This window comes from Bariatricus massiliensis (assembly GCF_900086725.1).
Classification (GTDB): Bacteria; Bacillota; Clostridia; order Lachnospirales; family Lachnospiraceae; genus Allocoprococcus; species Allocoprococcus massiliensis.
The window spans coordinates 288,358-374,816 of the sequence record NZ_LT574838.1; the positions used below are offsets into that span (position 1 = coordinate 288,358).

The following is an 86,459-nucleotide window of genomic DNA, read 5'->3' on the forward strand; positions in this document are numbered from 1 at the left end:
TCGGCATCCTTAGGCAGAACCGGCGCAAACGGAGACATGGAATATCCCCTTACCTGAACCTTGCCGTCTGTTACTGTCAAATTACTGTATACATCAATAGTATCTTTTTCAGCCTTCACATTTTCTACGGTTAAACTGCCTGCTTTCACATAATGTAAAATTGTAATCTGCTTTCCGTTATATTTCTCGTCTACCGGAATCGTAATAGTAAGTGCACCTTTCACTTCCGCGCCTGTCTTACCATCTGCCTTTTTTAGCGTAAGATCAAAAATGGAACCAAGCATCTGGCCGTCTTTCACCATATTCTGGAATGCGTTTTGTACTGACTTATCTGCAACATCCGTAATCAATAGAAGTTCATCACCTGTAAAGTTCCCCGAAACCGCAAAACGTCCTGCAATGGAATCCGGAATACTGGATTCGTTCTTAACCTTGCTCATTACGCGCTCCTTAATCGTCAGTACCCCGTCAAACAAACTCCCGACTGTATAATTCGTATCTGTTACAGAAGCAGACTTCATTTTCAAGGTATACGTACCCGCCAAATTACCGTCCGGTATATTCTGAGCCTCAACATCGACTGTCAAACCGATTGCACTTTGGTCTGTTCCCGGCACAAGATTGGTCACTTTAACCTCATAGATGTCTGGAAGCGCGTCCCCATAGTTTATAGTAACATCCTTTGCCTTAATCCCAATGGCACGCGGTTTAATAAAAAGCGTACCCGATGTCACTGTCACATCATAATTTGCTGCCGCTGAACTTCCGGTAATGGCCACATTGCCTGCTGATGTTGTCTCATCCGCTGCACAGCTGAGCGTTACAACCAAATCTGCCGCTGTGTCATTTCCAACCAGTGTTCCGTCCGGTATGATAAGAGAGAATTCCGGATTGGAATCACCATAAAACTTCTCTGCATCTTTCGCCGCTGCTGTCACCGCTTTTTTGTTGACAGTCAGTATCATTGTACCTGATGCAGGATTATAATTGTCTGTATCATCGGGCACAAACTCAAATTCATACTCTGTTGCACTTCCACATTCCGGATATACATCCGGAGTCGTCCAACTCATAGTCCCGGAAACAGCTTGCCCATTGTCAAGGCCGGCTACGCTTACCTGAAAATCACTTAGCTTCGTTCCATATACCGCCGGGCTGCTGGTGATTCCACTGAGATCCGGTGTCGCTTTCTCCACCTCAAGCGCAATATCTGCATGATATGTACGGTACTGGCTATCGCTGTCCGGCGTAAAGGTAGCCGCATAAGAAGCTGTGTTTACCTGAGGTACCGTTTCTTCATTGTCCCAGCTCCAGCTTCCACCGTCCACAGAGGGAATGGGTACATCTGCAAGTGTCTTACTCTGGCTGTAGGTAATTTTCTCCAGCGTAGGGACCACCGGTACTTCTTTCACACGGGCCACAGCATAATATCCCATCTTCGATACATCCGCCCGGAGAACTCCGGTATTTGAAGACAGATCCGCAACCTCTGTCAGGACCATGCTTCCGGATTCGCTGGCAGCATAGTATAATTTCGTCTTTTCATCATTGTCATATCCGCTTTTTGGCTTAATTTCCAGATTCACGGCCTCTCCGCTCTTCAGAGCCGGAGAGAGCGACAAATTATAAAGATAAAACTGATCCGAAGCGCCGTAAAGCTCCAGTGCAGTCTTCACCGCCTCAAAATCTCCGCCTGCCGTTACATCATCTGCTGTCAGGACAGCATTGGCTGGCAGATAGGCGTTGTCATCTGATATTACCACACGGCCGCTGTCCGCATACAGCACAAGTGAGTCCGGGCTAAAATCAAATCCCCACGCTTTCGTATTCGTTCCCTGAGGAGCAGACTTGGTTGTAAATACAATCGGTGAATCATCCCCCATCATCATAAAATCTGTACGGGCAATCGGCTCTCCCAATGTATATGCCCCGCCCTTGACTGTGATTGCTACCTGCGTGGCAGGGTCTGCACTGTCTGATAGTGTGACCTCTGTAATCTTAATATAAGAAGTTGCCGCGGGAAGCGGGATATTGTTTATGCCGCTGCTCTCTGCCGCAACATTGATGATTTCTGCATTTCCAAGCGCCGTGTCGGTGTTGTCGTATGCCTGATATTTGAAGGCCGATACAGCCGGAGCTTCTGATTCCGGCACCACATCCTTGGTAAAAGCCTTGATCATAGCATTGCCAAAGGACATCCCTGCCTGTTTGACGTCCGCCATATCTGAAGGCACACCGTCCTGAATCATATAACTCTCTCCCGGATTACATACCGCTTTCTGGGAAGCTGAATCCGCGCCGATTTCCACCGGAGTATACCATTTGTTGTCCCCGCCTTTAATCACCTGTACCACTGAGAACTTCTCTCCCGCCGCAACGGCTGCAGGTGTATCCAATTCTATCGTATGATAACCACTGTGTGCAATCGTCTTGGACTGTTCTGCAATCAATTCCGCATTCTCCGGCACCGGCTGTGTTGCTCTGGCCGGAACTTTATAGATTTTTACAGAAACAGTGGAATCTGGCGCCAGTGTGACTGCAGATACTGCCTGAATTTCCTCATTACCCTTGGCAGTGAATACATTAGCCACCCCTGTTTCGCTTTTATTGGGCGTGTACTGCATAGCGCTGGCAAGTCCCAAATAATCATACTGATAGATGTTGTCATAGTTGTCTGTACTTTCTCCCTGAAAGCTGGTTACCTGATCAATGGTTCTGTCATAGTAGGAGAGCCAGAAGTACCCGTCCAGTCCCCATGTGTCACCCCAGCTGTTTTTCACAAGCCATGCGCCGTTTCCTTCCGGCTGTTTTCCTGTCTTGAAATTCGAGCTTGGATAATCATCGTCCCACCCCACAATGCTGACTCCGTGGTTCTGAACGGTAGAAGCATTCAGCACATCTACATACTGGCAATAATTCATGTAATTAAAATAATCGCCGTTCTGTGCACCATCCGGTGTTGACTGGTCTGCAAAATAGGCTATGGCCACTGCTCCGTTTTCCATGATTGCTGCCTTAATGGCGGCTGTGGCATCTCCGTCATAGCTATAAGTAGCATCCGCTGACGGAAGCCCATTACTATCATATTTATCGAAGGTTGCGGGACTTGCCAGAAAATCCGCGTTTTGAAGATGTACGGCAGAAAGATTCCTGTTTGCAGCAGCTACATCCCATATGCCTGCCGTGTCCATAGTTCCCTCTTCATTCCTATATGGTACATCTGCCTCTAAGGCTGCCCCCTGCCAGGTAGACAAAAGAGCTGCTGCCTGAGGCATATTCCCGCCCCTATCCAGACGTCCGGTCCCGGTATATGACGCACCCTCTCCAGCCTGATTAGAATTCGCCGCGCTAATCTTTATACTGTCTTCAGTCTGCGGTTCATAGGCGAACCATGCCAGCTGCCGTTCTGAATAGTCCGGATCTACTTCTTCAGCACTGTTGACATTATCGGTAAGCTGGCTGCTTTCCAGTGAGGATAACGCCCCAAATGCCCAGCAGGATCCCCATGGATTCTGATTCTTTACGGTTGTAGACTTGCCAACTTCGCTTAATATATATTTCGTAGGAAACGCGGCCCTGCTGCGGTACTGTCCCCCCTGAGCGCTTTGGTAAGAATCCTTGAATACTGTAGGGGTAATTCCACCGGAAGCATAACTTTGATCCACCTCTATCAGTTTCGGCATTTCCACCGAATCTTCCTTTCCGGAATTGTCATTTGGCGCTGCCGTAACATTCGAGACCGGCCCGGATGCAATCAGGGCTGCCACCATTCCAAGAACGGCAATACGCTTCATAATCTTTTGCATTTTCATAGCTCTCTCCTTTAATTTTCTTTAATAACTATAGCATCATTGATAATATTGTATCTGTCTTACGCAGATTAGTCAACTGCCCCTTACAGCCCTTTAACAAATACAAATACAAACTTCCGCCACACAGTCAGCCCAGACAAAACAGCCTTTCGGAACTTTTTATACAGGCCATACATCTTCTGCTGTTCCGCCTTCTCCAGCTGTCCTTCGGCGAAAGCTGCCCGCAGGGCGCAGTCGTAGAGCCATTCCCATTCCTCCTCGGTCAATTCTGTGAACCGCTCTTGCAGCCATTGCAATGTTTCCCTGTCATTCAACTCCCTCTCTTTTGGCGCAGCAAACACAGCGATTTTATAAACAGCTCGAAATATATTTTTGATTCCTTGATTCTGTGTCTTTACCCGGAAACCATATCTCTTTTTCTGCATACGGATTTTTTGCTGCACGACACAGAGAAGAAGCACGGAAAATGCAAAGACAAATAGCAGCGCTGCGCCTGCCGCCAGTTTAGGCAGAACCCGTTGTCCTCCGGCCGCTGCCCCATTCTTTTCGTTTCCGTTTTTCCCCTCTGTCGGGACTGGGATATTCTCACCGTTGGTGTCTTCTGCATCCGCAGGCGCCTCCGGAGACTGTCCCTGCTCCGCCTGATTGGCGGGAGTCTCCTGCTCTTCCTGCTGCTGTTCATTCTCATCCGGCGCATCTCCTGCATCATGATTTTCCGGCTCTTCCGTATTGACTTCTGTCGTCCAATCTTCATCTTCTGAAAAGGGAAGTGTATGTTCCTGCACCTTCCAGCCAATACCGGGCTGGAAAGTCTCACACCATGCATGTGCCATCCCGTCTGTTACCTCTGCCTTGTAAGACCCGTCCTCCTGCATTTTAAAAGCTGAGGGCGGTACCGCATAGCCTTCTACATATCGGGACGGATAACCACATTCGCGGTAAATTAACGTGGCAGCCGTAGCGAAATGGACGCAGAACCCCCGGCGGCTCTCCAGCAAAAAGTGCTCGGTAAAGTCTTCATCCGACGGATATCTTCCCGGCTCTCTCGTATACTTTAGGCTGTCGTTGAACTTTTCATCGATAGACATCTTCACTGCATTCAGCGAACGGGTATCCATATCACTGCAATATTTCTCCAGTTTTTCCAGACCCTGTGCCTTCGTGGTATAGGCTTCCTCTACGTATTCCTCATAAGCCTTCCATATCTCTGTTTCCTCCCCCAGCTCTCCCCGATATAATGCCGCCGCCTGAATGCGAGGAAAAAAAGAGTAGACTCTTTCCGTCTTCCCTCTTCCTTGGATATAGGCATCCGCATAGACAGAATCGTTCTCCGTGACATTGACAAAATAAGGAGCGTAGGCAAATTCATCCGAGGCTCCCGTGAGACGCACCTGCATTTGAAGGGGAGTGATGTTGTCCTGACCTTCCTCAAGTCTCTTATACGGTTCCCCGAACAGCTCCCCGCCCTTACCGGCAGCCCCTGCACTTCGAAGCATCCGCTTGAAATCACGCGCGGAAGGCTCTTCCCACTTTTTACCCGTATACTCCGAGCCCACATAAGCTTTCAGATAAAGTCTCTCCGGAGGAGCTTCCTCCATCACAATTTCCATATCCTTGCTTCCCTGCGGCCGATTCTCGGCCAGATTCCGCAAGTCCCCTTTTCCGATTCCCCCAACGGAATAATTGGCACTTCCACGAAATCTTTCTGCCACGGCCTCCCCCAGATCCAGCTGCTGGGCCTCTACCAGCTTATCGTGAATTCTGATGTATTCCTCCTTGTTCCCGTTTCTGGATTCCAAAATCAACGGTTGAATCAAGGAAGCAAAAAGAACTACTGCCGTATAAAGGCATCCGGCTGTCAGAACCTCTCTTTTCAGCATAGTGAGATTCGTCTGGGAATATACAAGAACGTAGAGCAGCCCTGAGCCGATAATCAGCCATCCGCTTGGAGCGGAGGGCATATACCCTACCGTGGCAGCCAAGAGAAACGGCAGGAAAATGAACGCAATCGCTACAAGAATACACCTTCTGGCTCTGAGAACCGCCGCCAATACTGCGGTCAGCATCATTTGTATCATGACTACTGCCAACATACATCCCGCACTGCCCATCTCCGCAAAAAGAGGCTGGCTGGCAGTGTAAAATTCATTGTGCAGTGTAATGTAAACATTTGCGATATGCCTGAAGCCGTCTGCCAAATAACTTTGCATGGAAAACCCTAGCAGCAGGCAGACAAAAACAGTCAGAAGAACCGCCGGCACCCTCCCTTTTCTTTTCCGAAATATAAAACTCCAGATTAAAACAGGAAAAATCAGGCTGATATAGACCACCGCCGGCTCCACATTTATCCGAAACACAGACAAAAATCCGTACCAAAAAGAAACGGCCGCCATATATAATGTCACCATATGTACCGCCATATTAATTGGTTTCTCGGTATGTTCTAACTGCTGCTCTGTCTTGATTTCAAATCCATTCACGCTTCTATTCCCCTTTATACGGTCAAAAACAACTTGTCCCACTCCGGCTCCTTGTCTCCGTCCAGCCTGTGGAGCTGCACCCCATTTACGCTAATTCTTCCTTCCATATCAAATTCCACGGTACTGCTGAAGCTCTCCCCCTTAAACGCTTCCTCTCTCAGGCTTTCGGCTGCTTCTGCCCCCTCATAAGACTCCGTGAACAATAGGCGGTGCATCAGCTCATAGACATGTTCTTCCCTGCTGACTCTTTTTTTTACGATCCGCTGGTTTTCCTTTTCGTACCATGCAGCCATATGGACACACTTCTCTTCCAAAAGAGAGAGAGACAATGAAGCGGCCGCCTCCAGCACATACGCCGGAGTGCGGGCTCTTTTCTGTCTTTGTTTGGGAAGTACCCGTCTATTTTTGAGCCTCTCCCCTTTTTGCTCCAAGTCCAGCCAAATCAAGACTACACACCCCATAGGGCGTCCATGCTCCTTGACCAGCAGTTCTGAAGCCTTGGCAGACAGTTTCCAATGAATATCGTGCACGGAATCCTTCTCCCGGTACTCTCTGATCTGATAGATTTCAGACGGGTCGTCCCCGCTTTCATGATCTGAATACTCCTCCGCGTCCGCAATAAATTCCCTTGTCCGCCTCGTTATCTCCAAGGGAAGAATATGACATTCCGGCAAAATGCCGACCTTCTGTCTCAAGTTTGTCCTTCGCTTTATTTTTAAAATGTGAAATGCATCATAGAGATGCAGCTCCCTAGCCTCCACAATCATATTTCCACAACCTGACGCCCGGAAGGTAAATTGCGTAGTGGTCTGTCCCTTCTTTTCCACACTTCCCCGCAGCACACAGCCTCCGGTCTCCCCGGAAAACTGATTCAATAGCCGTATTTTAATTCGAAAATGTACCCCCGGCATTGTGGATTCATTCTTCACGGTCACATATGCCGTCACTTCCTGATTCTTCTCCGCTATGGGCAATATTCTTCCAAAAGACAGGCTGATTTTTTTCCTCAAAATTAGTAACTCTGCGGAAGAAAAAACAAAATATATGATTTCCGCTGCCAAAAGTCCCGACAAAATCTCATCCTCATACAGGAAGAAGCAGTATAGCGTCAGGCAGAAAACAGCGGCATATATGCAGACTCTTTTCATCATATCCCACCTATTTCTCTCTGACGGCAGGCGCTTTTACTTCCTGCAGTACCTTTGTCAGCACATCCTCCGGCAGCACGTGCCCCACCCGTGCCTTCGTGCTTAGATGAACCCGGTGGGCCGCCGTACATAAAAATACATCCTTCACATCATCCGGCAAGACATAGTTCCTGCCAGAAATCCATGCCTTCGCTCTCGCCATGGCAGACAGCGCCACCGTACCACGGGGACTGAGCCCCGTGTCAAGAAGTTCCTGTTCTCTGGTGGATTTAGCCAGCTCCGCAATATAAGCATATATCAAGTCATGGATATAGATTGACGCCGTCTCCTCCTGCATCTCCAGAATATCCTCCGCCGTCATCACACGCTCCACCTGCACCACCGGACTGCCATATTTTCTACGCTTAAGAATCTCCACTTCCTCCTGAACCGTTGGGTATCCCATACGAAGACATACCATGAAACGGTCAAGCTGGGAATCCGGCAGAAGCTGCGTCCCGGCGGAACCCACTGGATTTTCCGTCGCGATCACGATGAAGGGAGTACCGGTCTTCCTCGTCACGCCGTCCACCGTCACAGTCCCCTCCTCCATGGCTTCCAGCAGGGCCGACTGGGTCTTCGGTGAAGTCCGGTTTATCTCATCCGCCATAAACAGATTGCAGATTAACGCACCCGGCTGGTAGACGAACCGTCCCGTTTCTTTCTGATAGATAGAAAATCCCGTCAAATCCGCCGGCATAACATCCGGTGTGAACTGGACTCTGTGCTCCTTTATCCCCATTGCCTTTGAAAATGCAAGCGCCATGGTCGTCTTGCCCACACCCGGCATATCCTCTATCAAAATGTGGCCCTTGGCCGCAATCGCCATCATAATCTTCTCAATCGCGTCTTCTTTTCCTACCACCGCTTTTTGTACTTCTCTTACCGCGCTCTTAGCCGACTTATACAATCCATCCATAAAATCCCTCCTTACGTCCACTTTTGTATGTGTCCGCTGTTATATCAATCATAACATAGCTTGCCACAATTTCAAAGCAGCTTGGAGAGTTCTCCGCTATAAATCAAGTGCAGTTCATGCAGGGCCCGGGTGATGGCAACGTAAAGCAGCTTGGCGTCGGCAGCAGTTTCTTGATAATTGGAAGCGCTCGGCTCCCAGAGAATGACTGCGTCAAATTCAAGCCCCTTTGTCTGCTCTACAGGGAGCACCATCACTCCCTTTTTAAAGTCTTCCTCCCCGGCTGCCCCCGCCGTAACACCAAGCAGGCCTGCCGCCAGCTCCGCCTGTGCTTCATTTCTGCATATTACCGCAATGGTCTCATATCCGGATTTTTGTATATCCCCGATCAGGGAAAGGGCCTTATCTCCCATCTGCCGGAATGTGTCCCCGCCTCCCTCTGGCAAAACCTCCTGCTTCCAGAGCTGCACCGGCTTCCCGTGGCGGATGACGGGCTCGATTTTATAGTTCCCTGCCGATGCCGCGCTCAGCACCCTTCCCGCATACTGCGAGATTTCAATCGTATTGCGGTAGCTTTTTGCCAGTACATGGAACCTTACCTTGGCCGCCGCAAAAACGCCTTCCGCCAATGTATCCCACTCGTTCATCCCGGTCTCAAAATTAATATTCTGGGACACATCTCCCATGATTGTAAAATAACAGTCCGGCAGCGCCTGCCGCAGTACATAGTAGACTGCCGCCCCGAAATCCTGCGCCTCATCCACGATAATCTGGCGAAAGTCTGTGTTCTTTTCCTTTGCCGACACTCGCACATAGATCAAAGTAAGGGCAGCCATATCGTAAATATCGAACCGTCCCTTCTGGACATGTTCCAGCACAGTTTCAATCCATAGCTCCTCCGGGTTACCGCGCAGATAATCCAGCAGAAATTCGATATAGATATCTGAAAGCTTCCGTCCTTTTTTCCATACAAACCAATTTTTATATTCCTTGATTTTCCGGGCTCTCAGCTCCTTTTGTTCCTCCTCGGCAAGCAGCATTTTGATTCTGCCTCTCAGACGTTCATTCAAGTAGGTAACCAGCGCAGCTATGGACTTCTCCCCGCTTCGTTCTAACGTTTCCCGTATACTCTCGCCGCTCATGAATACTCCGTCCTTATCGTCGCCGATATCTTCCAGCGGGAAAACACTTTCCCGTATTTTCTGCAAGTATTCCTCCAATGCCTTGATAAAGCAAAGTTTACTTTTACCGGATTCTCCGGCTCCCGTCCTGATAAACCGGTAACTTTTCTTCCACTCCTGCTCCAGTATCCGCACAAAAAAGCGCTCCATGCGCAGCTGCTTTACATTGCTCACCTCCAGTTCCGGCAGGCTGGCGGTGATATAGTGCAGAAGCATCTCGCTGCCCGCGATAATGCAGAACTCTTCCGGCGCAAATTTTTCTTTGTAGTTATATAATATATAGGAAATGCGGTGCATCGCGACCGTAGTTTTCCCACTCCCGGCCACTCCCTGCACAATAAGGCTGGCATAAGGTGTCTCACGTATGATTTGATTTTGCTCCTTCTGTATCGTAGAAATAATATCACCCAGAACGGCCTCTTTATTCTGTGACAGATACTTGACTAACAGCACATCATTTGCCGCCACATCGCTGTCATAATATCCAAGGAGCCTGCCGTCCGCGATATCGAAAGTGCGCTTCAGACTCAGCTCAATGGGAATCTCTGACCCGTCCACCGTGCCGTAACTCCCCCGCCCCAGCTCATTCTCATAATAAACGGACGCTACAGGCGCGCGCCAGTCCACCACAAGCATACGGTGTCCCGACAGCATGATCCCGTTTTTCCCGATATAAAGCTGCTCCTTCTTCCCGGTCTCCACCCCTTCATAATCAATCCGTCCAAAATACGGCTTCTCGTAGGCCGTCCGGTTCTTCCGCAGAGAGACCTGACAGCCCTCCTTGATATCCACACTCACCACAAGCTGGCTGTAGAGCTCATTCGCTCCGAGCCGCACCGCCCGGAACAACTCCTCGGACTCCGCCGTCACCTCGGCAAGCTGGGTTTCCAGCCGCTCGATATTCTCTTTTATCTCCTTACGGCAATCTGCCAAATGCTTCTTTTCCCACTCCATGACTTCACTCCTCCTTTCAAAGCATAGTTATCGTAACAAAAAGAAAAATAAAATACTAGACTTTTATTTCGGCTTATGATATCATGGATAATGAAGTGTGAGAAAAATTAGAAAAACGAATCGCTGACCATGTATGAGGTCAGCTTTTTTTATCATTTTATGCGACAAAGGAGAACTACGAAAGATTATGAGTATTTTAAATGTAGAACATTTGACCCACGGCTTCGGTGACCGTGCTATTTTCAATGATGTTTCTTTCCGCCTTTTAAAAGGCGAGCATATTGGACTTGTGGGGGCGAACGGGGAAGGCAAGTCCACGTTCTTCAGCATTGTGACCGGAAAATTCGAGCCGGATGAAGGAAAAATTGAATGGGCCAAAAATGTCCGTGCAGGCTATCTGGACCAGCACACAGTGCTTGATGAAGGAATGACCATCCGGGATGTGCTGAAATCTGCATTTTCCTATTTGTTTGAACTGGAAGAAAAGATGAATCAAATCTGCGATTCCTTGGGGGAGACTGACCCTGCGGACATGGATATGCTGATGGAAGAGCTGGGAACGATTCAAGATACGCTTACGATGCACGATTTTTATATTATCGACTCCAAGGTGGAGGAAGTCGCCAGAGCGCTGGGACTTCTGGAACTTGGGCTCGACCGTGACGTCACAGACTTGAGCGGCGGACAGCGCACGAAAATCCTGCTCGGCAAGCTTCTTTTAGAGAAGCCGGATATCCTCCTTCTGGACGAGCCTACCAACTATCTGGATGAGGAGCACATCACTTGGCTGAAGCGGTATTTGACGGATTATGAAAATGCATTTATCCTGATTTCACATGACATTCCATTCTTGAACGAAGTAGTCAACATCATCTATCACATGGAGAATCAAGAATTGAACCGTTACGTGGGCGATTACGAGCATTTTCAAGAGGTCTATGCGGTGAAAAAGGCGCAGCTCGAGGCCGCTTACAAGCGGCAGCAGCAGGAAATCAGTGAGCTCAAGGACTTTGTTGCCCGTAATAAAGCCAGAGTATCCACACGAAATATGGCCATGTCGAGACAGAAAAAATTGGACAAGATGGATGTGATAGAATTGGCTGCGGAACGTCCGAAGCCGGAATTCCATTTTAAGACCGGGCGCACACCGGGTAAATATATTTTCGAGACCCACGATTTAGTCATCGGATATGACCGGCCCTTAAGCAAGCCTTTGAACCTCTCTATGGAGCGGGGACATAAGATAGCCCTTGTGGGTGCCAACGGAATCGGTAAGACTACGCTTCTCAAAAGTATTCTCGGCCTGATTCCGGCGTTGAAAGGCAGTTGTGAGCTGGGCGAGAATCTGCAGATCGGCTATTTTGAACAGGAAGTGAAGGGCGACAACCGCACCACCTGTATTGAAGAAATCTGGGAGGAATTCCCCTCCTTCACACAGTATGAAGTGCGCTCCGCTCTGGCCAAATGCGGACTGACCACGAAGCATATCGAGAGTCAGGTGCGTGTGTTGAGCGGCGGGGAACAGGCAAAAGTCCGCCTCTGCAAGCTGGTGAACCGGGAGACGAATATCCTGCTTCTGGACGAGCCCACCAATCATCTGGATGCCGACGCAAAAGACGCATTAAAGAAATCACTTCTCGAATATAAGGGAAGCGTCCTCCTTATCTGCCATGAGCCGGAGTTCTACCGCGACGTGGTATCCGAGGTATGGGACTGCACAAAATGGACAACATTAGAGGGAGCTGCCCGTTAGGCGAACACCGATAAGGAACTTTTGTAAACAAGGACACCCTCTGTCGCGTAACATTCCTACCCTAAACGGCGGATTGAAATCAATATTCAACCCGCCGTATGACTTCTATATTTTATTTGGCGCAGGAGCATCCCGCCGCCGAAGCAACGTTTTTTCGTTGGGCAGTGTTACTTTCATTATATGCCTCCATACCCATTTTGGATTTAGACGAAATCAAACGCTTTCTTCCTTCCACTTTAATTACAGTTTCCAATTCCTTTATGGCATCTTTTGCAATCCAAACCTGTGCTTTATTTCCACTTTCTAATAACTCGTGGGCTAATAAAAGTGCTTCTTCATTAAAGTTAAAATCAACTTTCCCTACCTCCCTCAAAGCCCATGAAGCAGCCTTTTTAATATGCTCATGCTCATAGTTTGAATGTTCGTGTATTAACTTCAAATATAAAGTTACTGTGTCCTGCTTTATTCTTTTATCATGTATAGCTGCAGAAGCAATTAGTGTAAATGCCGCTCGCTTTTTGTATATGTGATTCGAAGTAATCCATTCACTTATGTACTCATTGTAATTTGGAAGTTTAATAATCAGGTTTTTGCATAAGTGGTCGCACAAATCCCATGAAATTACATCTTCCATAAGATTATCAATCTCACAAAATTCAAGGCTCTTACGCTCGAATAAAAGTACCGCAAGCAGTCTTGCCTCGTGGTAATTGGTATGCCATAATTCAAAAGCTAATTGGTTTGATTTATCCAGTTGTTTTGCAAGATTCCTTAATGTAGCAGTTGATACGCCTATACAATACCTTTCGGGGATACCCATTTTGACAATATTGGATTTATATTTCTCTGTTGCCTCTTCCCTCAGATATTCAATGATTTCAACGCTATTCATCTGATAATGCCCCTTCATATTTTTAATAAGTTCACTCCTTTTATTGTATTGATAACCAGTATTCATATACTGCGTTATCTGGATTAGCTTGTATATAATGTTCTATATCCGGCGCATTACCATATTTAAAGCCAGAAAACGGGAGCCATTCTGTAATTACACGCCGTTCCAATTCTTGTAAAGATAAATTTGTTCCACTCCCACTAAAAACCGCCCATTTAGAAGCAGGAATGGTGTATTCTTCAAATTCACATTTCACATCCTGCAAAGATGAAACAGCAATATAATATTTCCATTCTTCACGATTTCCACAAACACTTACTCCCAGCAGATTATCAAATTCTACTTTATCCATATTCATAAGTTTAGTTAGAGTTCCGTTTTCAACTGCCTTATTCCAAAACTGTGGAACAGTCAAAAAGTTTTGCTCCATCGACTTTTCCAAAGGCATCGAAATACCTTTAATGTGAATAGGAGCTTTATCCTCAATTCGATAAGTCAATTCTTCTGTTCCTTTGATAGTCAATTTGAAACTTATTGGTGGATAAGTTTTTAATAACACCCCCTTTTTTCTTGCCTCAGAGGGTGCAATCCCATGCAGATTTTGAAATGCCCTGCAAAACGCTGTTGGAGAGGAATACCCATACTTTTGGGCAACATTTAAAATTTTCTCGTTGTTCTGTATATCAGATACCGCCAATGACAATTTCCTCCTGCGAATATACTCAGACAATGGAACATTGTTCATAAAGGAAAACATTCTTTGGAAATGATAAGTCGAGCAACAAAGTAATTTTGCCAGTTCTTCATATTCAATTTCATCTGTCAAATGCTCCTCAATGTATTTTATAGCAGCATTTAATCGCTCTACCCACTCCATGCCGATCTCCTCCTTTAATAGTATCAAGTTTTCACAAAAAAATCCTCTCACTATATGCACAAAAATGATAGGTACCCCAGTTTAAAAATGCCGTGTAAGCGGTCCTTTTCTCAAGGGAAAAACAGAGCGGCATAGCCTTTGACTATGCCGCCCTGCGGTTACTAAATTACTTCCTTAATGGTGTTGCCCGTTAGGGGCTCCCTTTTTTCTCTCCTGCCGGAATTTATTTATGTATAAGCACAGTGTAATGGCCATAATCAAGATGCCCACCCCTATCAAAAGATTGGCCGCTGTAGGCGGAAGCCCTCTGAACAAAATCAGCACAATGAGCATGACAAATAAATATGCGGTACATACCTTCCCGTACAGCTCTGCCCCCTCGATGGGGCGGCCGTTTTTTATATTCGTCAATCCACGGTAGGCCATGAATCCTTCCTTCACCGCCATCAGCGCTATCAAAATCCACATCAGCGGATATCTGACAGCCAGACACACTGCCAGCGCCGCATGTGTCAGCTTGTCCGCCACCGGATCCAGCATCTTTCCCAAATCCGTGACCATATTGAACTTTCTCGCTATCATTCCGTCAAATAAATCTGTCACCGAAGATACGATGATCACAATGATTGCAGGAATGAATCTTCCACTCAAATACAGCCAGCAGAATACCGGTATCATCAAGATCCGAAAATACCCCATCAAATTGGGGATTGTAAAGATTTCCTCTTTTGTATATTTCATCTAAATCACCGTCCCGCCTCCACCGGTATTGACCATAACGCCGATGCGCAAAATATTCCTTACCAAATTCCACATGCCGCCGAGTATCGTATTGTCCAGCATAGCCATCGGGTAGCTCAAAACTCCGAGCCAAAGCAGCCCTGCCAAAATCACAAAACTGTACCTGCGTATTTTGAAATAAAACCGCTCTACGGCCGGAAACAGTTCCGCCAATATGTTAGAACCGTCGAGGGGCGGTACTGGAATCAGGTTGAACACGCCAAGCCCTACATTCAACACAGCGGTATAATAACAAAGCATCTTCAAATAGCCGCTGATCAGTCCTCCATTACCATACTTGTAAAACAGCCCATAAAACAATAGAAACAGAAACGCCAGCAAAAAGTTCATCACCGGCCCTGCTGCCGCCACGAGAATCATATCTCTTCTTTTATTCTTATAGTTCCTTGTATTCACCCGTATCGGCTTCGCCCAGCCCACATGGAAAAAGAGCAGACAGACCGTCCCCCATACATCCAGATGCTTAAAAGGATTCAATGTCAGCCTTCCATCCAGCTTCGGCGTCATATCCCCCAGCCTGTAAGAAACGTACCCATGCGCGAACTCGTGCAGCGAGATAGCTATCAATATGGCCGGCGCCGTATAGACAAGCGTCTGAAAAAACTGATAAAAATAACTGGATAACCCATAACCCCCAGAAGAAATCATAATGTCCACTCCGTTCATTTTTATTTGGCAAGATATCCCTTACCAAGTTATCACACATTATATATGGATATCCCGGCATATTCAATAGATATTTCTTTATAATTTTGTAAAAACTTTATTAAAAGTTTCCTATGTCATAAATAACAGGGTATCCTTGCGGATACCCTGATAATGTACTGCTTCTATTCGTTCTCGAACTCTGTGATTCTTCCTACCTTCGGGGCTGAACGGGAATTCGGGTCATATTTTACGCTTAAATATTCTTTGACCAGACATTTTGCCAGCTCAATTCCAGTAACCTGTGCGCCCATGGTGATAATATTGGCATTGTTGCTGAGCTGTGCTCTCTGTGCCTGATATACATTATTTACAAGTGCCGCATAAGCACCTTTCACTTTGTTCGCCGCAATGCTTACACCAATACCGGTTCCACAGATGAGGATACCTCTCTCACACTCTCCTGCCGCAACGCTTTTCGCAAGATTGATAGCTGTGTTCGCATAAATCGGATCATCACTTCCGAAATCTACACACTCATGTCCAAGCTCTTCGATAAATGGAATTAAGATTGTTTTGTACTCTGTCGCATTTGGGTCGCAACCAATAGCAATTTTCATTTCTTTAGCCCTCCGTTCTAATCACTGTGTTATTAATACCATGTATATTATACATGATACCCTGCAGAAGTTCAATTACGTTTTGTCCCCATTGACATTTTAATCTATTATGTTATAATAAAAACCGTTCTATTTATAACATATTTCCACAAAAAATACATGCAGGAGGTGCACTGTGCTTTATAAATTTATGATATGTTTTGTCGCCGGAATCGGCGCAGGACTGGGAACAGGATTCGCGGGTATGAGCGCGGCGGCGGTCATCAGTCCTATGTTGATTACTTTTCTAGGAATGGAACCTTATATGGCGGTTGGTATCGCGCTGGCCAGCGATGTCCTTGCCAGCGCCATATCTGCCTACACCTATGGGAAAAACAAAAATCTCGATATTCGGAACGGTATCGTGATGATGATTTCCGTCCTTTGTTTTACGCTTGTAGGAAGCTACATATCCAGTTTCGTGCCAAGTACCGCTATGGGCGGGTTCTCAACTTTCATGACACTGCTGCTCGGCATCAAATTTATTGTACGTCCCGTCATGACTACGAAGGCAAAAATGGAAGCCGTTGAGACGAAAAAGCGCGTCATTCAATCCATACTTTGCGGCTCTGTGGTCGGGTTCATCTGTGGTTTTATCGGGGCCGGCGGCGGTATGATGATGCTCCTGCTGCTCACGAGTATCTTAGGATACGAATTAAAGACGGCCGTGGGAACCAGCGTATTCATCATGACCTTTACTGCATTTACCGGGGCCGCCAGCCATTTTGCCATAGGTGGCGCACCTGACTGGACAAGCTTTTTATTCTGCATACTCAGCACACTGCTCTGGGCCAGAATCGCTGCTAAATTTGCCAATAAAGCTTCCGCAAAAGTTCTCAACCGGGCTACCGGCATTGTCCTGACCGTATTGGGCGCGGCCATAATCGCCGTTAATTATCTGCCTTAAAGTCTTTCGTATTCTTCGGCCTGTACTCCGAAAGAAAGAGGCCTGCCATGGTAAGTATTGTCCCAGCCGCTGCCATCGCCGTTATTTTCTCATGCAGAATCAGCGCCGATGTAACGATTGTTATGACCGGCACCAAATAAATGTACACGCTTGTCTTCACCGCCCCCAGCACCTTGACCGCAAAGTTCCATGTCACAAAGCAGAGCGCAGACGCCCCTATACCTAGGAAAATGATATTTCCTGTGTACAGCGGATTTGCAAAGCGTCCTAAGTCAAGGTGAAACTCAAAGAATAGTAAAGCCGGAAGCATAAATAAAATGCCATAGGCAAATGTCCTGCGGGTCGTCTGTATTGTGTGGTATCCATAACTGCTTATTTTTCTTGTAAGTACAGAATAGCATGCCCAGACGAAAGCGGCCACAAGCGCCAAGATATCGCCCAGTGGGTTCAGCTCAAGCCGTGAACCATTGAAGCTGATCAGGCATATGCCAATCATGGCAGCAGCGAAACCGGCAAAAAAATTGGCCTTCAGCTTTTCCTCTTCCTTCATGAATAATCTGGTCAAGATCGCTGTAAAAAAAGGAGCCACCGATATAATGACACCCACATTGGATGCCAGCGTACAAGTCAAGGCTATATTTTCCAGAAGATAATACATACATATCCCACACAGGCCGGCCAGCATAAATATGCCTTCCTGTCTTTTGTCCTTTAACTTAAGCCGATGAGGATATACTAAAATCAACACTACAAATCCCATAATAAATCTGAAAAACAGAATCTCCACCGGCTGAAAAGAAACCAGCAGTACTTTTGTAGATATGAATGTAGTCCCCCACACTAGAATTGTCAGCAAGGCCGCCATATGGCCTTTCATATTATTTTGTCCCATCCGTCTTATCCCTCCTGTCAATACCCTTATCATACTATATTAGAATTTAAAAGGCTTGTAAAATATCGTCTTATCATGGCTCTACTTAAAATAAATGTCCGGACAGCAAAAGAGAGAGAATCCTCAGCAGGATTCCCTCTCTGTCTCGTTTGTCTAATTTATCAGTATGATTACTGAACCATTACATTAACAGCCTGAGGACCACGGTTTCCTTCAGTTGTGTCAAATGTAACTTTCTGTCCATCTTCTAAGCTCTTGTATCCTTCTGCAGCGATTCCTGAAAAATGTACGAATACGTCTTCTCCTGTGCTGTCATCAGTGATAAATCCAAATCCTTTTGTGCTGTTAAACCATTTTACTGTACCTGTCATTGTTGGTACCTCCTAAATATAATATTTTGTATCTTAACTCGAAAAAAAAATCACATATTTTTGTAAGGCATGAAAACTTCGTGACTTACAAAAATATGTGAAATCAAAATCCTACCTAAAATACTTCTTGATTATAGCATGGATTTATATGGTCGTCAAGAGATTTTATTAAAGATTTTGTTGAAAATTTTCAGAATCATTTCTTTATATTATCCTTCTCCCTGCTTCGCCAGTTGCACCATCTTCAAAAAAGCCTCCTCAAACCTCCGATTATCCTCTTCCGTACGTCTTTTCGGTCCTTTTATGTGGTTTTTCGCTGAAGCCCTTCTGGCCGATTTCGCGATATGCCTCTCCATCAGCATCTGTTCTATATTATCATCGGTATACCATTTACCTGACTGGTGGATTGCGTAAGCGCTCTTGCCAAGCGCCATCGCAGCCACACCGTAATCCTGTGTCACGACAATATCCCCAGCCCTGCACAGATTAATCAGCGCAAAATCTACAGCGTCCGCCCCAGCTCCTATCACTTTCACCTCACTGTAGGCCGACGAAAGTACATGATTCGTATCACACAACAGCATTACCGGGACATCCTCCCGCGCGGCAACCTTCTCGACGATCTTGACAACCGGACATGCGTCCGCATCTACATAAATTTTCATAATTTCTTCCCCTAATACTAAGCTATTTTTATACACGACGAAACTCTAAAAATAAGAAAAGCGGAATTTCCTTATTTTTTTCTACCCCGTCATACGATTCCGGCTCTAATAGCTCTGTCAACGCAAATCCACTTTGCAGGGCTGCATTGATATATCTGCTGACAGGTCTATGAAAATGACTGGTGACTCCCCAAAATTCATTATCAAAGCTGTATTCAGATAAATATTTTTGTATGATTTTGGCTTTACAGTAACCCGACTCATCTCTCAGCCAGTCTCCATCATAAAAAGCCGGATGGACAATTGACATATAAAAGATACCATTCGTTTTTATGATTCTAGATATCTCTGTTAAGATTTCCTCGAGTCTCTCGATATCCATCAAAACTTGATTACAGAATACAATATCAAATTGTCCCTCCTTATATGGCAGCGATTTTTCGATATCCACCAATTCAAATTTACAGTGAGGATATTTTTCCTGCGCAATATGGAGCATTTTTGCTGAACCGTCACATCCTATGACATCAGCTCCTTCTTTCCAAAAAAAATCCGTATAATTACCATAGCCGCATCCTAAGTCTAACACTGTTTTCTTACCTATATTTTTAAAACGCTTGAACACTATCTCTTTATTTATCTTTGTTAAACTAGATACTTCCTGTGAATGGGCATAAACTAATGCCGCATCATCCCATTGCCCTATTACAGTATTAGACATAATATTTTCCTCCTCACAATGCCAGCCTTCCTAATTTTTTCCATAATGTTACATTTCAAAATGCTATTATTTTATTATATCATGTATAAGAGCCATTGAACAAGCACTATATATGTGATGGAAAATTATAAAAAAAATACGAACAACCTCGTTTTTGCCATGCTACGACAAATTCCACCTTATCATAGTGAGTACATTGAAAATCTGGGAGGAATAGCTAATGGAAAGAGTCACAAAAGAAATACTTTATGCAGTGGGAATTACGCCTCGTTATAAAGGGCACTGGTATATAGAATATTCGATGCATATTCTTAAACATGATGAAGAACTACTCTATAAAATCGCAGCATCTCTATATTCCAAAGTGGCTGCTCATTACGATGTTTCCATATACAGTGTTGAATATGATATTCGGACAGCTATCATCGTGGCATGGAAAACAAATCGTAATTTACTTGAAGAAATCTGCAAAGTCAAACTTTACAAACCACCTACAAACAAAGAATTTCTAGAAAACTTACTGTCTTATCTAAGAAAGTATATATAATAGCTGAGAGCAGGAGAAGTATGCTCCTGCTCTTTTTCATATCTGTATTTACATTTCTTTGCCCATCTTAGATTTTGAAGATACCAGCCTTCCTTTCCGCGTTCCCGGTCTCCCGGCGAACACGACGCTTCCGCCCTTGTCTCCGCCTTTCGGCCCTAACTCAATGACCCAATCGCAATTTCTTATAATTTGTTGGTTATGCTCTACTACAACCACGGTATTCCCTGCGTCTGTCAGACGATTCAGGAGAATCATAAAATGTTCAATATCCTTGGGATGCAGCCCAATTGTAGGTTCATCCAGAAGATAGAGGTTATGCTTTCCTGCCGCTCTTCCTATCAGTTCCCCGGCGAGCTTGAGGCGCTGCCCCTCTCCCCCGGATAGTGTCGTCACTGACTGTCCAAGTTCCAGATACCCAAGCCCTACATCTTGTAAGAGTTCCAAAATATTTATAATCTTTACATGGCCGTCAAACACCTGCACTGCCTCATCTACAGAAAGCTTCAACACATCCTTAATAGAAAGGCCTTGATATTTGACGGACAGTACTGTATCGTTGAACTGATTGCCTCCACAAACCGGACATACAATTTCCGTATTGGCAAAGAACAGCATATTACTGTCCACATACCCCAATCCTTGACAATGTTCACACCTTCCCCCCTGTGTGTTAAAGGAAAAATGCTTTGCTGACAGCCCTGCCGCTTTTGCCGCTTCCAATCCTGCAAAAAGCGTCCTGATTTCTGAATAGACAGCAGAATATGTCGCCACATTGGAGCGCTTCATTCTCGTGATCGCCGACTGTTCAATCTCTATCACTCCGTCAAATTTGTCAAGTCCGGACACCCGGTTGGAATCCCGTTCACGATTTCCCTTTGCTAGCACCTCGAATACCAGCGTCGATTTGCCGGAACCTGACGGTCCGGTGACCGCCGTCATACATCCGGCCGGTATATCCACCGAAATGTTTTTAAGATTATATTTGTCTGCATTCTCGATATGAAGTGCAATCTTCGACGCATCTCGAAATATCTTTTTCCCCGGATGAGGCATACTTAAATAGTTTCCTGTCACAGATTCTTTCGTACTTTTAATTGTCTCCAGTGTCCCGGCGGCAATTACCTGTCCGCCATATTTCCCGGCTCCCGGCCCGATGTCCACGATATAATCCGCGGCGGCCATAATATCCTCGTCATGTTCAATGACAAGAACTGTATTTCCCTTATCCCTCAAAGTTTTTAATATGCTCACAAGGCCCGCATTATCTTTTGGATGCAGTCCCACCGTAGGTTCGTCCAAAATATAGATGATTCCTGACAAATCTGAATCTAAGACAGCCGCAAGCCGCATGCGCTGCAGTTCCCCGCCCGACAAGGTAATAACCTGCCTGTCCAATGTCAGGTACCCCAGCCCTACATTCAAAAAACGATTCAGCTTCGTGCGTATGTCAAGAAGGTAAGCATTTACAAGCTCCTCATGTTCCCTGCTAAGCGTCCCCTCCAGCTCATCCAGCCATTGGACAAGCTTATCCAGAGAATAAAAGGAAAGCTGAGGCAGGCGTATTCCGTTCACCGTGATCCGTCTGCTCTGTTCGCAGAGCCGCTCTCCCCTGCACTGCGGACACTCCACATTTTCAAAGAATTTATCCAGCTGTATTGTATCACCATTTTTGTCCGCGAACCTCCGCCACAAAATAGGGAATACACCCTCGAACTTTCCTTCCGCTATCGTTCTTGGCGGTTTGCATTCATGAAACTCCCGCCTGAGCTCATCACATAAGACCCCATTGTACAAAACAGCCTTCTGGATATCGCTGAATTCCCTAATGGGGATGTCTGCCGGAACAGGAATTCCATAATAGCGGTAAGCTTTATATAAAATAGAAATCTGATATTCCCCATAGCGCTTTTCCCAGCACCTAATCCCGCCTTCTTCCAGAGACAACGCTTCATTCACTGCCGCATCTCTCTTGATAATATGAATACTGCCCAGACCTTCACACGCCGGACAAGCCCCTTCTTTTGTATTGAAAGAATACTGAGTCCTTGTTATCTTATCCATCCGCTGTCCGCACTTACAGCAATACATATATACATGAAAATCATTCCCTTTTTTCTCTGTCTCTTCCAGACAGTCTGCTGCCGATATCAATTCCCCGCAGCAGGGGCAATTTCTTATCCCCAGCTTCTCATATACCATGCGCAGATCTGTATAGATATCTGTCATCGTACCTACTGTGGAGCGCGGATTTTTATTGTTGTCCGTCTGTGAAATTAAAATAGCCGGTGAAGCTCCTTTTATACGCTCCACCTTTGGCTTGTGAATCCCCTGCATCGACATGGCCTCCAGATACTGCCGCTGGCACTCGTTAAAGAGCACATCCAGCAGAAGCGTAGTTTTCCCTGAACCTGAAAGTCCTGTGAACACAACCAGCTTATTTTTCGGAATCTCCAGCGACACGTCTTTTAAGTTACCTTCGTTAGCCCTGATTATCTCTATGTTAGTCATCCCTGCCCCTGCTCCTATGTTCTCGGCCGATTCATATTCACGAGCTGATTGAATCTAGCCTGCGTAGGAAGTCCCGTAATCTTTTCCTTCGGCGGAAATGTCTTATCAAATTCCTCGGCAGGCCTTTGGTCAATATTGTATATCTCATCCTCGAAAAATCTTCCGCTGCAGCCGTCCAGCGCTCCGGCTTCCAGCTCACATGCAAGAAGCGCGGCGGCATAAGTGTCCCATGACGTCCCTATCGAAAAATTTTCCGCCGGAACAAATCCTGCTCTTTTATAGTACTCAGGGTCTCCCGTAATCAGGATAGCCTTATACCCCAGCTCTTTTGCCTTTGCTTTGGTATATTCTATCAGCTTTCTCCCTACTCCCCTGCCTTGAAATTCCGGAAGTACAGCAAGAGGGCCAAAGCACAGCACTTCTCTCTTAGTTCCGTCATCACCTAAAACAAATGCCTTGGTATACATAATATTACCTACAATCTTGTCATTATGAAGAGCTACGATATCCAGCTCCTTAACAAATGCCTGTGAATCTCTCATAATGTGTACCAAATAATGTTCAAAACATCCGGGACCAAAGTGGTTCCAAAACGCTTCTCTGGTCAGCTCTTCCACGGTCCTATAATCCTCTGTCTTCTCTTGTCTTAATTCTATTTCCATAGACTCCAGCCTCCTCTGCCAAATACTTTTTACTCATTGTATCATACAACTACTTCTTTTCGTCCTTTCGCCTTAAAAATTCAACAAACGCAAAGATAATCGATATGACAGTCAAAACGGACACAATAAGTTCCGCCATATTGTTGGCGTAATCAGCCTGCGCCGGATTGGCAATACCAAGTATAAGAAAATAGACACACCAGACAACCCCCAAAGCAAGCAGTAAAAAAGTAAGGTACTTAAGCACTCCCGCCGCCGCATTTACAAATTTTTTAGTCGCATTGATCCGTGCTTCTGAATATACTTTCCTGCCAAAGATAAGTCTGATTCCTCCCACTATAAAACCCGCAATGACACCAATCGTAAGCCCAATACATATATGATAAAATTCTCTCATCCGTTTACACACCTTTCATTTTGCAATCCACATTGACATGTCTATACATCTTCGCTTGTCTTTTTATATTTCCTTCTGCTTATGAATCAGCTCTATAAAGCGTTCCACCTGAGGAAGCTGCGCTGCGCCCCGCTGACAGAAAATATAGGTATGGCGGATAAACGGTTCTCCGTTTTTAAAAAATAACTGCTTTTTGATTCCATCGAAATCCTCCAATGCGATCTCCGGCAGAATCGCCCAGCCGATTCCCGTCTGCACTAATTCCCGGCAAGTCGTAATATTGTCTACGCATATATTAGAAGAGTGCGTATCCAGATTCGCCTCCCTTAACCACTTCATCATCTGACCGACAAGCAGAGGATCTGTTTTCCTGTTTATGTACATATAGTCAGATAACGGTTTATCTTGATTTTCCCTGCTGCACACGCTGTAGACCTTCTCTTCCGATATCATATATTTTATCCCTTCCCACGGATATTCTCCCCGGATAATCGCAATATCCAAGCTTCCGTCCAGCATTTGCTGGTACAGCTGCCCACTCTGCTCCGAACTGATTTGAAGGTTCACTTTAGGGTAGGCTTTATGATAGTCTGAAATCTCCTTGGCAAGGCGGTAAGTCCCATAACTGATAGAATATCCGGCCTTTAAAGTTCCGCTGATCTCCCCCTCAATCCACTCTAATTTCTGCTTCACTTTATCAAGTTCTAAAATAGAATTTTGACAAAACTCCAAGACCTTTTCTCCGGCAGGCGTAAAAGTCACCCCCTGATAAGAACGAATTAAAAGCTTCTTTCCAAATTCCTGCTCAATCATCTTAATCCTTTTAGAAAGAGCGGACTGCGTCATAAATAGTATCTCTGAAGCATGCGTGATATTTTTAGTCTCCCCCAGCACTTTTAATATCATATAATCTTTCTCATTCACGGTCATCCCTCCCTTAACCTCATTGCCTTTCATGCACGTATACGCAATTATTATACCACAAACGCAGAAAAGGAAGCGGCGCTTTGCGCCATTTACTTTTCAAGTCGTGGCTTGCCGGTATAATAGCCGCTTAAGCGGCAAAAGGCAATGCAATTGCCTTTTATTGCACGTATGTGCAATTATTATACCATACAATCATGACTAATAGGAATGTTTTTATATTCCAAACCTGCATTTCCGTTCATAGCCAATTTGTGGTAAAGTAAAATTAACAAAAGAAATTATTTTTCAAATAAAAGTGAGGCGTTCATTATGAAAAAAAATATAGAAAATGCGACTTGGTTCAGAAAATGGAATACCATATTTTTTACAGTGTTTCTCATTATCTTTCTCATCCCATGCATCCATTTTGAGCTATCCGGAGCAATGACGGGAACAGGCCGGCTTATTCTGGGTGGAATGATTCTTTTACTTATCTTTGGATGGATTCGCTCCATAGTTCTGCTCAAGGCAGTACTCTCTGCGAACCGTTTGGAAAAGGAGACATTATCCAAGGAAGCTTTTGGAAGTACAAATCGTGAGTTATTCTCTAAAGCTTCTTACTTTAGAAATGTAAAACCGACACAAGTTTCCAAAAAGTAAACAAATTCTACATATGAGACCAATGGCGTAAGTAATGTTTCCATCACTTACGCCATTGGTTTTATTTGTTCTTCTTTTTTGTCAAATATCAAAGGTTCAATTTCTGCTATAAAATTCTCCATAACTTTATTATTTTTTCCCGAGCCATCTTTATGCCATTTAAAATGCCAATAATGATTTTGTATAGCCCTCTGCAGTTCCCGTAATGGTTTATATATGGAATTGTAAATATATTTAAACTTCTCTTTTCCGAAATCAAATATTAAATCTATATCTCCAAGACATGAATCCCATTCTATTTTATCATTCTCTACATATTCCAATAAAAAATCAATTTTTTCCTCTAAAGACATGTTTAGTTGATATTGATTTATTTGTTTCAGAATTTTGTTTGTATAATAATAAAATTTTTCAATAGCCCTTTTACATTCTACTCTATATCCAACTATTGAAGATATTAAGGTTAGTAATGAGCTACCGAATATTCCAAGCGCAATATTACACCCAAAATCTGCTTCCTTTGAAACACATAGATAATGCAACGCTAAGCACTCTAAAAATGATACTAAAGTAATTGTGCCAGTTACCTTAATTGTTCTTTTATATATTCCCAGCTTGCACTCCTCACAAAATTCTTTTCCTATTGGCTTAAGCAGTTTTCCGCACACTCTCTAATCAATCATTTATATGATAATATTATACATAACTCCTATTCTACCAATAACTACATACGATATATCGTTTCTCCCCATAAAATTTCTAGTTGGCTATGTATACTATTTATTAGCTTTTATACGTTCTTTAAATAGCTTTTTCATTTCCTGTTTACCTATATCTGTATTCATTTCCGAACTCTTCAATTCCCCCTTATAAATAGCTTCCATCAATAAAATATATGCTTCACCTAACGCTGTAGTTAGCATTCCTGCTGTTGCTCCAGAAATTGAACCCCCTGCAATAGTACCTGCACCCGGAATTAATTTTAACAGATTTGATACTATTGTTTTCCCTGCAATTGTTGCACCTCCTGCTCCCACAGTCGAAGAAACAAAAGATGTTATAAGACTTTTATTAATATCCAATCCGAAAATAGCAGTTATAGAAGCAATCATAGCGACTTGCGTTGGTATTAATAATGCACAATCCGAAAAAGGAATCGGGGAAAATCCCTCACCAAACGCTGCGGCTGTTGCTGTTACTACTGCGGCTTGTGCATATCGCTTTTTTTCTTCTAAAGAAGCCTTTTGAACATTTTGCAAAGTGTCTTGTAACTCATTTGGTAAAACCTCACTCATCACTTTTATTAGTGTATCCAATCCATACGCTTTCGCAATATATTCATCGTCAATATCATAGTCCATAGCTAAGACTGGAACAACTTGGATGACATCTAAATTCTCATTCAATATCATATCTCTCATTTCTTTAGCCTTTTTCTTAGAGAAGGACTGTGTGAGAACAATAATAATTGGAACTTGTGTAACTTGATTTTCTTTTGTAAAATCTTTCAGCCAATCTATTTCTTCCTGCTCTACACGATTTGACGCTGTATTGATACAATACCAAATACAATGGATAGACTCGTTTACATCTTTAGATACAATCCCCTTCTGAATTACTTCAACAACTTCCTTTTTCACTTCTACTTGAGCATCTTTCCCTAATTCAAATCCCCTTGTATCATAAACATTTAAAGGAAAACCCTTTTTACTAATTTTTCTCATATGCATTGTTACAGGCTTCCCCATTCCTGTTTCAACTAAGTTTTCTCTAAACATGCCATTAATTAATGTGCTTTTTCCCACTCCCGTTTTACCTGCCACAATGATATTAAGCGTTTTTAAATTTTTTATCTTTTCATTTATGGCTTTAATACAATCCTCTGCAATTTTATCAGTATTAATTTCCATTTTCTTGCTCCTTAGTATCTTTTTTTACAATTTCCGGTCCAAGATTTTCAAAATTAATTTTTCTATGACCTTTCTTATAAATTTCTCCTGTTAATTTTTTTAAACATCTTGGTACAATGAATATTCCTACCACTAATATTACTGCACCACTCATAATACACCATATCTTCTTTGTGTTCTGCATTTTCTACCTCCCTAGTATTTTCAAAAACACTATTTTCATCCTCTACTGAAACATCTACTGTTCCTTCTCTCGTATTCGTAATTTTAGCACTTTCATTCTGAGGATATTTTATTTTGTCTCATAATCATTTTTATCAAGGTCTTCACAGTGTACCAGTTTATCACAATCTCCTTCTACATTTGATAATGCTAACATAATTTTCTTCGACATAAAATACTCTCTTCTTCATTAGTTAAAACAGATTTCATTTATATAATGTTAGCATATTTTTCCACTACTGTCATGCATATTTCCAATTGTTCATACATATCCTTCTTTAGGGTTCATTAATTACACATATAAGCCATTTCTAAAGCAAAAATGACGAAGATAGTGTTTCCACTACCTACGTCATTTCTCATTTTACCTTGAAATATTTACTCCATTTTCTTTCGCTTTTTACTCCAATATTACTCCATTTTAAAAATCTGTTGCGATATTTTATGATACCTTTTTCTTGAAGAAAAAGATCTGTAAACCTTGATTTTAAGCAAGCATTTCAATATTTCCAAGCACGATATTCACTTATGAGAATTTCTTCTCAATTATTTCTGCACAATATTAATAATCTTCTTCGGTACATAAATTTCTTTCACTATCGTTCCGGTCAGCTTATCCGCTACCGCTTCTTTTCCGGCCGCTATTGCTTCTTCCTTAGAAGACTCTGCCGGAATCGTTACAACAGCTCTTGTCTTTCCGTTAATCTGCACCGGGATTTCAATCTCGTCATCCTTCATAGCCTCAGCGTCATATTTTGGCCATCCTGCATGGAAGACACTGCCTTTGTTTCCAAGCTCTTCCCAGATTTCTTCTGCCATATGAGGGGCGAACGGTGCTATCAGTATTGCAAGGGTATCCAGTGTATCCCTGTCGACTCCGCCTTCTTTTTTAGCGATAGCTACCAAGGTGTTCGTATGCTCCATAAACGCAGAGATTACTGTATTAAGACTGAAATTTTCCAAACGAGTGGTTATGTCGTATGTCAGCTTATGGCGGACTTTCAGCATTTCCTTGGTCGCTTTGATATCCTTGTCCTTGCTGTCCATAAGCAGATTCCAAAGTTTTTTCAGGAAGCGGTAAACTCCGTCGATACCTCTGTCATCCCACTCCGCATCCAATTCCGGCGGGCCTACGAACAATTCATACATTCTCAGCGAATCGCATCCATAATCCCGTACCAAATCGTCCGGTGACACAACGTTTCCTTTGGACTTGCTCATCTTGATTCCGTTCTTTCCGGTAATCATACCCTGATTGAACAACTTCGTAAATGGTTCGTCAAAGTCCACTACTCCAATATCACAGAGGAATTTTGTATAGAATCTGGAGTACAGCAGATGAAGCACCGCATGCTCCACACCACCGATATACATATCTACCGGAAGCATCGCATCCGCTTTTTCTCTGGAAACCAGTTCTTCGTTATTGTGGCTGTCAACGTAGCGCAGGAAGTACCAGGAGGAACCTGCCCACTGTGGCATGGTGTTGGTCTCGCGCTTCGCCGGTTTTCCGCACACCGGGCAAGTTGTGTTGACCCACTCGTCGATACCTGCCAGCGGAGATTCTCCGGTTCCGGTTGGCTCGTAGGATTCTACTTCCGGCAACGTCAGTGGAAGCTGGTCTTCCGGCACCGGAACAGCGCCGCAGTCCGGACAGTGTACAATCGGAATCGGCTCTCCCCAGTATCTCTGGCGGGAGAATACCCAGTCGCGAAGCTTGAAGTTAACAGTTGCCTTACCGATGCCCTGCTTCTCAATAATGTGAGGCGCCTCTTTTTTCAGAACCGCGCTCTCCATTCCATTCCACTCACCGGAGTTAATCATAGTTCCAGCCGCTTCTGTGTATGCTTCTGTCATATTTTCAATCTCTACTCCGTCTTTTGCAATGACCTGCACGATTGGAATATCGAATTTCTTCGCAAATTCAAAGTCTCGGTCGTCATGAGCCGGAACACACATAATAGCGCCGGTTCCATAATCAGCCAAAACATAGTCTGACAGCCAGATAGGTGTCTTTGCGCCGTTTAACGGGTTCACCGCATAAGAGCCGGTAAATACACCTGTTTTTTCCTTGTCCTGAAGACGGTCTACATTTGACTTCATAGATGCATCGTAGATGTACTTCTCCACAGCCTCTTTTGTCTCCGGTGTGGCAAGCTTTGCAGCCAGCTCATGCTCCGGTGCAAGTACCATAAATGTTGCGCCGTACAGCGTGTCCGGTCTGGTCGTGTAGACTGTAATCTTCTCGTCTCTTCCGTCGACAGGGAAATCCACCTCGGCCCCATAAGATTTGCCAATCCAGTCGCTCTGCATCTTTTTGACCTTCTCCGGCCAGTCCAGCTTGTCAAGATCATTCAGAAGACGGTCTGCGTATTTGGTGATTCTCAACATCCATTGACGCAGGTTTTTCTTTGTGACCTCTGTCCCACACCGCTCGCATTTGCCGTTTACGACCTCTTCATTGGCAAGGCCTGTCTTACAGGAAGGGCACCAATTAATCGGGAATTCCTTCTCGTATGCAAGGCCTTCCTTGAACATCTTTACAAATATCCACTGTGTCCATTTGTAGAAGTTCGGATCTGTTGTATTCACTTCCATATCCCAGTCATATAATGCGGATATCTCGTCAATCTGGCGCTTAATATTCGCCACGTTCTCCGCCGTAGACTTCGCCGGGTGAACGCCCATCTTAATCGCATAGTTCTCAGCCGGAAGCCCGAATGCGTCCCAGCCCATCGGATGAACGATATAATATCCCTGAAGCAGTTTATAGCGGCTCCATACGTCAGAGATAACATACCCTCTCCAGTGGCCAACATGAAGTCCGTTGCCTGACGGATACGGGAACATATCCAGACAATAATACTTCTGCTTTGGATTGCCGTTCTCATCCACTTTAGGATTCACCGGATTCTCTGCCCACTTTGCTTTCCATTTTTTCTCGATTGCCTTATGATTATAAGGTGCAGCCATTGTTTTTTCCTCCGTTTTCTTAAACCTATAAAAAGTCCTCCGCCTCTTAAAAGCTAAGAGACGAAAGACTTTGTTCCGTGGTACCACTCTTCTTCACCGCCGTCCTCTTCTGATTCATATGCAGCAGTGCACTCGTGATTCTATAACGGGAATTCCCGCTCCTGCCTAGATGACGGCATAGCTGCCTCCTTCAGCAGAAGAACTCAAAGGCGAGTTCAGAGATTCCGTCTGCTGCCTCTCACCGCCCGGCAGCTCTCTTGAAAACGTACAGCTCCTACTACTCCTTATCAACGTTTTTCCAATATACTATGTTATTATAGGAAGAAAAAATTGTCCCGTCAAGAGGTTCTTGACTTTTTTTATCTAAATTTAAACAGCGGCTACTTTTCCCCTTCCTCCTGAGCAGAAGAAAATTCAAACTTCAAGCTTCCGCCGGGACGGATTATCTTCATGTAATAATATGGTACTTTGTACTGATTAAAACGCAGCTCCTCAATGACAAAAGAAGGCGTGTGCAAATTAACTTTCAGACATTCTGACTCATGGTGATTCGTTCCCGACACACTGAGCCACTCTTTTGTCTGGCACATATAGATTCCTGCCCGCTCGAAAAGTTCATGAAAAAAATGACTCCTTATCTCTGACAAATTGATAACATCTGCTATTTTCTCGGGAATATAAATATATTGAAGTGAGCGCGGCTCTTGTGAAGCCGCAAGAATGCTGGTACGTTCCACATAAATCACTGCGTCATTTATCGGTATGCCCAGCTTTCTGGCAACATCATCCGGCGCCTTTCTTTTTTCACACAATAGTACATTAAGCTTTTCATTGTTTTCCAATCCTGCTTTATGGATTGCCCTCCGCAGTCCTGCAGCAGGAAGGCTGCTGCTTAGCTGCTTGGACAGCACTGCCGTCCCTTTCCCCTGAATGCGGTACAACAGTTTATCCTGCTCCATACTTATCAAGGCCGCGCGAACCGTAGATCTGCTCACGCCAAAACATTTGCTTAACACAGATTCCGATGGAATGAGAGTGTCCGGTTTCCACTTTCCCTCATTTATATAATCACGAAATATATCCTCCAACTGTCTGCTCAAGTTCCTGCTGGAATTCCGGTTAATTAAATTGGAAAAATCCTCTGTCATTTTTTGTACCTTTCTCTTGGTAAAATCTTCCATTTATAATACGATTATATCTATATATATTTTAAATGTCAATTTTAAAACAGCTGTGAGAATCCTCCTGTTTCTCACAGCTGTTTTGAACATTACCTTACTCATTACAAAAGTAATCCTTTTTGCATATCTATCTGCCTCCAGCGGTTTCCTTCCGTCACTGTTCCCATGAATAGTATGACGGCCAAAAAGATAAAGCCAATAGGATGCACTCCCAATAAAATTAACCACCATTTCTCATTATGGTCATGAAGACGGCGTATAATGAGTGCAATCATCGGGAATATCTGCAGTATCAGATAAGCTGTTCCCAGATACGCAAAGGTTCCGCCTATCGTTAATAAGATACCGCCACTTTGGGAATCCAGTGCCGCAAACAGTAATGCTGTTACATTCAGCCACATAAATATTAACAGGTCTGCCGCAACGGTCAAGAGAAAATCTCTTCTGGATATTACACCTTTATAATCAAATGCCCTCTTCCAAAATTGTTTAAGCAAATTCACCGTCTTCCCTCCTTTACTATACCCAGAAGAACATAGCAATGGTAAAGTACACAACACTAACCCCGCAGGCTACTACCGCATACGGCATTACCTTATGATAATCAATTTTGGCCATCCCACATGGAGCTATCCACCAGAATGGAGTCAGCATATTTGTACAATTATCCCCGAATCCATAGGACATTAAAATTGTTTTTATGTCCACGTTCAACTGTTGGGTGATTGGAATTATGTATGGCGCTTCAATGATAAATTTAGAGCCGCCTGACGGCACAAATATATTCAGAAACGCACTGTATACATACGCTATACTTGGCCATGTACGAGTGGAGGCGATAGAAAGGAACGCATTGGAAATAACTGAATCCAGTCCAGTCCCGGTCATAACACCAAAAATCGCCGCGTAGATAGGAAACTGAACAATAAACCCCCATACACTTGTTACGGATTCTTTAAATAATTCACCAAAAATCCTTGGCCTCAAACATAATACTAAGCATAACCCAAACAGAATCATATTGAATTCGTTGATGCCAAACCCTGCAAATCCTTTGGTTATAAGCCCTTTTATTGCATAAACTAGGAAGAGCCCTCCCATTAGCACACCAATTACTGCACTGTTGGACAATCTTTTAGCAAGCGTAGATTTATCAGCAGAGAGATCAGGGGTCGCAGTATAATCAATTAAACGCTCTTTGGTCATGCCATCAAAAAACTTCGCGTCTTCTTTCGGTCTCATCTTGTAAAGAAGGATAAACATTAATGCGGCAGCCAGTAATTCTGTGATAATAGCCTTAGGCTGGCAGGCCACCTCAATAATAGTATAATAGTCCTTCAATCCAGACGCTGTTGACGGATCGACCAGTGACTTCAAATATCCGGGGGTAGCGCCAAAAGCAATCTGGCTGGCAGATGGGCCCTGCCCCATCATAAGACATATAATAAAAGTGGTAGCGACAAAATGGGGAGTATGAATCTTTAATCCTTTATTATGAGCCTGAACCATAATCTGTTTTGCAATTACGATACAGCCAAACCAGCCTACTGCCCAGTGAATCCAAGATAACGCTCCCGATAAAATACAGGAAAAGAGATAGCATGCAAGCACACTGTTCGGCACCGCACAAGCCTTACCTAGTATCTTGCTTGCGGGCGGGGATTTTGCGACAACGGTACCTAAAATTGACGCAAGACACATCTGCATGCTAAAGGCCAGCAGGTTCCAGAAATTCTGACCGATAGAGTCGACAATGCTCAATTGATTCTCAGTTGAAGTGATTAACGGCGCACCTGTTAAGGCAATTGCTAAAATGATGACAATAATCATAAGTATAAAAGCAATTGTTATGGAATCAGGCAGCACTCTCTCAAAGAAATCACTGAGCTTCTCTATCTTACCTTTCTTTTGTTTCTCCATTTCATTACCTCCCTTTCTCACATTTTTAGCTTCAATAGAAGCCATCCTTCAACGTTTCATAAGCGTTTTTCCACTTGTCAAATACTCTCTGATATTCTTCTGCCTTTCCCTCATCCGGATAAAATACCTTACTTACAGTTACCGCCTTTTTCACCGCATCCCTGCAGGACTCATATATCCCCAAGGCGATGCCGGCATACATTGCAGCTCCAAGACACCCCGTTTCTGTAGTATTGACTACTTCAAACGGTACCTGTATGATGTCCGCAAACAGCTGACACCAAAAGTCACTTTTCGCTGCTCCACCGACAATCCGTATACTGGATAAAGGAATTCCCGCTGCCCGCTCTGCATTGACAATGTCAAGCATCTCATAACAAACTCCTTCCAGTACGGCGCGGCTCATATCGTTGTGGTCATTCTTTAATGTCATCCCAAGAAATGTCCCGCGTGCATTATAATCCTGCTTCGCCGATACTCCCTGAAGGTATGGAAGGAAAAAGACGCCATTGGCTCCAATCGGCGATTCTTTCGCCCCCTCTACAATAAGGTCGTAAACATCCTCTCCTAAAGTTTCCGCATGGGCAGCTTCTTTCTGACAGCAAGTATCCCGGTACCATCTGAATGCCGAACCAGCCGCACTTGACATGCCTTCTACCGTATAATTGCCCATGCCGTGATTCTCTTTTACCACCAGCTTCATATTGGGATCATATGCCGGTCGGTCAGATGCAATAAAGCAGCTCCCAAAAGTACCGATTACCATGACTGCGGAACCACTTTCCACCAGCCCGCCGCCAAAGGTACTGCAATTTTGGTCAATAGCGCCCAGACAAATCTTACATCCTACCGGCAGGCCGGTCTTATTTGATATCTCTTTCTTTACTGTCCCAACTATTTTCCCCGGTTCTACAATAATCTCCGGCATCTGAACACCTTCAAGCCCGGCAAGTTTCAGATGTTTCTCCGACCATTGGTGCTTTACAATATCAGTCGCAGCCATCCGGGATGCCGAGGTGTCATCCACATAATAACTGTCCGCTCCGAACTGCTTTAGATAGTAATCCTGAGTGCAGCAGATTCTAGAAACCTTTGACCACATTTCTGGTTCATGATTTTGGAACCATAAGAATTTGGCAATACCGGCATTTCCCGTTGTAATAGGCCTGCCGGCTGTATGATAATGTTCCTCAGGAGAGAAGTTCTCCTTCAACATCTCAATCTCCTGTCCCGTAACACGAATGTCGTTCCATACTACAAAATCATACAGTAAATTTTCATGCTCATCCATAAGACAGAATGTATTTGAAATTGTTGACAACCCCATCGCTGATATGTCATCCGCATCTATTCTGGCGTTTTCAATGGCTTCTTTGCAAGTAGAGAACAGCTTCGACAATACATCCTCCGGTTTTTGCTCTACATAACCCGGTTTTGGGTAAATACACGAATACTCTCTGTAAGACATTCCCATAAGATTGCCATCTAAATCGAATACACATGTTTTACATCCTGTTGTTCCCGCATCAATACCTACTAAATATTTGCCCATAATAAACACCTACCGCTCATCAGGCTGTCCAGAATTAAAAATACCGGCCTCTCTCAGTTCATCAATACCGTCAAGCATTTCAAATGGATTCTGGGAACCAATTCTCCTTGCCCCCGCCAGAAGATATATAAATGCATTCTGTGGTTTTGGACTTTGGACTCCAGATACTTTTAGTAACGTGTCTGTCTCCCTCACCATATCGGCCATCATCTTGATTTGATGGAAGGTCGGGCCTTTTAACTGGCCAGTATTAGATTTAATATAGTTAACCTTATTCTTAATGCCAATCTGTACAACTTTTCCCAGTTCCTCATCGTTCAACTCACAGCATTCGACAATCATCTTTAAAACTGCTTCCGGAACTGCGTGTCTCACTTTCTCTACTTCCTCTTCAATAATATCCCAGTTCCCCTCCTTGGCCGCTCGATAATTGATGACGAAGTCAATATTTGTCACACCAAGCTCCTGAATTTTCTGCGCGTTGTATGCTTTCACATCGGGCAAGTCTATCCCTCTTGGAAACGCGAGGCTCATACCAAGGAATAAGCCCGACCCTTCAATAATCGGTTTTACGATTGGAACTTCGTAAGGATTACAATATACTCCGGCAAGATTATACTCAATAGCTTTGTGACAGTTTTCAATTATCTTCTCTTTGGGATTAAAACTTACGTGGGAACATTCAAAAAATTGTCCCAAATCATGTTTACTCATATTTCTTACATCTACATTCTTCATAGCAAAACCCTCCTGTGCACTGTTAAACTGTTTCCATTGTTCCACTCATGTATATACAAGTTATAATGTGACTATACCACTCTTCTCGCCACCTGTCAATGCATTTTCTAAAAATAAACACCTTTGAAATCCTGCTCTATCCGGGCCGCTATACTATCTGCGTCTAACTCATAGTATGCAAGCACTTCGCTATAAGGGCCAGATATACAATAATCATGCGGAATCGCCAGCTTTATTAATTCAGCCGGACACCCCTCCGTCGCGAGAAGTTCCCCTACTTTATTGCCAAGCCCGCCTTCTGTATAATGCTCTTCCACCGTCACTACAAATCCCGTACGTGCGGCTGATTCCAATATTGCGTCACAATCCAGAGGAATAAGGGTAGAGATTCCCAAATGTTCTACAGAGATATCTCTTTCGTTAAGCTTACGGCATGCCTTTACCGCGTTAGCAGTCATGCTTCCAGCACTTATCAGAGTGACGTCTTCCCCGTGGCAAATATGTCTGGCCTTCCCTATTTCAAAACCGGACTCAAACAAATTTTCTTGTTTTTCATTGCCAATCCGCATGTAGACAGGCCCCTCATACTTCAGCATGGCTCTTACGGCCTCCCGGATCTCATTGGGATCTTGAGGCGCTAACACAACCACTCCCGGAATCATCCCAATAAGGCCAAAATCATCTAGTGAATGATGAGTCGTCCCTAAATCTGAATATGTAATTCCGCCATTCCTGCCTACTATTTTTACATTCTGGCGCATATAGCCTATATCATTGCGGAACATCTCATAATTTCTTGCAGTAATAAATGACGCAATAGCGCAAATTACCGGTATTTTCCCAGTAGAGGCCAGTCCTGACGCTGCCCCGGTCATTGTCTGTTCCATTATGCCAAATTCAAAATACCGCTCCGGGCATTTGTCCATGAATGAACCAAATCCAGAGCTTCTCCCACTATCCGCGGACAAAAGAACAATCTTCCTATTCTCAAGAGCTATCCGGCATACTTCTTCCCCAAATGTTTTGCGGGGATCCTCAAAATTACCAATCATATCCTTTTCCCTCCTGAAGTCCTGCCTTTATCTTTATAGACTTTACAGCCTCATCAAGCTCCCCCTCATTGGGAGACCAGAAATGACTCGCCGCTTTCCCTTCTAAAAATGGTATCCCTTTTCCTTTTATTGTATGTGCCACAATTACCGTCGGCCTGTCCACAGCAACTCTGGCCATTTCCAGAGCTTCGACAATTTGCTTCATATCATGCCCGTCTATGGTAATCACATTCCAGCCAAATGCTTCAAAACGCTCCTTGAACGGAGTAAAATTCATGATATCCTGCACCCTGCCGCTGATCTGCAGCCCGTTAAAATCCACAAATACACATAGATTAGACAGTTTATAATGTGCTGCGGCAGCGATAGCCTCCCAGTTAGAGCCTTCCGCCAATTCGCCGTCCCCCATTATCACATAAACTCTAGAGTCACCCTCATCCAGCCTGATTCCCATTGCCATCCCCACTGCAATCGCGAGTCCATGACCAAGAGCACCTGTATTAGCTTCTATTCCCGGCAGCTTATTCATATCTGGATGACCGGGCAGTATTGTTCCTAAAGAACCATATGTATCCAAGTACGGCTTAGGAAAATATCCCTTCTCCGCAAGCACAGCATACTGCGCCAAGCATTTATGCCCTGCTGACAAGAGAAATCTATCCCGTTCTTTTTTATGTGGAGCGCCTGAATCACATTTCATTTCCTTAAAATATAATACAGTCACGATATCCATACAGGAAAAAGCCCCTCCTATATGGCCATGTCCGGCTGCTTTCACCATGCGGAGCGTGCTGATTCGGCATCTGTCTGCTGTCCGTTCTAACTCACGATAATCCATAACTGTTATTACCCCATCTTTCCAACATTTGAATCATTGTTGACGGCATTCATAAAACGGCGCTGGTAGCTTATCACCTGATTTGTACTTGTAAACCTAGCCAGATACTTCGGCTCCGCCGTAATGACAACCCGCTCTATCACATCTTCATAATCCGGATCGGTCATTAACCTATCAATATCCGGATAATTATAATCCCCTTCCATAGAACAGAGAATGAGACGGGTATCCCTCAGTTTAGTTTGTCTTAGCAGCTTCAGATTATGGCGTACACTGTCCAAACCGTCCGAGCCATCCTTTTCATTAAATTTACGATATTTGATGATATCCTTTGCCTTCTCATAGCACCATTTTAATCCTGTCTCCTCCACAGGCAGATAATCATTTTCTATCATAAAGGCACGAAGTTCTGTCAAATAACGCTCATCGCCAGTTGCGTCAAATTCCTCCGTAAGTTTCTTGAAAATCTCTGACTGCTTCATCCGATGCCGGATAAAACTGTTGATAAAGTATGGCTTCGCCTGTAATGCCAGCGCAGTCTGATAGGGTTCAAACATAAGGGTATAATTCACTCTATAACCATGCTCCCGAAGTTTAAGCGCCAGATTGTGACTCATAAATGCCGCTTCAGTGCTGCATTGGTCATACCTGCCATTAAATCTTTTATTTCCCTGCATCAACTGGCTCACATTGTCTGCGGTGATTGGCCCGGTATGAGGGACTTTGACAACAAGGCGGTACTCACTTACTAACTCTTTGAACCGCTCACATTCATCCAATATTTTTTCAAAATCCCGCTCGAAAGGGTTATTCAGCTCTACAGAAATGTCACAGCCCGGGCCAAGTATACGGCCGATTTCCTTGATAACCTCTTCTCGAGTTTTGAATTTTCTTCCTACATTTGCCGCAGGGTTATTCAAAAACAAATCATATATAATACCCGGATTACATGTCAGGTTTCCAAGAAGAGGAGCAATCGGCTCAATTTCATAGGGGTTAGCCGAATCTGCCGAGAAAACAACTCCTGTAGGACGTTTCATGCCATTCTTATCATAAGAAATATCGCGGATTAAATCTGTATGCAGAGTACCATCCATCAACAATGTTGTCTCCACTCTGAATCCTGCCGGAATTTCTCCCTTCTGAACATTAAAGGTTTTGATTACATCTTTAAATCGTTCCGTGGTCGTTACATATTTTACTTTTCCACTTAAACGTTCAAAATCCTCTGCGTGAATTCGAAGATTTTCTACTCTTTCCACCATGCTTTCTTCTCCTCTGGCCGCTGCCGCACCAAGTGAAGAAAGTGTATAATTCATGTCCAGAGTGCCTTCGCCCTTTCCACTATAATTTACAGTTATCATAGCAATCCTCCTTTTTTCTTCTTGTATATACATGTTTGTAATTAAATCGTACCACTTCCTTTCATCGTTGTCAATACTTATATATACATGTATAGTTTGTTTTTATATACTTATGTAATGCGGTCATGATATTTAATATTGTAAAAAAAAGACAACTAACTTTTCATCGTTAGCTGTCCTTACTTTGAGAACTCTGTTTAATCATACTGTAATTTAATCTTAATCTTATCACCTCTAAAAAGCACCTTTGTATATTCATAAGGCACATTATTGGTATCATATATAATATCTTCTAAAAGCAACAACGGATGGCCCGCCTCTACTTCGAGCAAAGTTCCTTCTTCCTTTGTCGCGACAATAGACTCCAAAGTCTCTGACACCTTTTTTCTGGTCAGACCATATTCTTCATTTAAAATGACACAAAGCTGCTCTCTTTCCAACAGCTCCTCCGAAAGTTTCTCTCTATACTTCTCATTGATGTAGGATACATGAAGGCTGATTGGCCCGTCCTCTATATAACGAATGCGCTTAATCATAAATACGGAATCTCCTGACAAAAGGCCAAGATTTTTGGCAATCTTACCAGTACTTTTCATAGTCTTGCATTCTACGATTCTGGTCTTTACTTCATATCCCATTTGTTCCAACTGTTCCCGTATTCCAATGTAGGATGGACTCAGGGCCAGAATCTTTTCACTGACAAAAGTCCCTTTGCCCTGAACACGGTATAAAAGGCCCTCTTTTACCAAGTCGGACACCACCGCACGCGCGGTCATTCTGCTCAGTCCATATAGTGAACTCAATTCGTTCTCAGAAGGGATTTTTTCATTCGGCTCCCATTTCCCAGCTTCAATTTCATCCATCAGAATATCTTTCAACTGCTGATATAGCGGTTTTGGTGTATTTCTCTCTAACATTATTTACCACCTTTCATACATGTATATTCTATATAACGAAAGTATAGATGTCAATCAAAACTTTTAACTTGTCATAGCTGCAGAACTGCGCGTATGAAATACCACGTTCCCCGATATCTCTGGGATTTTTTATGCCCTTTTTCTTGTCTCCATGATAATCCGAACCGCCTGACATAATCAGATCTCTCCCCTCATATTTTTTAAGAACCTCTTGTTCAATCTCCTCTGGTGTCATTTTACCGTCATAGCTCGTTTTGTCGTAAGAATAGGAAGCCTCAATGCCATCCAGCCCATGTTCTATGAGAACCTCAATGAATTCCTCTCTCGAAATCACATTGCCGCCATATTCTACACTTTCCTTTATCAAGTAAGGATGTGCCAAAATGACAATCCCACCCATTTTATGTATCTGACCTATCACTTCTACAGCCTTGGGTTTCTCTCTCTTTATATGAAGTTTAGGCGAATTTTTAACAAAAAGTTTTGCATCTTTCCAACTTTCCACATATCCCTTTCTGGCCATTAGTTCAAAAATCATTTTCTTTTGAACCTTATCCTCCGGCACGGGATTTGCATTATTGTCCAACACTTCATCCCATGAGACAGCCATACCTAATTCCTGTAAGGCAAGAACCAGTTTTTTATAACTTCCTTTCTTACTCTGAATAGTAAATTCGTCTAGCTCTTTGAAATAATCCAGAGACCAATCACATCCAAAGCAGACCAGATGTACATCATCGATTTTAGTCTCTGTTGAGATTTCTATCCCTTTCATCAGATGAATATTTTTCCTTCTGGCATATTTCAAAATATCTTCACATCCCATTTCCGTCTCAACCTTATCCGGAGGAATCACATCATGATCTGTTATTGCAACAACTTTAAGCCCCCGCGAAGCGGCATGATCTATATATTCTCGGGGCGTATCATTTCCATCGGACCGGTTTGTATGTCCATGCAAATCACATTCATATACCTTTCTCATAGCTTTCTCCTTATTATTAAAAATGATTTTTTATCCCTGAAAATACTTCTAAATGTTTTCTAATTTCTTCTTTTACCGCTATTTTAACCTGCTCATCAAAGGCAATCGGCGAAAATTTTTCTCTGGACATGACTAACTGCGCTGTCTTTTCTAAATAGGTGTTCTTTACGATTGTCGATATATTGATTTTCCTTCCTCCAAGTTTTATAAGGCGGCAAAATGTTTCCGCTGAAAGTCCAGAACCGCCGTGGATTACAATCGGTACATTTTCCTTTCCTAATTGTCCCACTAATTCAAAATTGATATTGGGTGTACCTTTGTATACACCGTGGGCTGTCCCGATGGCGGGCGCAACAGCATCTACTTCAGACTCCTTTATATACTTTATAGTTTCCTCATATCCTGCCCCCACTTCCCTGTCATTCACTATCTCTTCCTCGGTACCCGATATGATTCCTACCTCCCCTTCTATGGCCACGCCCCTAGCATGTGCTATTTCGGCCATCTCTCTGCTGCTGGAAATGTTGCTCTCCAATAATTGCTGTGAGAAATCCATCATTATACTATCCCACCCTGCTTCTGCACACCGCTTTCCAAGCTCCTTATCTCTGCAGTGATCCAAGTGGACAGCCACATTTACTTTTGCATATCTTCGTATAGAATCAATCATAGAAATGAGCGCCTCCGCTCCAAAATATTCGACAGTGCCAACCGATGTCTGTATAATAACGTCCTGGCCTATCTCTTCTGCAGCCTCGATTGCTGCTTTGGCAGTTATATAATTGAATATATTGACTGCACCAACCGCATATTTTCCTTCTTCTGCTTTTTTTAATATATTTACGAATCTATTTTCTTCTTTCATTTTCTTTTCCTCCTTTATGATTAAACTTGTATATACCTGTATATTATAATAATATATTTTATTTGTCAACCCCATTTTCACCATCAATCTCAAATATGGCAAACATTATAATAGGCAGCATATTTGCCTGTTTCCAGACTCATATGCTGCCTATATACTAATCTTTTTTCAGAATAACCGCCCATTTTCTTTCAGCCATTTTCTATATTTTTTATACTCCGGCATATAGTACTCCACCACTGCCCAAAATCTGTCCGAATGGTTCATCTCCCGCCGGTGCGCCAGTTCGTGTACAACTACATAGTCTAACACCCCCGGCGGCATCAGAATAAGCTTCCAGTTAAAATTAAGATTCCCCGGCGCACTACAGCTTCCCCATCTTGTCTTCTGCTCCCGGATGGCAATCCTGCCGTATGTGACGCCCATCGCCTTCGCATAATGCTCTACTCTCTGAGTCAGCACCTCACGGGCTTTTTCCCGGTAAAAGCTTCTCTGCTGGTCAGTCAGCTGTGTCCGGCTTTCTACCTGCTCCGCAATTCTTTTCTGCATGTCCAGCTTCTCTGCAATCCATTCTGCTTTTCTGGCAAGAAACTCCTCAATCTGCTTTTTGCTGCAGTTTCTGGGCGCCCGCACAAGTACCCTCCCATCCCGGCTCACTTCAATGCTCAATGTTCTCCGCGAAGACCGAATCAGCTCATATTCCATAAATTTACTTCCTACTTTCTCACATCTCCGGCAGATACACAGATATCTGCCGGGACTAAATCATCATAAACTTATATCAAGTATAAAGGCCTTCCACACGTACCGTAAGCTTCTCTCAATCGTCCTTCCTATAAATGAGGCAGGTTTGGCAGGCATATCGGGCAGCAATGCTCTGGCTTGCACGGTGGCTTTGGCGGACATGGTGGTTCCGACGGGCACGGACAGCACGGCGGCTCCGGTTTACATGGTGGCTCCGGCGGGCACGGACAGCACGGCGGCTCCGGTTTACATGGCGGTTCCGGCCTGCACGATGGGTAAGGTGGATACGGCGGGTATGGCGGGTACGGTAGTTCCGGTGGATAAGGCGGCCTCACCATTCCCGGCCAATAGGGCCAGCAGATTGGAGCCATAGGAAATGGCATCGGGCAAGAGCACCCTCCCGCTCCACCACTGCTGTTATTATTGTTATTGTTGTTATTATTGTTGTTAATACTTATAGCGGCTTTTCCAGCATTCACGGAAGCATCGCCCTTTACTGACGTCGATACACAGATGCAAAGTTCCGCTGTCAAGGGGACAGGCTGATCCTCAAAGGATGTGCCGATTGGCTGATAATTAAGGACCGTGCTCTGGGCTTCCATCGTGATGACCCTTGTAATATATCCGGTAAAAAAAGCGGTTACTGTGAAGCAAACGCAGTGCCCTGAGGCACGGAGCGCAATATAGAATTCCTGGCCAATAACCGGATTTGCAATGGGATTTCCACAGAAATCCATAAATGTGGCAGAATAATCTTCACCACAATCACAAAATGGCGTGACTGTTATCTCCGGCTGGCCTTCAAAACCAGATTGAAGCCGGAATGGCCCAATTAAAAGTCTGCCGCAGACATCGCGCACTTCATCCGGACACCCTTGAAAAATAAGATAGGGTTCTCCGGCAGCTGTCTGCGGTACACTTTTATTACAACATTTTATCCATGCTCCGGTACCGCACGGGCAGGTACATTTAGCGGGTGCGTTAATCACTGGTGCAGCCTGCCCGTCAATATGCTGCCCCGCAAGGCGCAGAAGCTCCAATACGGTAGTCCTCATTCTGTCAGACTTAGGATGGTCATCCCCGCTGGCACAGTCCAGAAAATATACTTCATCCAGTGAAATTTGTCCTAGCAGTACCCAGAGCGCTACCTGCACAGCCGCGTAGGCATCATTGTTATCCAGAACCGGGCTGGCTGAGGCATCTACCCCTGCAAGCGCAAATGTGTCGGCCGCACTGACCGCTGGATAAGCATTTGCCAAAATCCATCCCAGCATTTCCTTCTGTCTCTCGGTTGCCGATGGAAACAAAGTTTCAAAGGGCCTGCTCTCATAAGACACATCGTTGTAAGGCCCGTCGGCGAATTTATCCAGACAATATACATGCTTGTTTTCGCTGCCAAGTATATTGCCAAAAAACTGAAATATCTGATTGTGATCGTCTCTTTTTAAACGGTATCTGGAAGCAGATGTATAATCCAGTGCACAATAACTCTCAACACTTGGATTCCCACCTGCAGTTCCGCTGACGTCTGTGCCCGGATAAACAATAAACGGTTTCGACCCAGCTGCTTTTTCTATCTTAATCACTGTAATTCCTCCTGATTTCTATTTGATTTGAGAAACACTATACAGTATTAAGATATGCACGTTGACAGGATTTGTCAGATATCGGCAGCAGCAGGCTATCAGATTTGCCTCCCTTTATCCCAGATAGACAACCTCTTCCTCCGGCCGTGCTGCTTTTTCTGTCTTAATTAGATAGAGAACCGGCTGCTTCCGTCCTGTCCCATTCCATTCCTCATACTCGAACCGGACCGTCACTCTTTCCCAGCCCCGCTGTGTCAGGCTCACAGGCTGTTCCACTTTACACGGATATCCATAAAATCGGATGTCCTCCGCACAGCAAGCCATAATCAAGCGCCCCGGAATCACCATATTCGCGGCCATCCCGTTTGGACGGAACGTCTGCGCCAGAAAAGTAAGCTCCTTATGGAGATAATGTTCAGGATGTTCATAGGCGTCCACATACCATACACCAAAATCCATATCCCCAATAGTGATTTTGTCTTCCTTAATGTCAAAGGGAAGGTCCTCTTCGGTCTGAGGGATGATGTTGCCGTCCACATCCTCAAAGATAAGCTGCGCCTGTGGATTCTGAACTTTCAAGGCCCGGCGGAAACCGGAACGGTCTGTCCCCTCCGCGCAGCGGTTGATTACAATCAGCTCAGACTCCGTCAGCTGATTCATGAGAAGATTTCTCATATTCGTGAGATACATATCCAATGTCTGTCCATTAACTGTGGAATAGACGCCCTGAATCTCCCAATTGCCGGGATACTTCTCCTGTATAATCTCCTGCAAATCCCACATTCCGTTGTACTCGATCACCACCTGTGCCGGATGATAGATACGCTCACAGTTTTCAAAAAAAGCTTTGTTCAACTGCTCTCTCTCTTCTATAGGAAATAGAAACATCCCGTTCTCATCCAGATAATTGTCTGAATACATCTCTTCGCCTTCCTCGCAAGTCAGCAGAAGCGTCGGCCCATCCTCAATCCAGTCCTGCTTCATCAATGTATCTTTGACAAACGTAGTTTTTCCGCTGTCCAGAAACCCTGTCAATATATAAACCGGTGTCACAATATTTTCCTCCTGCATCAGATATGGAACAGCTGTTCCAGCTGCTCTTCTTTCAATCCCGTCCCTATCACACAGATACGCCCTGTATAATCGGCTTGGCCTTCTCTCACTTCGTATTCCTCCGGAACCATGTCGAACTGCCTCCAGCTGCCGTCTTCCATGGGCACGATTCCCTTTGCCCGGAGAATGGTTCCATACCCCGTTGTCTCCGACAGCGCCTTCAGGATAAAATCCATCTCCTCCTCTGTGTATTTGTGAGCCGTCTCTCTGCCCCAGCTTGTAAATATTTCATCCGCGTGGTGATGGCGATGCTCATGACACCCGCAGTCCTCTCCATGCTCATGGTGGTGTTCATGGCAGCCGCAGCCTTCTCCATGCTCATGGTGGTGTTCATGGCAGCCGCAATCCTCTCCATGCTCATGTTCCTGATGTGTATGCAGGATTTCTTCAATAGCCCCGCAATGATTCAGTGCGTGAAGTACCGCCTCGCAGGACAGCTCGTCCCACGGAGTTGTGATAATAGCTGCTGTCTCATTTGCTTCCCGCAGCACATGTACACATTCTTCCAGCTTTTCCTCGCTCATCATCTGTGTCCTGCTGATTACGATTGTGGAGGCATGTGCTACTTGATTTTCAAAAAATTCTCCGAAATTTTTCAGATACAGCTTTGCCTTCTTGCCGTCTACAACTGTTATGCTGCCGTCAATCTCAATATCCGCCTCTTCCTTCACTCCCTCAATGGCCTTCGCCACATCCGAGAGCTTTCCTACTCCCGACGGCTCGATAATGACACGGTCAGGCCGGTATTCCTTCAGGACTTTCTGAAGCGCCCTGCTGAAATCCCCTACGAGAGTACAGCAGATACAGCCGGAATTCATTTCCGTTATCTCTACACCCGCATCTTTTAAAAATCCGCCGTCAATTCCAATTTCACCAAATTCATTTTCAATCAACACCAGTTTTTCGCCCTGAAAAACCTGTGCAATCAATTTTTTAATAAAGGTTGTTTTCCCGGCTCCCAAGAAACCGGATATAATATTTACTTTTGTCATTGTTATCCCTCTTTTCCAACTATTATTATAATACACCATTTCCTAAAGTCTAGCCTTAAAGCAAATATTTCAATCTTATAAAAATAAAACTTCCAAACAAATGGGTTGTTTCTTTATTGTGATTAGTGTATAATAAATCCAAGAGAAAAAGTACCATTTTAGTACAAAATATACGGACAAAGGAGACTTGAAGATATGGTAAATTTATTAACAGGCCCAAAAGGAAGCGGAAAGACACAACAAATGATTGAACTTGCAAATGAAGCTGTAAAGAATTGTGATGGCAATGTATTTTTCATCAAAAAAAGCCACCGCGATACATACAGCCTTTCTTTTAACATCAGAGCAATCTGCATGGCTGATTACGAAGTGATTACCAATATTGATGAGTATCTGGGATTCATCTATGGTATGACAAGTGCAGACCATGACATTCAGGCCATCTTCATCGACGGCATCTTAAAGCACGCGAACATCAATCTCGAAAATATTCCTGAATTCATTGAAAAACTGAAAAAGATTTCAGAAGACTGTAATATTGAGTTTTATGTGAGCGTAAGTGCAAGAACCGAAGAACTGACCGATGTGAATTTGGATGGCTGCAAGGTCTTGAACTAAACACAGAGAATCCGGAACACCGTTTACTGTGTTCTGCATACAGAGAGAAAAGAGAGGCGTATATCTATGACCTGGTTGTCAGGAAATAGATATACGCCTCTTATTCTATAATGTTAGGGTCTGCAACACCTTTGCCTCTCTATGCCTACGGATTTCTCTGCGCGTCGTGCTCACGAAAACCTATAAAATAAAATCATATAAAAGCACGATTAAAGGCATGGTCACAACACAAAATATAACGGACATCACATTAATCACGCTGGCATATTTTGCATCACCGCCAAACACTTGCGCCAGCTGCGTCACCATAGCTGCGACTGAGGAAGCTCCTGCTATAACCACAATCAAAAGAATCGTGCCAGCCTCGGGATGAAGCCGGGCAGCGCCGCTTATCTTAATCAAAAAAATAGAAATCACAGGAAGGACAACCAGCCGGAACAGGCACACAAAATATACTCTTTTCTGCCGGAATACCCACTTTAAATCGACATTGCCAATCAGCATACCGATTACCAGCATACTCACCGGGCCAATCATACTGCCCAGACTGCTTACCGTAGTTCCGACAATATCCGGCAGACTGATGTTGGCGGCGAAAAGAACCGCACCAATGATCATCGCGATAATATTAGGATTCATGATTATTTTCTTCAGGCTATTGTCCTCGCTGTGGCAAATCAAGGCTTTGCCGTGCGTCCAAATCAATACCGTCTGCACCGCTATGTAGGCTGATGTATAGAATACCCATTCCGTGCCGAATGTGGCGGCCACCAAAGGGATGACTAGATTTCCGGCGTTAGAATACACAATCGAAGCCCGCTCCACCGAATTGAACCCTAACGGTCTGCTCAATATTTTGGTGAGGCTTATATAGACAAAATGAAGGACTGCTGCCGCAGCCATTGCGAGCAGCAGTCCCTTCACTTTGCTTGCCGTACATTCAATTTGAAACGCTTCTACCGTGACGCATGGCGAACACACGTAGACACATATCTTAGATAATACCTGACTGTCTTCTGTATGAAGAAGATTGATTTTGACGATTGCATAACCGACTACTCCAATCAAGAACAGCGCTATTATCTGCTTTCCCAGCAACAAGCTAAGTTCCATACTTTGCCTCCGTTTTCTACTCTAAGGACAGTACGGTATTGGCCTTTGGCCCCTCTTTGTACTCGATTGTCACCTTATCGCCCACTTCATACTTGATAATATCTATGAAATCGACCACCGATACATCGAATATTTCATCAGAACCTTCCACCATTACATAATAATGAGAATTTCCTTCAATGACTCCCTGTGCGATCTTCGTAATCGTCCCCTCGATCGTCATTACTTCCCGCGTATCTTTTTCTGCCTCCTTCACTCCGTTCGTGAGAAGAAGCTGATTGTACTGCTCTTCGCAGGCGCTGACCGTATCGCCGATTGCAACGAGCTGATACTTTTGCACATTGACCATCGCGTATTTCTTCACAAGTCCCGCATCATCTTTCAATGCCAAGAAGTAAGTCGGCTCACCTGAAATATTCAGGAGCAGCGGGAATGTGGCAACATACTTTAGGTTCTGTACCTGCCCTTCCGCCGAAGCCATGGCCGAGTCCTCTATTGCCCCCTCGATTGGATAATATTTGGTCTCCATAGTTCTTTGATTCATCAAAACAAATCCTACATTCGACTGGTCGCTGTTCACTGACGTAACACCGGTATATACCCACACGTCATCGTCAATGGCTAGAAAATTATATCCGTTAGTTGTCTTGAGGCAATCCTTCTGGCTCAGGACGCTGTTGAAAAATCCATGTTTTAATGAACCATAATAATCGTAAAGCTGTACCAGAAGATCCGCCGAATATGCCCGGTCAATCCATTCCGGCACTTCATCGATACGATAATCCTGTGTCTCTCCGGTAATCGCGTTGCATAAGACTACGCGTCCTACCGTCTCGCCTCCAAAAAGCCCAATGTTGAACTTCTTTACCGGAGCGACCCAATACGGCACACCATCGTCGTCTATCTCAAAACTCAATTCACCGTATATATAAGTAGGATGTTTAAAGCGGAGATGCCGGTAGATATTTCTGCCGAAATGCTCGCTGGTGGAATATTTCATTCCTTCTTTAAGCTTAACAAGCTCTGTAGTCTGACTGGCCATGTCAATTCGGATATATGCCGGAATACCGTCGCTTCTGTTGGTAAACCATTTGATAAGATTGGCATATTTTAGCGGTGACACACGAACCGGGCTGTCTTGATAATTAATCTGGCTGTAGATATCGTCCACCTCAAACTGGGATACCATATCAGACATACTTCCCATCTTGCGGCTTCCTAATATCTGTGCAGAATCTCTATCCAAAAGTGGAATCTGGTCAAAAGAAAGCTCTTCGATATCCTTGGTAAATTCCCCTTCCTCCACCGTCAACAGCTTCTGATATTTCTTTGCGTTGACAATCGGAGAAGACAACAGGCTTCCTCCAAGATAAGCCACCAGCAGAATGACAAACACTCCGATAATCACCTTGAGCACCTTTGATTCCTTGATTTCACCCCGTTTGATTCCACGGCGCATAGCATAGATCACACCTATTACAGCCACTAAGAACAACACAAAATACCACACATCGACTGAGTGGATGTTCATTGCGGGCAGCGCCGCATAGTAATAGATCCCGCCCACTAAAAGTAATACTATGATGCTTAATAATACGTTTTTCTTCTTCATACTCTCTCCTATCTAAAATTTCTTTCTCCACAGAGCCGGTGAAAACAACATTAAGAACGGGAATATCTCTAACCTGCCGACCAGCATATCCAAACATAGGATGATTTTGGAAAATCCCGTAAATTTTGCAAAGTTTTCTACTGCTCCTACTAGTCCTAGACCAGGCCCTACGTTGTTCATAGTTGTAAGCACTGATGTAAAGGTTGTTTCAAAATCAAAATTATTTATCGAAACGAGCAGTACTGACACTATCATTATCAAAATATAGGCGATAAAATATACATAAACAGCACGCATTGTTTCTTCTTTTACTTTTTTCCCATTGACCTTGACAATCGTCACCGACTTTGGATGAAGCATCTGCTTAATCTCCCGCTTTATGCTTTTCAACAAAATCAGGAAACGTGACACCTTGATGCCGCCGCCGGTAGAGCCCGCACTGGCCCCGACCACCATCAGCATCAGCAGCACACACTTGGACAGCTCCGGCCATAAGTTGAAATCAGCCGTAATAAATCCCGTTGTCGTGATAACTGAGGCCACTTGAAAAGATGCGTATCTGAATGCCTTCTCTATAGACTCGTACATGGGCGTGATATTGATAACGATAATAGCGACCGCCGCCGCGATAATCCCCAGATAGGTACGCAGTTCTTCATTTTTCCAAACGCTTTTAAAATCCCGCAGAATCAAGAAGAAGTATAAGTTAAAGTTGATTCCGAAAAGAATCATGAATACTGTAATTACCCCTTCTACATACGCACTGTTAAAATGCCCCACGCTGGCATTATAACTGGAAAACCCACCTGTACCGGCCGTACTGAAAGCATGGGTCACACTGTCGAATAAGTTCAGTCCCCCAAATAAAAGCAGGATTACTTCCGCGGCTGTCAGCACAAAGTACATACCATACAAAAGTTGGGCCGTATTACGTGCCTTAGGGACAAGCTTGTCTGCCTCCGGCCCCGGCACTTCCGCCCGCATCAGGTGCATGCAGTTCCGCTCATCTAAAGAAGTAATCACGAGCACAAAGACAAGCACGCCCATACCGCCTATCCAGTGCGTAAGTGAACGCCAGAACAACATTCCTCTGGGCAGTATCTCAATATCTGTCAAAATGGTAGAGCCCGTGGTGGTGAACCCAGACACCGTCTCAAAAAATGCATCTATATAATTAGGGATGGTACCCGACAGGAAAAACGGAAGCGCCCCGAATATAGACCAGAAAATCCATGCGGAAGCGACAATCACAAGGCCTTCCTTCGCATAGATGACCGTATTCTCAGGCCGTTTCCTGCCAAAAATCATAAAACATACAATCAGCAAACCAGATGTTACCAAAAAATAGCTGGCGGACGCCTCCCCATGCAGCATTCCTACGGCCATAGGAATCAGCAGGAGAATTCCCTCCACGCCCATCATCTTGCCAATAATATACCGAGTCATTTTAACATTCATGTCTATTCTTCTCCTGTTACACCATAATATCCGTGATGTCCTGAACCCGCTTCTCTGTTGTGACCACAACCACGCTGTCCCCTACCTTGAGGACATCATTTCCATTGGGAATAATAATGCTTCTTCCCCGGCCGATACACGCGATCAGGTTATTTGCTTTCGTAGGCAGCTCCTTCAACGGGATATTTGTGTAATCCGTCTCTCCCCTTATAATAAATTCTAACGCCTCCACGCGTCCTCCTACCAGTTGATACATGGATTCTACATTCGTACTGCGCAGAGAATTCTGTCTGGCACGCACATAACTCATAATCGCATCTGCCGTCGCCGTCTTTGCCGAAACAATGCCATCTATTCCCAGCTCTTCCACAAGCTGTGCCCGCCCGTCTTCGTTGACCTTGGCCACAATCTTGTCTACCCCTTTGGTACGCGCGAAAAGTGCCAGAATGATGTTCTCTTCATCCACACCCGTAAGGCTGATAAGCGCATCTGCCTCCTCAATTCCTTCTTCCATCAGCAGATCATGATCCGCCGCGTTTCCATGAATAACAGTTGCCTTCGGGAGCATATCACATAGCTCTTCACACTTCTTCTGTTCTTTTTCTATGATTTTGACCTGCATTCCAAGATTCAGCAGCTGTTTTGCCAGATAATAGCCTACACGCCCGCCGCCGCAGATCAACACATTCTTCACTTTTCTCTGTTTCCCAATGAATCGGAAAAATTCTTCTATGTACTTGTGTGACGCGACAATATGCAGTCTGTCGCCATCGTGGATTACAAACTCTCCGTCCGGTATTATGACTTCATTTCCTCTCTTGACCGCACAGACAAGCACTTTTATCTGGAACCTCTGGTTGATTTCCGCCAATGAAACACCGTCCAGATGGCTTCGCTCTTTTACAATAAATTCTATAAGTTCAACTTTCCCCTTCATAAACGTCTCTACCTTTGCGGTATCCGGGAAGAGAATGATACGGGAGATTTCCATAGCCACTGCAAGTTCAGGATTGACCGCCATGCTCAGCCTTAAATCTTCCTTCAAAATATCTATCTGCTGGTAATAAATAGGATTCCGGACACGAGCAATCGTATGCTTCGCCCCAAGGCGCTTTGCCAGAAGGCAGCTCAACATATTTAGCTCGTCCGTGGATGCGCACGCGACTACCAGATCAGCTGTCGGAACGCCCGCCTCCTTCTGTATCCTTGCATCCGCACCATCTCCGGTGATACACAGAATATCCAGTTTGTTCAGCGCTTCTTTCAGCTTTCCCTCATTCTGATCGATCAATACCACATCATAGTCTTCCTCTGACAGCTGTTTCGTCAATTTGTGTCCAACCTTGCCGTCCCCAATAATCACGATTTTCATCTCTGGTCTTCCTCAACTTTTCCCTCTTCATATAATTACATACACTAACTGATAAGATTAGATATGTTTTCTACCGTAGCATACCACTTTTAACTGGAGAGTTCAATAGATAAAGCCGGGATTTCTCCCGGCTTTATCTGTTATTTGAATCAGATATGTGAAAACTGATTTATTACTCGTCAGCAGCACGTTTTGCTATCTCTTTTTCCTGAATATCTGCCGGAGCCTGCTCATAGCGCGCAAACTCATAAGAATAAGTTCCCCTTCCTCCTGTCATGGAGCGAAGCGTTGTACAATATCCAAATAATCCCGTCATCGGAACATCCGCCTCAATCACTTGATATCCTCCGGCGATTGGGTTCATACCAAGCACACGGCCGCGGCGCTTATTCAAGTCTCCCATAACGTCGCCGGTATAATCATCCGGCACCGTAACCTTAACAGAGGCAATCGGCTCCAATAGTACCGGCCCGGCCTCCATGAAACCTTTTTTGAACGCCTGCACAGTCGCTGTCTTGAATGCCATCTCGGAAGAATCCACCGGATGATAGGAGCCGTCGTACAATGTAGCCTTAACTCCGACTACCGGATAACCGGCCAGCGGCCCTTTGGTAACAGAATCCTGAAGTCCCTTTTCCACTGCCGGGAAATAATTCTTCGGCACCGCTCCGCCTACGACAACCTCTTCAAATACATATGGCGCCTCCAAATCTCCTGAAGGTTCAAATCTCATCTTGACATGTCCGTACTGTCCATGTCCTCCTGATTGTTTCTTGTATTTGGTATCTACATCGGAATTCTTACGGATAGTTTCACGGAAGGCAACTCTTGGTGTCTCCAATGTGATGGCTACTTTATATCTCTCCGCCAATTTGCTCGCCACAACTTCCAGATGCTGGTCTCCCATACCGTAGATCAGGCTCTGGCGGTTCTCACTGTCATTCACTGCCTTCAGAGTCACATCTTCCGCCATCATCTTCGCGAGAGCCTGCGATACCTTATCCTCGTCGCCCTTGTTGTTCACGATATATTTCATATATGTATATGGTTTGGAGTATTCGGTCCTTCCATATGTAATCGGTGTGCCTTTTGTCGAAAGTGTGTCTCCCGTCTTTGTGTTGGATAATTTAGCAATGGCGCCGATATCGCCCGCAAAAAGCTCGCTCACTTCTATCGGCTTATTGCCGAACATCGTATAAATCTTACCAAGCTTCGCTTCTGAATCGGATTCCGCATTGTAAAGTACGTCTTCTCCCTTAAGAACACCTGAGCATACCTTTACAAACGAATACTTACCAATGAACGGGTCAACCATGGTCTTATAGACATAAGCGCTCTTCTGTTTTGCGAAATCATAGTCAGCCTGAAAGATCTCGTTGGTCTTCCGGTTGATTCCTGCACAACTGCGGCTGTCAGGACTCGGGAAAAATCGAACGATGTCTGACAAGAGGTTGGCAACGCCCTGTGCCTGAATATTAGACCCCATAGCTACCGGAACGATGTCTCCGTCCATAACTTCAGTTCTCATGGCGGAGCGAATCTCTTCTACAGAAAATTCATCCCCCTCGAAATACCGCTCCATGAAAGCTTCACTCGTCTCTGCCACGGCCTCCAAGAGCTTCTCGCGGTAAATCTGCAGGTTCGGCAGACAGTAATCCGGAATCTCGCACTCTTCCCGCTGGCCGGTTCCTGTATATCTTCTTGCCGCATTCTTGATGACATTCACGTATCCCACCAGCTTTTCATTCTCACGGATCGGCTGGAAATGAGGCGCGATCACTTTGCCGTATTTAGCGGTGAGGTCTTCTACGACCTGACGGAAACTTGCATCGTCCACATCCATCTCTGTGACATATACCATACGCGGAAGATTATACTTATCGCACAGCTCCCATGCCTTCTCTGTACCTACCTGCACACCGGCCTTCCCCGATACAACGATGACCGCCGCATCCGCTACGCTGACTGCCTCTTCCACTTCGCCGACAAAATCAAAATATCCCGGTGTATCCAGAATATTAATCTTCGCTTTTTCCCATTCAATTGGAATCAACCCGGTACTGATTGAAAACTTTCTTTTCTGCTCCTCTTTATCAAAATCACTGATCGTATTGCCGTCATCAATCTTACCCATACGATTCGTTGCTCCTGACACGTAAGCCATTGCCTCAACCAAGCTTGTCTTTCCGCTTCCTCCATGTCCTAAAAGGACAACGTTTCTAATTTCATCCGTTCTGTAAACCTTCATGCTGCTGCCTCCTTGTTCGTAAGTTTCTCATGTGTATATTGTACTAAATATTCCCTATACTTACAACTATTTTATTGATATTTAACAAAGATATTCACTTTCTCACTTTAAAGCGATGTATCATTGACAGAAACTGTATTTTCCTATAAAATGATGTCAGGGTCCTAAGGTTATCCAATGCATGCTTGCATGCGGTTGGATAACCTTGGGACCCAATATCATAAAATAAAATATGAAAACACGAAAGGACATGAAATCATGAAACAGACAAAAATCGGATTTATCGGACTAGGACTTATCGGAGGCTCTATCGCAAAGGCAATCCGCCGGTATTATCCTGATTATGAGATTGTTGCTTTCGATAAGAATAAAGAGACACTTGCACTTGCCACCCAAGAGTCTATCATCAATGTGGCCTGCACTTCCATCGATGACAATTTCAAACAGTGCCGTTTTATTTTTCTCTGCGCCCCTGTGGCTTTCAACACGGCATACCTAAAGCAGATGAAACCCTATCTGCACGATGATTTGATTCTCACCGATGTAGGAAGTGTCAAGACCCCCATACATGAAGAAATCATCCGGCTGGGACTGGAAAAATATTTTATAGGCGGCCATCCGATGGCCGGCTCAGAGAAGACCGGATTCGCGAACTCTAAGCCGCTCTTGATTGAAAATGCCTATTATATCCTGACCCCCTCCGCTTTGATTCCCAAGGAAAAAATAGATGCCTACTCCGATTTTGCGGCGTCTTTAAAGGCAATCCCCGTTATTCTGGACTATAAGAAGCACGACTATGTGACCGGTACTATCAGTCATCTGCCCCACATTATCGCCGCCACTCTTGTGAACTTTGTGCGGGATGCCGATACAAAAGAGGAGCTGATGAAGAATCTCGCGGCAGGCGGCTTCAAGGACATCACAAGAATCGCCTCCTCCTCCCCCACCATGTGGCAGCACATCTGCGTGCAGAACAAAGCAAATATCTCACGCATTCTTCGGGATTACATCCAGATGCTGACCGATGCCGGCAATTTGTTGGAACAGGAAGACGCACAGGGGCTTTACGATATGTTCGACCATTCCCGCAGCTACCGGAATTCTATGCCCGACGGCTCTGCCGGCCCAATCAAAAAGGCATTCGCCATCTATTGTGATATTCCTGACGAGGCCGGTGTCATTGCCACTATCGCCACCATTCTGGCCTCCAACGCTATCAGTATGAAAAATATTGGTATCGTACACAACCGGGAATTTGAAGAAGGTGTGCTCCGCATCGAATTCTACGACGGGGATTCCTGTGACAAAGCGTCTGAACTGCTTCAGCGCCACCGTTACATTGTATATGAACGTTAATTACTACAGAAATGAGAGGTTAGCAATCTATGGAAATCAAAACATCTACAGGACTTTGCGGGGAAGTAGACATCCCCGGCGACAAATCCATCTCACACCGTTCCGTCATGTTCGGCGCGCTGGCAAAGGGGACTACGGAAATTACACATTTTCTGCAAGGTGCAGACTGTCTGTCCACCATCAGCTGTTTCCGTGAGATGGGCATTGAGATAGAAAACACGGCCGATAAAATACTGGTTCATGGCAAGGGGCTTCACGGTCTGTCCGCTCCCCGCCGAACACTGAATGTGGGCAACAGCGGAACTACCACCAGATTAATTTCCGGCATCTTGGCCGGGCAGGGCTTCGAATCCCTTCTCTCCGGTGATGACTCCTTGAATTCCAGACCGATGAATCGCATCATCCGTCCTTTAAAAGAAATGGGAGCTGAGATAGAAAGTATTGACGGCAGCGGCTGTGCTCCGCTGCGTATCCGCCCCGGGGTCCTGCACAGCATCGATTATACGTCCACAGTCGCCTCGGCTCAGGTGAAATCGGCTATTTTACTGGCAGGCCTCTATGCCTCCGGGACTACCAGTGTGACGGAACCCGTACTATCCCGGAATCACACGGAACTGATGCTGAATAGTTTTGGCGCGGATGTAGCGGCCGTCATCCACAAAGACGGCAGTGCCACTGCTTCCGTCCGCCCCTGCGAAGAGTTATTTGCCCAGAAAATCAAAGTTCCCGGGGATATTTCATCCGCCGCGTATTTTATCGCTGCCGGACTGATCGTCCCTCATTCCGAACTTCTAATCAAAAATGTAGGCATCAACCCCACCCGGGCCGGTCTCCTCGATGTGGTGAAAGCCATGGGCGCCGATATCACTTATCTGAATGTCAACAGCGACAGCGGGGAACCCACGGCTGATCTGCTCGTAAGAAGCAGCTCCCTCAAGGCTGTCACCGTCGAGGGCGCTGCGATTCCCACACTGATCGACGAGATTCCCATGATTGCCGTATTAGCCGCATTCGCCGACGGGACAACCGTCATCCGGGACGCCGCAGAGCTGAAAGTCAAGGAGACAGACCGTATCAAGACTACCACAGAAGCCCTCCTCAACATGGGAGCGGACGTGACTCCTACGGAGGACGGTATGATTATCCGGGGCGGCAATCCTATACACGGCGGCCAGATCGACAGCTTTCTTGACCACCGGATTGCCATGGCATTTGCCGTCGCGGGGCTGGCCGCCGACGGACTGACCACCATCAAAGACAGCCAATGCGTCGATGTATCCTACCCCGGATTCTTCGAGACATTGCAGCGATTGCAAGGGAAAGCCAATGAAAATTAAAGAAGTGGAAAAACGAACTGGCATTACAAGCCACAATATCCGTTTTTATGAAAAAGAGGGACTACTAAATCCGTCCCGCAATCTTTCGAACGGATATAGAGAATATACAGAAGCAGACATTCAGCGGATAAACTATATCAAATTATTAAGAATGTTGGACATTTCCATAAAGGATATTAAAGTGTGTCTGGAGAAGGATGAAAAGCTCTCCGATATTTTGACAAAACATCTGGAAGACTTAAAGAAAGAAGAAACTAGAATTCAGCAAAATTTAATCTTATGTCAGGAATTCGTGGATAAGGGAATTGATGATTTGCCCGATGACATGATCGAGCAAATAATCTGTGACAAGGAAGCTTATATAAATAGTTTGGAAGAAATTAAAAAGCAAGATAAAATCCAGCGTATCTTTTTTGTATCCAAGCAGCTTTCCTGCATTATTGGCTTTACGCTCGTGCTCATCTTAAGTGTGCAGTTCTATATTACGATATGTCTCACATACATGAATCGGGCCTTACAGATTTTTATATTATTGCTCGCGGTATTTTTGCTTGGATGCATCGCCAAAATGATATATATGAATGAGACGGGTTGATATCAGACCCGTCTTTTTTAATTTCCTCTATGTTTTTCTTGACCTTAACCTTTGTCTAAGGTGTATGTTGAAGCCAAAGAAAGCTATAGATACAAACAGGAGGAAGCCATTATGTATTTAGAATTAAAAAATGTGAGCTTTTCATATGGGGATGCACCTGTCCTGACTAATATTTCTTGTGGTATCTGCCGGGGCGAAATTACAGGGCTTGTGGGAGCCAACGGCGCCGGAAAGACGACCACCATTTACAACATCGTCAAAAAGGTACAGCCACAGAAAGGTGAGATAACCATAGACGGAGAAAATATTCGTTCTTTGACCGGAAACAGATTTCCCGTCACCTATGTCCCCGAATCCCCTTTATATTATGAGGAGCTTACCGTTATCGAACATTTACACTTTGTCAAGGCGCTGTACCCAAAAAGTGAAGCAAGTATTGAAGCATTAGTAGAAAAACTAAATCTGCGGGAGCATTTGCATAAAGTTCCGGGAATGCTGTCCAAAGGGACATTACAAAAACTGATGATAGCCATTTCACTGTTGAGGCAATATGAAATATTGATTGCCGATGAGCCTTTTAACGGCCTTGACCCAAAGCAGATCAGTATTTTCAAGGGTATTTTAAATGAAATCCGCCAACAAAATAAAGCCATTCTAATCTCAACACATTTATTGGACATGGCAGAGAACATATGTGACAAATACATTTTTTTGCACGGCGGGAAAGTGCTTGCAGCAGGGACAAAAGAGGAATTAATTAAAAAATATGGCCTGTCCGGAAATTCAAGCTTGGAAACTATATATTTGTCTTTGATTCAGTAAGGAGGTATGGTATGTACGTTTATAAAATGCTGTTGCAAAATCGCATTCGGGAATATCGCCGCCTGTTCTGTAACATGTTGTTTCCACTGCTCGCCCTCTTTGTCGTAATAGGAGTGGCTGCTTATCAGACGGTTGTTCTCTTTCTCCCTGTTCTGAAAGAATTAGAACAAGTCAATCTGAAAGGGTTGTTTTTTCTATATTTCTTCCTATTACTTTATTCCTTTTACTCCTGCTTTATAAAAATAAAACCTTTTCTCATTTTGAAGCCGGTCACATTATATTTATTTGAGGAGAAGAAAATCAAGAAACTGTTAGGGCTTAAAATGCTGGGGAAAATATTTAAGCATATCCTAATATCCCTCTGCCTTTCTGTCAGTGTAACTGGTTTTCATTTTAATAAGGAATTTTTTGTAATTCAGCTGTTTATATTCTGTTTACTGGAAAATACTGCTTTATTAAGCTGGCAGATTTATCACCGCAAAGGTAAAATCAGGCACGCGGCAAAAATGATTTGGCTTATCCTCTGGGTGCTTCCTTTCTTATCGTACTTGTCTCACTACGTGGTAATGCTAATGTTCCTATTATGGCTCATTTTGCTGATAGATTCCCTCTTTGTACTGAATCTGAACAGGCCCAAATATGAAGCGCAAATGATGTTTATGGAGAAAATATTGGCCGCGCAGAACCATAATAATACTTTTTTATTAAGTCAATATGCAGAGGAGAAAAAACTATTTTCGCTTTCCCAGCAAAACAGGACCTTGAACCAAAAGTTTATTTCTAAATATCCTTTCATATGGAAGTCTAAAACTTCAATCTTTCGTTTGGAAAAAAGTAAAATAATAATAGGAATTGTGATATTTGTGGGTACTTTTTTCGTTTATAAAAACCCTGTGTTTTGGTCTCTCCCGTTTTTGGAGCAGTCCGGGGTGCGATACTCTCTACTCATCTTTGGTATGCTGGCCGTATTTCAACTGACCATTCAAAGCATGCTGCATCAGCTGGACAGCATTTCAGAAAAAGCGAATGAAGGCCTGTTCTTACCCTTTTCTGATAAAGAGATAATTGCGCAGTTTACCATAATTCCTGTCGCGGTCATGCTGTTCCTATTGTGCGTCATTGCCATTATTTTGAAATCCAGCTTCATCCAGTTCTGTTTGGGAGCCGGAATCTTGAGTGGTTTAACAATCGTTTTATTTTACCTGCAATTAAAACACAAAAATCTATTAACAAAATACTATTTTCTAATAACAATCGCGATACTTGCAGTCTCGCTTTTCATGTCTTATAAGTAGCACATGTTTAAGTGGGCAATACAAGAGAGAGGCAGCTTACGCATCCGCGTAAACTGCCTCTGTAAAACTGCTGTACATTTCACTGTCTATTATACTTTTTCCAACACTGGCTGCAGAATCTCCCGGAAGCTGAATGTATTTTCTCTAGCGGCATATTCCGGTCCGTTGTGAGGCTTGTGGACATAGTTCAATGTCTTCCTGCCCTTCATCACCCAGACATTCAGGTTGCCCATAAACCGGTAATCATCTTCTTCCTCCGTGTATCCGCCGTCCACCAAGGGTACCGAACACATGCGCACCTTTGCTCTATTGTCAAAGTTAATAAGGATCTTGATGCCCTTAGGAATCTCGACGCCTTCGATACTGGTAACTTCGAACAACTGTGTGAACTGATGCATTCCTGCCGGCTCCATCTCAAAATTCTCTACAAATATATCCCGAAGTATCTCTGACTGTCTCCGTTTTTCCATGACCGCTCCTCCTTTATCTGCTTATTTTTTATATGTCTATTTTACCACAAATTGTCTTCTCCCACCATAGACTCTGCGTGAATGAAGTTATTTCATGTTTTAAAATAAAGGACGGCCATTTTTTATTGATACCTATTCTTTTTCCTGTCTCTGGGCTTTGCTTATCGCCAATGCCACGAACAGGCAGGCCAGCGCGAATGCAAGCTGAATCGCATATCCCTTCCAGATGGTCTGTAACATGTCCTCGCTCAGTTCATGGAACTGTCCTAACATATCATTGAGCAATTCATACCAGTACACCGGAAAGAACTGTGACACCCTCTTCACATTGTTCCCCAGTAAGTCCAGCGGAGCGAACGCACCGCACAGAGAGCACATGCCTAACGCGACTGTATTTACTACGCTGGTGAGGACCGTTTCTTTTTTTACTAGAACACCGATCAAAAAAGACATTGCCAAAGCCGAGAGAGTTATAATCAGGGTGTTTCCCAAAAAATACCATTTATTTGGACTTAAGACAAATCTATTTCCGTACAGTATCAATACAAGCAAAATCGTGATTCCCCATATTCCCACACTGGTTATACACAGGGCCAGTACCCCTTCCATATTCTGCCTGCTCAGTGAAACCGCAGAACAGGCCATCCTCTGCCGTATCCTTTTGCTGCGGAAGCGCATCATTATCCGGGCCACTGTCAGCCCCAGAATCGCGATGATGATATAAGGGTAGAACCTCAGAAATTCTGCGAAAGGCTCTCTTTGTCCTGCGTTTCCATTTTGGTCGAGCAACTTTATTTCCCCCGTAATCTTCGTCTGCTCCGAAGCGCGCTCTACCGCCTCTTCTACTGAATATCCACTTTGATAATATACATTCACCCCGTTCAGATAATTATTTATCTGCGCGTCAATATATTGTGAGGATTCGCTCTGTGGAAGTTTGCTCGTCTGAAGTTTTGCGCCGTCATTTAAGAATTTTTCCTGATATCCTTGCGGAATGATAACAACATATTCCACATATCTATAATACAGCGCGTCTTGTATATCTTTCTTTTCATCTCCGATAGATACTATATTGTGGATTTCCGCCAGATAGTCATACAGTCCATCGGCCAGCCTGCTGTCATCTTCCTTAATTACGGCGATATTCACGGCTGCCGTCTCATATGAATCCTCAGTTTTTTTGGAATTCGCTGTCTGCGTCAATACTGCGATGCCCAGAAAAATACCAAGATACATGAGGACCATATGAAAGTTTCTTTTTACAAGTGTCATATATCCCTTAAAGACTGTCATATCGTTCCCTCCTAACCATCAGGAAACTAGCGCTGACCAAAAGAACGCTCATTCCTGCCAGTGTTGCCAGACAGCGGGTAAGTTTTTCAGAATCATCGAACACATTGAGACAATAAAATGCGTCGGAAATGATGGCCGCCGGATTGATTCTGTTAATGATTGGCACATACAATTCAATATATGTGCGGATATCCGGCGTCATCAGCCCTCCCAGAAAGCATAAACCCATGCAGATGCCGATGAGTACACCGATTTTAGCTGCTTCGCTCCATTTTCCGCTGGCTCCCACCACTATGCCAAGGCTGTTTCCAATAAGGCTTCCGAACATACAGATTAAAATCATTCCGCCCATCTGATTGCCAAAATCCAGACGCAGCACATATTTCATAAAGCAAAGTACCAGCATAACATTGGCTAACTGTATCAGATAGGTGACAAGAAAGTTTGCACAAATCCTCTTCATCTTCCCGGTAGGAGTGACGCACTGCCGCGCTCCGAGCGGGCTTAAATTAGCCCGTGTCTCCATCATCGTCTGAATCGCCGGAAAGCAGCCGTACAGACAGGTCATCCCAATTAGTGCAAAGAAAAAGCTCAAGCTTGTGTCCAGTGTCTTGCCCCCCACCGCTACTTCTTCCGTCATCTCGGAATACGCTTGGATAGTCTGGACTGCCTGCGGCAGACGTTCGGGGTGCTCATTCGCTATCGTTGTCAGCATCGCTTCATTTTTCACATAGGAGTCCAGAAGGGTCTCAAGGATACTTGGCAGTATTCCATTTGTCGATACAGATAAGCTCCTGTCATCGTAGAAGATTCCTTCTATGCGGCCTTCGTTTAACGCTGTGAGCGCTTCTTCTTCCGACATGGGCTCCAGTTTCAGAAGCTGCCCGTCAAAAGAATCTAAATATTTAGAGAACACTTTATTTTCTTCCTCTGTGCCCGTCTCAACGAGCGCTGCAGGTATTTCTTTGAAAGTGTCTTCAAAACTGCTTTTACCGATGGAAAAGTAAAAGAATACACTCATGATGATGGGAAAGGCCAAGGCCCAGAACATGGTCGTCTTGTCTCTCAGTGTCTGGAGCAGACGGTATTTTATTAAATGCATCATATCATCACCCCTAATCTCTCAATTCCTTTCCTGTGATTTCCAGAAATACGTCGTTCAGTGTGGGCAGTTCTGAAAATACCCTTCCAAAACCGATTTCCTCTTTCTGGAGATAATCGAGCACCCGCACAAGGTTATGTTTTGCGCCTTCACAGCGGACAATCAGTCTGGAGTCCGCGTAGTCCGCCTGAAATACGTGCGGCAGACAGTTAATCGCTTCTATCTGCTCCTCTGTCAGCGCGATGCTGTCTATCGTCACAGTCTCTCCAGTCTTAATCATGCTCTTCAATTCCTCTGTCGTTCCCGTCGCCAGCGCCCTTCCGCGGTCGATAATCATAATGCGGTCACAGATTTGTTCCACTTCTTCCATATAGTGTGAGGTATAGATTACTGTTGTACCCTGCCGGTTCAGCTCTATAATTCCTTCCAGAATCTTATTTCTGCTCTGCGGATCCACCGCTACTGTAGGTTCATCCATAATTAACAGCTTCGGTTTGTGCGCAATGCCGCAGGCGATATTCAGCCTTCTGAGCAGCCCCCCTGAAAGCTGCTTGGGCTTCATTTTCTTGAAATTCTCAAGTTCTACAAACCGCAGTGCCTCTTCCACCAATTCTTTCCGCCGTGTCCGGTCTGCCACATAGAGTCCGCAGAAATAATCCACATTTTCCTGAACCGTCATCTGTTCGAACACCGCCACATCCTGCATGACCACACCGATTTTTTGTTTTAAATCATATGCGTCAGGAGTCATTTCCCTGCCCTCAATATAAATGCTGCCTTTATCAAATTTCAATAGTGCCAGCAGGCAGTTTATGGCCGTTGTTTTCCCGGAGCCGTTGGGCCCAAGCAGACCAAAGATTTCTCCCTGCTGCACTTCCAGATTCAAGTGGTCCAATGCCACTAGATTCCCATACCGTTTTACTAAATTTTCTATCTTAACCATATCTTTCCCTCCATTGCCTTTGTTGTTTACAGTATAATCAAAAAAGGGAGAACTTTGTAGTGCCCTTCGTCAGTACCTCATGTGACAAATGTCACGATTTAAAAAAGTTGTTCATTCTCCTCTTTTTTCTCCGCTGAATATCACGTATAATAGACCAAGAAAGGAGGCGGACCAGCATGAAACATTTGATAAATAAATTGATTTTAATTGTATACTGTTTCTTGGGTATCTTCTTTCTTAACATCAATACGGAGTATGTGCTGGCATTTCTGTGCGCAGCCGCAGCCGCATCTTCCTCCTGCTTTTTTGTAAATAAGAAATATATAACGGCCATGACGGTGCTCTATGCCATAGCAGGATTATTTTTTGTCCCCTGCCTCAGTTTTTTCCCGCTGCTTTGCTACGATTTGTTCTACCGCAAGATGTATCTGCCGTCCACGTTGATGGCCGCCGTCCTTGTCGCCCGTTTTCGCTGGCTGCCTTTCCCTGTTCTCCTGTTGATTCTTTTCGGAGGCGCTCTTTCATGGTATCTGCAGCTTCGGATTACGGAATATGAGGTATTGGACAATGTATATAAAAAGACTCGGGACGATTCTACTGAGTTGAACCTTCTCTTAAAGGAAAAAAATAAGAGTCTGCTGGAAAAGCAGGATTATGAAATCTATACCGCCACTTTGCGTGAACGTAACCGAATCGCCAGAGAGATTCATGATAATGTGGGCCATATGCTGTCCCGTTCCATACTTATGCTGGGCGCCCTAAAGACGGTGAACCGGCAGGATAATCTGTCTGAGCCACTGGCCAATCTGGAAAACACACTCACGCAGGCGATGGACAGTGTCCGTGTAAGTGTTCATGACTTACATGATGACTCTATTAATTTGCAGGAGGTCATGGAAAATCTTGTGGGGGAGTTCCACGGCTGCCCCATCACTCTCACCTATGATATGGGCCATCACGTTCCCCGGGAAATCAAATATAGTTTCATCACGATTGTCAAGGAAGCGCTTGTCAACATCAGTAAGCATAGTAACGCGACCAAAGTGAAAATCACCCTGCGGGAGCACCCGGGGCTGTGGCAGCTTTCGATTGAGGACAACGGCTCCGTACAAGGGGGAATCGCTTCCTCCGGAATGGGGCTTGAAAATATGCGGGAACGTATCGGGGCGCTGAACGGGCGGATAGACATCCGAAAAGACTCTGGCTTTCATATCTTTGCCACGGTGCCCAAGGAAACGAATCAAAAATCAGTTTAATCAGATTAGGAAAGGATAACCTATGAATGTGATAATTATAGACGACGACTGTCTTGTGTCGGGAGCGCTCAAGACAATACTGGAATCCGATAAAGATATCTCCGTGCCCGCCGTCGGCAATGACGGTCACGAGGCGGTCGACCTGTACCGGAAGTGGCTGCCGGACGTGCTGCTCATGGATATCCGCATGAGGGAAATGAATGGGCTTACGGCCGCGCAGACGATATTGGAGGAATTTCCTGCCGCGAAGATTTTGCTGCTGACCACCTTCTCCGACGATGAATATATTGTAAAATCTCTGCGCATCGGAGCTAAGGGGTATCTGCTAAAGCAGGATTATGGGAGCATTATCCCCGCGATCAAGGCCGTCCACTCCGGTCAGACCGTCTTCGGGGGCGAGATCATGGCTAAGATTCCGGGGCTTCTTAATAAAAATGAGGCTTTTGACTATGCTGCCTTCGATATCAGTGAGCGGGAATTTTCTATTGTCAAGCTGGTCGCAGAAGGGCTGAGCAACCGGGAGATTGCGGAAACACTGTATTTGAGCGAGGGGACGATACGGAATTATTTGAGTACTATATTGGAAAAATTAGATTTGCGTGACAGGACGCAGCTGGCTGTGTTTTATTATCAGCATTGTTGACAAAATGCCCGGTTCACTACACTGTTGTAGTTGAACCGGGCATTTTCTATTTGTTATAAGATTTGTTTCTTACTTAATTTATTTACCAATCTCGTCTCTTGTCTCTTTGAAGCATTTCACGATGAAATCGATGTCTTCTTTTGTATGGCTTGCGCAAACCTGTGTACGGATTCTTGCTCTTCCCTTCGGTACTACCGGGTAAGAGAACGCAACAACATAAACACCCTTTTCCATCATCTTCTTAGCATACTCTCCTGCAAGTCTCTCATCGTAGAGCATAACCGGAACGCAAGGATGTGTTCCCGGGATGATATCGAATCCGTTGTCTACCAGCTGCTGACGGTAGTAAGCTGTCACTTCTTCCAGATGGTCACGAAGCTCTGTGCTTTCCTCCAGCATATTGAACATTTCAATACTTGCACCTGCGATTGCCGGAGCAAGAGAGTTGGAGAATAAGTACGGACGGCTTCTCTGACGAAGGAGGTCGATGATTTCCTTACGTCCTGATGTATATCCGCCGGAAGCTCCGCCGAGTGCCTTGCCGAGTGTACCTGTGATGATATCCACACGTCCCTCAACACCACAATGCTCTGCTGTTCCACGTCCATGAGCGCCGACAAAGCCTACTGCGTGGCTGTCGTCCACCATAACAAGTGCATTATATTTATCTGCCAAGTCACAGACACCCTTCAAATTACAGATGATTCCGTCCATGGAGAACACACCGTCTGTCGCAATCAGTTTCACTCTTGCGCCGGCTTCGTCAGCCGCTTTCAGCTGAGCCTCCAAATCTTCCATGTTGTTGTTTTTGTAACGGAAACGTTTTGCTTTGCAGAGACGTACACCGTCGATAATAGAAGCATGGTTCAATTCATCACTGATAACAGCGTCATCCGCTGTAAGGATTGTCTCGAACAGACCGCCATTTGCATCAAAGCAAGAAGAATACAAGATAGTATCATCCGTTCCAAGGAAATCAGAAATCTTCTTCTCCAGTTTTTTATGAATATCCTGTGTTCCACAGATAAAACGTACAGAAGCTACTCCATATCCCTTCTCATCATAAGTCTTCTTAGCAGCTTCAATCAGACGCGGGTTATCGCCCAGTCCAAGATAATTGTTCGCACACATACAGAGAAGCTCTCTTCCGTCCTCCATAATAACTTTAGCTCCCTGAGGAGACACGAACGGCGCTTCCCCCTTAAAAAGACCTGCTTCCTTAATATCTTCTACTTCTTTTGTATAAATACTTAAAATATCATCCTTACGTGCCATGATAAAAACTCCTTCCTAAATTAACTGATAATTTTGAGAATTGTAGACGGGGACGGGTCCCGATGCGTTGGGGACTGTCCCCAACGTCAAGGACCTGTCCCCAACGTATCTTCCAACGTATCTTAGTCGTTTATGTGTGACCAGTCTAAAATTACTTTTCCGGACTGTCCGGAAATCATCGCGTCGAATCCCTTCTGGAAATCTTTCACATCGAAGCGATGTGTGATAATCTGGGAAATATCAAGTCCAGCCTGAAGCATGGTTGACATCTTGTACCAAGTATCCCAAACTTTTCTTCCGTAGATACCGCGGATATTGAGTCCGTTGAAAATAACTGTTTCAAGGTCAACAACTGCGTCTGTTCTCTGAAGTCCCAAAAGGGCAATCTTACCGCCGTGCTTCATGTTGTGAATCATATCGGAAAGTCCCGGCTGGCTTCCTGACATCTCAAGTCCGATATCAAAACCTTCTGTCATACCAATTTGTTTCATTACGTCAGTCAGCTTTTCTTCCTTTAAGTTCACAGTCCTTGTAGCGCCCAGCTTTTCTGCAAGCTCAAGACGGTAAGGATTCAAATCTGTAACCACTACGTGTCTTGCTCCCGCAAATTTTGCAATGGCAGCAGCCATAATTCCAATCGGGCCTGCCCCTGTAATCAGAACGTCTTCCCCAAGCATGTCATAGGAGAGCGCCGTATGAGTCGCATTTCCGAACGGATCAAAAATTGCGTACATTTCTTCGGAAATTGCAGGATTACACGGCCATACGTTGGAAGACGGAATGACAAGATACTCTGCAAACGCTCCGTTTCTGTTGACACCTACACCTTTGGCGTCCTTACAGTTTTCCTTGTGTCCTTCCAGACAGTTACGACATTTGCCGCAGGTAATATGGCCTTCGCCGGATACCAAATCCCCAATTTTGAATCCTTCGACGCCAGCTCCTACCTCTACGACTTCCCCAACATATTCGTGACCTGCTGTAAGTCCCACCGGAATTGTGTGTTGTGCCCAGTCATTCCATTGATAAATGTGTACGTCTGTACCACAGATAGCAGTTTTATGAATCTTAATTTTTACATCATTTGGTCCGACTTCCGGAATCGGCACACGTTTCATCCATAATCCTTCTTCTGGTTTTTCTTTTACCAATGCCCACATCATATTATCGCTCATCTTCGTACCTCCATATGACAGTTGATTTCATCAGTTATCTGACTATATTAATCATAACTCACTTTGCCATTTTTTTCAATCATTTTTTCCGTCTCACGCGAACATTTTACACGAGCGTGTTTTTGTGTCACATACAAATACAGATGTCTTTCTGTTGAAATCATTTTTGACAAAACAGACAAAAACAGACAGATGTTTCTGTCTGTTTTTCACAACTCCCCTTATACAATTTATACAAGTGCTTAGCTAAACTCTTCCTGAATCCGCTGACGCACTTGCTTTACCTTTGCCGGATTCCTGCCTGCGGAATTGATTCCGATCATCACCCCGTCTGTCTCCACCACTGCCGGAAAATAGAAATCGCACATCCCCTTGTCGCTGGCTGAATTAAATAAAATCCTCCGGCCGCTTTGCCGTTCTTCCTCCCTGCAGTCCTCCCATACGCCACGGTTCACTTCCCCACTGTCCGTGGCCGCAAGCACCATATCGGCCTCCCGGATATCTGCCCTATCATAGGCACGGTACGCACAGCGGATGCTCCCCGCCCGGCCCAGCTCCTGAAGCCGCCGCGAAATCTGTGGCGCAACTACGGTAATGTCCGTGGCAAAGCGCAGCAGCGTCTCCACTCTTCTGGCCGCCACGTTCCCGCCGCCGACAATCACAATCCTCTTATCCGACAAATCTACAAACATCGGAAAATACATCTTCTCCATCCTGCCACCTCATCAATCCAGCATATACAACAATGCATTGCAAATACAGGCGGCTATATTGCTCCCGCCTTTTCTCCCCCGCGCCACAATGGACGGCGTATCCTTCAGGCTCAGAATCAGCTCCTTGGACTGTACCACATTGACAAAGCCCACCGGCACACCGATAATCAGCTCCGGCCGCAGACGCCCTTCCTGAATCAACTCATAGAGCCGTACCAGCGCCGTGGGCGCATTTCCTATCGCAAAGATGAGGGGCTCCCCCAAGCTCGCCGCCTTGTCCATGCTGGCAGCAGCCCGTGTGGTGCCGCCCGCCTTTGCCGCCCCCGCCACATCCTCATCCGACATGAAGCAGTACACCTGCCCGCCGTACTTGGCAAGCCGCGCCTTATTGATGCCCGCACGCCCCATCTGCGTATCCGTGACAATGGAAGCCCCGTTTCGCAGCATTTCCAGCGCATGCTCCACCGCCCCTTCCGTAAAATGCAGGCTCCGGGCATACGCAAAGTCCGCGCTGGTATGAATACAACGCTTCACTATCGGCTCCGTCCCCGGTATCAGCGGCATGTCCCCCAGCTCCTCCGTGATAATTTCAAAGCTTCTGGCCTCAATCTCCGCCGGAAGCACCTTCTCCAACTCAATATGCGTCTCCATTCTATTCCTCCTTCAGGTGCGAAGCAATCCCGCACACGACACGGTCGACCCTAGATGCGTAAGCCGCAAGCTCCGTGCAGACACGTCCCACCTGTTCCCGGTACGCCCGTAAAAATCCATCCACCGGCACAAGCCCGCACCCAATCTCTGTGCTCACAATCACAATCTGCGGATTCCTGCGGTAAATCTCCCCCGCAAGTGTTTCCGTATCCTGCCCGGCCTCCATCCACCGCCGAATCAGCGCTTCAAAATGATACATCCCCTCACAGTCAAAGACCGCATCCAAAGGGCACGTTCCTCCGTCCGCCCAGCATAAGACGCCATAGGCCCGCTCCGCATAGGCCCGTTTTCCCTGCGTTGCGCCACCGATGATAAGCTTCATACCTGCTCCTCCTTTCGCGGCATCTGCCGCCCCACTTCCTTCTATAGAAACGGGAAGTCCGCAGACCACCTCCGTCACCCGCTCCGCCAGCGCCGCCAATCCGATGTTAACCTGCGCCAGCGTCCTTTTGTAGGCCCGCATCTCTTCCGAATCCTCGGCGCACTCTCCGAACACCTCATTACTCACAATCACCAGACAGCTGCACCTTTTCTCAAGAAAACGGATGCCTTCCACGACCGCCTCTGCCGTATGTTCCCCTGCCCCCTCCGGCTGGTACATCTCATTGGCAACAAGGTTCGACATGCATTCCAAGAGCACACAGTCCCCGGGCGTCTGTGATTCCCAAGTCTCAGAAAGCCCTTTTATGTCCGTATACCGCTCAATCGTAGTAAACCCTTTTTCACTCCGCATCCCCCGGTGACGCTGAATCTTCCGCTTCGTCTCCTCCCCCCATGGTATCATGGTGGCAATATAAAACATCGCTCCGCCCCCGGCACAATGACTGCAAATCCAATCCTCCGCATACGCCGACTTGCCGCTTCCGCTGCCGCCTGTCACAAGATGAATCATCTGCTTTCCTCCTTATTCCGCTCTGTACGCACCCCTGTAATCCAGCGCTCCTGTGGCAGGAATCTGTCCCACGCCCTTCACCGCCGGACGAATCAGATTACAGCTCTTCATCGTATAGAGAGGAATGATGTAAAATTCCTCCCCCACCGCAAGCTGCTCCGCCTCATGCATCAGCCGGGCACGTGCCTCCCTGTCGGTCTCTCCGTCCGACTGCTCCACAATCGCATCGTAATCCGCATCCCGCACCCCGCTGCAATTGTAAGTGCTGTAGGATAACAGCATGGACAAGTAAGTATACGGGTCTGCAAAATCCGCCGTCCAGTTCATTCGGCATAGTTCAAAATTCCCTGCCCGCCGCTCAGTATAATTGACCTGCAGCTCCTGCGCCTTCAGCTCGATGTCGATATTCAGATTCTTCTTCCACTGCTCCTTTAACACCTGCGCCGTGTCCGAATCCATCTCCAGAGAAGGGTAATTATACGTGAGCACGGGAAAGCCTTCCCCGTCCGGGTATCCGGCCTCCGCCAGAAGCCTTTTGGCCTCCGCCACATTCTCCTCAAAGGGCGGCTCGGCCCCTTCCGTAAAATATGTGTCCGCCCCCTTATCCTTCATATACTTTGCCACAAAGTTTACCGTGGGTTCCGTATCCTTCCCCACCATCTCGCACAGCTCCTTCCGGTCAACCGCCAGATTCAGTGCCCTGCGCACCCGCACATCGTCCAGCGGCTTCACCTCCAGATTGGGGTAAATATAGCGGGTCGCAATGGTATCCGTCACCACAAGGTCCTCTTTCCCCTCATACAGCTCCATGACCGCCCCCGGGAGAGCCGTCGCCACATCCACCTCCCCGGTCTCGTAGGCATTTGCCATGGACTGCTGGTCATGAAAAAAGCGGTAGGTGATCCGTGACAGCTTTACCGCGTCCGCGTTCCAATATTTCTCATTCTTCTTCAAAACAAAATACTGCTCCGGCACATATTCCTCCAGATAAAAAGGCCCGTTGGCCACACTGGTCTGCGGCTCCTTATCCCAGCCGCTCCCCACCTTGTCAGCATACTTCACGCAGGACGGGGTATAGACCGGAAGGCGCAGCAAATCCAGAAAATACACACACGGCTTCTCCAGCTCAAAGACCAGCGTATATGCATCCGGAGCCGTCACTCCCAGACTTTCCACGTCCGCCTCCCCGTTATAGATGGCCTCCCCGTTCCGAATCGGAAACAGATAGTTGGCATAACCATTCCCGCTCTCCGGTTTCAGCGCCCGCGCCATCGTATTGATAAAATCCGCCGCCGTCACCGGAGTCCCGTCCGACCAGACCGCATCCTTACGCAGATGAAAGGTCCAAATATCAGACGTCTCATTTACCTCATATGACTCGGCCGCCCGGTACACAAGCTCCCCCTTTTCATCAAAGGCCACAAGCTCGTCCAGCGCCACCGAATAGGAAAGATAGGTAAGCGCAATCATCCCTGCCGGGTCCAGTCCGCCCGTCTCGCTGTTCACCGCCACGGTAATCTCCTGCTCCCCCGCCGTCTTCTCCTGTCCCTTCTCGGCACATCCTCCGAAAAGAAGGGTTCCTCCTAACATAACTATCATTACAATGCTGCTGATTCTCTTCATCCTGTCGTCCTCTCTGTCGTCCTACTGTCAACGTCTATTGTATCTAACAAAGTGGACAAGCCCACTTCAACTCCCTATATCCCGTACTCATGAGGAGCTTGTGCACTTTGCGCGCCAATGTGCGGCTGCGAAGCGGCTTTCCTATGTACCAAAAAACAAGCTACCTCACGGGCGCCGATTCGGTACATCTCCGGCATCTCCCTGCCGCAACGCTCCATGGCATACGCACAGCGCGGCGCAAAAGGGCACCCCCGCTCGGGAAGGTCCGCCGCCTGTCCCTTTATCCGATGCATCCCCGCACTGTACATACCCGTGCTGTGCATGCTCCCATTGCACTGTCCTCCTCTTTGCGGCCCGTGCGTCAGAGCTGCCGCAAGCAGCGCCCGTGTGTACGGATGCCAAGGCTCCTTGTAGACCGTCTCCGGCTCACCGCTCTCCACGATACTTCCCGCATACATAATTCCCACACGCCTGCTGAGTCTTCTCACCACCTGTAAGTCATGGGAGATGAATAAATAAGAGATCTGCCTCTCCCGCTGCACCCGCTCCAGCAGTTCCAGAATCTGCGCCTGCACCGTCACGTCAAGGCTTGTCACCGGCTCATCGCACACCACCAGCCGGGGTTCCGCAATCAAAGCCCGGGCAATACAGATTCTCTGGCGCTGTCCTCCCGAAAATGCCTGCGGATACTTGGCAGCATCCTCCGGCCGAAGCCCCGTCATGAGAAGCATTTCCCGCACCCGCTGACTCCGCTCCTCCTTGCTCATGTCCGTGTTCAACATAAGAGGCTCCGCAAGCGCATCTCCCACCGTCATCCGCGGATTCAGCGAGGCATAAGGGTCTTGAAATACCATCTGCACACGGCCCTCTCCATGGTACTGTACCGTCCCGCCATCCGGGGAAAGCATCCCGGTAACCAGCGAAGCCAGCGTACTTTTCCCGCAGCCGCTCTCCCCCACAAGCCCCAAGGTCTCCCCTCGGCCAATCTGAAAGGATACGCGCCGCACTGCTTCAATCCGGCGGCCGCTGCCGCCACGGGAAAATGCCCGGCTCACCGCATCTACCGCAAGAAGGCTGTCGCCCGCCTTCCCATATTCTACGTTCTCCACAAACTTCGGCGGCTCATCAAGCCTTGCCCCATGGCGCACCAGCTCCCTTGTGTACTCATGCTTTGGGTTTTGAAACATCTGCTCCGCCGTCCCTTCCTCCACAAGGACTCCGTCCTTTAAGACAAGCATCCTCCGACACAAGGCGGCAATCACACGCAGATCATGACTTACCAGAATCATAGCCATCCCCGTTTCCTCTGCGATACGTTTGAGAAAGTCCAGTATCTGCGCCTGCACCGTGACATCCAGTGCCGTGGTGGGCTCATCCGCAATCAAAAGACGGGGCTCCCCTGCCAGTGCAATGGCTAACGCCACCCTCTGACGCATCCCGCCGGACAGTTCAAAGGGATACTGCCGCATCCGCATCTCCCCCTCCAAAATCCCTACCATGCCAAGCAGCTCCGCCGCCCGCTCCTTGGCCGCCTTTTTGCTGCATTTTCTGTGGGCGCGTATGGTCTCTGTAATCTGCCGTCCCACCTTGACCGAGGGATTCAGGCTGGAAAGAGGCTCTTGAAATACCATCCCTATCCGACATCCCCTGACTCCCTCCATCTTCCGCTCATACATGCGCCGGCTTCTTCTGTCCGCGCCCGGCGGTGGCGGCGTGATATCCGCCCCGTCCAGCGTAATCTGTCGGCAGGATACCTGCGCCCGCTCCGGCAGAAGCCCCAGAATGGCCTGCATGGCGGTACTCTTTCCCGAGCCGGACTCCCCCACTACACCGAGCACCTCGCCCGGGCGCACGGTAAATGAGAGTCGGCGCACCGCCTCCTCCTCTTGCTCCCGCTCATGAAATTGTACATGCAAATCTTTGACACACAGCAAACTCATCTCGTCTTTTTCCTTCCTGCCACCCTGCGCTCCACGCCCTCCCCAATCAAGTGCAGTGAAAGAAGAAGGACACAGAGAACCAAAATCGGGTACAACATCTGCGACGGATACAACAGCATCTGGCTTCTGGCATCCTGTATCAACGTTCCCAGACTGGCCGCAGGCGCCGCAATCCCCACGCCTACAAAGCTTAAAAATGCCTCGGTAAAGATGGCCTTGGGCGCTAAAAAGGTCAGATTCACGATAATCGGCCCCGCCGCGTTCGGCAGCAGGTGCGCACACAGGATTCTGCCCGTACGTGCCCCCGCCAGACGGGCCGCCGTACAGAACTCCTGCATCTTTAATCGCTGTATCTCTCCCCTCACTACCCGTGCAAGCCCCGTCCAGCCGGATATGCAGATGCCCAGAACCACGCTGCCTGCATTTGCCTCGAAGGCCAGCATAATCAAAATCACATACAACAGGGAGGGCACCGCATCGATTACATCCGCAATCCGCATCAGAAGCATGTCAAGCCTGCCTCCCCGGTAGCCTGCCACGCTCCCCCAGAGAGTTCCCGTCACCCCGCAGATAAGGCAGCTTCCCATACCTACAAGCAGACTGATTCCCGCACCGTACCAGACACGCACAAAGATATCCCGGCCGAATTTATCCGTGCCGAACAGATGGGAAACAGAGCTTCCCGCATTGCGAAATCCCGCATTTTGCTCCGCATACGAATAGGGCGCACACACAGGAACCAGCACGGCCAACAGCAAACACAGCGCAAACAAAAACGTCCCCGATGCAAGCAGCGGATTCCCAAGGCACCACGCCCATCCTTTTCTTATCCACCGTCTCATCGGCACGCCCTCCTCACCGCAGGATTCAGCCACGCACAGAGCAAGTCCGTCACCAGATTCACCCCGATTACGACAACACCCATAAAGACTGTCAGTCCCAAAATCAGTGTATAATCTCGGTTGGCGATGGAGTTGACAAACTCACGCCCCAGCCCGGGAATGGTAAAAATGCTCTCCACCGCAAAGCTTCCGGTCAGTAAAAACGCAGCCGCCGGCCCAATGTAATTGAGCACCGGAATCCACGCATTTTTCAACATATGACCGACCACCGTCCGCCGCCATTTCAACCCCTTCGCCCGCGCCATCTTCACATACTCTTTCTCCAACTCATCTTCCAAGGCATGGCACATGGTTTTTGTAATAACTGCGGTGGGATAGACTGCCAAAGAGAACACGGGTAAAATGTAGCCCGCTGGTTCGGTTAGTCCTGCTATAGGAAGCAGCTTCAGCTTCACCCCGAATCCGAGCGCCAGAAGAAGAGCCAGCACAAAATTCGGTATCCCCGCTCCCAAAAGTGTTCCCAAGAAAATACTTCCGCGAACCGTCCGGCGCTTCGAAAGAGCCTGCCAGATGCCAAGCAGGGTACCGAAAAGCGCCGCCGTCACAACCGCAAGAAAGCCCACCAAAGCCGTCGCAGGCCAGCCACGGCCGATGACCTGCCGCACCGTCACCCCCGGCTTTTTATAGGAAATGCCCAAGTCCCCCTTGAGTAAGTTCCCCAGATAAGTTCCGTACTGTCTCCAAAGAGGCTCCTTCAGGCCATAGGCCTCCTCCACAGCCGCTGTCACTGCCTCCGTGGCATCGCCCCCCTGAAAGGGACTGCCGGGCATCATCCGTGTAAGGAAAAAGGCGGCCGTCACCAGCACATACAGCGCCAAAAGCCCGGTGGCTAACCGTTTGCATGTATACCGCAGCATCCGAATTCCTCCATCACAGTCTGAATCATACTGTCAATTGACGCTTCACGGGAGACCAGCACCCGCATCCCATAGCGGGCCGCCTCCTTGGCCGTCTGTTCCCCGATGCACACCGCCGTCACGTGGCGGTAATCAGAAAGCCCCACTCCCTGCACAAAGCCCTTCACGGTGGAGGCGCTTGTAAAGGTCACCGCGTCAATCGCTCCCGCCACAAATAAATCCTGTATCTTCTCCCGCACTTGCTCATGGGTCTCATAGACCGTCTCATACAAGGGCACGTCCGCCACCGTAAGCCCTGCGGCAAGAAGCGGCGGAATCAGCTCCTCGGAGCCTTCTGCCGCCCGCAACACCGTCACATGGCTTCCGGCTTGCGCCGTTTGGGCAATCCCTTCCCCCAGCGCTTTGGCACAGAATACAGAAGGCACCATATCAGCCTGTATGCCATGACTTTCCAGCTCCCGCGCAGTGGCTGAGCCGATAGCCCCGATTTTCACCTGCCACGAACCCGCAAATATGCTGCGGATGTCCATCTTCTGCTCCCGAAGCTGGCGGAAGAAGTCGAGAACCCCTGCCGGACTTGTGAATACCAGCCATTCTTCCCTGCTTTTCCCCAGCGCCTCCAGCGCTTCTTTTAAGAGCGGATTGGGTGAAATCATCTGCGTCCGGATAGATGGAAGCTCGATTACCTGCGCGCCGTAAAACCGCAGTTTATCCGCCAATGAAGAGCTTGCCTGCCGGGGCCTTGTGACCAGAATCTGCCGTCCTCCGAGACACCGATCTTCCGCCCAATGAAATCCCTCCGCCAGCGCACACACCTTTCCCACGATAATAATCGCAGGCATCCCGATGCCCGACTCCGAAGCCTTCCCAGCCAGACCGGATACCGTGGATACGATGCGCCGCTGTCCGGCAAGCGTCCCCTTCTCCAGCACCGCCGCAGGCGTATCCTGAGCCATCCCTGCCTGCATCAGACCTTCCATGATGCTTTCAAGGGAAGTGACGCCCATCAAAAAGACAAGGGTTCCCTTCGTCTTCACAAGAGTCGAATAATCAATTCTGCTTGTTCCATCCTTTCTCGGATGTCCGGTGATGACATGGAAGGAGGAGGTGAAATCTCTGTGGGTCAGCGGAATGCCCGCATACGCCGGAACCGCGGATGCCGAGGTGACGCCGGGCACTATCTCGAAAGGAATCCCATGCTCCACGAGAAGCTCTACCTCTTCCCCTCCCCTGCCGAACACAAAGGGGTCTCCCCCCTTTAACCGCAGCACCTCTTTCCCCCGCTTAGCCTGCCGCAGAAGGATTTCATTGATTTCTGTCTGGGGGACCGGATGGTAACCCGCACGCTTTCCCACATATATCAGCTCAGTCTCCGGTGGAATCAGGCTGAGTATCTCCACACTGACCAGCGCGTCATAGACAATGACATCGGCCCTGTCCAAAAGTGTTCTTACCTTGACCGTCAAAAGTCCCGCATCCCCCGGCCCTGCTCCGGCTATCCAGACCTTTCCTTTTTCTCGATTCTCCATCCTATTCCCTCCGTCTCATTTCCCCGGCCAACGCGGCGCCAAGCTGCCGTCCTCGGTCCGCCGCTCCGGCTCTCGTCTCTACCCAGTATTTTCCAGAATCCTCGCTGTAATAAAGCCCGGTCAGCTTCAACTCTGTGCCGCAAAGCTGGGCATGGGCGGCTATGGGAGAAGTACAGCCCGCGTCCAGTGCGGCTACGAACTCACGCTCGGCGGCCGCCTCCTTCCGGCTCCGCTCACTGGCCGCCTCCGCAAGATAAGTGTAATCTTCACCCTTCCGGCCCTGAATGGCGAGGATTCCCTGCCCTGCCGCCGGGACCATCTCCTCCACCGAAAACACTCTTCCGATGACATGCTGCATCCCAAGCCTTCGCAGTCCCGCCGCCGCAAGAATCGTCCCGTCAAAATTCTCCTCCCGCAGTTTCTGCAGACGAGTCTCTACATTTCCACGAATCCCTTGAAAGGAGCAGGAAGGATAGAGCGTTTGCATCTGCAAGGTCCGCCTTCTGCTGGAAGTGCCTATCACGCCGCCCTCCGGGATTTCCGCTGTCCCCGGCTTATAGATGAGTACATCCCTCGGATCCTCCCGCACACTGTAAGCCACCACCGGAAGCTCCTCCGGGATTTCTGCCGGCATATCCTTCAAACTATGCACCGCCAAATCAATCCTGCCGTCAAGCAGCGCCCTGTCCAGCTCCTTGACAAACAGTCCCTTTCCCCCGATAAGCTCCAGACTCTTATTCAGTATCTTGTCCCCTGTCGTCTTCATGGTCACCAGCTCCACCTGTATATCCGGGTATCTTTTCTGAATGGCCTGTCTCACGATTTCCGCTTGTATCACTGCCAGCCGGCTCTCCCGGCTCCCTATTCTGATGATAGACTGCATGGCGCTTCCATTCCCTTCTCTAGTATTTCATAGACCGCTTCCATATCCAGACTTTCCCGGATAATATCCGCAAGATGGTCGTACTGTTCTTCCTTATAAGCCCGCATATCCAAAGCCTCCACCGGAGTGTCCGCAAGCCCTTTTTCCTTGAGCAGCGCACGCACAAGCCCTCCGGCAGCCTCCGGGAGGTCGAACACCCCGTGCACATAACAGCCGTACACATTGCCCTGTGCCGCACCGTCGGTCTTATGTATGTTCGGATTGAGCTCGTCGGTAAGCCTTAGAATCCCGGCTCCTTCCGCCGCGGTGGTCGTACCCATATGGATTTCATAACCCTCCGTCTCCACCTGCTCCAGCTCCTTCAAAATGCCCTCCATGTGGAGAAATCTTCCGCTGACCCTTGTCCTTGTCTTCTCCGGCGCAAAGACGGTGCGCACCGGCAGCAGTCCCATGCCCGGTATTTCGCCCTGATATTCCGCCCCGTCGGGGTCGCATATCCACTCTCCCAGCATCTGATAACCTCCGCAGATGCCGAACACCAGCTTCCCGGCGGCCGCGTGACGAAGCACCTTGGCCTCCAGACCGTTCTGCCGCATCCAGAGCAAATCTCCGCTGGTATTCTTACTTCCCGGCAGGAACACGGCGTCCGGCTCTCCGAAGTCTCCCGGCCTGTCCACATAGCGAAGCGAGACTCCGTCCATACATTCCAGCGCCATAAAGTCCGTGAAGTTGGAAATCCGCGGTAGGCGGATGACTACGATGTCCACAAGCCCCCCTGTTCCCTTCCTTGTAAAACGCTGGGAGAGGCTGTCTTCATCCTCGATATCTAGCTGGAAGTAAGGCACCACCCCCCGCACCGCAATCCCGGTCCGTTCCTCCAGCATCCGAAGCCCGGGCAGCAGAATCTCCTTATCCCCACGGAACTTGTTGATAATTGTGCCCTTGATTCTTGCCCGCTCCCTTTCCTCCAGAAGCGCAATCGTTCCCACAAGCTGGGCGAACACCCCGCCCCGGTCGATATCCCCCACAAGCAGCACCGGGGCATCCACAAGCTGTGCCAGCCCCATGTTGACGATATCTTCGCTCTTTAAGTTAATCTCTGCCGGACTTCCGGCCCCCTCGATGACAATCACGTCATAGTCCGCCTCTAACTTGTGATAGGCATTCAAAATGGCCGGGATAAGCTCCCGCTTCCTGCGGAAATACTCAGCCGCAGGCATCACGCCCCTAGGCTCCCCATTCACAATCACCTGCGAGCCCATATCGTCGGTGGGCTTTAAGAGAATGGGATTCATCAGCACGGAGGGCTCCACGCCCGCCGCCTCCGCCTGCATCACCTGCGCCCTCCCCATCTCCAGTCCCTCCCGGGTGATATAGGAATTCAGCGCCATATTCTGAGATTTAAACGGGGCGGTCCGGTAACCGTCCTGCGCAAATACCCTGCACAGGCCGCCTGCCAAAATACTTTTTCCCGCATTGGACATGGTTCCTTGTATCATAATCGATTTTGCCATTTTATCTCTCCTTGTAAATGTCCTCTAGGGCCGTAAGAAGCCTTACATTCTCCTCGTGCCTTCGGATTGCCGTGCGGTAATATCCCCGCTTTAGTCCTTCGTAATCTCCACAGTCCCGTATCAGAATCTTCCGCTCCAAAAGCCGTGTAAACAAGTCATGCTCACTGTGCAGCAGCAGATAGTTGGCCGAGGAGGGGTAGTGCTTTACTCCAATCTCCGTAAGCCTTCCCTCCATCCACTTCCGCTCCCGGCACACATAGGCTCTCGTCTCCCGGATGCGCTCCTGCCCGGACAGCGCTGCAAGTCCCGCCTCCTGCGCCGGGGCCGACACGCTCCAGGGCTGGCGCACCGCTTGCAGCCGCTCCAGAAGCTCTGAATCAGCGCAGATACCGTACCCCAGACGCAGCCCCGGCATCCCGTGCATCTTCGTGAACGCCCGCAGTAAAAATACCCACGGCGTCCCCTGCACATCGCCGCCTGACATGGCACACGCGGGCCGCTCCATAAATTCATAAAAGCACTCATCCAGCACCAGCCGAATCCGGCACTCTCCGCACCGCCGCACAATCCGTTCCAAGAGCGCCCCGTCAATGACCTGCCCCGTCGGATTATCAGGTGAGCAGAGAAAGAACACGTCCACGCTCTCATCCAGCAGAGGCAGGATTCGCTCCGTCAGCCGGAAGTCCTCTTCCTCCCGCAGATAATGATAGCTTGGCTCGCATCCGCCTGCCCGCAGCGCCTGTGCGTATTCGGAGAAGGAAGGAGCCGTAAGCAGCGCCTTTTGAGGACGCAGGGCAAACACAAGGGAAAAAATCAAGTCCGCAGCACCGTTTCCGAAAATCAGTGTCTCATCCGGGATTTGCTGCTGCTCTGCCAAAGCCCTTCGAAGCTTCCGGCACCACGGGTCAGGATAAGCCTCACTGCGCCTCACACCTCGCATAGCCGCCTGCATCACCTCATCGCTTGCCCCGAAAGGGTTGATATTCGCGGAAAAGTCAAGCATCCCGTCGTATGTATAAATATCGCCTCCGTGTGTGTACTCCATGTCTCCTCCTTACAGATAAAAAAGTAGTGACAGTTTTACCNCTCCATGTCTCCTCCTTACAGATAAAAAAGTAGTGACAGTTTTACCCCGCCAAACAGCACAAACGCCAGCGCCGCTGTCATATACAGCAGCCGTCCCGCCCGCACAATGTCCCTTGTCTCAACGGGGCGGATATCATCGCCGATGTATTCCTTCTTATATAGTTTGCCAAAATACCACGCATCGCCCGCAAGTCTGATTCGCAGCGCACCCGCACAGACGGCCTCGGTCTGGGCGGCGTTGGGACTTGCATGCTTCTTCCGATCCCTCCGATAGATCCGCCACGCACCGGCTCCGTCCATTCCTAGCAGAAAGGCTCCCGCAATCATCAAAAGCGCCGACAGACGGGCGGGAATATAATTAAAGAAATCGTCCAGCTTCGCCGCACATCTGCCAAGATAGCGGTATTTCTCATCCTTGTATCCAATCATAGAGTCCATCGTATTCACCGCCTTGTAGAAGAATCCAAGGGGCGCGCCTCCGATTATCAGATAGAAAAGAGGAGCCACCACGCCGTCGGAAGTATTTTCCGCCACCGTCTCCACGGCCGCCTTGACGACGCCCTCCTCGGTGAGACGCTCCGTGTCCCGCCCTACTATCATGGAGACCGCCTTTCTGGCCTCTGGCAGATTCCCCTCTGCAAGCTTTTGATACACCTTGCCGCTCTCTTCTCTCAACGACTTGCAGGCAAGCAGCTGATAGCACCAAAAACTCTCCAGTGCAAAGGCCGCCGCTGGGTGTACCTGCTCCGCCGCCCGCAAAAGCAGCCACGAAAGCAGGAACGCCCCCGCCACCACAAGGAGCCAAAGAACGCCCCCCGCCACAAGAAGCTGCCCTTTCTTGTCCTTGCATACCGCTCTGCACCCCTTTTCCAATAGAGAAATCCACGCGCCGCTTATGCGCACCGGATGGTACAGCCACCGTGGGTCGCCCCACAGAAGGTCCAAGGCAAATCCCGTCATACAAGCCAGAAGTGTTCTCATAAGCCTACTATCTCCTCCATTACTTTTTCTCCCCGCTTCCACCGCCCGGCATCCAGCGTAATCAGATAGCCCGCTCCGTTTGCCGCCTGCCAGTGATAGAATTCCCGCCGCTCTTTGTCAAACCTCGCAAGCACCGCCATCATCGTGCCGCCGTGCACTACCATGGCCGCCCGCTCCACATCCGCCTTCATCCAGCCCCTTAAGATTTCTTCAAATCCACGGACACAGCGCGCCCGGAACTGCTCCTGCCCTTCGCCGCCGGGAAAGGGGATGGTTCCGCCCGAATCCAGCCACCGCTGATAGGCAGGAATGTCTTTTAGTTCCTCGTAACTCTTGCCCTCAAAGAGACCGAAGTCACACTCCCGCAGAAGCCGGGATGTGACAGGCGCCACTCCCGGGAACAGCAAGTCCGCGCTCTCCACGCACCGCCTCATGGAGCTTGCCGCCACGTCCGTCACCGTATCCATTCCGACTTCCGTCAGGCGGCTCCGTATCCGTGCGGCGGCAGAGGAAAGCGCCGCTCCTGCCGCCAAGGACTCGTCCGTCCTCCCGATGTATTGCTTCTTGGCATTGCCCGGCGTGGCAAAATGCCGTATCATCGCTATCTTCATAGAATCCCTCCGACGAGCACTGCCACCGTCAAAACAGCAAGCTCACAGACTTGTAGAAAATACCCCGCCAAGTCCCCGGTGATGCCTCCGAACTTCCGTTTACACATGCCGCGGTAATAACAGAACACCAGCGCCGCCGCCAAAAGTGCCGCCGCCCCTAAAAGAGGACTGTACCAAAGCACCGCAGCCGCAGCACCCAGCAGCCACACTACCATGGTAATGCCCACCGTTCTGCGCTTTGCCCCGTCCTGAAAGGTCTTCGCCAGTCCGCTTTCTCTGGCGGCCGGAAAGGCCACCACCGAAAGCCCGCTAAGTCCCCGGGACAGAACGTACCCCCAAGCCACAACGGGAAGCAGCTTCGGGCTTACTTCACTCCAAAGCGCCACGCTCCAGAGCAGATAGACGGCAAGCCCCAGCACCGCAAAGGCTCCTGCGTGGGGATCTTTCAATATTGCCAGCTTCTTCTCCTTGTCACCGTAGGAATTCAATGCGTCCAGCGTGTCCATATACCCGTCCATATGGATGCCCCCCGTCACAAGCAGAGGCAGTAAGGTCATGGCCACCGCAAAGAAAAGCTTCCCCGTCCCGAGACGGCTCAAAAAATTCCCGAGGCCGAACACCAGAATACCGTTCACACATCCTACCAGCGGGAAAAAACACATCGCATACTTCATATTTTTTTCCTTCCATTCCACCCGTGGCATGGGAATCTTGGAATACATGGATATGGCAATCACACAGGATTCTAACAGATACATCTTCTTCCTCTTTTCTATCGTAATGGCTGATAACTCTCTATCGCAATCTCCTCAAAGGTACTCATACGCCGGTACACCGAAAGCCCCATCTCCAGAAGCGGCATTACGGCCACCGCGCCGCTGCCCTCCCCCAGATTCATCTCGCAGGTCAGAAACGGAGATAGGTTCAGCGCGTCTAGCAAAAGCTGCCCGGCCGGCTCCTTGGATACATGGGAGGGCAGCATATAATCGGCCGCCGCGGGAACCATCCGCACCGCACACAGCGCGGCCACCGCCGAGATAAACCCGTCCACCACCACCGGAATATGAAAAAGCGCGCCGCCCAAAAATACCCCGGCAAGCCCCGCGATATCAAAGCCCCCCACCTTGGAGAGCACATCCAATACATCCTCGGCATCGGGCTTGTGCATCGCGATGGCTTCTTCGATTACCTGTATCTTCCGGGTAAGTCCCGTGCCGGAAAGACCTGCCCCCCTCCCGGTGACCTCCGCCGCCGGGAGGCCGAGAAGCACCGCGGCCACCGCACTGCTGGTGGTGGTGTTGCCGATTCCCATCTCCCCCGTAGCCAGAATATCGTATCCCCGAGCAGAGAGCGCCTCCGCCATCCGCACGCCGGTCAAGACAGCACGCCATGCCTCCTCCCGGCTCATGGCCGGCTCCTTGTGAAAGTTCTTGGTTCCGTAGGCAATCTTTTGCTCCGCTTTTGTCACGGACGGAACATCCGACGCCATACCGATATCCACCGGAAAGAGCTCCACACCCGCAACCTCCCCCATGATAGCCACGCTGGCCGCCTTTTTGGTAAAGTTATGCGCCACCACGGCGGTCACTTCCTGCCCGGTCTGGGTGACCCCTTCTTCCACGACCCCATTGTCCGCGCACATAATGACCAGCGCCTTCTTCTTCAGCTCGAATTCCGCCGTCTCCTTCATCCCGGCCATGCGGATGACCGCATCCTCCAGCCTGCCGAGGCTGTAAAGGGGCTTGGCCACCGTCAGCCACCGCTTTCTTGCCCGCTCCATACTTTCTGCGTCGGCGGGCACAATCTGCCCGGCCAGCTCTTGTAAGGTCATCTCATCTGATATCTTATCTTCCAACCGCATCTTCTCCACCTCTTTCTCCCAAACTGCAGCATCTTACAAAACGCTGTGCAAACAACGGATTGGCATAGAAATGAATATGAGAATATCCCGCAAACAGGCTTCCTTTCATATGGATGCACTCCCAAGAGCGGCGCTTATCCGGCTTCACTGCCAGACAGTCGCTGCCATTGTTGGTACTGTCCCAATAATGGAATTCATGTCCCCGGATAGACTCTCCCTTCTGCAGGAACATCCCTTCCCGCAGCGCCTGAATCTCCACATATCCAAATCTTACCAGCCTATCCTGTCTCACCGCCCGACCCGGGATAACGCCTGCCATGGGGTAACTTACTCCGTCCTCCCCCCAAAGCTCCCGGTGCAGGTACATGAACCCGCCGCACTCCGCAATACAAGGCATCCCTGCCTCCACCGCCTGCCGCACTGCACGGCGCATCTCAGCATTTTCCGCAAGCCTCCCCGCATAGAGCTCAGGGTAACCGCCGCCAAGAAGAAGTCCCCGAATCCCTTCCGGCAGGCACTGATCCCTAAGGGGACTAAAGTGCACCAGCTCACATCCAAGCGTTTCCAGATACCGCAGATTGTCCTTATAATAAAAGCAGAATGCCTCATCCCACGCAATCCCGATAGAAATCTTTTTCCCCGTCACTTCTTGCACATGTGCTTTAGCGGAGGGTTCCTCCTGCACTTCTGCTGTGCACGCCGCCCCAATCTGCAATAGCAGTTCCAAGTCCACCGTCTTTGCAAGAAGCTCCCCTGCCTTTCGGAGACGGCTTCGTATGGCGGTGATTTCCTGCGGTGTCACAAGACCGAGATGACGGCTCTTCAGGGTAAATACCTCATCCTCCGGCACATAACCTGCCACGGGGATATCATATCCCCGTGCCGAAAGCTCGGACTCAATCATTTCCTTCATCCGCGGATACAGTCCCCCGGACACCCGGTTCAGCAGAATCCCTCGAATCCGACTGTCCCCGCAGAAGGTGAGCATCCCGAGAATTGTCGGAATAACCGAGCGCGCCATCCCCCGGCAGGGCACCACAAGGATAACCGGGATATCCAGCGTCCTCGCCACATCGTAGGAGCTTCCCTTCTCCGACTCCAGAGAGCGTCCGTCATAATACCCCATGACCCCCTCGGTAATCGTCACATCGGCTCCCGCCGTGTGCTCTCGGTACAGCCCCTTCAGCACCTCGGCCTCACAGAAAAAGAGGTCCAGATTCTCCGACTCCACCCCCAGCACTTCCCGGTGGAACATGGGGTCTATATAGTCCGGCCCGCACTTGCAGGCCGCCACCCGAAGCCCCTGCTTGGCGAAGGCCGACATCAGGGCGCAGGAAATCACGGTTTTCCCACTGCCGCTTGATGCCGCCGCAATCATGATGCTTGCCTGTTTCATCGTCTCTCTTCTCCCTTCTTCCTATGGATATCTCGAAATATCATTCCGTAATGAGATACACCGGGTTCTGTGCGGTCATCATATGGTAGTCTCCCAAGCGCTTGGAGCGGGAAGCCTGTATCTGAACCACCTCCGGCTCCAAAAGGAGTCCTTCCTTCACCGCCTCCATCACCTCTCCCATGGTCTCCAGCGAAATTGCGGTGATGACAATTCTCACAGCGGGATTCTTCGCCTTCACCAGCTTCAATATCTCCCGCAGCCTCCCGCCGCTTCCGCCGATAAATACATGGGTAGGCGCTTCCAGAGGCACAAGCGCATCGGGCGCTGCTCCCTCAATCACCTCAATCCAGTCACAGCCGAATTTCTGCTTGTTTTTATGAATCAGCCCGATTCCTTCCGGATTCCTCTCCACCGCATATACTTTTATAGTTCCAGACTGGCAGGCGGCTTCCACCGCCACAGAGCCCGTACCTGCCCCCACATCATAGAGAACGGCGTCCTCCGTAAGGTGAAGCTTTGCCAGCACAAGAGCCCGCACCTCCGACTTCGTCATAGGCACCTTCCCTCTTAAGAACTCCTCATCCTCAATATGGCGGCATACGCTCCCGTCCCGTCTCTTTTACACATCT

At 47.1% G+C, this 86,459-nt stretch carries 77 protein-coding genes and 1 other annotated feature (1 of these 78 running past the window's edge); of the genes, 12 read left to right on the plus strand and 65 right to left on the minus strand.

The features are described from left to right. The 5 genes from BN6465_RS13035 to BN6465_RS13055 form a co-directional block, all read right to left on the minus strand. Positions 1 to 3,812, minus strand: partial view of a lectin like domain-containing protein gene (locus BN6465_RS13035; protein ID WP_066735976.1) — the 5' portion only. The gene continues 193 nt to the left of window position 1, outside the view; the window shows 3,812 of its 4,005 coding nt (coding positions 1–3,812); its start codon is at positions 3,810 to 3,812; the stop codon falls past the left edge of the window. An 83-nt stretch (positions 3,813 to 3,895) separates the two neighbouring features. After that, positions 3,896 to 6,292, minus strand: coding sequence for a transglutaminase-like domain-containing protein (locus tag BN6465_RS13040; RefSeq protein ID WP_227183389.1), 2,397 nt, complete (start codon positions 6,290 to 6,292; stop codon positions 3,896 to 3,898). Positions 6,293 to 6,306: 14 nt separating this feature from the next. Then, complete coding sequence (locus BN6465_RS13045; protein ID WP_082891708.1) at positions 6,307 to 7,443, minus strand: DUF58 domain-containing protein; 1,137 nt, start codon at positions 7,441 to 7,443, stop codon at positions 6,307 to 6,309. A gap of 7 nt (positions 7,444 to 7,450) precedes the next feature. Then, complete coding sequence (locus tag BN6465_RS13050; RefSeq protein WP_066735982.1) at positions 7,451 to 8,398, minus strand: AAA family ATPase; 948 nt, start codon at positions 8,396 to 8,398, stop codon at positions 7,451 to 7,453. Positions 8,399 to 8,469: 71 nt separating this feature from the next. Then, entirely contained in the window at positions 8,470 to 10,530 is a 2,061-nt protein-coding gene (locus BN6465_RS13055) for a HelD family protein (protein WP_066735984.1), read from the minus strand. A 187-nt stretch (positions 10,531 to 10,717) separates the two neighbouring features. Here BN6465_RS13055 and BN6465_RS13060 point away from each other — a divergent pair, with 187 nt between their 5' ends. Beyond that, a complete protein-coding gene (locus BN6465_RS13060) occupies positions 10,718 to 12,283 on the plus strand; it encodes an ABC-F family ATP-binding cassette domain-containing protein (protein WP_066735986.1) in 1,566 nt (521 codons plus the stop codon). Between the two features lie 112 nt (positions 12,284 to 12,395). Here BN6465_RS13060 and BN6465_RS13065 read toward each other — a convergent pair whose 3' ends face one another. The 5 genes from BN6465_RS13065 to BN6465_RS13085 all read right to left on the minus strand — a co-directional run bounded on the left by BN6465_RS13065 (position 12,396) and on the right by BN6465_RS13085 (position 16,121). After that, the gene (locus BN6465_RS13065; RefSeq protein WP_066738653.1) at positions 12,396 to 13,175 is read right to left on the minus strand and encodes a DNA alkylation repair protein; all 780 of its coding nucleotides are present in this window, start codon (positions 13,173 to 13,175) and stop codon (positions 12,396 to 12,398) included. Between the two features lie 40 nt (positions 13,176 to 13,215). Next, complete coding sequence (locus BN6465_RS13070; RefSeq protein WP_066735987.1) at positions 13,216 to 14,055, minus strand: AraC family transcriptional regulator; 840 nt, start codon at positions 14,053 to 14,055, stop codon at positions 13,216 to 13,218. Between the two features lie 174 nt (positions 14,056 to 14,229). Then, positions 14,230 to 14,796 (minus strand): CDP-alcohol phosphatidyltransferase family protein, encoded by a 567-nt coding sequence (locus BN6465_RS13075; protein WP_066735988.1) that lies wholly within the window; start codon positions 14,794 to 14,796, stop codon positions 14,230 to 14,232. Further along, positions 14,797 to 15,504, minus strand: a complete 708-nt coding sequence (locus BN6465_RS13080) for a site-2 protease family protein (RefSeq protein WP_066735989.1) — start codon at positions 15,502 to 15,504, stop codon at positions 14,797 to 14,799. Between the two features lie 182 nt (positions 15,505 to 15,686). Further along, entirely contained in the window at positions 15,687 to 16,121 is a 435-nt protein-coding gene (locus BN6465_RS13085) for an RpiB/LacA/LacB family sugar-phosphate isomerase (RefSeq protein WP_066735991.1), read from the minus strand. Between the two features lie 190 nt (positions 16,122 to 16,311). On the opposite strand from BN6465_RS13085, the gene BN6465_RS13090 reads away from it, so the two are divergent. Then, the gene (locus tag BN6465_RS13090) at positions 16,312 to 17,067 is read left to right on the plus strand and encodes a sulfite exporter TauE/SafE family protein (RefSeq protein WP_264466706.1); all 756 of its coding nucleotides are present in this window, start codon (positions 16,312 to 16,314) and stop codon (positions 17,065 to 17,067) included. Here BN6465_RS13090 and BN6465_RS13095 read toward each other — a convergent pair. The 4 genes from BN6465_RS13095 to BN6465_RS13110 all read right to left on the minus strand — a co-directional run bounded on the left by BN6465_RS13095 (position 17,051) and on the right by BN6465_RS13110 (position 19,716). Continuing rightward, complete coding sequence (locus tag BN6465_RS13095) at positions 17,051 to 17,959, minus strand: DMT family transporter (protein ID WP_066735994.1); 909 nt, start codon at positions 17,957 to 17,959, stop codon at positions 17,051 to 17,053. The genes BN6465_RS13090 and BN6465_RS13095 overlap by 17 nt on opposite strands. Positions 17,960 to 18,129: 170 nt before the next feature. Continuing rightward, entirely contained in the window at positions 18,130 to 18,330 is a 201-nt protein-coding gene (locus BN6465_RS13100) for a cold-shock protein (RefSeq protein ID WP_066735996.1), read from the minus strand. Positions 18,331 to 18,539: 209 nt separating this feature from the next. After that, positions 18,540 to 18,995 (minus strand): YaiI/YqxD family protein, encoded by a 456-nt coding sequence (locus tag BN6465_RS13105; RefSeq protein WP_066735997.1) that lies wholly within the window; start codon positions 18,993 to 18,995, stop codon positions 18,540 to 18,542. Positions 18,996 to 19,023: 28 nt separating this feature from the next. After that, positions 19,024 to 19,716 (minus strand): class I SAM-dependent methyltransferase, encoded by a 693-nt coding sequence (locus BN6465_RS13110; protein ID WP_066735998.1) that lies wholly within the window; start codon positions 19,714 to 19,716, stop codon positions 19,024 to 19,026. A gap of 220 nt (positions 19,717 to 19,936) precedes the next feature. On the opposite strand from BN6465_RS13110, the gene BN6465_RS13115 reads away from it, so the two are divergent. Then, a complete protein-coding gene (locus BN6465_RS13115) occupies positions 19,937 to 20,263 on the plus strand; it encodes a sporulation initiation factor Spo0A C-terminal domain-containing protein (protein WP_066736000.1) in 327 nt (108 codons plus the stop codon). A 48-nt stretch (positions 20,264 to 20,311) separates the two neighbouring features. Here the strand turns inward: BN6465_RS13115 and BN6465_RS13120 are convergent, their stop codons facing one another. From BN6465_RS13120 to BN6465_RS13135, 4 genes are all read right to left on the minus strand, one after another. Then, entirely contained in the window at positions 20,312 to 22,771 is a 2,460-nt protein-coding gene (locus tag BN6465_RS13120; protein ID WP_066736002.1) for an ATP-binding cassette domain-containing protein, read from the minus strand. A 14-nt stretch (positions 22,772 to 22,785) separates the two neighbouring features. Then, positions 22,786 to 23,433: a GNAT family N-acetyltransferase gene (locus BN6465_RS13125; protein ID WP_066736004.1), complete on the minus strand. Its 648-nt coding sequence runs from the start codon at positions 23,431 to 23,433 to the stop codon at positions 22,786 to 22,788. A 49-nt stretch (positions 23,434 to 23,482) separates the two neighbouring features. After that, positions 23,483 to 23,830 (minus strand): transporter, encoded by a 348-nt coding sequence (locus BN6465_RS13130; protein ID WP_066736009.1) that lies wholly within the window; start codon positions 23,828 to 23,830, stop codon positions 23,483 to 23,485. Between the two features lie 63 nt (positions 23,831 to 23,893). Further along, positions 23,894 to 24,754, minus strand: coding sequence for a LysR family transcriptional regulator (locus BN6465_RS13135; protein ID WP_066736014.1), 861 nt, complete (start codon positions 24,752 to 24,754; stop codon positions 23,894 to 23,896). 312 nt (positions 24,755 to 25,066) lie between these two features. Here BN6465_RS13135 and BN6465_RS13140 point away from each other — a divergent pair, with 312 nt between their 5' ends. Then, the gene (locus BN6465_RS13140; protein WP_066736015.1) at positions 25,067 to 25,396 is read left to right on the plus strand and encodes a hypothetical protein; all 330 of its coding nucleotides are present in this window, start codon (positions 25,067 to 25,069) and stop codon (positions 25,394 to 25,396) included. Between the two features lie 47 nt (positions 25,397 to 25,443). On the opposite strand, the gene BN6465_RS13145 is transcribed toward BN6465_RS13140, so the two are convergent. The 19 genes from BN6465_RS13145 to BN6465_RS13235 all read right to left on the minus strand — a co-directional run bounded on the left by BN6465_RS13145 (position 25,444) and on the right by BN6465_RS13235 (position 46,348). Beyond that, positions 25,444 to 26,064, minus strand: a complete 621-nt coding sequence (locus BN6465_RS13145; RefSeq protein WP_066736017.1) for a hypothetical protein — start codon at positions 26,062 to 26,064, stop codon at positions 25,444 to 25,446. A 108-nt stretch (positions 26,065 to 26,172) separates the two neighbouring features. Continuing rightward, the gene (locus BN6465_RS13150; protein WP_066736019.1) at positions 26,173 to 27,306 is read right to left on the minus strand and encodes a YcjF family protein; all 1,134 of its coding nucleotides are present in this window, start codon (positions 27,304 to 27,306) and stop codon (positions 26,173 to 26,175) included. Next, the gene (locus tag BN6465_RS13155) at positions 27,296 to 27,490 is read right to left on the minus strand and encodes a hypothetical protein (protein ID WP_066736025.1); all 195 of its coding nucleotides are present in this window, start codon (positions 27,488 to 27,490) and stop codon (positions 27,296 to 27,298) included. The genes BN6465_RS13150 and BN6465_RS13155 overlap by 11 nt, the downstream gene beginning before the upstream one ends. Positions 27,491 to 28,074: 584 nt before the next feature. Next, a complete protein-coding gene (gene leuS, locus BN6465_RS13160) occupies positions 28,075 to 30,501 on the minus strand; it encodes a leucine--tRNA ligase (RefSeq protein WP_066736027.1) in 2,427 nt (808 codons plus the stop codon). 53 nt (positions 30,502 to 30,554) lie between these two features. Next, positions 30,555 to 30,801 (minus strand) — a binding site (T-box leader). An 80-nt stretch (positions 30,802 to 30,881) separates the two neighbouring features. Next, positions 30,882 to 31,649, minus strand: coding sequence for a GntR family transcriptional regulator (locus BN6465_RS13165; protein WP_066736028.1), 768 nt, complete (start codon positions 31,647 to 31,649; stop codon positions 30,882 to 30,884). Between the two features lie 134 nt (positions 31,650 to 31,783). Continuing rightward, positions 31,784 to 32,185 (minus strand): DUF805 domain-containing protein, encoded by a 402-nt coding sequence (locus tag BN6465_RS13170; protein WP_066736030.1) that lies wholly within the window; start codon positions 32,183 to 32,185, stop codon positions 31,784 to 31,786. 16 nt (positions 32,186 to 32,201) lie between these two features. Next, positions 32,202 to 33,602, minus strand: coding sequence for a TIGR00366 family protein (locus tag BN6465_RS13175; protein ID WP_066736032.1), 1,401 nt, complete (start codon positions 33,600 to 33,602; stop codon positions 32,202 to 32,204). Between the two features lie 31 nt (positions 33,603 to 33,633). Next, positions 33,634 to 35,154 carry a xylulokinase gene (locus BN6465_RS13180; protein WP_066736034.1) on the minus strand — a complete coding sequence of 507 codons (1,521 nt, stop codon included), beginning with the start codon at positions 35,152 to 35,154 and terminating at the stop codon, positions 33,634 to 33,636. Between the two features lie 9 nt (positions 35,155 to 35,163). After that, positions 35,164 to 35,892: a deoxyribose-phosphate aldolase gene (gene deoC / locus BN6465_RS13185; RefSeq protein WP_066736036.1), complete on the minus strand. Its 729-nt coding sequence runs from the start codon at positions 35,890 to 35,892 to the stop codon at positions 35,164 to 35,166. Between the two features lie 107 nt (positions 35,893 to 35,999). After that, entirely contained in the window at positions 36,000 to 36,944 is a 945-nt protein-coding gene (locus BN6465_RS13190) for a transketolase family protein (protein ID WP_066736038.1), read from the minus strand. Then, positions 36,934 to 37,782 carry a transketolase gene (locus BN6465_RS13195; protein ID WP_066736039.1) on the minus strand — a complete coding sequence of 283 codons (849 nt, stop codon included), beginning with the start codon at positions 37,780 to 37,782 and terminating at the stop codon, positions 36,934 to 36,936. Before BN6465_RS13195 ends, BN6465_RS13190 begins: the two co-directional genes overlap by 11 nt. 8 nt (positions 37,783 to 37,790) lie before the next feature. Further along, positions 37,791 to 39,146: a beta/alpha barrel domain-containing protein gene (locus BN6465_RS13200; protein WP_227183385.1), complete on the minus strand. Its 1,356-nt coding sequence runs from the start codon at positions 39,144 to 39,146 to the stop codon at positions 37,791 to 37,793. Positions 39,147 to 39,343: 197 nt separating this feature from the next. Beyond that, on the minus strand, positions 39,344 to 40,063 hold the full coding sequence (locus BN6465_RS13205) for a GntR family transcriptional regulator (protein WP_066736040.1): 720 nt from the start codon (positions 40,061 to 40,063) through the stop codon (positions 39,344 to 39,346). Between the two features lie 28 nt (positions 40,064 to 40,091). Further along, positions 40,092 to 41,048: a PHP domain-containing protein gene (locus BN6465_RS13210; protein ID WP_066736042.1), complete on the minus strand. Its 957-nt coding sequence runs from the start codon at positions 41,046 to 41,048 to the stop codon at positions 40,092 to 40,094. Between the two features lie 16 nt (positions 41,049 to 41,064). Continuing rightward, on the minus strand, positions 41,065 to 41,913 hold the full coding sequence (locus tag BN6465_RS13215; protein ID WP_066738657.1) for a class II fructose-bisphosphate aldolase: 849 nt from the start codon (positions 41,911 to 41,913) through the stop codon (positions 41,065 to 41,067). A gap of 168 nt (positions 41,914 to 42,081) precedes the next feature. After that, positions 42,082 to 42,618 carry a M48 family metallopeptidase gene (locus BN6465_RS13220; RefSeq protein ID WP_066736044.1) on the minus strand — a complete coding sequence of 179 codons (537 nt, stop codon included), beginning with the start codon at positions 42,616 to 42,618 and terminating at the stop codon, positions 42,082 to 42,084. A gap of 128 nt (positions 42,619 to 42,746) precedes the next feature. Then, on the minus strand, positions 42,747 to 44,243 hold the full coding sequence (locus BN6465_RS13225) for a thioester domain-containing protein (protein WP_066736046.1): 1,497 nt from the start codon (positions 44,241 to 44,243) through the stop codon (positions 42,747 to 42,749). Between the two features lie 114 nt (positions 44,244 to 44,357). After that, positions 44,358 to 45,296 (minus strand): TIGR03943 family putative permease subunit, encoded by a 939-nt coding sequence (locus BN6465_RS13230; protein ID WP_227183384.1) that lies wholly within the window; start codon positions 45,294 to 45,296, stop codon positions 44,358 to 44,360. A 17-nt stretch (positions 45,297 to 45,313) separates the two neighbouring features. Beyond that, complete coding sequence (locus BN6465_RS13235) at positions 45,314 to 46,348, minus strand: CobW family GTP-binding protein (RefSeq protein ID WP_066736050.1); 1,035 nt, start codon at positions 46,346 to 46,348, stop codon at positions 45,314 to 45,316. A gap of 195 nt (positions 46,349 to 46,543) precedes the next feature. On the opposite strand from BN6465_RS13235, the gene BN6465_RS13240 reads away from it, so the two are divergent. Beyond that, positions 46,544 to 46,966 (plus strand): P-loop NTPase family protein, encoded by a 423-nt coding sequence (locus tag BN6465_RS13240; RefSeq protein WP_066736052.1) that lies wholly within the window; start codon positions 46,544 to 46,546, stop codon positions 46,964 to 46,966. Positions 46,967 to 47,146: 180 nt separating this feature from the next. Here BN6465_RS13240 and BN6465_RS13245 read toward each other — a convergent pair whose 3' ends face one another. From BN6465_RS13245 to BN6465_RS13265, 5 genes are all read right to left on the minus strand, one after another. Next, positions 47,147 to 48,079, minus strand: coding sequence for an AEC family transporter (locus BN6465_RS13245; RefSeq protein WP_066736054.1), 933 nt, complete (start codon positions 48,077 to 48,079; stop codon positions 47,147 to 47,149). A gap of 16 nt (positions 48,080 to 48,095) precedes the next feature. Continuing rightward, positions 48,096 to 49,691 carry a hypothetical protein gene (locus BN6465_RS13250; protein ID WP_066736055.1) on the minus strand — a complete coding sequence of 532 codons (1,596 nt, stop codon included), beginning with the start codon at positions 49,689 to 49,691 and terminating at the stop codon, positions 48,096 to 48,098. Positions 49,692 to 49,703: 12 nt separating this feature from the next. Then, on the minus strand, positions 49,704 to 51,149 hold the full coding sequence (locus tag BN6465_RS13255) for a TrkH family potassium uptake protein (RefSeq protein WP_066736056.1): 1,446 nt from the start codon (positions 51,147 to 51,149) through the stop codon (positions 49,704 to 49,706). A 16-nt stretch (positions 51,150 to 51,165) separates the two neighbouring features. Continuing rightward, positions 51,166 to 52,521, minus strand: a complete 1,356-nt coding sequence (gene trkA / locus BN6465_RS13260) for a Trk system potassium transporter TrkA (RefSeq protein WP_066736057.1) — start codon at positions 52,519 to 52,521, stop codon at positions 51,166 to 51,168. Positions 52,522 to 52,693: 172 nt separating this feature from the next. Beyond that, positions 52,694 to 54,769, minus strand: a complete 2,076-nt coding sequence (locus BN6465_RS13265) for an elongation factor G (RefSeq protein ID WP_066736058.1) — start codon at positions 54,767 to 54,769, stop codon at positions 52,694 to 52,696. A 189-nt stretch (positions 54,770 to 54,958) separates the two neighbouring features. Here BN6465_RS13265 and BN6465_RS13270 point away from each other — a divergent pair, with 189 nt between their 5' ends. The 5 genes from BN6465_RS13270 (at position 54,959) to BN6465_RS13290 (ending at position 60,174) form a co-directional block, all read left to right on the plus strand. Next, the gene (locus BN6465_RS13270) at positions 54,959 to 56,125 is read left to right on the plus strand and encodes a prephenate dehydrogenase/arogenate dehydrogenase family protein (RefSeq protein ID WP_154670260.1); all 1,167 of its coding nucleotides are present in this window, start codon (positions 54,959 to 54,961) and stop codon (positions 56,123 to 56,125) included. Positions 56,126 to 56,154: 29 nt separating this feature from the next. Then, positions 56,155 to 57,462, plus strand: a complete 1,308-nt coding sequence (gene aroA, locus BN6465_RS13275; RefSeq protein ID WP_066736061.1) for a 3-phosphoshikimate 1-carboxyvinyltransferase — start codon at positions 56,155 to 56,157, stop codon at positions 57,460 to 57,462. Continuing rightward, on the plus strand, positions 57,452 to 58,057 hold the full coding sequence (locus BN6465_RS13280; protein ID WP_066736062.1) for a helix-turn-helix domain-containing protein: 606 nt from the start codon (positions 57,452 to 57,454) through the stop codon (positions 58,055 to 58,057). The genes aroA and BN6465_RS13280 overlap by 11 nt, the downstream gene beginning before the upstream one ends. Positions 58,058 to 58,168: 111 nt before the next feature. Continuing rightward, positions 58,169 to 58,879 (plus strand): ABC transporter ATP-binding protein, encoded by a 711-nt coding sequence (locus BN6465_RS13285; protein WP_066736063.1) that lies wholly within the window; start codon positions 58,169 to 58,171, stop codon positions 58,877 to 58,879. A gap of 659 nt (positions 58,880 to 59,538) precedes the next feature. Next, positions 59,539 to 60,174: a hypothetical protein gene (locus BN6465_RS13290; RefSeq protein ID WP_207645257.1), complete on the plus strand. Its 636-nt coding sequence runs from the start codon at positions 59,539 to 59,541 to the stop codon at positions 60,172 to 60,174. A gap of 89 nt (positions 60,175 to 60,263) precedes the next feature. Here the strand turns inward: BN6465_RS13290 and BN6465_RS13295 are convergent, their stop codons facing one another. The 4 genes from BN6465_RS13295 to BN6465_RS13310 form a co-directional block, all read right to left on the minus strand. Continuing rightward, positions 60,264 to 60,644, minus strand: a complete 381-nt coding sequence (locus BN6465_RS13295) for a hypothetical protein (protein WP_066736065.1) — start codon at positions 60,642 to 60,644, stop codon at positions 60,264 to 60,266. A gap of 132 nt (positions 60,645 to 60,776) precedes the next feature. Next, positions 60,777 to 61,937, minus strand: coding sequence for an ABC transporter permease (locus BN6465_RS13300; protein ID WP_066736066.1), 1,161 nt, complete (start codon positions 61,935 to 61,937; stop codon positions 60,777 to 60,779). Then, the gene (locus tag BN6465_RS13305) at positions 61,924 to 63,042 is read right to left on the minus strand and encodes an ABC transporter permease (protein ID WP_066736067.1); all 1,119 of its coding nucleotides are present in this window, start codon (positions 63,040 to 63,042) and stop codon (positions 61,924 to 61,926) included. Before BN6465_RS13305 ends, BN6465_RS13300 begins: the two co-directional genes overlap by 14 nt. Positions 63,043 to 63,052: 10 nt before the next feature. Further along, positions 63,053 to 63,982 carry an ABC transporter ATP-binding protein gene (locus tag BN6465_RS13310; protein ID WP_066736069.1) on the minus strand — a complete coding sequence of 310 codons (930 nt, stop codon included), beginning with the start codon at positions 63,980 to 63,982 and terminating at the stop codon, positions 63,053 to 63,055. Positions 63,983 to 64,158: 176 nt separating this feature from the next. Here BN6465_RS13310 and BN6465_RS13315 point away from each other — a divergent pair, with 176 nt between their 5' ends. Beyond that, positions 64,159 to 65,238, plus strand: coding sequence for a sensor histidine kinase (locus tag BN6465_RS13315; RefSeq protein ID WP_066736071.1), 1,080 nt, complete (start codon positions 64,159 to 64,161; stop codon positions 65,236 to 65,238). A gap of 22 nt (positions 65,239 to 65,260) precedes the next feature. Continuing rightward, entirely contained in the window at positions 65,261 to 65,881 is a 621-nt protein-coding gene (locus tag BN6465_RS13320) for a response regulator transcription factor (RefSeq protein WP_066736073.1), read from the plus strand. A 78-nt stretch (positions 65,882 to 65,959) separates the two neighbouring features. Here the strand turns inward: BN6465_RS13320 and BN6465_RS13325 are convergent, their stop codons facing one another. The 19 genes from BN6465_RS13325 to cbiT form a co-directional block, all read right to left on the minus strand. Then, the gene (locus BN6465_RS13325; RefSeq protein WP_066736075.1) at positions 65,960 to 67,156 is read right to left on the minus strand and encodes a glycine C-acetyltransferase; all 1,197 of its coding nucleotides are present in this window, start codon (positions 67,154 to 67,156) and stop codon (positions 65,960 to 65,962) included. 122 nt (positions 67,157 to 67,278) lie between these two features. Beyond that, complete coding sequence (gene tdh / locus BN6465_RS13330; protein ID WP_066736077.1) at positions 67,279 to 68,331, minus strand: L-threonine 3-dehydrogenase; 1,053 nt, start codon at positions 68,329 to 68,331, stop codon at positions 67,279 to 67,281. Between the two features lie 242 nt (positions 68,332 to 68,573). Next, positions 68,574 to 69,044 carry a precorrin-2 dehydrogenase/sirohydrochlorin ferrochelatase family protein gene (locus tag BN6465_RS13335; RefSeq protein ID WP_066736080.1) on the minus strand — a complete coding sequence of 157 codons (471 nt, stop codon included), beginning with the start codon at positions 69,042 to 69,044 and terminating at the stop codon, positions 68,574 to 68,576. A gap of 12 nt (positions 69,045 to 69,056) precedes the next feature. After that, positions 69,057 to 69,695: a precorrin-8X methylmutase gene (locus tag BN6465_RS13340; protein WP_066736081.1), complete on the minus strand. Its 639-nt coding sequence runs from the start codon at positions 69,693 to 69,695 to the stop codon at positions 69,057 to 69,059. Between the two features lies 1 nt (position 69,696). Next, positions 69,697 to 70,647 carry a bifunctional adenosylcobinamide kinase/adenosylcobinamide-phosphate guanylyltransferase gene (locus BN6465_RS13345; RefSeq protein ID WP_066736083.1) on the minus strand — a complete coding sequence of 317 codons (951 nt, stop codon included), beginning with the start codon at positions 70,645 to 70,647 and terminating at the stop codon, positions 69,697 to 69,699. A 12-nt stretch (positions 70,648 to 70,659) separates the two neighbouring features. Then, the gene (locus tag BN6465_RS13350) at positions 70,660 to 72,270 is read right to left on the minus strand and encodes a peptide ABC transporter substrate-binding protein (RefSeq protein ID WP_066736087.1); all 1,611 of its coding nucleotides are present in this window, start codon (positions 72,268 to 72,270) and stop codon (positions 70,660 to 70,662) included. A gap of 74 nt (positions 72,271 to 72,344) precedes the next feature. Then, positions 72,345 to 74,210 (minus strand): dipeptide ABC transporter ATP-binding protein, encoded by a 1,866-nt coding sequence (locus tag BN6465_RS13355; RefSeq protein WP_066736089.1) that lies wholly within the window; start codon positions 74,208 to 74,210, stop codon positions 72,345 to 72,347. Next, a complete protein-coding gene (locus BN6465_RS13360; protein ID WP_066736091.1) occupies positions 74,207 to 75,052 on the minus strand; it encodes an ABC transporter permease in 846 nt (281 codons plus the stop codon). Before BN6465_RS13360 ends, BN6465_RS13355 begins: the two co-directional genes overlap by 4 nt. Beyond that, positions 75,049 to 75,969, minus strand: a complete 921-nt coding sequence (locus tag BN6465_RS13365; RefSeq protein ID WP_066736093.1) for an ABC transporter permease — start codon at positions 75,967 to 75,969, stop codon at positions 75,049 to 75,051. The genes BN6465_RS13360 and BN6465_RS13365 overlap by 4 nt, the downstream gene beginning before the upstream one ends. Then, the gene (cobA, locus tag BN6465_RS13370; protein WP_066736095.1) at positions 75,942 to 77,498 is read right to left on the minus strand and encodes a uroporphyrinogen-III C-methyltransferase; all 1,557 of its coding nucleotides are present in this window, start codon (positions 77,496 to 77,498) and stop codon (positions 75,942 to 75,944) included. Before cobA ends, BN6465_RS13365 begins: the two co-directional genes overlap by 28 nt. A 1-nt stretch (position 77,499) precedes the next feature. Continuing rightward, positions 77,500 to 78,381, minus strand: coding sequence for a hydroxymethylbilane synthase (hemC, locus tag BN6465_RS13375; protein WP_066736097.1), 882 nt, complete (start codon positions 78,379 to 78,381; stop codon positions 77,500 to 77,502). After that, entirely contained in the window at positions 78,360 to 79,895 is a 1,536-nt protein-coding gene (locus BN6465_RS13380) for a cobyric acid synthase (protein ID WP_066736100.1), read from the minus strand. The genes hemC and BN6465_RS13380 overlap by 22 nt, the downstream gene beginning before the upstream one ends. 1 nt (position 79,896) lies before the next feature. Further along, positions 79,897 to 80,940, minus strand: coding sequence for a pyridoxal phosphate-dependent aminotransferase (locus BN6465_RS13385; protein WP_066736102.1), 1,044 nt, complete (start codon positions 80,938 to 80,940; stop codon positions 79,897 to 79,899). 56 nt (positions 80,941 to 80,996) lie between these two features. Then, positions 80,997 to 81,962: an adenosylcobinamide-phosphate synthase CbiB gene (gene cbiB, locus BN6465_RS13390; RefSeq protein WP_066736104.1), complete on the minus strand. Its 966-nt coding sequence runs from the start codon at positions 81,960 to 81,962 to the stop codon at positions 80,997 to 80,999. After that, the gene (locus BN6465_RS13395; RefSeq protein WP_066736106.1) at positions 81,959 to 82,573 is read right to left on the minus strand and encodes a histidine phosphatase family protein; all 615 of its coding nucleotides are present in this window, start codon (positions 82,571 to 82,573) and stop codon (positions 81,959 to 81,961) included. The genes cbiB and BN6465_RS13395 overlap by 4 nt, the downstream gene beginning before the upstream one ends. Further along, entirely contained in the window at positions 82,570 to 83,331 is a 762-nt protein-coding gene (locus tag BN6465_RS13400) for an adenosylcobinamide-GDP ribazoletransferase (RefSeq protein ID WP_066736108.1), read from the minus strand. The genes BN6465_RS13395 and BN6465_RS13400 overlap by 4 nt, the downstream gene beginning before the upstream one ends. Positions 83,332 to 83,345: 14 nt before the next feature. Further along, the gene (cobT, locus tag BN6465_RS13405) at positions 83,346 to 84,404 is read right to left on the minus strand and encodes a nicotinate-nucleotide--dimethylbenzimidazole phosphoribosyltransferase (protein ID WP_066738659.1); all 1,059 of its coding nucleotides are present in this window, start codon (positions 84,402 to 84,404) and stop codon (positions 83,346 to 83,348) included. A gap of 13 nt (positions 84,405 to 84,417) precedes the next feature. Next, a complete protein-coding gene (locus BN6465_RS13410; protein WP_066736110.1) occupies positions 84,418 to 85,830 on the minus strand; it encodes a cobyrinate a,c-diamide synthase in 1,413 nt (470 codons plus the stop codon). A gap of 40 nt (positions 85,831 to 85,870) precedes the next feature. Then, positions 85,871 to 86,383, minus strand: coding sequence for a precorrin-6Y C5,15-methyltransferase (decarboxylating) subunit CbiT (gene cbiT / locus BN6465_RS13415; protein WP_066736111.1), 513 nt, complete (start codon positions 86,381 to 86,383; stop codon positions 85,871 to 85,873). Positions 86,384 to 86,459 lie beyond the last annotated feature (76 nt).

Coding starts and splice junctions, on each gene's coding strand:
- BN6465_RS13045 (WP_082891708.1), bottom strand. CDS start 7,443: ATGATGAAAAGAGTCTGCATATATGCCGCTGTTTTCTGCCTGACGCTA.
- BN6465_RS13050 (WP_066735982.1), bottom strand. CDS start 8,398: ATGGATGGATTGTATAAGTCGGCTAAGAGCGCGGTAAGAGAAGTACAA.
- BN6465_RS13055 (WP_066735984.1), bottom strand. CDS start 10,530: ATGGAGTGGGAAAAGAAGCATTTGGCAGATTGCCGTAAGGAGATAAAA.
- BN6465_RS13060 (WP_066735986.1), top strand. CDS start 10,718: ATGAGTATTTTAAATGTAGAACATTTGACCCACGGCTTCGGTGACCGT.
- BN6465_RS13065 (WP_066738653.1), bottom strand. CDS start 13,175: ATGAATAGCGTTGAAATCATTGAATATCTGAGGGAAGAGGCAACAGAG.
- BN6465_RS13070 (WP_066735987.1), bottom strand. CDS start 14,055: ATGGAGTGGGTAGAGCGATTAAATGCTGCTATAAAATACATTGAGGAG.
- BN6465_RS13075 (WP_066735988.1), bottom strand. CDS start 14,796: ATGAAATATACAAAAGAGGAAATCTTTACAATCCCCAATTTGATGGGG.
- BN6465_RS13080 (WP_066735989.1), bottom strand. CDS start 15,504: ATGATTTCTTCTGGGGGTTATGGGTTATCCAGTTATTTTTATCAGTTT.
- BN6465_RS13085 (WP_066735991.1), bottom strand. CDS start 16,121: ATGAAAATTGCTATTGGTTGCGACCCAAATGCGACAGAGTACAAAACA.
- BN6465_RS13090 (WP_264466706.1), top strand. CDS start 16,312: ATGATATGTTTTGTCGCCGGAATCGGCGCAGGACTGGGAACAGGATTC.
- BN6465_RS13095 (WP_066735994.1), bottom strand. CDS start 17,959: ATGGGACAAAATAATATGAAAGGCCATATGGCGGCCTTGCTGACAATT.
- BN6465_RS13100 (WP_066735996.1), bottom strand. CDS start 18,330: ATGACAGGTACAGTAAAATGGTTTAACAGCACAAAAGGATTTGGATTT.
- BN6465_RS13105 (WP_066735997.1), bottom strand. CDS start 18,995: ATGAAAATTTATGTAGATGCGGACGCATGTCCGGTTGTCAAGATCGTC.
- BN6465_RS13110 (WP_066735998.1), bottom strand. CDS start 19,716: ATGTCTAATACTGTAATAGGGCAATGGGATGATGCGGCATTAGTTTAT.
- BN6465_RS13115 (WP_066736000.1), top strand. CDS start 19,937: ATGGAAAGAGTCACAAAAGAAATACTTTATGCAGTGGGAATTACGCCT.
- BN6465_RS13120 (WP_066736002.1), bottom strand. CDS start 22,771: ATGACTAACATAGAGATAATCAGGGCTAACGAAGGTAACTTAAAAGAC.
- BN6465_RS13125 (WP_066736004.1), bottom strand. CDS start 23,433: ATGGAAATAGAATTAAGACAAGAGAAGACAGAGGATTATAGGACCGTG.
- BN6465_RS13130 (WP_066736009.1), bottom strand. CDS start 23,830: ATGAGAGAATTTTATCATATATGTATTGGGCTTACGATTGGTGTCATT.
- BN6465_RS13140 (WP_066736015.1), top strand. CDS start 25,067: ATGAAAAAAAATATAGAAAATGCGACTTGGTTCAGAAAATGGAATACC.
- BN6465_RS13150 (WP_066736019.1), bottom strand. CDS start 27,306: ATGGAAATTAATACTGATAAAATTGCAGAGGATTGTATTAAAGCCATA.
- BN6465_RS13155 (WP_066736025.1), bottom strand. CDS start 27,490: ATGCAGAACACAAAGAAGATATGGTGTATTATGAGTGGTGCAGTAATA.
- leuS (WP_066736027.1), bottom strand. CDS start 30,501: ATGGCTGCACCTTATAATCATAAGGCAATCGAGAAAAAATGGAAAGCA.
- BN6465_RS13165 (WP_066736028.1), bottom strand. CDS start 31,649: ATGACAGAGGATTTTTCCAATTTAATTAACCGGAATTCCAGCAGGAAC.
- BN6465_RS13175 (WP_066736032.1), bottom strand. CDS start 33,602: ATGGAGAAACAAAAGAAAGGTAAGATAGAGAAGCTCAGTGATTTCTTT.
- BN6465_RS13180 (WP_066736034.1), bottom strand. CDS start 35,154: ATGGGCAAATATTTAGTAGGTATTGATGCGGGAACAACAGGATGTAAA.
- deoC (WP_066736036.1), bottom strand. CDS start 35,892: ATGAAGAATGTAGATGTAAGAAATATGAGTAAACATGATTTGGGACAA.
- BN6465_RS13190 (WP_066736038.1), bottom strand. CDS start 36,944: ATGATTGGTAATTTTGAGGATCCCCGCAAAACATTTGGGGAAGAAGTA.
- BN6465_RS13195 (WP_066736039.1), bottom strand. CDS start 37,782: ATGGATTATCGTGAGTTAGAACGGACAGCAGACAGATGCCGAATCAGC.
- BN6465_RS13200 (WP_227183385.1), bottom strand. CDS start 39,146: ATGATAACTGTAAATTATAGTGGAAAGGGCGAAGGCACTCTGGACATG.
- BN6465_RS13205 (WP_066736040.1), bottom strand. CDS start 40,063: ATGTTAGAGAGAAATACACCAAAACCGCTATATCAGCAGTTGAAAGAT.
- BN6465_RS13210 (WP_066736042.1), bottom strand. CDS start 41,048: ATGAGAAAGGTATATGAATGTGATTTGCATGGACATACAAACCGGTCC.
- BN6465_RS13215 (WP_066738657.1), bottom strand. CDS start 41,913: ATGAAAGAAGAAAATAGATTCGTAAATATATTAAAAAAAGCAGAAGAA.
- BN6465_RS13220 (WP_066736044.1), bottom strand. CDS start 42,618: ATGGAATATGAGCTGATTCGGTCTTCGCGGAGAACATTGAGCATTGAA.
- BN6465_RS13235 (WP_066736050.1), bottom strand. CDS start 46,348: ATGACAAAAGTAAATATTATATCCGGTTTCTTGGGAGCCGGGAAAACA.
- BN6465_RS13240 (WP_066736052.1), top strand. CDS start 46,544: ATGGTAAATTTATTAACAGGCCCAAAAGGAAGCGGAAAGACACAACAA.
- BN6465_RS13245 (WP_066736054.1), bottom strand. CDS start 48,079: ATGGAACTTAGCTTGTTGCTGGGAAAGCAGATAATAGCGCTGTTCTTG.
- BN6465_RS13250 (WP_066736055.1), bottom strand. CDS start 49,691: ATGAAGAAGAAAAACGTATTATTAAGCATCATAGTATTACTTTTAGTG.
- BN6465_RS13255 (WP_066736056.1), bottom strand. CDS start 51,149: ATGAATGTTAAAATGACTCGGTATATTATTGGCAAGATGATGGGCGTG.
- trkA (WP_066736057.1), bottom strand. CDS start 52,521: ATGAAAATCGTGATTATTGGGGACGGCAAGGTTGGACACAAATTGACG.
- BN6465_RS13265 (WP_066736058.1), bottom strand. CDS start 54,769: ATGAAGGTTTACAGAACGGATGAAATTAGAAACGTTGTCCTTTTAGGA.
- BN6465_RS13270 (WP_154670260.1), top strand. CDS start 54,959: ATGCGGTTGGATAACCTTGGGACCCAATATCATAAAATAAAATATGAA.
- aroA (WP_066736061.1), top strand. CDS start 56,155: ATGGAAATCAAAACATCTACAGGACTTTGCGGGGAAGTAGACATCCCC.
- BN6465_RS13280 (WP_066736062.1), top strand. CDS start 57,452: ATGAAAATTAAAGAAGTGGAAAAACGAACTGGCATTACAAGCCACAAT.
- BN6465_RS13285 (WP_066736063.1), top strand. CDS start 58,169: ATGTATTTAGAATTAAAAAATGTGAGCTTTTCATATGGGGATGCACCT.
- BN6465_RS13290 (WP_207645257.1), top strand. CDS start 59,539: ATGGAGAAAATATTGGCCGCGCAGAACCATAATAATACTTTTTTATTA.
- BN6465_RS13295 (WP_066736065.1), bottom strand. CDS start 60,644: ATGGAAAAACGGAGACAGTCAGAGATACTTCGGGATATATTTGTAGAG.
- BN6465_RS13300 (WP_066736066.1), bottom strand. CDS start 61,937: ATGACAGTCTTTAAGGGATATATGACACTTGTAAAAAGAAACTTTCAT.
- BN6465_RS13305 (WP_066736067.1), bottom strand. CDS start 63,042: ATGATGCATTTAATAAAATACCGTCTGCTCCAGACACTGAGAGACAAG.
- BN6465_RS13310 (WP_066736069.1), bottom strand. CDS start 63,982: ATGGTTAAGATAGAAAATTTAGTAAAACGGTATGGGAATCTAGTGGCA.
- BN6465_RS13315 (WP_066736071.1), top strand. CDS start 64,159: ATGAAACATTTGATAAATAAATTGATTTTAATTGTATACTGTTTCTTG.
- BN6465_RS13320 (WP_066736073.1), top strand. CDS start 65,261: ATGAATGTGATAATTATAGACGACGACTGTCTTGTGTCGGGAGCGCTC.
- BN6465_RS13325 (WP_066736075.1), bottom strand. CDS start 67,156: ATGGCACGTAAGGATGATATTTTAAGTATTTATACAAAAGAAGTAGAA.
- tdh (WP_066736077.1), bottom strand. CDS start 68,331: ATGAGCGATAATATGATGTGGGCATTGGTAAAAGAAAAACCAGAAGAA.
- BN6465_RS13335 (WP_066736080.1), bottom strand. CDS start 69,044: ATGGAGAAGATGTATTTTCCGATGTTTGTAGATTTGTCGGATAAGAGG.
- BN6465_RS13340 (WP_066736081.1), bottom strand. CDS start 69,695: ATGGAGACGCATATTGAGTTGGAGAAGGTGCTTCCGGCGGAGATTGAG.
- BN6465_RS13345 (WP_066736083.1), bottom strand. CDS start 70,647: ATGATTCATCTTGTGACAGGCGGCAGCGGAAGCGGCAAGTCGGCGTAT.
- BN6465_RS13350 (WP_066736087.1), bottom strand. CDS start 72,270: ATGAAGAGAATCAGCAGCATTGTAATGATAGTTATGTTAGGAGGAACC.
- BN6465_RS13355 (WP_066736089.1), bottom strand. CDS start 74,210: ATGAGTTTGCTGTGTGTCAAAGATTTGCATGTACAATTTCATGAGCGG.
- BN6465_RS13360 (WP_066736091.1), bottom strand. CDS start 75,052: ATGAGACGGTGGATAAGAAAAGGATGGGCGTGGTGCCTTGGGAATCCG.
- BN6465_RS13365 (WP_066736093.1), bottom strand. CDS start 75,969: ATGCTGCGGTATACATGCAAACGGTTAGCCACCGGGCTTTTGGCGCTG.
- cobA (WP_066736095.1), bottom strand. CDS start 77,498: ATGGAGAATCGAGAAAAAGGAAAGGTCTGGATAGCCGGAGCAGGGCCG.
- hemC (WP_066736097.1), bottom strand. CDS start 78,381: ATGCAGTCTATCATCAGAATAGGGAGCCGGGAGAGCCGGCTGGCAGTG.
- BN6465_RS13380 (WP_066736100.1), bottom strand. CDS start 79,895: ATGGCAAAATCGATTATGATACAAGGAACCATGTCCAATGCGGGAAAA.
- BN6465_RS13385 (WP_066736102.1), bottom strand. CDS start 80,940: ATGGAGTACACACACGGAGGCGATATTTATACATACGACGGGATGCTT.
- cbiB (WP_066736104.1), bottom strand. CDS start 81,962: ATGAGAACACTTCTGGCTTGTATGACGGGATTTGCCTTGGACCTTCTG.
- BN6465_RS13395 (WP_066736106.1), bottom strand. CDS start 82,573: ATGAAGATAGCGATGATACGGCATTTTGCCACGCCGGGCAATGCCAAG.
- BN6465_RS13400 (WP_066736108.1), bottom strand. CDS start 83,331: ATGTATCTGTTAGAATCCTGTGTGATTGCCATATCCATGTATTCCAAG.
- cobT (WP_066738659.1), bottom strand. CDS start 84,404: ATGACCTTACAAGAGCTGGCCGGGCAGATTGTGCCCGCCGACGCAGAA.
- BN6465_RS13410 (WP_066736110.1), bottom strand. CDS start 85,830: ATGAAACAGGCAAGCATCATGATTGCGGCGGCATCAAGCGGCAGTGGG.
- cbiT (WP_066736111.1), bottom strand. CDS start 86,383: ATGACGAAGTCGGAGGTGCGGGCTCTTGTGCTGGCAAAGCTTCACCTT.